We start from the raw sequence: 115343 nt of genomic DNA, 5'->3' as shown, positions 1-115343 counted from the left end.
CGCGCGTCTCGCGATCGCCTCGTGCTCGGCGGCGCACAGTTCCGGGAACTTCTCTGCCACGTGGGAAACCGGGCAGTGGTGTTGGCATATCTGCACACCCCCGCCGGCGGCGGTGACTGTTGCAGCGTATCCGTTCTCGTCGAAGGCCCGCGCCACGGCGCGGACCGTCTCCTCCACGGACTCGGGGTCGTCTTCGTCGGCCGCCGGGATCTCGGCGAGGATCTCCTCGATCCTGCGCCGGGCCAGGTCCCGCACGGCTTCCTCCCCGCCGACCTCGCGCAGCGCCTCGAGGGCGAGCGTGGTCAGCGTGTCGTAGTCGTGCCCGAAGCCCTCGCGGCCGCGGTCCGTCAGCCGGAAGCTGCGGGCGGGCCGGCCCCGGCGGCGCGTGACACCGCGCGGGGGATTGCGTCGGACGGCCTCGATGAGCCCCTCCTCGTGGAGGATGTCTAAGTGGCGTCGCACCCCCGCCGCGGACATGCCGAGATGCTCGGCCATCTCCGCCGCGGTCACCGGGGCGTGCTTGAGGAGTGCGCGCATGATCCGGTGGCGGGTCTCCCCCTCGGGCGCTTTCGCGTGGTCGTGGGGTGTCTTCACCTCGGACATCGTTCACCTCCCTACGGCGTTCGCCTTTAGACAACACCGATGTTACGTATTTCGCGTGACCGCGCCAACATCGGGTCTCCTTACCGGACCGCGTGTCGCTTCCGACTACGATCGGCCCCGTGCGAGGCGAGCGATGGGTGCTCTGGCGGGCACTCGTGAATGACCTGCCCCGGATCGGATCCGCGGGCAGCCGCTCGGCGCGCCTGCACTCCTCCGCGCTCGTCACCGCGGTGGCCGGCTCCGACCTCGCCTCGGAGCACACCTTCGGCGGCCTGCGCCCGAAGGAGATGCTCTCCTTCGCCGTCGTGCGCTGGGTCGGCACCGTGGGTGCGCTGCTCATGGGCTTCGGCGCGCTCGGCGCAGGCGCCCTGCCGGTCGTCGACAACCCCTACCGCGCCTTCCCCGGCGGCACGCTGCTCGCCCAGCTGCTCCAGGCCTCCTCCGTCATCGTCCTGCTGGGCGTGGCGCTGCTGGTCCTGGCCTGGGTGTGCATGAGCCGCTACGTCGGCGCGGACCTCGGCGGCGTCTTCGGCCGCCCGGCCCACGGGCGCGTGAGCCCGGGCATGCTCTGGCGCACCGCGGCGGCCTGGGTGGCCCCGCTGATCCTCACCGCCCCGCTGTTCACCCAGGACATCTACTCCTACCTGGCCAACGGTGCGATCGTGAGGATGGGCCTCGACCCCTACTCGGCCGGTCCGGTGGACCTGCTGGGCACCGAGCACCATCTGGCCCGCTCCGTGCCCTTCATCTGGGCGCACTCCCCCTCCCCCTACGGTCCGGTGGCCCTGGGCCTGGCCGCGGCCGTCAGCCGCGTGACCGGCGACTCGGTGATCCTCGGCGTGCTGGCCCACCGGCTCCTCGGCGTGCTCGCGTTGGCCGCGGCCGCCTGGGCCGTCACACGCCTGGCGCGGCGCTGCGGCATCTCCGCGTCGACCGCGCTGTGGCTGGGCCTGCTCAACCCGCTCACCCTGCTGCACCTGGTCGGCGGCATCCACAACGAGTCGGTCATGCTCGGCTTCGTCCTCGTCGGCATGGAGATCGGCCTGCGCGGCGTCGACCGCGTCGCCTCCCGGGCCGGCACCGCCGAGCACTGGCGGGGCCTGGGCCTCTTCGCGCTCTCCGGCGCGCTGATCTCGTGCGGCGGCATGGTCAAGGTCGTCGGCTTCTTCGGCCTCGGCTTCACCGGCATGGCCCTGGCGCGCGCCCTGGCCGGGCGCCCCAGCACCGACGAGTCAGGTTCCGGGGAGATTGACGACGCCGCGCCCGGCGCCCGGGCGCGTCCGGGCGTGCGCCCGGCGGTGCTCGCCGTGGCGATGGCCGCGGCGCTCCAGGTGGTCATCCTCGTGGCCACCGCCGCGGTGGTCTCCGTGATCACGGGCATCGGCCTGGGCTGGGTGACGGGCCAGGGCGGCGCGGCGACCATCCGCAGCTGGATGTCGGTCACCACCGACGTCGGCGTGATCGCCGGCTTCGTCGGCATGCTGCTCGACCTCGGCGACCACACCGACGCGATGCTCTCGGTGACCCGCGCCGTCGGTGTGCTCGTCTCCGTCGGCTTCTCGCTGCGCATGCTGCTGGCGACCTACCGCGGCACGATCCACCCGGTCGGCGGGCTCGGGGTGTCCTTCTTCGTGCTCGTCATCTTCTTCCCCGTCGTGCACCCCTGGTACGTGCTGTGGGCCGTGGTCCCCCTGGCCGCCTGGGCCAACCGCCGCTTCTTCCGCTGGGCGGTCGTGCTCTACTCCGCGGCCTTCAGCTTCTTCGTCCTGCCGCGCGGGCTGGCGCTGCCGCCGGGCACGGTACTGACCATCTACGTGGCCACGGTGGTGACCACGCTCGTGGTCGTCGCGCTGGGCTGGTGGGCGTTGAGGAAGGCGCGCTTCGTTGGCCTAGACTAGGCCGTCGTGAGTCTCAATCCTTCGAGTGACCCCGGGCTCGTACTCGACGGGGTGGTCAAGCGCTACGGCGCGAACACCGCCGTCGACGGCTTCTCCATGACCGCCGGGCGCGGGGAGATCACCGCGCTGCTCGGCCCCAACGGCGCGGGCAAGACGACGACCATCGAGATCTGCGAGGGCTTCCACGCCCCGGACGCGGGCTCGGTGCGCGTGCTCGGCCTCGACCCCGCCCGCGAGCCGGAGCGGGTCCGCGGGCGCATCGGCATCATGCTCCAGGGCGGGGGCGCCTACTCGGGCATCCGGGTGCGCGAGCTGCTGCGGCTGACCGCCTCCTACAACCGCGATCCCCTGGACCCCGACTGGCTGCTCGGCCTGCTGGGCCTCGAGCGGGTGGCCAAGACGACCTACCGCCGCCTCTCCGGCGGCCAGCAGCAGCGCCTCTCGCTGGCGCTGGCCGTCATCGGCCGGCCCGAGCTGGTCTTCCTCGACGAGCCGACCGCCGGCCTGGACGCCCAGTCCCGCCTGGCCGTCTGGGACCTCGTGCGCGCGCTGCGCCGCGACGGTGTGACCGTGCTGCTGACCACCCACCTGATGGACGAGGCCGAGAGCCTGGCCGACCAGGTCGTCGTCATCGACCACGGCCGGCGGGTGGCCGCCGGCACACCCGCCGAGCTCACCGCGGGGCAGGACGGCACCCGCCAGGACGTCGCCCTGAGCGTCGACGGCGACCTCGACGCGCACCTGCTCGCCGTCGCCGCCGGCGTACCCGAGGCGGCCGTCAGCCGGGTGCGCCCGCGGGACTGGCGGGTCACCCTCGACCCGGCCGGGCCGACCCAGGTCGCCCGGCTGGTCACGGCCGTGGCCGAACAGGGCGTGCTGGTGCGTGGGCTCGAGGTCGCCCACCGCAGCCTGGAGGACGTCTTCCTCGACCTCACCGGAAGGAGCCTGCGGCGATGACCACCACCGACAACCGTGCGACCGACGTCGCCCACCTGCCCGCCGGGACGTTCACGCCCGCGCCCGGGCGCGCGGGCGTCGTCAAGATGGTGCTGGCCCAGGGCCGCATCGAGTCCCTGCTCTTCCTGCGCCACGGCGAGCAGCAGCTGCTCAGCCTCGTCATCCCCGTGGCGATGCTGCTGGGCCTGGCCTTCCTGCCGCTGGAGTGGCCCATGGCCGGCGACGGAGACCCGCTCGACCGGTTCTTCCCCGTCGCGCTGGCCGTCGCGGCGACCTCCTCGGGCTTCACCGGGCAGGCCATCTCGCTGGCCTTCGACCGCCGCTACGGGGCGCTGAAGCGCACGGGCGCCTCCGGGGTGCCCGCGTGGACCATCATCGCCGGCAAGGCCGTCGCCGTGGCGGCCACCGCCCTCGTCCAGACGCTCCTGCTCGGCGCCATCGCGCTCGCGCTCGGCTGGCGCACCGACGTCACCGGCGCACTGCTCGGCCTGGTCACCATCGTCATCGGCGCGGCGGCCTTCACCGCCATGGGACTGCTGATGGGCGGCACGCTCAGCTCCGAGCTCGTCCTCGGACTGGCCAACCTCATCTGGGTCGCGCTGATCGGTGTGACCGGCTTCGTGCTCTACGTCCAGGGTCTCGACGCCGCGTCCTGGTGGGACGTGGTGCCCTCGGTGGCCATGGCCAGCGGGCTGACCGTGGCGTTCTCGGGCGGGGTCCCCTGGATCCAGTGGCTGGTCCTGCTCGCCTGGACGGCCGCCGCGTCGGCCGCCTCCACCCGCTGGTTCCGGTTTGCGGGATAAATCACTCCCCTTTTTATAGGGTCTGCCTGCGCGTTCACGGATTCGGCGGGCGCGGGCGGCCCAGGTATGCTCGGGGCCTGTGACTACCGCGACCCAAACCCCGACCAAGACCCGCCGTGGGCCGAGCCTGCGCACCCAGCGCGTCCTGGCCATGATCCTGCTGATCGCCCAGGGCGGCATCACCGTCACCGGCGCGACCGTGCGCGTGACCGGCTCCGGCCTCGGCTGTGAGACCTGGCCGAACTGCCACGAGGGCTCGCTGGTGCCCGTCGCCGGCGCCGCCCCGGCCGTCCACCAGGCCATCGAGTTCGGCAACCGGCTGCTGACCTTCGTGCTCCTGGCCGTGGCCGTCGCGGTGCTCGTCGCCGTCATCCGCGCCCGCCGCCGCAACGGCCTGGTCACCCTGGCGATCATCTCGCTGGCCGGCATCTTCGTGCAGGCCGTCATCGGCGGCATCTCCGTGTGGCTGGACCTGAAGTGGTGGGCCGTCGCCCTGCACTTCCTGCCCTCGATGATCCTCGTGTGGGTCGCCGCCGTGCTCTACACCCGCCTCGCCGAGCCGGACGACGGCGTGCGCCAGCGCACCTTCTCCCCCGCCGCGCGGGTCTGCGCGCTCATCGCCGCCTGCGCCCTGGCCGTCGTGCTGACCACCGGCACCATGGTCACCGGCGCGGGCGTGCACTCCGGTGACGCCGACGCCGGCATGGACGGGCGCCTCGACGTCGACATCGACCTGATGGCCCACATCCACGCCTGGACCATGTACGCCTACCTCGCGTTCACCCTGATCACCGTCTGGCTGCTCTACCGCTCGCGCGCCGACCGCCCGGCGATCCGCACCGGCTGGGTGCTCGTCGGCTGCATCGTCGTGCAGGCCGCGATCGGCATCGCCCAGTACCGCATGGGCGTGCCCCGCTGGACCGTGCCGATCCACATCGGCATGAGCTCCGTGGTCACGGCCTTCACCGCCTTCCTCTGGGCGCACGGCGTCGTCCGCTTCCGCGACTCCGCCCGCGTGCCCGCCGAGGACCTGGGGCGCTGACGCCGGGTCATCTCTCCGCATCGCCGCGGACGACGACCGCGGACGACGACCGACGCCGAGGGCACCCGCCCCCGGCGTCTTTCGTCGCCCGGGTCTGTGATCGCGCTACCGTGGGGACCATGAAGGCAATCCAGGTCACCCGCCACGGCGGTCCCGAGGTGATGGAGTACACCGACGTCCCCGACCCCGTCCCCGGGCCGGGACAGGTCCTCGTCGCCGTCGACGTCGCCGGGATCAACTACATCGACACCTACTACCGCGAGGGGCTCTACCACTCCGCCCCGCCCTTCGTGCCCGGTTCCGAGGGCACCGGGCGGGTCGTCGAGGACCCGGCCGGCCAGATCGCCCCGGGCACCGTCGTCGCCTGGTGCTCGGCGCCCGGCTCCTACGCGGAGAAGGTCGTCGTCGACGCCGACCGGCTGGTCGCCGTGCCGCAGGACATCCCGCAGCACGTGGCCGCGACCATGCTGCTGCAGGGCATGACCGCCCACTACCTGGTCAACGGCGTCTACCCGCTGGCCGCCGGCGACTCCTGCCTGATCACCGCCGGCGCCGGCGGCGTGGGGCTGCTGGCCACCCAGCTGGCCGCCCACCGCGGCGTGCGCGTCTTCTCCGTGGTCTCCACGAAGGAGAAGGAGGAGCTGGCCTACGAGGCCGGGGCCACCGAGGTGTTCACCTACTCCGAGAACCTCGCCGAGACCGTGCGCCGGCGCAACGGCGGGCGCGGCGTGGACGTCGTCTACGACGGCGTGGGCCGCGACACCTTCGGCGAGTCGCTCGAGGCCGTGCGCCCGCGCGGGACCGTCTGCCTCTTCGGCGCGGCCTCCGGGCCCGTCGAGCCCTTCGACCCGCAGCTGCTCAACACCCACGGCTCCATCTTCCTGACCCGCCCCTCGCTCGGCGCCTACACCGCCGACGCCGACGAGTTCCGCATGCGCGCCCAGGCGATCACGCAGGCGATCGTCGACGGCACCCTGAACGTGCGCGTGGGCGGGGTGTACCCGCTCGCCGACGCCGCGCGGGCCCACCGGGACCTGCAGGAGCGGCGGACCACGGGCTCGCTCGTGCTCGAGGTCACCGAGAGCGAGTGACCACCGCGGGCGCGCACCGCGCGCCCCCGGCCGTCCGTGGCCGCAGGGGCGGCCGTGACAGCGGCCGTGCGGGTCGCCGCGACGGCGACCGACGGGACGTCGGCAATTGACGCGGTCGACGCTTCAAGGCCCCCGCATCCGGGACATCGTCCGGGTGCGGGGGCCTTCGCGTGCGGGGCCTGGAACCTAGAACCAGGCGGGCGACCAACCGGCGAGCACGCCGAGGGTCTCCCAGCCGATGACGGCGTCGACGGACAGGCCGACGAAGAGCACCGCCAGGTAGTTGTTCGACAGGATGAAGAGCTTGAGCGGGTGCACCTTCGCGCCGCGGCGCACGCCGTTGTGCAGGTTGGTGGCCATGATCAGGAAGGTCGCGCCGGAGGCGACGGCGACCACGGCGTAGATCCACGAGGCGGCCGGCACCAGCAGCAGCGAGACGATCACGGTCGCCCAGGAGTACCAGAGGATCTGGCGGGTGACCTCGACGGGCTCGCGCACGACCGGGAGCATGGGCACCTGGGCGCGCTTGTAGTCCTCGCGGTACTTCATGGCCAGCGACCAGGTGTGCGGCGGCGTCCAGAAGAAGATGATCAGCCACATGACGATGGCCTGCCACCACTTCGCCGGCGACGGGTCGGCGGCGTTGGCGACGATGACCGCCCAGCCGACGACGACCGGCATGCAGCCGGCCGCGCCGCCCCAGACGATGTTCATGTGGGTGCGCCGCTTGAGGAACTTCGTGTAGACGAAGATGTAGAAGAACACCGTCAGCAGGATGAACACACCCGCCAGCAGCGAGCCGCAGAGCAGCCACAGCCAGAAGAAGCTGATGATCATCAGCGCCCAGGCGAAGATGGCGGCGTTGCGGTCGCTGACGGTGTTGCGCACCAGCGGGCGGGCGCGCGTGCGGCCCATCTTCCGGTCGATGTCCGAGTCCGCGACCATGTTGAAGGTGTTGGCCGCGGCGGCGCCCATCCACCCGCCGACGACGGTCAGCAGGATGAGCACGATGTTGTTCTCCCCGCGCTCGGCCTGCAGCATCGCCGGGATCGCGGCCACGAGCAGCAGCTCGATCACCCTCGGCTTCGTCAGCGCGAAGTAGGCCTTGATCGTGTCCAAGTAGAAGTCCTCCAGCTCACAGTCCTCGCGGTGGGCTCCCCGCAGACAGGGGCGGGGGCACGTGGCAGTGGTCGAAACCGACCGCGCGGAAGTTCCCGCCGCCCGGCCACCGCCCCCGTTCGGGCGGGGCACGGCACGGGGGCGGCGTCGCGTACGGGACAACACTCTATCGTGCCCGTCCGCGCGGCCACGCCACCAGGTGCCGTCGCACGGGTACGATTGCTTGCGAACCCGGAACTTCCCGGGCAGCACGGCGCGGTGCCGCCGGGGCGGTCGCGGCGCCCCGGCAGCCGGCACCCGCACACCGAGCATCACCGAGAGGAATTGAACAGTGAGCCTTTCTCCTGAACTGCAGGCACTGACGGAGCGTCGGTACCCGGACGACTGGACGGACACCGACACCCGTGCCGTCGACACCGCCCGCATCCTGGCGGCCGACGCCGTCGAGAAGTGCGGGTCGGGCCACCCCGGCACCGCGATGAGCCTCGCTCCGCTCGCCTACACCCTCTACCAGCGGGTCATGGACCACGACCCGTCTGACGTGCACTGGACCGGCCGCGACCGGTTCGTGCTCTCCTGCGGCCACTCCTCGCTGACCCAGTACGTCCAGCTCTTCCTGGGCGGGTTCGGCCTGGAGCTGCAGGACCTCAAGGAGCTGCGCACCTGGGGCTCGAAGACCCCGGGCCACCCCGAGTACCGCGACACCGACGGCGTCGAGATCACCACCGGCCCGCTGGGCCAGGGCCTGGCCTCCGCCGTGGGCATGGCCATGGCCTCGCGCCGCGAGCGCGGCCTGTTCGACCCGGAGGCCCCGGAGGGCGAGTCGCCCTTCGACCACTACATCTACGTCATCGCCTCCGACGGCGACCTCCAGGAGGGTGTCACCTCCGAGGCCAGCTCGCTGGCCGGCACCCAGCAGCTGGGCAACCTCATCGTCTTCTACGACGACAACGACATCTCGATCGAGGACGACACCGACATCGCCTTCAACGAGGACGTGCCGGCCCGCTACGCCGCCTACGGCTGGCAGGTGCTCGACGTCGAGGGTGGCGAGGACGTCACCGCGATCCTCGAGGCCGTCGAGGAGGCCAAGAAGGACACGAGCCGTCCGTCCTTCATCCGCGTGCGCACCGTCATCGGCTACCCGGCCCCGAACAAGATGAACACCGGCGCCTCCCACGGCGCCGCGCTGGGCGCCGACGAGGTCGCCGCCGTCAAGAAGGAGCTCGGCTTCGACCCGGAGAAGAGCTTCGACGTCGACGACGAGGTGCTGGCCCACACCCGCGAGCTGCGCGAGCGCGGCGCGGCCCGCCACGCCGAGTGGCAGAAGAAGTTCGACGCCTGGGCCGAGGCCAACCCGGAGCGCAAGGCGCTGTTCGACCGCCTGACCGCCGGCGAGCTGCCGGAGGGCTGGGACGCCGAGCTGCCGACCTGGGAGCCCGACGAGAAGGGCATCGCCACCCGCAAGGCCTCCTCCGCCGTGCTCCAGGCCCTGGGCAAGACCCTGCCCGAGCTGTGGGGCGGCTCCGCCGACCTGGCCGGCTCGAACAACACCACCATCGAGGGCTCGCCCTCCTTCGGCCCGAAGTCGATCTCCACGGACACCTGGTCCGCCGAGCCCTACGGCCGCACCCTGCACTTCGGCATCCGCGAGCACGCCATGGGCTCGATCCTCAACGGCATCGCCCTGCACGGCCCGACCCGCCCCTACGGCGGCACGTTCCTGATCTTCTCGGACTACATGCGTCCGGCCGTGCGCCTCGGCGCCCTGATGAAGGTCAACTCCTACTACGTGTGGACCCACGACTCCATCGGCCTGGGCGAGGACGGCCCGACCCACCAGCCGGTCGAGATCCTCGCCGCCCTGCGCGCCATCCCGAACCTGGCGGTGCTGCGCCCGGCCGACGCCAACGAGACGGCCGCCGCCTGGCGCGCCGCCCTGGCCCACGACGGCTTCGGCCCGAAGGGCCTGGCGCTGTCGCGCCAGAACCTGCCGGTGCTCGAGGGCACCCGCGAGAAGGCGATGAAGGGCGTCGAGCGCGGCGCCTACGTCCTGGTCGAGGGCTCCAAGGAGACCCCGGACGTGATCCTCATGGCCACCGGCTCCGAGGTCCAGCTGGCCGTCAAGGCCGCCGAGCGCCTCGAGTCCGAGGGCACCGCCGCCCGCGTCGTCTCCGTGCCCTGCATGGACTGGTTCGCCGAGCAGGACCAGGCCTACATCGACGAGGTCCTGCCGCCCGAGGTCACCGCCCGCGTCTCCGTCGAGGCCGGCATCGCGATGCCGTGGTACCGCTGGCTCGGCCAGCGCGGCCGCGCCGTCTCCCTGGAGCACTACGGCGCCTCCGCCCCGGCCGCCGAGCTCTTCGAGCGCTTCGGCTTCACCGTGGACGCCGTCCACGACGCCGCCCGCGCCTCCCTGGACGCCTGACCGACTCCCCCGGCGGTGCCTCCCCGGTGCCGCCGGGTCCCGGGCCCGGGGCCTTCCGGGGCCTCCCGGGCCCGCACAGCGACACCTGTTGAACCCGTCGACACGTTCTCCCGGTCGACACACCAGAAGTTAGGAAGATCCACATGACCGCCATCGACGATCTTGCCTCGGTGGGCACCTCCACCTGGCTCGACGACCTCTCCCGCGACCGCATCACCTCCGGCAACCTGGCCGAGGTGATCAAGGACAAGTCCGTCGTGGGTGTGACCACCAACCCGGCGATCTTCGCCGCCTCGATGTCGAAGGGCACCGCCTACGACACCCAGATCGCGGAGCTCAAGGCCGCCGGCGCCGACGTCGACACCGCCGTCTACGCGATGAGCATCGACGACGTCCGCGACGCCTGCGACGTCTTCGCCGAGATCTACGAGCGCTCCGGCGGCAAGGACGGCCGCGTCTCCATCGAAGTCGACCCACGCATCTCCGACGACGCCGACCGCACCCTGGCCCAGGCCAAGGAGCTGTGGGCCAAGGTGGACCGCCCGAACGTGATGATCAAGATCCCGGCGACCGAGGCCTCCCTGCCCGCCGTGACCGACGCCCTGGCCGAGGGCATCAGCGTCAACGTCACGCTGATCTTCTCCGTCGAGCGCTACCGCGCCGTCATGCAGGCCTTCGCCGACGGCATCAAGCGCGCCGCCGGGAACGGCCACGACGTCTCCAAGATCCACTCCGTCGCGTCTTTCTTCGTCTCGCGCGTGGACACCGAGATCGACAAGCGCCTCGAGGCCATCGGCTCCGAGGAGGCCCTGGCCCTGCGCGGCAAGGCCGGCGTGGCCAACGCCCGCCTCGCCTACGCGGAGTACCTGAAGTTCTTCGAGGCCGCCGAGCTGCCCGAGGGCGCCAACGTCCAGCGCCCGCTGTGGGCCTCGACCGGCGTGAAGAACCCGGAGTACCCGGCCGACCTCTACGTCGTGGAGCTGGCCGGCCCGAACACGGTCAACACCATGCCGGAGAAGACCATCGACGCCGCCCTGGCCGGCGACAACGTCCACGGTGACACCCTCAACGGCACCGCCGACGAAGCCGCCGAGGTCTTCGAAAAGCTGCGCGCCGTGGGCATCGACGTCGACGACGTCTTCGTAGTGCTCGAGCGCGAGGGCGTCGAGAAGTTCGTCGCCTCCTGGTCCGAGCTGCTCGAGAAGATGGCCCAGCAGCTGGCCTGATCCTCAAGCGCCCGACCCCGCCCCGCCCCGCCCGAGACCCCGCGGTGTCCCGGGCGGGGCAGCGCCGTCAGGACCCGGCACCCCGTGCACTCCCCCGCTGATCCCCCTCCTTACCCTTAGACCGCCCGCTCGACCCCGCCCGCCGGACGCCCAGACGCGCCACGGGCGGCCCTGATGAAAGGCCGTGACCGTCCCCGTGACCGCTCCCCACAGCCCCGCCGACTGGACCAACCCGCTGCGCAACCCGCACGACACCCGCCTGCCGCGCATCGCCGGTGCCTCCGGGATGGTCATCTTCGGCGTGACCGGCGACCTCTCGCGCCGCAAGCTCCTGCCCGCCGTCTACGACCTGGCCAACCGCGGCCTGCTGCCCGCCGGGTTCACCCTCGTCGGCTTCGGCCGCCGCGAGTGGTCCAAGCAGGACTTCGAGGACCACGTCCGCGCCGCCGTGCTCGACGGCGCGCGCACCCCCTGGGACGACAACGTCTGGGAGCGCCTCTCGGCCGGCATGCACTTCGTGACCGGCACCTTCGACGACGACGCCTCCTTCGACCGGCTCGCCGACACCCTCGCCGAGATGGACCGCACCCGCGGCACCGGCGGCAACTGGGCGTTCTACCTCTCGGTGCCGCCGGGCAGCTTCGCCGACGTCTGCGCCCAGCTGGACCGCTCCGGCCTGGCCGCCGGCTCCGACGGCTCGTGGCGCCGCGTGATCGTCGAGAAGCCCTTCGGCCACGACCTGGCCAGCGCGAGGGAGCTGAACCGGACGATCAACTCGGTCTTCCCCGAGGAGTCCGTCTTCCGCATCGACCACTACCTGGGCAAGGAGACGGTCCAGAACATCCTGGCGCTGCGCTTCGCCAACCAGCTCTTCGAGCCGTTCTGGGACGCCCGCTACATCGACCACGTCCAGATCACCATGGCCGAGGACATCGGCCTCGGCGGGCGCGCCGGCTACTACGACGGCATCGGTGCGGCCCGCGACGTCATCCAGAACCACCTGATCCAGCTGGCCGCGCTGGTGGCCATGGAGGAGCCGGTGGCCTTCGACCCCGCGCAGCTGCGCGCCGAGAAGATCAAGGTGCTGCGCGCCGCCGCCCCGGTCGAGCCCTTCGACGAGACGACGGCCCGCGGCCAGTACGGCCCCGGCTGGCAGGGCTCCGAGAAGGTGCCCGGCCTGCGCGAGGAGGAGGGCTTCGACCCGGAGTCGACCACCGAGACCTTCGCCGCGCTGACCGTGGAGATCGGCTCGCGCCGCTGGGCCGGCGTGCCGTTCTACCTGCGCACCGGCAAGCGCCTCGGCCGGCGCGTCACCGAGATCGCGCTCGTGTTCAAGATGCCGCCGCACCAGCCCTTCCGCGACGAGCAGACCGCCGCCCTGGGCCCGAACGCGGTGGTCATCCGCGTCCAGCCCGACGAGGGCGTGCTCATGCGCTTCGGCTCGAAGGTCCCGGGATCCTCGATGGAGGTCCGCGACGTCAACATGGACTTCTCCTACTCGGAGAACTTCACCTCCGACTCCCCCGAGGCCTACGAGCGCCTCATCCTCGACGTGCTGCTCGGCGAGGCCAGCCTCTTCCCGACCAACACCGAGGTCGAGCTGTCCTGGAAGATCCTCGACCCCGTCCTCGAGTACTGGGCCGCCCACGGCCGCCCCGACACCTACCCGGCCGGCACGTGGGGTCCGGCCTCCGCCGAGCGGATGCTCGCGCGCCACGGCCGCACCTGGCGCCGCCCGTGACGGGCGCGCAGCCCGCACGCCCAGCGCGGCCCGCCAAGCCCGCCCCGGAGACCGACCCCGTCCGCAGTGAAAGAGACACCATGACCGAGATCCTCACCGACACCTCGACCGGCTACATCGCCCGGCGCCTGGTCCGCGTGCACGAGACCACCGCCCAGACCACGGGCCGCGTGCTCACCCTCATCGTCCTCGCCGGCGCCGACGAGAACCTGGAGTCCGTCATCGGCACCGTCAAGGACGCCTCCCGGGAGCACCCCTCCCGCGTGCTCGTCCTCCTCGACGCCGCCCACGGCCGCCCGCTGCCGGAGGGCAAGGACTCCTGCATCGACGCCGAGATCCACGTCGGCGGCGACGCCGGCGCCAGCGAGCTCGTGGTCATCCGCATGAACGGCGAGGTCGCCGAGCACCCCGCCAGCGTGGTCACCCCGCTGCTGCTGCCGGACACCCCGATCGTGTGCTGGTGGCCTTCGGCGGCCCCGGCCGACCCGGCGGCGACGAAGGTCGGCCGCATCGCCCAGCGCCGCATCGTCGACAGCCGCTGCAGCGGCCACGACGACGCCCTCGCTGTGCAGCGCGAGCACTACTCCCCCGGCGACTCCGACCTGGCCTGGGCGCGCATCACCCTGTGGCGCGCGATCGTGGCCTCCACGCTCGACCAGCCGCCGCACCACGACATCACCGAGGCGCACATCTCCGGCCCGGCCGGCAGCTCCAGCGTCGACCTGGCCGCCGGCTGGCTGGCCGACCGCCTGCGCGTGCCGGTCACCCGCGAGACCCACACCGGCCACGGCATCCGCCTGACCATGACGCGCGCCGACGGCGAGCTGGTCATCGACCAGCGCTCCCTGGACACCGTCGAGGTGGAGGTGCCGGGCGCGGCGACGCAGCTCGTCGCCCTCAACGAGCGCTCCCAGGCCGACTGCCTGTCCGAGGAGCTGCGCCACCTCGACCCCGACGACGCCTACGCCGGCGCCCTCGACGGCATCCGCCGCCTCAACTGGGCCTGACACGTCTTACGGCCTGACCGGCCCCGAGCCCGCCAGACCCAACAGAAGGAGAACCGAAATGACTGACGCCCCCGTCCACCCCGCCCGCCCCGAGATCGTGCGTGTCGCCGACCTCGAGGAGCTGACCACGGCCGCCGCGACCCGCTTCATCGAGGTCGTCGCCGCCGCGCAGTCCCCGGGCGGCGGCCGCCACGGCGACGGTGTCGCGCGCGTCGTGCTCACCGGCGGCGGCGCGGGCACCGGCCTGCTGGCCAAGCTCGCCGAGTTCGACGCCGCCGCCGACGCCCAGGCCGAGACCTTCCCGGCCCTACGCGTCGACTGGAGCCGTGTGGAGGTCTTCTTCGGCGACGAGCGCGACGTGCCGGTCACCGACCCGGAGTCCAACGAGGGCCAGGCCCGCGCCGCGCTCCTCGAGGCCGTCGGCGTGCCCGAGGCCAACATCCACGGCTGGCGGCTCGGCGGCGGGCGGGCGGGCGGTGACGGCCTGGACCTGGAGACCGCCGTCGAGCGCTACGCCACCGTGCTCGAGGAGTTCGCCCCGCGGGGCTTCGACCTGCACCTGCTGGGCATGGGCGGCGAGGGCCACGTCAACTCCGTCTTCCCGCACACCGCGGGCACGCGTGCCGACGCCCCCGAGGTGCTCGCCGTGACCGACTCACCGAAGCCGCCGGCGCACCGCGGCACGATCACGCTCACCGGCGTGGCGCGCGCCGAGCGCGTCTGGCTGCTCGTCGCCGGCGCGGGCAAGGCCGAGGCCGCCGCGCACGTGGCCGCGGGCGCCGGCCCGGCCGAGTGGCCCGCCGCCGGCGCCCGCGGCGCCGCGGAGACGCTGCTCTTCCTCGACGACGCCGCGGCCGGCGAGCTGGGCTGAGCCCCGGGCCAGCGAGCTGGGCTGAGCCCCGCCACGCAAGACAGCGACCCCGTCGCGCCCGGGTGGGCGCGACGGGGTCGTCGTCAATCGTGGGTGTGCGTCAGGCGTAGGCCTGCAGCAGGTTCAGCGCCACGATGCACAGGATCCAGATGAGGGCCATGATCACCGTGTAGCGGTCGAGGTTCTTCTCCACCACGGTGGAACCCGACAGGTTGGACTGCACGCCGCCGCCGAAGAGGCTGGACAGGCCGCCGCCCTTGCCCTTGTGCAGGAGCACGAACACCGACATCAGCACGGCGCTGAGCACGAGCACGATCTGGAGCGCGAGGATCATTGAAGTGAAGTCCCCTTCTGTCTGACGGGTTGAATGACTTGGGACAGTCTACACCATCGCCGCCCTGCCGGGCGGCGCGTGCCGCGGCGCGTCGATTGCCGACGCGCCGCGGCCTCCCGGCGTGACTAGCCGGAGTTGCGCAGGGCGGTGGCCAGGCCGTTCATGGCCAGCTGGATGCCCAGCGGGACCTTCGGGTCCTCGTCGCCGGCGCGGTAGCGGCGCAGCAGCTCGACCTGCAGCACGTTGAGCGGCAGCAGGTACGGGAAGCGGTCGCGCACGGAGCGGGCCAGCTCGGGGTTGTCGGCGAGCAGCTCGTCGCGGCCGGTGACCTTGGCGAACATCTCGCAGGTCAGCTCGTACTCGGCGCGGATGGCGTCGAAGACGCGCCGGGCGACATCCTGGTCGGAGATCAGCGAGGCGTACATCTGCGCCAGGCTCATGTCCGCCTTGGCCATGACCTGGGCCATGTTGGACATCACCGAGGCGAAGAACGGCCAGTTCTCGGCCAGGTCGCGCAGCTCGGCGACCGCGGCGTCGCGGTCCTCGGACTGCTCGATGAAGTCGCGCAGCGCGGTGCCCACGCCGTACCAGCCGGGCAGCATGACGCGCGACTGCGACCAGGACAGCACCCACGGGATGGCGCGCAGGTCATCCAGCGACTCGGTCTGCTTGCGCGACGACGGGCGCGAGCCGATGTTCAGCTTGCCGATCTCGGCGACCGGGGTCGACTCGGTGAAGTACTGGATGAAGCCGGGGTCCTCGTGGGCCAGGCGGGTGTAGGCCGCCTGGCTGGCGTGCGAGAGCCAGGTCATGATCTCGGCGGCGCGCTGCGGGTCGTCGAGGTCGTTGACGTCCATCAGCGAGGCCTCGAGCGTGGCCGAGACCAGCGCCTCGAGGTTGCGGCGCGCCGTCTCCGGCGAGCCGTACTTCGCGGAGATGATCTCGCCCTGCTCGGTGACGCGCACCGCGCCCTGCACGGCGCCGGCTGGCTGGGCCAGGATCGCGTCGTAGGACGGTCCGCCGCCACGGCCGACGGTGCCGCCGCGGCCGTGGAAGAACCGCAGGCGCAGGCCCTCCTCGCGGCAGGCCTGCACGATCTGGGTCTCGCCGTTGAACAGGGCCCAGTTCGCGGCGAAGTAGCCGCCGTCCTTGTTGGAGTCGGAGTAGCCGAGCATGACCTCCTGGAGGTCCCCCCGGTTGCGCAGGTAGGTGCGGTAGAGCGGGATGGACCAGACGGCGCGCAGGATGTCGGCGCCGCCCTCGAGGTCGTCGATGGTCTCGAACAGCGGGATGACGTCGACGGAACCGGTCGGGTCCTCGCCGTTGGCGTGGATCAGGCCGACCTCCTTGAGCAGGACCATCGGCTCGAGGATGTCGCTGACCGAGGCGGCCATCGAGATGATGCAGTGCGGCACCATCTCGGGGCCGAACTTGTCGACGGCCTCGGCGGCCGCGCGGAAGATGCCGAGCTCGCGCTCGGTGGGCTCGGTGAAGTCGTGGTAGCCGGCCGGCACGAGCGGGCGCGGGGTGCGCAGCTCGTCGACCAGCAGTTTGATCTTCGCGTCCTCGTCCAGGCCGCGGTAGTCCTCGGCCACGTGCGCCAGGGAGAACAGCTCGGTGAGCACGTCCTCGTAGCTCTCGGAGTTCTGGCGGATGTCCAGGGCGTAGAGGTGGAAGCCGAAGGTGCGCACGGCGGCGCGCAGGTCGGCCAGGCGGGCGTCGGCGATGATCTCGTCGTGCTCCGCGCGCAGGCAGGAGTCGATGAGGTCGAGGTCCGCGAGGAACTCCTCGGCGTCGGCGTAGGGCTCGTGGGCCTTGAACCAGTCGCCCTCGACGGCGTCGGGGCCGATCAGGCCGACGGTGGTGGCCAGGATGCGGCCGCGCACGCCGTGGACGGCGCGGCGGTAGGGCTCGTCGACGCGCGAGGGCACGTCGTTGTGGCCCTCGTCGGCCAGCGCGTAGAGCTTCTCGGAGACCTCGCCGAGCCGGTCGGACAGGCTCAGCTCGTGCTCGAGGTCGTGCAGCTGGCCGGCGTAGTACTTCAGCACGGTCTCCGCGGCGCGGGTGGCCGCGTAGTCGAGCGTGGTGCCGGTGACGTACGGGTTGCCGTCGTGGTCGGCGCCGATCCAGCAGCCGGGCTGCACGATCGGGTGCTGCGGCACGGGCGCGCCCGCGGAGTCGGAGAGCAGCTTGACGACGTCGTGGTTGAGCTTCGGGATGGCCTGCAGCAGCGAGAGCTTGTAGTAGCGCAGGCCGACCTCGACCTCGTCTTCGAGGCGGGGACGGGCGACGCGGATCAGGGCGGTCTGCCACAGGATGGTCAGGCGGCGGCGCACGTCGCGCTCGATCTCCTCGAGCTCGCCGGCGGTCAGGGCGTTCTCCCCCGCCGTCAGCAGCACGCGCCGGCGGCGCATGAGCTCGGAGATGTGCTTCTGGGCGTCGAAGACGGTGCGGCGGCGGGTCTCGGTCGGGTGGGCGGTGAGCACCGGGGCGACCTGCGTGGCGGGGAACTCCCGCGAGATCGTCGCCGGGTCGACGCCGGCCTCGGCCAGCTTGCGCCAGGTCGCGTCGAGGGTGGATGCGGGGGCGGGCTCGCCGGCCTGGCGGCGGTGCAGCCGGGCCGACTCGTCGTAGAGGTCCTCGGCCAGGTTCGCCATGAGGGCGAAGTGGCTGAATGCGCGGATGACGTCGCGGGCCTTCTCGGCCTCGATGTCGTGGAACATGGCGGCCAGGTCGGACATGTCGGCCTCGCCGCGGGCGACCTCGAAGGCGCGCCGGCGCGAGTTCTCGACCAGGTCGAAGGTCTCCTGACCCTCCTGCTCGGCGATGACCTCGCCGAGGACGCGGCCGAGGAACCGGATGTCGTCCTGCATGTTGGTTTGATCGTCAACCATGACGGTTCTTCCTCTCCACCCCGGGCGGTCGCGGGCGCGGGGCCCGTGCCACCGGAGGGTGTGCAGTAAGTGAGGTTTTAGGTTCTTGAGCTGCGGTTTCTATGCCCTTGCGGGCGGGTTCGGGCGTGAAAAACCGCCCCGTGGTGGGGTCGCCACCACGGGGCGGCCTCGGGTCACGCCAGGTTCGGTCGTCTAGGCGACCGTCTGGGCGGCGTTGGCGGCCAGCTTGGCGAAGGCCTCGCCGTCCAGGGAGGCGCCGCCGACCAGACCGCCGTCGACGTCGGGCTTGCCGACGATCTCGGCGACGGAGTCGGCCTTGACGGAGCCGCCGTAGAGGATGCGGAACTCCTCGGCGGTCTTCTCGTCGGCGAGCTCGGCGATCAAGTTGCGCAGCGCGCCGCAGACCTCCTGGGCGTCGTCGGCCGAGGCGACCTTGCCGGTGCCGATGGCCCAGACGGGCTCGTAGGCCAGGACGGTGCGGGCCAGCTGGGCGGCGTCGAGGCCGGCCAGCGACCGGCGGGCCTGCTCGACGACGTAGTCGACGTGCTCGCCCTTCTCGCGGACCTCGAGCGGCTCGCCGACGCAGACGATCGGCGACATGCCGGCGCCGAGGGCGGCGGCGGCCTTGGCGGCGACGGTCTCGTCGGTCTCGCCGTGGTACTGGCGGCGCTCGGAGTGGCCCACGACCACCCAGGCGCAGCCCAGCTTGGCGAGCATCTCGGCGGAGACCTCACCGGTGTAGGCGCCGGACTCGTGCACGGAGACGTCCTGGGCCCCGTAGGTGAACTGCAGCTTGTCGCCCTCGACGAGGGTCTGGACGGAGCGCAGGTCGGTGAACGGGACGGTGAAGGCGACGTCGATCTTCTCGTAGTACTCCTTCGGCAGGGCGAAGGCGAACTTCTGCAGGACGGTGATGGCCTCGAGGTGGTTGAGGTTCATCTTCCAGTTGCCCGCGATGAGGGGGGTGCGTGCCATGTGCGTTTCGGCCTTTCTGTGGGTGGCTGGTTTCGGGTAACGGCAGGCTCAGCGGTTCAGGACCGCGACGCCCGGCAGCTCCTTGCCCTCGAGGAACTCGAGGGAGGCGCCGCCGCCGGTGGAGATGTGCGAGAAGCCGTCCTCGTCGAGGCCGAGCACGCGCACGGAGGCCGCGGAGTCGCCGCCGCCGACGACCGAGAAGGAGTCGTTGTTCCTGGTGGCGTCGATGATCGCCTGGGCCAGGCCCTTGGTGCCCTTGGAGAACGCCTCGAACTCGAAGACGCCCATCGGGCCGTTCCAGAACACGGTCTTGGAGGAGGCGAGCACCTCGGCGAAGCGCTCGACCGACTTCGGGCCGATGTCCAGGGACATCCAGCCGGCGGGGATGCCGTCGAGCTCGACGATCTTGTGCTCGGCGTCCTTGTCGAACTTCTCGGCCGCGACCAGGTCGACCGGCAGGACGATCTTGTCGCCGTAGCGCTCGAGCAGCTCGCCGCAGGTCTCCACCATCTCCTCCTGGAGCAGGGACTCCTGGACGTCGTAGCCCTTGGCCTTGAGGAACGTGTAGCACATGCCGCCGCCGATGACGAGGCTGTCGGCCTTGCCGGCCAGGGCCTCGATGACGCCGAGCTTGTCGGAGACCTTCGAGCCGCCGAGGACGACCACGTAGGGCTTGGCGGGCTCCTTGGCCACGGAGTCGAGGACGGAGACCTCCTTGTTGACCAGGTAGCCGGCGTAGGCGGGCAGGCGCTTGGCCACGTCGAAGACGGAGGTCTGCTTGCGGTGGACCACACCGAAGCCGTCGGAGACGAAGGCGCCGTTGTCGGCGGCCAGGGCGACGAGCTCGTCGGCGAACTCGGCGCGCTCGGCCTCGTCCTTGCTGGTCTCACGCGGGTCGAAGCGGACGTTCTCGAGCAGGACGATCTCGCCGTCGCTCAGGCCGTTGGCGCGCTCGTGGGCGTCCTCGCCGACGACGTCGCCGGCCAGGGCGACGTACTGGCCCAGGGCCTCGCTGAGGGCCTCGGCGACGGGCTTGAGGGAGAACTTCGGGTTGACCTCGCCCTTCGGGCGGCCGAGGTGGGCCATGGCGATGACCTTGGCGCCACCCTCGAGCAGGGCCTTGAGGGTCGGCAGGGACGCGGTGATGCGGCCCGGGTCGGTGATCTCGCCGGCGTCGTTGAGCGGGACGTTGAAGTCGGAACGGACGAGCACGTGGCGTCCGGCGACGCCCTCGGCGAGCAGGTCGTCGATGGTCTTGATGGCCATGTCTGGGTTTCTCCTCGGGGAAAGTTTGGGGGTGTGTCTGGGGGTTCAGGTATGCGAAGAGCGGCCCCGGCTCAAAGGGGGAACGCGGCGGTGCCGCTGCCCCCTCGAGCGAGGCCGCTCATCGGTCGGCACGAGCCGAGTCAGGCGCCTGTTAGAACTTGGAGGCGACGTGCTCGGTCAGGCGGAGCAGCTGGCAGGTGTAGCCCCACTCGTTGTCGTACCAGGAGACGACCTTGACCTGGTTGCCGATGACCTTGGTCAGGCCGGAGTCGAAGATCGAGCCGTGCGGGTCGGTCACGATGTCGTGGGAGACGAGCGGCTCGTCGGTGTAGCCGAGGGTCTCGCTGGCGGCCTCCTTCATCGCGGCGTTGACGGCCTCGACGGAGACCTCGTTCTTCGCGGTGAAGGTCAGGTCGGTGCAGGAGCCGGTGATCACGGGCACGCGCAGGGCGTAGCCGTCCAGCTTGCCCTTGAGCTGCGGGAGGACCAGGGCGACGGCCTTGGCGGCGCCGGTGGAGGTCGGGACGATGTTCACGGCGGCGGCGCGGGCGCGACGCAGGTCGCGGTGCGGGGCGTCGTGCAGGCGCTGGTCACCGGTGTAGGCGTGCACGGTGGTCATCAGGCCCTCTTCGATGCCGAACTTCTCGTCGAGCACCTTGGCCATCGGGGCGAGGCAGTTGGTGGTGCAGGAGGCGCCGGAGATGACGGTGTGCTTCTCCGGGTCGTAGTCCTCGTGGTTGACGTTGTAGACGAAGGTCGCGTCCTCGTTCTTGGCGGGGGCGGAGATGATGACCTTCTTGGCGCCGGCGTCGATGTGCGCGTGCGCGGCGTTGGCGTCGGTGAAGAAGCCGGTGGACTCGATGACGATGTCCACGTTGTGGGCGGCCCAGTCCAGGTTCTTCGGGTCGCGCTCGGCGGTGACGTGCAGCTTGTGCTCGCCGACGGTGATGGACTCCTCGTCGTAGGAGACCTCCTGGTCAAGCTTGCCCAGGATGGAGTCGTACTTGAGCAGCGTGGCCAGCGTCTTGTTGTCGGTCAGGTCGTTGACGGCGACGACCTCCAGGTCGTCGCTGCGCTGCAGGACGGCACGGAAGAAGTTGCGGCCGATGCGGCCGAAGCCGTTGATACCAACACGAATGGTCACAGTTGATCTCCTCGTCAAATCTGCGGTTGTGTCCGAGAGGGACCGTGTGCGCCTCTGTGACGCCCACGTCGTTGCCTCACGATTCAGAGTGTACCGCCCGATCGGCCGTCCCGCACTACCGAACCGCAAAGAAATCAGACACGAGCGGAAATTTACGGGCATATCCGGGCACTACCGGGGGTAACTGAACAGATCCGGGTCCGCAATTCGATGGATCAACCGGGCGGAATATCCTGAACGCCCTGGTGAACGCACCGCGGCTGCCCCCGTCCGGGGGTCCGCCCGGAAGCCCGAACGGCCACAAGGGGACATCCTGGCCCCGAATTAGTGAGCTTCGCCACTGCCCGCTTCGTCGAGGACCGCCTCGGTCACGGCGGCGTGCGTGTCCGGGATGCCCAGTTCCTTGGCCCGCTTGTCCGCGGTGGACAGCAGGCGGCGCACCCGGCCCGCGATGGCGTCCTTGGTCATCGGCGGGTCGGCCAGCCGGCCCAGCTCCTCGAGCGAGGCCTGGCGGTGGCGCACGCGCAGGCTGCCGGCCTCCGCGAGGTGCTCGGGGACGTCGTCGCCGAGGATCTCCATGGCGCGCTCCACGCGGGCGGCCGCGGTGACGGCCGCGCGCGCCGAGCGGCGCAGGTTCGCGTCGTCGAAGTTGGCCAGCCTGCTTGTCGACGCCGTGCGTTCCCGACGCCGGCGCTTGTCGTCCCACTGCAGGCGGGTGCGGTGCGCGCCCATGCGGGACAGCAGGGCGCCGACGGAGTCGCCGTCGCGCACGACGACGCGCTCGGCGCCGCGCGACTCGCGGTTCTTCGCCGTCGCGCCCAGGGCGCGGGCGCAGCCGACCAGCGCCAGGGCGGCCTCGGCGCGCGGGCACTCGACCTCGAGCGCGGCGGAGCGGCCCGGTTCGGTCAGGGTGCCGGCGGCGAGGAAGGCGCCGCGCCAGGCGGCCTCCTTGTCCGCGACGGTGCCGGAGATGACCTGCGGGGGCAGGCCCACCACGGGCACGCCGGCGCGGGTGATCAGCCCGGTGCGCCGGTAGACCTCGGCGATGCCGCGGTCGACGACCACGAGGTGGCGGCCGGGCTTGCCGGCGCGCTCGGGCTCGACGGTGCGCAGGGTGACGTGGGTGTCGAAGAGCTCGTCGAGGTAGCCCACCAGCCGGCGCGCGGCGCCGGCGTGGTCGAGCTCGACCTCGATGGCCTCCACTCCCCCGTGGCGCACGGCGCGGCCGCCGAAGCGCAGCACGGCGGCGACCTCAGCCAGCCGTGCGCGGGTCCCGCGCGTCTCGACGCGGGTGAGCTCGTCCTTGACCTCGTTCGTCAGCGACACCGTGCCTTGAGTCCTTTCTTTCCCTGTCCCCGGGGACGCGTCGATCCTAGTCCGCGGCCAGCATGCCCGTCAGGGCGGCTGCCAGCTTCTCCGGGTCGTGCACGTTGCGCGGCATGCCGTTCTCGTCGCAGCTGTGCACGTCGGCGAAGACGATCTCGGCGCCGAGCCGGCCGGCGGCCCGGGAGAGGTACGCGCGCTCCGCCTTCGACAGCAGCGAGTCGGAGTCGACCAGGATCCGGTCCACGCGCAGCGCCGGGGCCTGCTGCGCCATGATGTGGATGTGCCGCTCCAGGGAGAAGCCCTGGGTCTCCCCCGGCTCGGCGGAGAGGTTGAGCACGACGACCTTCAGCGCGTCCGAGGCGTTTATGGCGTCGACCACGGAGTGGACCATCAGGTGGGGGATGACGCTGGAGAACCAGGAGCCCGGGCCCAGCGTGATCAGGTCCGCCCCGCGGATGGCCGCCAGGGCCTGGGAGCTCGCGGGCGGGTCGGAGGGCACCAGGCGCACGCGGCGCACGGAGCCCGGGGTGGAGGCGACGGCGACCTGGCCGCGGACCTCGCGGACCACGCGCGGGTCGTCGTCCAGCCCGGCGACCTCGGCGGCGATGTCGAGCGGGCGGGTGCACACGGGCACCACGCGCCCGCAGGAGTGGGTCAGGCTGGCGACGGTGTCCAGGGCCTTCTGCACGTCACCGCCGAGCTCCACGAGCCCGGAGATCAGCAGGTTGCCCACGGCGTGGCCGGCGAGCGCCCCGTGCCCGCCGAAGCGGTGCTGGAGCAGCTCGGCGCTCAGGCCCGGGCCTTCGGCGTCCTCCCGGTCGCCGGCCAGGGCGGCCAGCGCCATGCGCAGGTCTCCCGGCGGGACCTGGCCGAGCTCGCGGCGGATGCGCCCGGAGCTGCCGCCGTCGTCGGCGACGGTGACCACGGCCGTGATGTTCGCCGGGTCGCACAGGCGGGCCGCGCGCAGGGTCTGGTAGAGCCCGTGGCCGCCGCCCAGGCAGGTCAGGTCCGGGCGTGCGGCGCCCGGGGCCGCCGCGGTGCTGCTCGGGTGTGCGGCGCCGTGGGCGCCTGCGGTGCTGTCGGGGTCGGGCATGTCTCTCGGGTCTCTCAGTCGTCTGGGTGCGGGCGGTGCCGCGGGGTACTGCGGGTACGGGGCCGCCGGCTGCGGAGCCCCGCCCTCACGGGCGGGTGCGTCCGGCCGGCCGCATCCGGCTCAGCGGGCGATGTCGCGGTGGATGACGTTGACGTCCAGGCCGGAGTCCTCGCGCAGCCGGCGCCCGATCTCCTCGGCGACGGCGACGGAGCGGTGGTGGCCGCCGGTGCAGCCGATGGAGACGGTCATGAAGTTCTTGCCCTCGTGGCGGAAGCCGGCCTGCATGGAGTTGAACATCGTCAGGAAGTTGTCGATGAAGGCCCCCGCCCCGGGCCGGCTGAGCACGTAGTCGGAGACGGGCGCGTCCGTGCCGCGCTGCTCGCGCAGCTCGGGGACCCAGAACGGGTTGGGCAGGAAGCGCACGTCGACGGTCAGGTCGGAGTCGCGCGGGGCGCCGTGCTTGAAGCCGAAGGACTGCACGGTCACGTGCGGCTTCTGGGCGACGGACTCGCCGAAGGCGCCCTCGATGCGGCGGCGCAGGTCGTGCACCGACAGGTCGGAGGTCTCGATGCTGACGTCGGCGTCCTCCTTGATGTCGCCGAGCATCGCGCGCTCGCGGTCGATGCCCTGGGAGAGCGTGTCGCCGCCCTGCAGCGGGTGGGTGCGGCGCACCGAGTCGAAGCGCTTCATCAGCGCGTCCTTGCGGGCGTCGAGGAAAAGAATCGTCGGGCGCACGCCGCGGGCCTTGAGCTCGGCGAGCGTCTGCATCATCGAGCCGGGGAACATGCGCGAGCGCACGTCGGTGACGATGGCCAGGTGCTCCACGGGCGAGGTGTCCGCGCGGCACATCTCCACCAGCTCGAGCATGAGCTGCGGGGGCAGGTTGTGGGCGACGAACCAGCCGCGGTCCTCGAAGACCTTGGCCGCGGTGGACAGGCCGGCCCCGGACATGCCGGTGATCAGCAGCGGCGGGGCGAGCAGGTGGCCGAGGTTCTCGGTGTCAGCGGCGGTCATGGCTCCCATGGTAAGCCATGACCGCTCCCCCGGCCTCCGCGTGGCGGCGCCCCGGCCGCCGCGCGCCACGGCTCCCGCCGCCCCGCGGCGGGCCCCGGCCTCACCCCTTGTGCAGCGAGGCGTGGACGTCGCCGGCCAGCTTGGGCCCGAAGCCCTTGACCTCGGCGATCTCCTCGACGGTGGCCTGCTTGAGCTTCTTCAACGAGCCGAAGTGGCGCACCAGCTCGGTGCGGCGCGCGGGGCCGAGCCCCGGGACGTCGTCGAGCTCGCTGCGCCGCATGCGCTTGGAGCGCTGCTGGCGCTGGTAGGTGATGGCGAAGCGGTGCGCCTCGTCGCGGATCTGCTGCAGCAGGAACAGCGCCTGGGAGTTGCGCGGCAGGATGACCGGGTCCTCCTCGCCGGGCACCCACAGCTCCTCGAGGCGCTTGGCCAGGCCGGCGAGTGTCACGTCGGTGACGCCGAGCTCGTCGAGGACGCGCTGGGCCGCGGCGACCTGCGGGGCGCCGCCGTCGACAATGAACAGCTGCGGTGGGTAGGCGAAGCGGCGGTTGTCCGTCGACATCTCCTCGACCTCGGCCGCGGCCTCGGTCTCCTCGGCGAAGCTGGAGCCGTCGAACTCCTCGGCCTCGGGCACGGAGCGCTTGTCGCGGTTGTGGCGCAGGAAGCGGCGCCGGGTGACCTCGGCGATGGAGCCGACGTCGTCGCTGTGGCCGTCACCGGCGGCGTCGCGGATGCGGTAGCGGCGGTAGTCGGACTTCTTGGGCAGGCCGTCCTCGAAGACGACCAGGGAGGCGACCACGTCGGTGCCCTGCAGGTGCGAGATGTCGGTGCACTCGATGCGCAGCGGCGACTCGTCCATGCCGAGGGCGTCCTGGATGCCCTGGATCGCCGCCGAGCGGGCCGTGAGATCGCCGACGCGGCGCAGCTTGTGCTGGCGCAGCGCCTCCTTGGCGTTGCGCTCGACGGTCTCCATCAGGGCGCGCTTGTCGCCGCGCTGCGGCACGCGCAGCTCGACGGGCCCGCCGCGCAGCGCCTCCAGCGCCGCGGCGGTGTCGGCCGGCTCCTCGGGCTCGTCCTGCAGCAGGATCAGCCGCGGGATGACCTCGTTGCGCCGGCGCGAGCCGGTGCGGTGCTCGCCGGCGGCGTCGGTGCCGTGCGACATCTTGTCCACGCCCCGGCGCCCGTAGAGCTTGGCGTCCTCGGCGGCCTCCTGCTCGGCGCGCTCGGCGGCGTCGCCGTAGAACTGGATCAGGAAGTTCTGGATCAGGTTGGGCAGCGCCGGGTCGGCCTCGCCCTCCTCCACCGGTCCGGTGTCGCCGGCCTGGTCACCGGCCTTCTCCACGACCCAGCCGCGCTGGCCGCGCACGCGGCCGTGGCGGACGTGGAAGATCTGCACGGCCGCCTCGAGCTCGTCGGTGGCGAAGGCGATCATGTCCGCGTCGGTGCCGTCGCCGAGAACCACGGTCTGCTGCTCCATCAGCTTGTCGATCGCGCCCAGGTCGTCGCGCAACCGGGCGGCGCGCTCGAACTCGAGGTCCTCGCTGGCCTGCTGCATTTCGCCGGTCAACCGCTTGCGCACGGCGTCGGTGTGGCCTTTCATGAAGCTGCAGAAGCCCTCGGCGATCTCGCGGTGCTCGGCGGCGGTGACCTTGCCGGTGCAGGGCGCGGCGCACTTGTCGATGTAGCCGAGCAGGCAGGGCCGCCCCAGCTGCTCGTGGCGGCGGAACACGCCCTTGGTGCAGGTGCGCATCGGGTAGACGCGGGTGAGCAGCTCGAGGGTCTCGCGCACGGCCCAGGCGTGGGCGAAGGGCCCGAAGTAGCGCACGTTGCGCCGGCGCGGCCCGCGGTAGAAGAAGGCGCGCGGGAACTCCTCGCCCATGCTCACCGCGAGCATGGGGTAGGTCTTGTCGTCGCGGTACATGACGTTGAACCGCGGGTCGTAGCGCTTGATCCAGGTGTACTCGAGCTGGAGCGCCTCGACCTCGCTGGCGACGACGGTCCAGGTCACCCCGGCGGCGGTCTGCACCATCTGGCGGGTGCGCGGGTGCAGGTGCGTGATGTCCTGGAAGTAGTTGGACAGCCGCGCGCGCAGGTTCTTCGCCTTGCCGACGTAGATGACGCGCCCGTCGGCGTCGCGGAAGCGGTAGACCCCCGGGGACGTCGGGATCGTCCCGGGGGCCGGACGGTAGGTGGAGGGGTCTGCCACGGTCAGCGCCTCACTCCTGCGGCATGTAGCGCGACTCCAGCTCGCGGAAGCGCTCGACGTCGTCGAGAATCGTCGAGCGGTCGGTGGCCATCATCGCCCACATGGGCACGAACTCGAATTGGGGCAGCTCCAGGCGCGCCATGCGCGAGCCGCGCGGGAAGGACAGCCCGTAGATGACGGTCCACGGGTAGAAGCGGGTGCCGATGAAGTTGCGCACCTCGACGCCGTCCTCGTTGGCGCGCACGCGCGGGCGGGTCAGCCCCAGGTAGCAGACGACGGAGATGATCAGGCCGATGCCGACGAAGGCCCACTTGTCGATGGTGGTCACCGCCGCGCCGGTGTCACCGACGCCGACGACCAGCGCCATGAAGATGTGCACGGCCATCACGACGACGACCCAGGCGACGCCGATGACGCGCATCGTCGGCGAGCGCACCTCGAACTCCCAGGGCTTCGTCGAGGTCGCGGCCAGCGGGTCGAGCGCGTTGTAGTAGCTCAGTTCCTCGTCGGTCAGCGCGCGGTCGCGGCGCGCGGCGCCCTCGGTGTGGTCCGCGTCGGTCACGCTCCCAGCCTTTCCCGTGTTCTCCACGTTGCAGTCCCTTCTGCTCAACCACTCTAGTCTGCCCGCAGGCGCCCCTCGGACGCCAATGCACCGTGCCTGAGCGTTGATTTCCGACGCCCGCGTCGGCGCGCCGTGGGCGCGCCTGCTGCGGCATGCGGCGTGTACGCGCCGCCCGGGGCGGCGCGACGTCGGCACGCGTCGTGCCTGTGCGACGTCGGCAGGCGTTGTGCCTGCACGACGTCGGCACGCTCTCTCTACGCCCCGCGGACCTCGCGCAGCGTCAGGGCGGTGCGCAGCGCGGCCACCGCGGCCTCGGCGCCCTTGTCCTCGACCGCGCCGGGCCCGCCGGAGCGCTCGACGGCCTGCTCGCGGGTCTCGGTGGTCAGCACACCGTTGCCGACGGGGGTCTCCTCGTCGAGCGCGATGCGGGTCAGCCCCGCGGTCACGGAGTCGCAGACGTAGTCGAAGTGCGGGGTGCCGCCGCGGATGACGCAGCCGCAGGCGACGACGGCGTCGAACTCGCGCGCGGCGGCCTGCACGACGACCGGCAGCTCCAGGGCGCCGACGACGCGGTAGCCCGCGACCTCGGCGCCGGCGGCGCGGCCGGCGGCAAGGGCACGCTCGTGCAGGCGGTCGCAGATCTCCTCGTTCCAGGTGGCGGTGACCACCGCGAGGCGCAGTCCGCTCGCGTCGAGCGAGTCGGTGTCGGCGCCGGCGGCGGGCAGTCCTTCCTTGGCCATGGGGTCTCCTACTCTCCTCGGTTCTCGGGGTGGGCGGCGTCCCAGTCCGCCACGGCGGGCAGGTCGTGGCCCATCCGGTCGCGCTTGGTGCGCAGGTAGCGGACGTTGTCCTCGTTGACCTCGACGGGCAGGCGGGTGCGCCCGGTGATCTCCACGCCGTGGCCGGTCAGGTCCTCGACCTTGGCGGGGTTGTTGCTCATCAGGTTCACGGACCGCACGCCGAGCTCGCGCAGGATCTGCGCGGCGGTGGAGTACTCGCGCGAGTCGGCGGTGTGGCCGAGCTGCAGGTTGGCGTCGACGGTGTCCAGGCCGGAGTCCTGCAGGCGGTAGGCGCGCAGCTTCTCCATCAGGCCGATGCCGCGGCCCTCCTGGCCGCGCAGGTAGATCACGATGCCGCGGCCCCGCTCCTGGATCAGGCGCAGCGCGGCGTCGAGCTGTTGGCCGCAGTCGCAGCGGCGGGAGCCGAAGACGTCGCCGGTCAGGCACTCGGAGTGCACGCGCACCGGGACGTCGACCCCGCCGTCGCTGTCCGGCTCGCCGGCGATCAGCGCCACGCTGTCGAAGCCGGTGACGGTGTTGCGGAAGCCGATGGCGCGGAAGTAGCCGTAGTCGGTGGGCAGCCGGGTCTCCACGACGCGCTCGACGAGCACCTCGTGGTGGCGGCGCCACTCGATCAGCTGGGCGATCGAGATCATGTGCAGGCCGTGGGCGTCAGCGAAGCGGCGCAGCTCGGGGCCACGGGCCATGTCGGTCGGGTCGTCCTCGGAGACGATCTCGCACAGGGCGCCCACGGGGCGCAGGCCGGCGGCCCGGGCCAGGTCGATGGAGGCCTCGGTGTGGCCGTCGCGTTCGAGCACGCCGCCCCCGCGGGCGCGCAGCGGGACGACGTGGCCGGGGCGGGTGAAGTCGCTGACGGTGGACTTCGGGTCGGCCAGGCGGCGCAGGGTCTCGGCGCGCGAGGTGGCGGAGATGCCCGTGCTGCCGGTCGCCGCGTCGACGGTGACGGTGTAGGCGGTGCCGCGGGCGTCCTCGTTGAGCGCGACCATCGGCGGCAGGTGCAGGCGGTCGGCGTCCTCGCGCACGACCGGCGCGCAGATGTAGCCGGAGGTGTAGCGCACCATGAAGGCGACCAGCTCGGGGGTGGCCTTCTCGGCGGCGAAGATGAGGTCGCCCTCGTTCTCCCGGTCCTCGTTGTCCACCACGACCACGGCCTTACCGGCCGCGATGTCCGCGATGGCGTCTTCCACGCTGTCCAGCCTGACCGTGGTGGTGCGATCCTCGTTGTCAGTCACGCGCTACACCTTAGTCACCCGCCGACCCACCCCATTCCGGTGGGTGCACCCCCGGTGCACCCCGGCTCCTCCCCCGGTTCGGTCACCCGGCGCGGCCGCGGTGCACGCCCGAGGCTATGACCTGCGTCACCCGGTTCAGCCGCGTCTCCGGAGGCCGCGGCCGGGCGCCGCGCTCAGCCGCGCGCGGCGGTGAGCTTCTCGACGTACTTGGCCAGCACGTCGACCTCGAGGTTGACCGGGTCGCCGGGGGTGAGCCCGCCGAGCACGGTGTCGCGCAGGGTCGCCGGGATCAGCGAGACCTCGAAGTGGTCCTCCCCGACCGCCGAGACGGTCAGCGAGGTCCCCGAGACCGCGATGGAGCCCTTCTCCACGACGTAGCGGGCCAGCTCCGCGGGCAGGGAGAAGCGCAGCACGTCCCAGTGCTCCGAGGGGGTGCGCGAGATCAGCTCGGCGACGGCGTCGACGTGGCCCTGGACGATGTGGCCGCCGAGGCGCCCGCCGGCGGCCAGCGCGCGCTCGAGGTTGACCGGGTCGCCCTCGGCCAGTGCGCCGAGGGCGCTGCGGTCGAGGGTCTCGGCCATGACGTCGGCGGTGAAGGTGCCCTCGCCGAGCTCCGCGACGGTCAAGCACACGCCGTTGACCGAGATGGAGTCGCCGAGGTTGGCGTCGGAGAGCACGGTGCCGGCGGCGACGGTCAGGCGGGCGGCGTCGGTGAGCCGCTCGAGGGCCGCGACGCGGCCGATCTCCTCGACGATTCCGGTGAACATGGCGGGTCCTTCCTGGTCGGGTGCGTTGTCTGGTGCGTTCAGTCGGCTGCGGGTCCCGTGCCGGTCACGGGTTTTCCCCGGTGGCACGGCGCCGCCGCGCGACCCGCCCTTCGACGAGCACGTCGGCGCCGAGGCGGCGCACGCCGGTGGTCTCGAACTCGAAGGCGCCGGCCAGCGTCTCCGTGAGCGGTCGGCCGAGCACCGGGTGCCCGGCACCGAGCAGCTTCGGGGCGAGGTAGGCCTGCACGAAGTCGACCGCACCTGCGGCGACGAAGCCGGCCGCCAGGCCCGCCCCGCCCTCGACGAGCACGTCGCGCGCGCCGCTCTCCCACAGCTCGGTGAGCGCGGTGTCGATGTCCGGGTACTGCTCGCAGACCCCGGCCAGATGGTGCCCGGCCGGGACCTCGCGGGTGCCGACGACCACGCGGCGCGGCTGGTGGTCGTACTCCGTGCCGTCGTCGCGGCGGGCGCTCAGGCGCGGGTCGTCGGCGAGCACGGTCCCGGTGCCGACGATGATCGCGTCGCGGTGGGCCCGGTCGGCGTGCACGGCGCGGCGGGCCTCGGGCCCGGTGATCCACCGGCTGGTGCCGTCGGCGGCGGCGGTGAAGCCGTCGAGGGTCTGGGCGAACTTGAGGGTGACCGCCGGGCGGCCGGCCGCGACGGCGGTGAGCCACGGGTCCAGCGTCGGCGCGGGCAGCTCGTCGGGCTCCGGGTGCACGACCTCCACGCCCTGCCCACGCAGCCACTCGGCCCCGCCCCCGGCGACGGGGTTGGGGTCGCGGCGGGCGAAGACGACGCGTTTGATCCCGGCGTCCACCAGGGCGTGGGTGCACGGGCCGGTGTGCCCGGTGTGGTTGCACGGCTCGAGCGTGACCACGGCGGTGCCCCCGCGGGCGTGCTCGCCGGCCTCGGCGAGCGCCATCACCTCGGCGTGGGCGCCGCCCGCCGGACGGGTGGCGCCCACGCCCACGGTGCGCCCCGCGGCGTCGACAATCGCCGCACCCACGGGCGGGTTGGGGCTGGTGGTGCCGCGCACGGCGGCCGCGGCGGCCTCGGCGGCGGCGAGCGCCTCGAGCTCGGCGGGGCGCAGCTGCGGGCAGCGGGACTGACCCGCGCCGTCCTGCGCGTCCTGCAGGGTCACCGCTGCGCGGCCTCGGCGGCCTCCGCGGCGGCGGCGCGCAGCTCTTCGACGGCGGCGGCCGGGTCGTCGGACTTGTAGACGGCGGAGCCGGCGACGAAGGCGTCCACGCCCGCGGCGGCGGCCTCGCGGATGGTCTCGGCGTTGATGCCGCCGTCGATCTCGACGGTCAGCTCGAGGCCGCGCTCGGCGATCTCGCGGCGCAGGGTGCGGACCTTGTCCAGCTGGTCGGGCATGAAGGACTGGCCGCCGAAGCCGGGCTCGACGCTCATGACGAGCACCTGGTCGAACTCGTCGAGGACGTCCAGGTAGTCCTCCAGCGGGGTGCCGGGGCGCAGGGAGAACGCGGCGCGCACGCCCTTCTCGCGCAGGTGGCGGGCGAGCGCCACGGGGTCCTCGGTCGCCTCGACGTGGAAGATGACGGTGTCGGCGCCGGCGTCGATGTAGCGGTCGACCCACTTCTCCGGCTCCTCAATCATAAGGTGCACGTCGAGCGGCTGGTCGGTCAGCCTGTCGACGGTCGCCGTGATGTCGGGGCCGAAGGAGAGGTTAGGCACGAAGTGGCCGTCCATGATGTCCACGTGGACCCAGTCGGCGGTCTTGATGCGGCCGATCTCCTCGCCGAGGCGCGAGAAGTCGGAGTTCAGGATCGAGGGCGCGATGATCGGTTGCGGCATGCCCCCGAGTCTAGCGGCGCCGGAGGACCGCGAAGAACATGGCGTCGGTGCCGTGGCGGTGCGGCCACATCTGCACCGAGGGCGCCTCACCGACGTCCGTCATCCCGCCGACCAGCCCGTGGGCGTGGAGCTCGACGGCGCCGAGCTCGTGGACGGCGCGCTCGACGACCTGGCGGGTCTCGCGCACGTCCGGCGAGCAGGTCGAGTAGACCACCGCGCCGCCGGGGCGCACGAGCTTGAGCGCCGAGCTCAGCAGCTCGAACTGGAGCACCGAGAGCCCCGGGATGTCCGCCTCGGACTTGCGCCAGCGCGCCTCGGGGCGCCGGCGCAGCGCGCCGAGCCCGGAGCAGGGCGCGTCGACGAGCACGCGGTCGTATCCCGGCTCGAGGCCGGGGTCGCGGCCGTCGGCGACGTGCACGGTCACCGGCAGGTCGCGGCAGGCCTTCTCGACGAGCTTCGCGCGGTGGGCGGCGGTCTCGACGGCGTCGACGTGCGCGCCCTCGATGCGGGCGATCGCACCGGCGAGCGCGGCCTTGCCGCCGGGGCCGGCGCACAGGTCCAGCCAGCGGCCGGTGTCCTCGCCCTCGAGCTCGACCTCGGTCAGCGCCCGGGCGATGAGCTGGGAGCCCTCGTCCTGCACGCCGGCCAGGCCCTGGCGCACGGGCTCGAGCGTGCCAGGGTCGCCGCCGGGCAGGTAGACCGCATACGGCGAGTACCTGCCCTGCTCGCCGCCGGTGATCAGCGCCAGCTCCTCGGCGGAGATCTCGCCGGGGCGGGCGACCAGGTGCACGTGCGGACGCTCGGAGTCGGCCTCGAGGGCGGCCTCGAGCTCGCCCTCGGGCAGCACCTTGGCGAAGGACTTAGCGATCCAGGCCGGGTGCGCGGTGCGGAAGGCCAGCGCCGCCAGCGGGTCGGCCGGGGTGAGCTGCTCGAGCCACTCCGCGGCCGGGGTGCGCGTGACCGTGCGCAGCACGCCGTTGGCGAAGCCCTTGGCCTTGAACCGGCCCGTGGCGCCGACCAGGCGCACGGAGGTGTCCACGGCCGCGTGTTCCTCGACGCGGGTGTAGAGCAGCTGGTAGACGCCGAGACGCAGCGCGTCGAGGACCTGCGGGTTGATCGACTCGATGCCCTGGGCGGCGCACCTGTCGATCACGGCGTCGAGCACGCCGAGGGTGCGCAGGGTGCCGTAGGTGATCTCGGTGGCGAAGGCGGCGTCGCGGCCCTTCAGCCCCAGCGCGCGCAGCTCGCCGGGCAGCGTCAGGTTGCCGAAGGCGTCGTCCTCGGTGACCTTCAGCAGCGTCTCGAAGGCCGCCTGGCGCGCCTTGTCGATGCCGCGGTAGTCGCGGTGCCGCCCGGTGCCGTGGCCCTCGTCCGATTGACGACGCCCGCGGTGGTCGCCGTTGCCGCCCCGCGCACCGTCGCGCCCGCGCGCGCCGCGGGCGTCGGAGATCTTGCGTCCGTCGCGGCGGCTGCGCCCGTGGCCCCGGTTCTCGCCGCCGTTGCCGCGGTTGTCGCCGCGGCCGGTGCCGTGGGCGCCGGACCGGGCGCGGCCCTTCCTGCTGCGGGAGCGGAAGCCCCCGCCCTCTGCGTTCTGGCTCACTGGAACGTGACTCCTTGCTCCTCGTCGGTGGTGCCGGGAAGTGCCCCGCGGGCCCAGTCCTCGGCGGCCATGGCCTTCTTGCCCGGCGGCTGGATGCGGGTGAGCTCCACGGCGGCGTCGGCGGTGCCGACGACCACGCTGTGGCGGCCCGCGTGCACCGCGCCCGGGCGGCCGGCGACCGGGGCGGCGGCCTCGGAGTCGGCGGCCAGCGGGACGACGCGGCCGAGCTTCATGCGGCGCTCGCCCCACATGGTCCACGCGCCCGGCGCCGGGGTGTGGGCGCGGATGATCCGGTCGGTCTCGGCGGTGGGCCGGGTCCAGTCGATGCGGGCGTCCGCGCTGGTGATCTTCGCGGCGTGGGTGGGCTCGCCGCCCAGCTCGGCCTGCGGGCGGGCGGTGATGGTTCCTGCGGCCAGGCCGTCCATGGTCTCGGCGAGCAGGTCCGCACCCGAGTAAGCCAGACGGGTCAGCAGGTCGTCGGCGGTGTCCTCCGCGCCGATCGGCTCGTGGATCTGGGCGAGCACGTCGCCGGTGTCCAGGCCCGCGGCGATGCGGAAGGTGCTCGCACCGGTCTCGGCGTCGCCGGCGGCGATGGCGGCCTGCACGGGGGCGGCGCCGCGCCAGCGCGGCAGCAGGGAGAAGTGCAGGTTGACCCAGCCGTGCTCGGCGACGTCGAGCAGGTCCGGGGTGATCAGGTTGCCGTAGGCGACCACCGGCAGTGCGTCGGGGGCGAGCTCGGCCAGCCGGGCGCGCAGGGCGTCGCCGTCCTCGGTGCCCGGCTTGAGGGTGGCGGGCTTGAGGACCTCGACGCCGCGCTCGGCGGCGCGGGCCGCGACGGGGCTGGGGTGCAGCGTGCGGCCCCGGCCGCGGCGCGCGTCGGGGCGGGTGATCACGGCGAGGACCTCGTGGTCGGAGTCGAGGAGCCGGTCGAGGGCGACGACGGCGGGTTCCGGGGTGCCGGCGAAGACGAGTCTCAGGTGAGTCATGTGCGCTTCCCGCGCGCTCCTTTCGGTGCAGGTTCCGGCGCCGCTTCCGGCGCGTTCAGGGGGCCCATTGTAGCGCCGGGGCGCGACCCGGCCGCGCACGCCGGGCGGGCGGCGGGGCACGCGAGCGGCGGGCGGCGGAGTTCGTGCGCGGCGCCGGCACGCGACTGTGGCCCCGCCCACAGAAAACCCGGCCAAACCGCTGCGGGCGCGGTCGCCCCGGTGTCAGGATGGGTGCACTTGCACCCGCGAAAGTTCTCCGCCCCGGTCGCCGCCGCCTTCGGGCGCGGCCGCCGGCGGGATGACCGACGCGGAGCCCGGCGAAGACCGCGAAGACAAGGAGGCTGAAGTGACCGCTCCCCCGCCCGAGGTCCGCGAGGCCGTGGCCGGCAGGCCCGCCCCGTTCAGCGTGCTGGACCTGGACGCCGCGCTGGCCAACGCCCGCGACATGGCCCGCCGCGCCCGCGGCACCCCGATCCGCCTGGCCACGAAGTCGCTGCGCATCCGCGAGCTCATCTCCAGGGTGCTCGAGGTGCCCGGCTTCTCGGGGCTGCTGTCCTACCACCTCGGCGAGGCGCTCTGGCTCGTCGACGAGGGCGTCTGCGACGACGTCCTGGTCGCCTACCCGTGCGCGGACCCGGACCTGCTGGCCACCTGGGCGGGGAACCCCGCCTACCGCAGGGCGGTCACGGTGATGGTCGACTGCCCCGGCCACCTGCGCCTGATCGAGGAGGCCGCCGAGGCCGCCGGGCTGGAGACGACGCACCCCGACCCGGACTGGAGCGAGCCCGCCGACGACGCCGCGGAGCTGCGCGTGTGCCTCGACGTCGACGCCTCCTACGTCATCGGGCCGGTGCACATCGGCGCGCGCCGTTCCCCGGTGCACTCCCCGGCCGAGGCCGAGGCGATGGCCTCGGAGATCTGCTCGCGGCCCGGCATGCGCCTGGTCGGCCTGATGGCATACGAAGGCCAGATCGCCGGGACCACCGACACCTCGCCGGCGGTCGCGGCGATGAAGCGCCTCTCGGTCGACGAGCTGGCCGGGCGACGGGCGAAGGTCGTCGACGCCGTCGCCGAGCGGCTGGCCGCCGACGGCCTCGAGCTCGAGTTCGTCAACGGCGGCGGCACCGGCTCGATCGAGACCACCCGCGCCGAGGAGGCCGTCACCGAGATCGGCGCCGGCTCCGGGGTGCTCGGACCGGCCCTCTTCGACCACTACAAGACCTTCCGGCCCCACGCGGCCGAGTGGTTCGTGGTGCCCGTGGTGCGCCACCCGGCCCGCGGCTTCGTCACCGTCGCCGGCGGCGGGCGGGTGGCCTCCGGGGCGCCGGGCGACGACCGCCTGCCCGTCGTCGACTTCCCCGAGGGCCTGCGCACCATCGCCCTCGAGGGCGCCGGCGAGGTGCAGACCCCGCTGCGCGGGGCGGGCGCCGACCGCCTGCGCCTGGGCGACCACGTCTGGATGCGCCACGCCAAGGCCGGTGAACAGGCCGAGTGGACCGATTCGGTGCTCGTCGTCTCCGACGGGCTGACCGTGGCCGAATGGCCGACCTACCGCGGAGAGCAGAGGAGCTTCGTATGACCGCCCCGACCCGAAACCAGCCCCGAAAGACCCGCTCCGGCGGCACGTGGCGCAACTGGTCCGGCACACAGGCCGCCCGGCCCGCCGAGGTAGCCCGCCCGGCCACCGAGGCCGAGGTCGTCGAGACCGTCACCCGCGCCGCCGAGGCCGGCCTGCACGTCAAGACCGTCGGCGCCGGGCACTCGTTCTCCGGCGTGGCCGTCACCGACGGGGTGCTCATCAGCCTCGACGAGCTCTCCGGGGTGGTCAACGTCGACCGGGAGGCCATGGAGGTCACCTTCCTCGCCGGCACCCGCCTGCGCGACGTGCCGCGCCTGCTGCGCCCGCACGGACTCGCCCTGGCCAACCAGGGCGACGTCGACCCGCAGTCGCTGGCCGGCGCCATCGCCACCTCCACCCACGGCACCGGGCTCGGCTTCACCGGCCTGGCGGGCATGGTGCGCGCCCAGCGCATCGTCACCGCCGACGGCACCGTCCACGACGTCGGCCCCGGCGACGAGCTCTTCGAGCTCGGCCGCGTGCACCTCGGCGCCCTCGGCGTGGTCACCCGGGTCACCGTCGCGGTGGTGGAGACCTTCGTGCTCGCCGCCGTCGAGCGCGCCGAGCCGGTCGCCGCGCTGCGCGACGACTTCGCGCAGGCCGCGGCCTCGGCCGACCACGTCGAGTACTACTGGTTCCCGGGCACGGACGTCGCCCACGTCAAGCGCAACACCCGCCACCGCCTCGCTGAGCGCGACCGGGTCGCGGCCCCGATCCCGCGCTGGCGCGCCGTGCTCGAGGACGAGCTGGCCAACAACGTCGCCTACCGCGCCATGTGCGCGCTCGGGCACCTCGCGCCCTCGACGACACCGACGCTCAACCGGCTCTCGGCGCGCTTCCTCGCCCAGCGCGAGTACTCGGACCTGGCCCACGACGTCTTCGTCTCCGCGCGCCGGGTGCGCTTCAACGAGATGGAGTACTCGGTGCCGCTGGCCGACGCCGCCGAGGTCCTCGGCGAGGTGCACCGTCGCCTGGACTCGCGCGACGTGCAGGTCACCTTCCCCATCGAGGTGCGCGCCACGGGTGCCGACGACGTGCCGCTGTCGACCGGCCACGGCCGGGAGTCCTGCTACATCGCGGTGCACCGCTACCACCGCGACGACCACGAGGAGCTCTTCGAGCTCATCGAGCCGGTGCTCGTGGCCGCCGGCGGGCGCCCGCACTGGGGCAAGCTGCACACACTCGACCACGACGGCCTGGCGGCGGTGCACCCGCACCTGGACGCCGTCGGCGAGCTGCGCGCCCGCGTCGACCCGCAGGGCATGTTCCGCAACCGGATGATCGACCGCATCTTCGGCCTCGATTGACGACGCCCCGCGGCACCCGCGCCCGACCACCGTTGCGCTCGGCGCGTCGATTCCTGCCCCGCCCCGGTGGCGAGGCGGAGCCTCGTCACGCTGCATCACCCGACGGCGACGGGGTCGACCTGGATGCGCAGCGGCAGGTCGTCGCGCCGGGCCACCCGCGCCACGGCGGCGGCCTTGAGCGCGCGGCCGAGTTCGCCTGCCGGGCCGAGCGGGACGCGCACGAGCACGCGCTGCGGCGGGCCGAAGCGGTCCTCGTCGTACTCGCCGGGCAGGCTGACCCCGGCCGGCAGGTCGACGGGGCCGAGCACCTCGGCGCCGGCGGGCAGCTCCGTCTCCCCGATCAGTGCGTCGACGGCCGCCGCCGCGCCGTCCACGGCCGCCAGGTGCACCGCGGGCGGCAGGCGCACCTCGCCGCGCTGGTCGAGCTCCGCGCGCGCGGCCGCCGGCATGTCCCAGCGGATCAGGTGCTGGACCACCGGCAGCGCGGAGTCGGCGACGACGATGACGCGCCCGCCCTCGCGCGCCGGGCGCACCCTGGTGGCCACCGCGGTCCAGGCGGCGAGCGTCCGCTCGGTGGCACGCAGGTCCTGGCGGCCCAGCAGCGCCCAGGTGTCCAGCAGCAGCGCCGCGCCGTAGGCGCCGCCGCCGGCGACCTCGGGTTCCGCACCCGGGGTGGCGACCACCAACGCCGGGGCGTCGTCAATCTCCTCGATGACCCGGTTGCCGCCGGAGACGATCACGCGGGTGCCGGGGAACGCGCGGCCGAGCTCCTCGGCGGTGCGCTGGTTGCCCAGCACCACGGCGCGCAGGCGCGGCGAGCCGCACTCCTGGCAGCGGAAGCGCGGCTCGAGGCGCCCGCACCAGCGACACTGCGGCACGGCGGCGCGCTGCCCGTCGGTGGTCTCGGGCACGCCGAGCGGGCCGTTGCAGGCGCGGCAGCGCGCCGGGGTGCGGCAGTTTCCGCAGGCCAGCGTGGGCACGTAGCCGCGGCGCGGGGTCTGGACGAGCACGGGGCGCCCGGCTGCGACGCCCTCGCGCAGGGCGGCGAAGGCCACCGAGGGGATGCGCGCCTGGCGGGCGCGGGGGTCGCGGGCGAGCGCGGCCTCGGAGTCGGCCGTGGCCTGCACACGCGGGGCGCGGGCGCGCAGGGCCTCGCGCAGGGCGACCAGGCCGTGGGCCCAGCCGGAGCGCACGAGGAGCTCGGCCTCGGCGGTGCGGGTGTGCCCGGCGACGATCAGCGAGCACTTCTCCAGCGCGGAGCGGGTGGTCAGCACCTCGCGGGCGTGCGGGTAGGGCGCGCGAGGTTCGACGAGGTTGTCGTCACCGTCGAAGAGGCAGACGGCCAGGCGCAGGTTCTGCACCGGCGCGAACGCGGCCGAGCGGGTGCCGATGACCAGGCGGGCCTGCCCGTGCAGCACCGACAGGTAGCGCCGGTAGCGCGCCTGCGGACCGAGTGCCGCGCCGAGCACGGTGACCTGGCGGGCGGAGACGAGGTCGCGGCATGCGGCCTCGAGCTTGTCGACGTCGCGTTGGTCCGGCGCCACGATCAGCGCGCCGCCGCCGTCGGAGACGACGGCCACGGCCAGGGCGGCCAGGGCGGCCGCCCAGTCCTCCCCCGGCGCGATCTGCCAGGCGGCGCGCGCGGTGCGGCCCTCGATGACGGCGTCGACGAAGGACTCGCCGTGGGTGTAGCCGGACCAGGCGGACAGGTCGGCCTCGGCCGGCTCGCCGAGCTCCTCCCAGGGGGTGTCGGTGTCGGCCTCCTCGGCCTTGGCGTGGCGCGGGGGCACGGCGGCGCGGATGAGATCGGAGCGGGTGCCGGCGTAGCGGTCGGCCAGCTTGTCGACGAGCGTGGCCAGGCGCTCGGGGTAGACGATCTCCGGGGAGATCACCCGCTCCAGGTAGCGCAGGCGGCCGCCGTGCTCGCTGTCGGAGACGCGCTGGAGGAGCAGGGCGTCGACGAGGCGCCCGGAGAAGCGGACGCGCACGCGCACGCCGGGCCGTGCCTCGGCGTCCTGGTCGGCGGCGACGAGGTAGTCGAAGGGCCGGTCCAGGTGCGGCAGGCCCAGCAACGGCAGGACCCGCGCCACGGGCCGGGTCTCGGCGGGGGCGCGGGTCGGTGACATACCGCGGGATTCTACCCGCGGGCGCGGTCTCGGGGCACGGCTCAGCCGAGGCCGACGGCGCGACGCAGCTCCTCGGCGCGGTCGACGCGCTCCCAGGGCAGGTCGACGTCGGTGCGGCCGAAGTGGCCGTAGGCGGCGGTCTGGCGGTAGATCGGGCGCTGCAGGTCGAGCTCGCGGATCACGGCGGTCGGGCGCAGGTCGAAGACCTTCTGCACGGCGTCCTGGATCGCGGCGTCGTCGAGCCCCTCGGCGGCGGTGCCGAAGGTCTCCACGTACAGGCCCACCGGGGCGGCGCGCCCGATGGCGTAGGCGACCTGGACCTCGGCCTTGTGGGCCAGCCCGCCGGCGACGATGTTCTTGGCCACCCAGCGCATGGCGTAGGCCGCGGAGCGGTCGACCTTGCTCGGGTCCTTGCCGGAGAAGGCGCCGCCGCCGTGGCGGGCCATGCCGCCGTAGGTGTCGACGATGATCTTGCGGCCGGTCAGTCCGGCGTCGCCCATCGGGCCGCCGAGGATGAAGGAGCCGGAGGGGTTGACCAGCAGGGTCAGCTCGTCGGTGCGGTAGCGCTCGAGGTCGGCCTCGGCCAGGACGTGGTCGAGGACGTGCTCGCGCAGGCGCGGCTCCAGCCAGGCTGAGTCGACCTCGGGGTCGTGCTGGGTGGAGATGACCACGGTGTCCAGGTGGGTCGGGTTGCCCTCGGCGTCGTAGGCGAAGGTGACCTGGGTCTTGCCGTCCGGACGCAGGTGGTCGACGATGCCCTCCTTGCGCACCTCGGTCAGGCGGCGCGCCAGGCGGTGGGCGGTGGCGATCGGCAGCGGCATGTACTCCGGGGTCTCGTCGGTGGCGTAGCCGAACATCAGGCCCTGGTCGCCGGCGCCGCCCTGGTCGTCGGCCTCGTGGCCGGAGCCGGAGCGGATCTCGTGCGAGGTGTCCACGCCGGAGCCGATCTCCGCGGACTGCTCGCCGATGGCGATGTTGACCGCGCAGGTGCGCCCGTCGAAGCCGACCTCGGAGGAGGTGAAGCCGATGTCGAGCAGCGTCTTGCGCACCAGCAGCGGGATCTCGACGTAGGCGCTCGTGCGCACCTCACCGACGACGTGGACCTGGCCGGTGGTCACCAGGGTCTCGACGGCGACGTGCGCGGTCGGGTCCTCCGCCAGGATGGCGTCCAGGATCGCGTCCGAGATCGCGTCGCAGATCTTGTCCGGGTGCCCCTCGGTCACGGACTCGCTGGTGAACAGTCGCACCGTGCTCGCTGTCTCTGCCACTTGATCGCTTCCTTTGCTCTCGCTTCGACCGGTTGCGCCGCGGTGGGGTCACGGGGCTCAGGCGCGCAGGTGCCGGACCGCGGCCCGGCCCGCCGCGGCGCGGGGCGCCGGCGTGGCGGGTCGGATTCCCGGACCACATTAGACCAAGCGGTCTAATCCTGCAATGCCGAGTTGTCCGCGTGTCGGATGCGCACGACCTCCGCGAGGATCTCGGCGGCGATCTCCTGCTTGCTGCCGCGGGGCACCTCGCGCACGGTCACGTCCGCGGGATCGGTGGCCCCCTCGGGGGCGGTGAGCAGCCAGCCGGCGTTGTCCGGGGTGCCGAACGCCCTGCCCTGACCGACCTCGTTGCACAGGATGACGTCGCAGCCCTTCTTGAGCAGCTTGCGCCGGCCGTACTCGAGGGCGTCGGCGTCCTCGTCTCCGGTCTCGGCCGCGAAGCCGACGATGACGGTGTCCCCGCCCAGGGCGCCGCTCTCCCGGGCCGCGACGACGCCGCGCAGGATGTCGGGGTTCTCGGCCATCTGGAGCGTCTCCAGCCCGGCCTCGGCCTCCGAGCCCTTCTTCATCTTCGCCCCCGCCACGCTCGCCGGGCGGAAGTCGGAGACGGCGGCGGCCATGATGACGACGTCGGCGCGGGGAGCACGCTCGTCGACGGCGGCCTTGAGCTCGGCGGTCGACTCGATGCGGGTCACGGTGGTGTTGGCCGGTGTGGGCAGGGCGTCGGTGGCCCCGGCGACGAGTTCGACGCGGGCGCCGAGCTGGCCGGCGACCTCGGCGAGGGCGAAGCCCTGCCGGCCCGAGGAGCGGTTGCCCAGGTACCGCACGGGGTCGAGGCCCTCGCGGGTGCCGCCGGCGGAGATGAGCACCGTGGTGCCCTCCAGCGGGCGGGAGAGTCCGCCGCGGGCGGCGGCGGTGCGGGCCAGCTCGGCGATCTGGGCGGGCTCGAGCAGCCGACCCGGCCCGGAGTCGGGCCCGGTCAGCCGTCCGCTGGCGGGGTCGAGCACCGTGATGCCGCGGCGGCGCAGGGTGGCGACGTTGTCGCGGGTGGCGGGGTTGAGCCACATCTCGGTGTGCATCGCCGGGGCGACGACGACGGGGCAGGTGGCCACGAGCACGCTCGCGGTCAGCAGGTCGTCGGCGCGGCCCGCGGCCAGCCGTGCGATGAGGTCGGCCGTGGCCGGGGCGATGACCACGAGGTCGGACTCCTGGCCGACGCGGACGTGGCGGACCTCGTCGACTCCGGTGAACACGTCGGTGGCCACGGGGTTGCCGGAGAGGGCCTCGAAGGTCGCCGCGCCGACGAACTTCAGCGCGTTGGGGGTGGGCACGACGGTGACGTCGGCGCCGTGCTCGGAGAACTCGCGCACCAGGTGGCAGGCCTTGTAGGCGGCGATGCCGCCGGCCACGCCGAGCAGGACGCGCGGGCCGTGGGCGGGGTCCGCTCCCCCGGCGGTCTCCTCCGGCGCCTCGTCGTGCGCGCGCTGCGCGTGGCGGTGGTCGGTGTGCGGGTCGGTCACGGGTGCCACTCCCCTGGGGCTCGTCGGTGCAGATGGTCCGGCGCTTTCGCGGATGCGGCCGCGCTCATCTGCCGAACATACCCCGGCCGGGCGGGCGGACGCCCCGGGACCTGGGCCCGGGTGCCATACCCGGACGCCGAACCCGGGTGCCATACCCGGACGCCGTGCCCGGGTGCCGTGCCCGGACGCCGGACCGGCCGGCGACGCCGCCCACGCACGCCGACGCCCCCGTGCCCCACCGCGGAAACGGTGGGCGCACGGGGGCGTCGGAAAGCAGACGTCGGGGCGCGGTGCCCCGAGGGGCCTAGCGGCCCTCCTCGTACTCGAGGAGGCCGGCGTCGATCTCGCGCAGCGCGATCGACAGCGGCTTCTCGCCGGGCTCCGGGGTGACCAGCGGCCCGATGTACTCGAAGACCTCGTTGTCGGCCTGCTGGTAGTGCGCGTTGATCTGGCGCGCCCGCTTGGCCGCGAAGATCGCCAGAGCGTACTTCGAGGAGACCTTCTCGAGCAGGCGGTCGATCGGCGGGTCGGTGATGCCGACCGGCGGATCGAAGACCGGCTGGTTTTCTTCCGTCTCGTTAGTCACGTTAGTCACTCACACCTGTGTTTCTTCGGTTGCGTTGAATGCGGCCGCGGCGGGCCGGACGGGCACACACGTCCGGTCCGCCGCGGCGCGGCTCCGTTCAGCAGGTCACTGCCGGGGAGCCTGATCCTCTCCACGCAGGATAGCACTGATCTCCGCGAAAGCCCGCTCCACGTCGTCGTTGACCACGACGCGGTCGAACTCGTCGCGCGCGGCGAGCTCGGTGCGCGCGGTCTCGAGGCGGCGGGCGACGACGTCCTCCGGCTCGGTGCCGCGGCCGGTCAGCCGCTTGACGAGCTCGTCCCAGCTCGGCGGGGCCAGGAACACCGTGACCGCCTCCGGCATCAGGGACTTGATGCTGCGCGCGCCGGCCAGGTCGACCTCGATCAGGACCGGACGGCCCTGCGTCAGGGACTCGCGCACCGGCGCCGCGGGGGTGCCGGAACGCTGCAGGCCGCCGTGGATCTCGGCCCACTCCAGCATCTCGCCGCAGTCGATGTGTCCCTGGAAGTCCTCGGGGGTGACGAAGAAGTAGTCCTCCCCGTCGACCTCGCCCGGACGCGGTGCGCGGGTCGTCATCGAGACGCTGAAGTACAGGTCCCCGATGCGCTCCCGCAGGAGGTGGACCAGCGTGGACTTGCCCACGGCCGAGGGGCCGGCCAGCACTACGAGCCGGCCGCCGGTTTCACCTGCCATGATCTACTCGGCGAAGCCGAAGCGCTCGAGCAGCGCACGACGCTGACGCTCGCCCAGGCCGCGCAGACGGCGGGTCGGGGCGATCTCGAGCTCCTCCATGATCTCCTTGGCCTTGACCTTGCCGACCTTCGGCAGAGCCTCGAGCAGGGCGGAGACCTTCGTCTTGCCGACGATCTCGTCGTCCTGGGCCTGGTCCAGGACCTCCTTGAGCGTGATGTCGCCGCGCTTGAGCTTCTCCTTGAGCTCGGCACGGGCCTTGCGGGCCTCAGCGGCCTTGGCGAGAGCCGCCTTGCGCTGCTCGTCGGTCAACTTCGGAAGGGCCACGGGGTTCCTCCAGTTTCATAGTCGGATGGTTATGCGGCGTTCCGGATCTCTCCGTCACAACCGTCTTACACCGGCACCTTGACGGGGAGGCTCAGGCCTTCCCGCGCCGCGGAATTTCACCGCTGTGGTCCGATGACGTGCGGTAAGTCTAGCACCGACTGCGCCGGTGTCGATCTTGACCGGCCGTTCGCGTCGCTCCCGGCCGATGGACGTCGCGACCGGTGCTCTCGCACCGGCCGCGGCGGGCGGTACCCAAAAGTACCAGGTGGGTCGCGCTACGTCTCAAGCGACGCCGGGGAAAACTCCCCGACGGCCGCGCGCAGCGCCTCGACCGAGGGGCCCGCGGACAGGATCGCCCGCGAGACGTTCGGCCAGGCGCGCCCGGCCGCGGCACCGGCGACGCGCTCGGCGTCGGCGATGCTCGCGCCCTGTGCGCCCACGCCGGGCAGCAGCACCGGGCCGCTGAATCCGGCCAGGTCAGGCCCCTCGGCGAGGGTCGCGCCGACGACGACGCCGCAGGTGGCCCCGGGGTGCGCGGCGGCGAGGCGCTCGGTGGCCTCGACGACGCGCTGGGCCAGGGTCGCCCCGTCCGGGTCGGCGGTGCGCTGCACCTCGGCGGCCTCCGGGTTGGAGGTCGCCGCGAGAATGAACACACCGGCGTGGTGCTCGGCCGCGGCCTCGGCGGCGGGCGCCAGGGCGCCGACACCCAGGTACGGCGAGACGGTCACGGCGTCGGCGCGCAGGGCCGAGCCCTGACCCAGCCACGCGTCCGCGTAGCCGGCCATCGTCGAGCCGATGTCGCCGCGCTTGGCGTCCGCCAGGGTCAGCGTGCCGGCCTCGCGGAAGCCCGCCAGGGTCTCCTCGAGGACGCGCAGGCCGGCGGAGCCGTGGCGCTCGTAGAAGGCCACCTGGGGCTTGACCAGGCCGACGCGGCCGGCGAAGGCCTCCACGCAGCGCGCGGAGAACTCGGCCAGGCCGTGGACGTCGTCCTCGAGGCCCCAGTCGTGCAGCAGGCGCGCGTGCGGGTCCACGCCCACGCACAGCCGTCCGAAGCGCTCCCCCGCCGCGGCCAGGCGCGCACCGAAGGTCGCCTCGGCCCCGGCGGTCGGGGCGGCCGGGGCGGCCGGGGTGGCCGAAGTGCCCGGAGAAGTCCCGGAGTCCGCGGTCACAGCTTCTCACCGCCCTCGGCGACGAACTTCGCCACCGGGGTGTGCTCGAGCTGCTGCAGCGGGCGCACGGTCAGCCCACCGGCGCGCAGGGCCTCGATGCCCTGCACGGCGGCGACGGTGCCCTGCACCGTGGTCACCAGCGGCACACCGGAGTGCACGGCGGCGGCGCGGATGTCGTAGCCGTCGTGGCGCGCGCCGGCGGAGCCGGCCGGGGTGTTGAGGATCAGGTCCACGTCGCCGTCGATGATGCGGTCGACGATGGAGCGGCCCTCGGCGCCCTCGCGCACCTCGGAGGCCTTGAGCACGGTCTCGCAGGCCACGCCGTTGCGGCGCAGCATCTGCGCGGTGCCGTGGGTGGCCATGATGGTGAAGCTCAGGCCGGCCAGCCGCTGGATCGGCAGGATCAGGGTGCGCTTGTCCTGGTTGGCCACGGAGACGAACACCGTGCCCTCCACGGGCAGCTCGCCGAAGGCGGCGTCCTCGGCCTTGGCGTAGGCGGTGCCGAAGTCGCCGGCCAGGCCCATGACCTCACCGGTGGACTTCATCTCCGGGCTGAGCAGGGTGTCCAGCATCTCGCCCTCGGGGGTGCGGAAGCGGTTGAACGGGAGCACCGCCTCCTTGACCGCGATCGGGGCGTCCAGCGGCAGCGAGCCGCCGTCGTAGGACTCCGGGATCATGCCCTCGCCGCGCAGCTCGGCCAGGGTCGCGCCCATCATGATGCGGGCGGCCGCCTTGGCCAGGTGCACGCCGGTGGCCTTCGAGACGAAGGGCACCGTGCGCGAGGCGCGCGGGTTGGCCTCGATGACGTAGAGGGTGTTGTCCTTGAGCGCGAACTGGACGTTCATCAGGCCCTTGACGCCGATGCCGTGGGCCAGCGCGGCCGTCGAGCGGCGCACGTTGTCGATGTCCTGCGGCCCCAGGGTCATCGGCGGCAGCGCACAGGCCGAGTCGCCGGAGTGGATGCCGGCCTCCTCGATGTGCTCCATGACGCCGGCCAGGTAGACCTCCTCGCCGTCGCACAGGGCGTCGACGTCGATCTCGATGGCGTTGTCCAGGAAGCGGTCGACGAGCACCGGGTGGTCCGAGCTGAGCTCGGTGGCGCGCTCGATGTAGCCCTCGAGGCTCTGCTCGTCGTAGACGATCTCCATGCCGCGCCCGCCCAGCACGTAGCTGGGGCGCACGAGCACGGGGTAGCCGATGCCGGCGGCGACGTCGCGGGCCTCCTCGAAGGTGGTCGCGGTGCCGTACTCCGGCGCGGGCAGCTGGGCCTCGGCGAGCACGCGGCCGAACTCGCCGCGGTCCTCGGCGTTGTTGATCGACTCCGGGGTGGTGCCCACCACGGGCAGGCCCTCGGCCTTGAGCGCCTCGGCCAGGCCCAGCGGGGTCTGCCCGCCGAGCTGGACGATCACGCCGGCGACGGTGCCCGAGGCGGCCTCGGCGTGGTAGACCTCGAGGACGTCCTCGAGGGTCAGCGGCTCGAAGTAGAGGCGGTCGGCGGTGTCGTAGTCGGTGGAGACGGTCTCCGGGTTGCAGTTGACCATCACGGTCTCGTAGCCGACGCGGGAGAGCTCCAGGGCGGCGTGGACGCAGGAGTAGTCGAACTCGATGCCCTGGCCGATGCGGTTCGGGCCCGAGCCGAGGATGATGACCTTCTTCTTCTCGGTCTGCGGGCGGACCTCGCTCTCGGCCTCCGGGTCGAGCTCGTAGGCCGAGTAGTGGTACGGGGTGCGCGCCTCGAACTCGGCGGCGCAGGTGTCCACGGTCTTGTACACCGGGCGGATGCCCAGCGAGTGGCGCAGGCGGCGCACGCCGGTCTCGCCGGCGAACTCCGGGCGCAGCGCGGCGATCTGGGCGTCGGAGAGCCCGAAGACCTTCGCGCGGCGCAGCAGGTCGGAGTCGAGCACCGGCGCCTCGAGGACCTCGGTGCGGAAGGCGACGAGCTGCTCGAGCTCGGCGAGGAACCAGGGGTCCAGGCCGCTGGCCTCGTGGACCTCGGCCACGCTCGCACCCAGGCGCAGCGCCAGCTCGACGTCGTACATGCGGCCCTCGGTCGGGCGCCGCAGATCCTCGAGCACGGCCTTGACGTCGTGGGCGCGCTCGCCGGCGAAGGACTCGTCGGGGGCGGTCCAGAAGCCGGCGGGCTTCTGCTCGAGGGAGCGCATGACCTTGTTCAGGCCGCTGATGTAGTTGCGGCCGATCCCCATGGCCTCGCCGACGGACTTCATCGTGGTCGTCAGCGTGTCGTCGGCGCCGGGGAACTTCGCGAAGGCGAAGCGCGGGGCCTTGACGATGACGTAGTCGAGGGTCGGCTCGAAGGCGGCCGGGGTCACGCCGGTGATGTCGTTGGTGATCTCGTCGAGGGTGTAGCCGATGGCCAGCTTCGCGGCGATTTTGGCGATCGGGAAGCCGGTGGCCTTCGACGCCAGCGCCGAGGAGCGGGACACGCGCGGGTTCATCTCGATGGTGATCAGGCGGCCGTCCTCGGGGTTGAGGGCGAACTGGATGTTGCAGCCGCCGGTGTCCACGCCGACGGCGCGGATGATGGCGATGCCCTGGTCACGCATCTTCTGGTACTCGCGGTCCGTCAGCGTCATCGCCGGGGCCACGGTCACGGAGTCGCCGGTGTGCACGCCGAGGGCGTCGACGTTCTCGATGGAGGCGATGACCACGACGTTGTCGTCGCCGTCGCGCATCAGCTCCAGCTCGTACTCCTTCCAGCCGAGGATGGACTCCTCGATGAGCACGTTGGCCTCGGGGCTGGCGGCCAGGCCGTCGCCGGCGATGCGTTCGAGGTCCTCGTGGGTGTAGGCCAGGCCGGAGCCCAGGCCGCCCATGGTGAAGGAGGGGCGCACGACCACGGGCAGGCCGAGGTCCTCGACGACCTCGTAGACCTCGTCCATGGTGTGGCAGACCGCGGAGCGGGCGGACTCGCCGCCGATGGAGGCGACGATGTCCTTGAACTTCTGGCGGTCCTCGCCGCGCTCGATGGCGTCGATGTCGGCGCCGATGAGCTCGGCGCCGTACTTGTCCAGGATGCCGAGGCGGTCGAGCTGGATGGCGGCGTTCAGGGCGGTCTGGCCGCCCAGGGTGGCCAGCACCGCGTCGATCGGGTGGCCCTCCTCGGCCTCCTTGGCGAAGACCTTCTCGATGTACTCGGGCTTGATCGGCTCGACGTAGGTGTGGTCGGCGAACTCGGGGTCCGTCATGATCGTCGCCGGGTTCGAGTTGACCAGGGTGACCCGCAGGCCCTCCTGCCGCAGCACGCGGCAGGCCTGGGTGCCGGAGTAGTCGAACTCGCAGGCCTGGCCGATGACGATCGGCCCGGAGCCGATGACCAGGACGTGGCTGATGTCGTTGCGCTTGGGCATTACTTGGTGTCCTCCCGGTCGTTGTCGCCGCGGTTGGGCGAGTGCTTCTCCATCAGTTCGACGAAGCGGTCGAACATCTCGCCGGCGTCGTGCGGGCCGGCGGCGGCCTCCGGGTGGTACTGCACGGAGAAGGCCATGCCGTCGGCGAGGGCGACGCCCTCGACGCAGTCGTCGTTGAGGCAGGTGTGGGTCACCCGCGCCGGCCCGAAGTCGGTGTCGAACCTCTGGCCCGGCTCGCCCTTGAGGGCGAAGCCGTGGTTCTGCGAGGTGATGTGGATGCGCCCGGTGTCGTGGTTGATCACCGGCACGTTCAGGCCGCGGTGGCCGAACTTCAGCTTGTAGGTCTCCAGCCCGAGGGCGCGGCCGAGGATCTGGTTGCCGAAGCAGATGCCGAACAGCGGCACGTGCGCGCGGATGACGTCGCGGGTGACCTCGACCATCTCGTCGGCGGTGGCCGGGTCGCCCGGGCCGTTCGAGATGAACACGCCGTCGGCGTGGTACTTCTCGATGTCCTTGTAGGGGGTGTTGGCCGGCACGACGACCGTGTGCACGCCGCGGCGGGCCAGGTGGCGCGGGGTGTTGGACTTGATGCCCATGTCGTAGGCGACGACGGTGAAGCGCTCCTCGCCCTCGGCGGACACCTCGTAGGCCTCGTCGGTGGAGACCTCGCGGGCCAGGTCCGCGCCGGCCATCGCCGGCTGGGAGCGGACCTTCTCCACGAGCTCCTCGCGCGGGGCCTCGGCGTCGGCGCCGGAGAAGACGCCGGCGGCGATGGAGCCGTGGTTGCGCAGGTGGCGCACGAGCGAACGGGTGTCGACGCCGCGGATGCCGACCACGCCCTGCTCGACCATCGCCGCCTCGAGGGTGCCGGAGGCGCGCCAGCTCGACACGGCGGCCGAGAGGTCGCGGATGACCAGGCCGGCGACCCAGATGCGGTCGCCGCGGGACTCGTCGTCCTCGTCGTTCCAGCCGGTGTTGCCGATCTGCGGGGCCGTGGTCGCCACGATCTGGCGGTGGTAGGACGGGTCGGTCATGGTCTCCTGGTAGCCGGTCATGCCGGTGGTGAAGACCGCCTCGCCGAGGGTGGTGCCGGTGGCCCCGAAGGGCACGCCGGTGAACACCCGGCCGTCGGCGAGGACGAGCACGGCCCTGCCGGGTCGCGCGGTGGTGTGCGGTTGCGTCACGGTGTCGCCTTTCAGTTGGTTCATCTGGTCCGGCCGGCTCGACCCGGCCGACCTCAAGTCAGTGTCTGCGTCGGGCGCCGGTTCAGGCATCGGCCTCGGCCGCCAGGGAGTGGGTGACCTTGCCGCGCAGGACGGTCGCGGTCACCCGGGCGTCGAACTCGAGGCCCTCGTACGGGGTGTTCTCGGACTTCGAGGCCAGGTCCCCGCCGTGCACCGTCCAGGGGCGGTGCGGGTCGACGACGGTCAGGTTCGCCGGCTCGCCGACGGCCACGGGGCGGCCGTGGCCGGGCAGGCGCACGATCTCGGCGGGCCGCTCGCTCATCACGCGGGCGACGAAGCGCCAGTCGGCGCGCCCGGTGGCCACGAAGAGCTTGGCCACCACGGCCAGCGAGGTCTCCAGGCCGAGCATGCCGGGAAGGGCGTGCTCGAAGTCGCAGCACTTCTCCTCGGAGCCGTGCGGGGCGTGGTCGGTGGCCACGCAGTCGACGGTGCCGTCGAGCAGCGCCTCGCGCAGGGCCTCGGTGTCGTCCTTCTCGCGCAGCGGCGGGTTGACGCGGTAGCGGCCGTCGTAGCCGGTGATCAGCTCGTCGGTGAGCATCAGGTGGTGCGGGGTGACCTCGGCGGTCACGGCGATGTCGTGGTCCTTGGCCCAGCGCAGCAGCTCGACGGTGCCGCGCGTGGAGGCGTGGCAGACGTGCAGGCGGTTGCCGTAGTCGCGGGCCAGCAGCGCGTCGCGGATGACCACGGACTCCTCGGCGGTGCGGGGGCGGCCGACCAGGCCGAGGCGTCCGGAGACCTCGCCCTCGTTGGCGGTGCCGTCCTCGACCAGGCGGGGGTCCTCGGCGTGCTGGGCCAGCAGCACGTCCAGGCCGCGGGCGTACTCGAGGGCGCGGCGCATGATCAGCGGGTTGTCCACGCACACGCCGTCGTCGGAGAACATGCGGACCTTCGCGTCCGAGCGGGCCATCATGCCGTACTCGGTGATCTTCTCGCCCTTGAGCCCCTGGGTGATCGAGCCGACCGGGTGGACGTCGCACAGGCCCAGGGCCTGGCCCTTGGCCCACACGCTCTCGGCGATGGTCGGCTGGTCGGTCACGGGCTTCGTGTTCGCCATGGTGAACACGGCGGTGAAACCGCCGCGGGCCGCGGCCCGCGAGCCGGTCTCGATGGTCTCGGTGTCCTCGCGGCCGGGCTCGCGCAGGTGGACGTGCATGTCCACCAGGCCGGGAAGCAGCACTCCCCCGTCGCCCTCGAGGACCTCGTCGGCGGTCTGGTCGGCCGGCGCGTCGAGGGAGGCGATCACGCCGTCCTCGACGAGCACGTTGACCGGCTCGCCCTCGCCGTAGGGGCGCACGTTGCGGATCAGCAGGCTGCCGGCCGGGTGGGCCGCCAGCCGGCCCGTGGCCGGCCAGTCCGCCGGCGCACCCGCGCCGGCCTGCGCGGCGTCGTCAATCTTGTTCACGGTGTTCTCGCTCATCTCAGGCCTCGGCGCTTTCGGTGGTGGACGGACCCGCGGTGGCCGCGGCAACGTCGCCGCCGTGGGAAAGGAGGGTGTGCAGGACGGCCATGCGCACGTGCACGCCGTTGTGGACCTGCTGCAGGACCGCGGTGTGCGGGGCGTCGGCCACGGCGTAGTTGATCTCCATGCCGCGCAGCATCGGGCCGGGGTGCATGACGATCGCGCTGTCCTTCATGCGGGCGGCGCGCTCCTTGGACAGGCCGTAGAGCGCCGCGTACTCGCGGTGGGAGGGGAAGAAGCCGCCGTGCATGCGCTCGGCCTGCACGCGCAGCATCATCACCACGTCGGCCTTTCCGACCTCGGCGTCGAAGTCGTGGGAGATCTCGACCGGCCAGTTCTCCACCGCCACGGGCAGAAGCGTCGGCGGGGCGACCAGGACCACCTGGGCGCCGAGCTTGGTCAGCAGGTCCACGTTGGAGCGGACCACGCGCGAGTGCAGGCAGTCGCCGACGATGGCGACGCGCAGGCCCTCGACGTGGCCGAGGCGCTGGCGCATGGTCACCGCGTCCAGCAGCGCCTGGGTGGGGTGCTGGTGACGGCCGTCGCCGGCGTTGATGACGTGGGTGGCACGCCCCTCGGCGTCGAGCTGGTCCGCCAGGTGGCGGGCCGCGCCCGAGGAGGGGTGGCGGATGATGATCGCGTCGGCGCCGACGGCGGTGATCGTCTCGCCGGTGTCCTTGAGCGACTCGCCCTTGGCCACCGACGAGGAGCTCGCCGAGATGTTGATGACGTCGGCGCTCATCCACTTGCCCGCGGTCTCGAAGGAGGACCGGGTGCGCGTGGAGTTCTCGTAGAACAGGGTGAACACGGTGCGCCCGCGCAGGGTGGGCAGCTTCTTGATCTCGCGGCCCTCGAGCGCGCGGCGGAAGTTGTCCGCCTCGTCCATCAGGCCGATGATCTCCTCGCGGCTCAGGTCCGCGATGTCCAGCAGGTGCTTCATGCGTTTTCGCCTCCCCGGCGAATCAGGTGGACCGCGTCGGTGCCGTCGATCTCGGCGAGGGTGACGGTGACGTCCTCCTCGCGGGCGGTGGGCAGGTTCTTGCCCACGTAGTCGGCCCGGATGGGCAGTTCGCGGTGGCCGCGGTCAACCAGCACGGCCAGCTGGATCCGGCTCGGGCGTCCCTCGTCGCGCAGTGCGTCGAGCGCGGCGCGGACGGTGCGCCCGGAGAACAGAACGTCGTCGACGAGCACCACGGTGGTGCCGTCCACGCCCTCCTCGGGCAGCGTCGTGGGCTTCAGCGCGCGGTGCGGGCGACGGTAGATGTCGTCGCGGTAGAGCGTGGTGTCGAGGGCGCCGGCGAAGACCTCCACCCCCGAGAACTCGTGGATCGCGGCGGCGAGTCGCTTGGCCAGCGGCACCCCTCCCGAGGGGATGCCGAGCAGGATCACCCTGCCGGTGCCTTCCGCGTCCAGTGCTGTCTTCTCGATGATCTGGTGCGCGATGCGCGCGACGGTGCGGCCGAACTGGTCTGCGTCGAGAATTTCGACGGACTCGTCGGCGCGCTGCGGCCTCTCGCTCATCGTGACCTCCTTCCCCGCCTCTCGGTGCGGTCCTTAAAGGATGTCCCCCGGCTCGGATAGACTCGCGGACCGGAGATGGAATATGCCTACAGGCGGCCCTCACTTTACACCAGCCGCCACGGCGGACCGTCCCCGGTGACCTTGTCCGCTCCCCCGAAAGACGTGCACCGTGAGCCTGACCACCAGACATCTCGTCCCCGCCGACCGTGCGGCCGTGTGGCGCTGGCACACCCGTTCGGGTGCGGTCGAACGCCTCACCCCGCCCTTCCTGCCGATGACGCCGCTCAGCCAGGCGTCCTCCCTGGCCGACGGCACCACCGTCTTCGGCCTGCCGGCGGGCCTGCGATGGGAGGCGCGCCACGACCTCTCCGGCTTCCAGCCGGGCCGCAGCTTCGTCGACGTCTGCGTCTCCGCGCCCGTGCGCGCGCTCACCCAGTGGCGCCACCTGCACCGCTTCGCCGACGCCCCGGAGGGCAACACCCGCATCACCGACGAGGTGACCACGCGCGTGCCGGCCCGCAGCCTGGCACCGGCCTTCGCCTACCGCCAGCACCAGCTCGTCGCCGACCTCGAGGCGCTGCGCCGCCTGGCCGCGATCGCCCGTGGCGGGGAGATTAACGACGCCGCGCGTGCCGGCGTCGCCGGTTCCGGCGCCGTGGGTGCGGGGGCTGGCACCGCCGACGACGCGGACGCCGGACGCCCGCTGGACCTGCCGGCGCTCACGGTCGCGGTCACCGGCTCCAGCGGCACCGTCGGCCGGGCGCTGTGCGCCCAGCTGGGCACCGCCGGGGTGCGCGTGGTGCCGCTGGTGCGCGGCGAGGCCGGCGACGGCGAGCGCCACTGGGACCCCACCGACCCCGACGGGCACCTGCTCGACGACGTCGACGCCCTGGTGCACCTGGCCGGCGAGCCGATCATGGGCCGGTTCACCGACGCCCATAAGGCCAAGCTGCGCGACTCGCGCATCGGCCCGACCCGCCGACTCGCCGAGCTGGTCGCGGCCTCCGAACGCTGCGACGTGATGGTCTGCGCCTCGGCGGTCGGCTGGTACGGCGCCGACCGCGGCGACGAGTTCCTCGGCGAGGACTCCGAGCCCGGCGACGGCTTCCTGGCCGAGCTGTGCGCCGAGTGGGAGGCCGCCTGCGCCCCGGCCCGCGCGGCCGGAAAGCGCGTGGTTAACGTGCGCACCGGCCTGGTGCTCTCGGGCGGGGCGGGCATCCTGCCGCTCTACCGGGTGCTCTTCAACACCGGCCTCGGCGGCGCGCTCGGCGACGGCACCGCCTGGCTGCCGTGGATCGCCCTCGACGACCTCAGCGACATCTACGTTCGCGCGATCGTCGACGCCGCGCTGGCCGGCCCCGTCAACGCCAGCGCGCCGTCGCCGGTGCGCGCCGCCGGCTTCGCCAAGGCGCTGGGCCGCGAGATGCACCGGCCCTCGGCCTTCCCCGTGCCCGGCTTCGGCCCGGCACTGCTGCTCGGCCGCGAGGGCGCCGAGGAACTGGCGCTCGCCGACCAGCGGGTGGTGCCCTCCCGGCTCGAGGCCGCCGGTCACGTCTTCCGGTACCGCGAGCTGGCCGACGCGCTGGCCCACGAGCTCGGCGGCGAGGAGCTCGCGGACGCCTGAGTCCACTCCCCGGCGCCGGTCCCCGGCGCACTCTCCCGCTGCCTCCCCTGTGCTCTGCCCCGGCGCCTTCCCGCGCGGTGGTCCAGCCTCTCCCCGGGACCGACGGCGGTCGGGTGCTCGCGTACCCTGGGGCGGCGTGAGCGAACAAGTAACTGAGACCCCCACCCCGGTCGGGCCCGCCCGCATCGAGGCCGCGCTCCAGGCGATCGGCCTCGAGTACGAGGTCCGCGACCACACCTCGGACCCGGAGAAGACCCGCATCGTCACCGGCTTCGTCGACACGGCCGTCGCCTTCGTCGTCGACGGCGGCGAGCTGCGCGCCGAGGGCTACTGGCGCGGCGAGGTGCCCGCCGCCCGCGCCGGCTCCATCCTCGAGGTCACCCGCACGATGAACGAGCGCAATTTCGTGCCCGTCCTCTTCGTCACCGAGGGCTCCGAGGACGGCCGCCTGGCCGTGTGCGCCCGCGCCCGGCAGACCGTCGGCCAGGGCCTGACCGACGAGCAGATCCGCGACTTCCTCGTCTACTACCTGCGCCAGACCGTGGACACCTTCGCCAAGCTGGCCCAGGCCTTCCCCGAGGTCGTCGACTGGGAGGACCCGCACGCCGCCCACGCGGCGGCCGCTGAGGCGGACGCGGCCCAGGCCGCCGGGCAGCCCGCGGGAGACAACGAGGAGGACGCCAAGTGAGCTTCGACAACACCACCCTGACCCCGGTCGACCGCCAGCGCATCGCCGAGACGCTCCTCTCGCTGGGCGAGGCCCCCGCCCCCGAGGGCGACAAGGGCGTCACCCTGATCCACGACGCCCGGCGCATCCACGCCCTCGTGCTGGAGACCGTGGTCATCGTCGCCTGCGAGCGCGCCGTCGAGGACCTCGAGGTCTCCGAGGCCGAGCCGCTGGCGCTGGCCGCCAACCGCTTCATCTCCGGGACCTTCTCGGCGAAGGCCGTGGTGCGCCGCACCCCGCCGGACCCGCAGAAGCCCGAGGCCGGCCCGGTGACCACGCTGCGCACCGAGGCGATGCTCATCGCCTCGCCCGGCATCACCGACGCCCAGCTGGCCGACGCGCTGCCGAAGATGATCTCCGAGGTCGCCGCCGCCCAGGACGAGGTCGTCAAGGACGCCGGCGCGATCATGCGCGCCACCAGCTAGCCGGGGCCCGGCCCACCCGACGTCCCACGCCGAACCGACCGGACCGAGACAGGCCGTCCCGGCCCTCACCGCATGAAAAGACCCCGCCGAGGCGGGGTCTTTCTCACGTCTCCGAAAAGCGTCAGTGCGCGGTGCCGGACTCGTCGTCCTCGTCGGCCGGGGCCGCGGCGTTGACGCCGGTGGCCTGACCGGAGCGCGGGTAGGCGGAGCCGGCGTGGTGCGGCTCGACGCCCTCGACGCCGACGGCCTCGATGCCGGTGTCCATGCGGACCTCGCCGAAGGGGCCGGTGGTCTCACCGGTCCTGGCGTCGCCCGCACCGCCGGCGGCCTCGTCCGCGACCTCGGCATCGACGTCGTCGGTCGAGGTCTCGGCGGCATCGGCGTCAGCCGAGGTCCCGGCGGCGTCCCCGGCTGCGGCGGCGTCAGCCGCCGCAGCGTCAGCCGCCGCGGCGCCGGCGGCCGCGGTGCGCAGTTCCTCGCGGTTGTGCGCGACCTCGTCGAGCAGCGCGTTGATGTACGGGCCGGCGGCGTCGGTGGAGTACTCGCTGGCCAGCTCGACGCCCTGGGCGACGGCGGCCGGCACGGGCACGTCCTCGTTGAACAGCAGCTCCCAGACGGCCACGCGCAGGATGGCGCGGTCGACGGCGGGGATGCGCTCGAAGTCCCAGTCCTCGACGAGGTAGCGCTCGATGGCGTCGTCCACGCCGTCGAGTTCCTCGGCCACGCCGGCGACGATCTGCCGGGTGTAGTCGGCGACGGGGGCGACCTGGTTCTCCCGGTCGCGCGCCAGCTCGACCCGCTCCTCGACCACGGCCACGGGGTCGAGGTCCCGGGCCTCCGACTCGAAGAGGATGTCCACGGCGCGGCGGCGGGCCTTGTACCGGCTGCCCCGACGACGGAACTTGTCTACGCGTTCGCTGCTCACTGTGCTCTCGCCCGGACTAGTTGTTGACGCGGGAGAGGTACTCGCCGGAGCGGGTGTCGACCTTGAGCACGTTGCCGGTCTCGATGAACAGCGGCACCTGGATCTCGGCGCCGGTCTCGAGGGTGGCGGGCTTGGTGCCGCCGGTGGAGCGGTCGCCCTGCAGGCCCGGGTCGGTGTGCTCGACCTTGAGGTCGACGGAGACGGGCAGCTCGGCGAAGAGGGCCTCACCGTCGTGGAAGGAGACCTGCACGCGCATGTTCTCCAGCAGGAAGCGGGCGGCGTCGCCGAACTTGTCCGGGGTCAGCTCGTACTGCTCGTAGGTCTTGTCGTCCATGACGACGTAGGCGGAGCCGTCGAAGTACAGGTAGGTCATGTCGCGGCGGTCCACGGTGGCCGTCTCGACCTTCACACCGGCGTTCCACGTCTTGTCGATGGTCTTGCCGGAGACGACGTCCTTGAGCTTGGTGCGCACGAAGGCCGGGCCCTTGCCGGGCTTGACGTGCTGGAACTCGATGATCTGCTGCAGCTTGCCATCGACCTTGAGGACAAGGCCGTTCTTGAAGTCGGCGGTGGTTGCCACTGAGTGACTCTCCTGACGTGACGATGTGCTATCGGTTTTCGGACTCGGGACAGCTTACACCACGGCCCCTGCCCCGGGTCCCGGCCGGGGCGGTGGGCGCGGGCGGCGTCAGTCGATGACGGTGAGCTCGCGCGGGAACTCGGTGATGATCTCCGGGCGGCCCGGGGTGATGATCAGGGTGTCCTCGATGCGCACGCCGCCGCGGCCCGGCACGTAGATGCCCGGCTCGATGGTCAGCGTCATGTTCTCGGCGAGCGTGCCCTGGCCGCGCTGGGAGGCGAAGGGCGCCTCGTGGACCTGGCGGCCCACGCCGTGGCCGGTGGAGTGCACGAAGTACTCCCCGTAGCCCGCCTCGGAGATGACGGCGCGCGCGGCGGCGTCGACCTCGGCGACGGGGCGGCCGACGGTGGCGGCCTCGATACCGGCCTGCTGGGCCCGGCGGACGACCTCGTAGATCTCGCGGGAGAACTCGTCGGGCTCGCCCATGACCAGCGTGCGGGTCATGTCCGAGTTGTAGCCGAGGCGCAGCGCGCCGAAGTCGATGGTGACCAGGTCGCCCTTCTCGATGATCCGCTCGCCGGCGCCGTGGTGCGGCTTGGCGGAGTTCGGTCCGGAGGCGACGATCGTCGGGAAGCTCGTGGACTCCCCGCCGTTGAGCCGCATGCGGTGCTCGAGGTCGGCGGCGACCTCGCGCTCGGCGCGTCCCACGGCCAGCTCGCCGTTGTCGATGAGCCCCTTGAAGGCCTCGTTGGCCAGGGCGGCGACCTCGCGCAGGCGGGTCAGCTCGAGGCCGTCCTTGACCAGACGGATCTCCTCGATGACCCCGGAGACGGGCACCAGGGTGATGTCCTCGCCGGCGGACTCGCGCAGCTTCTCCAGCTCGGAGACACTCAGGTAGTCGGCCTCGAAGCCGACGCGGCGCGGCCGGTCCAGGCCGTCGAGCAGGGTCGCGGCGTAGGCGCGGTCGATGACGGCCTCGATGTCCGGGACCTCCTCGGCGACCTGCGTGGCGTAGCGGCCGTCGGTGCAGATCGTCGCGGAGAGGTCCTTGGACAGCACCAGCGCGCCGTCGTCACCGGTGAACCCGGAGAGGTAGCGCACGTGCAGCGGGCTGGTCACCAGCATCGAGTCGATGCGCTGGGCGGCCAGCCGCGCGGCGAGGGTGCGCCGCCGGGTGAGGAAGCGGGTGTCGGCGAGAGCCATGGGTTCAACCTCCGGGTTCGTTTTATCGGGCTGAACTCACTCTAGTTCCCCGCCCGGCCCCGGCGACAGGCCCTTGCGGCTTCAGGCGCTTTCCGACGCCCGCGCCAGCGCACCCAGTGCGGCGAGGTAGCCGTAGGTGCCCAGCCCGGCGATGACCCCGCGCGCGATCGGCGAGAGGTAGGAGTGGTGCCGGAACGCCTCGCGGGCGTGGACGTTGGAGATGTGCACCTCGTAGAAGCCCGCGCCGTCGGAGATCTCGGCCAGGGCGTCGCGCAGGGCGACGGAGGTGTGGGTGAAGCCGCCGGGGTTGATGATCACCGGCAGGCCGCGGTCGGCGGCCTCGTGGACGCGGTCGATCAGCTCGCCTTCGTGGTTGGACTGCGCGAACTCTGCGCGCCAGCCCAGGCGCTCGGCCTCGGCGGTGATCTCCGCCTCGACGTCGGCCAGGGTGGTCGTGCCGTAGATCGCGGGCTCGCGCTTGCCCAGGCGGTCCAGGTTGGGCCCGTTGAGGACGAGCACCACGGGGGTCTCGGTGCCGGGGTTCTGCTCGCTCATCTGGTGTACCTCTCCTTCGGTTGGTGCCCGGTCGGTGGCCGGTCCGCGCCTAGTCGGTGCCGCCGACGGCGGCGTAGGCCGCGCGCAGCTCCTCCTCGGAGGGACCCTCAATGCGCGTGGTGCGGCCGACCCTGCCGTCCAGGGCGACGAAGCGCAGGCGGCCGTCGCGGTTCTTCTTGTCGTGGCTCATCGCCTCGCGCAGCTCCGCCCACCGGCCGTCGCGGTAGACGGTCGGAAGGCCCACGGACTCGAGGATGTCACGGTGGCGCTGGACCAGGGCGGCGTCGATGAGCTCGCGGACGTGGGCGAGCTCGGCGACGAAGACCATGCCCACGGCCACCGCGTCGCCGTGGCGCCAGCGGTAGTTCTCGCGGCGCTCGACGGCGTGGCCGAAGGTGTGGCCGTAGTTGAGGATCTCGCGCAGGCCGGACTCCTTGAGGTCCTTGCCCACCACGCCGGCCTTGACGGTGACCGAGCGGCGCACCAGCTCGGGCAGGGAGCCGTCGGCGCGCAGCGCGGCCTCGGGGTCCTCCTCGTAGCGGCGCAGGATCACCGGGTCGGCGATGAATCCGGTCTTGACGATCTCGGCGGAGCCGGCGACGAGCTCACGCCTCGGCAGGTCGACCAGGTAGTCGAGGTCGCAGAAGACGGCGGAGGGCTCGTGGAAGGCGCCCACGAGGTTCTTGCCGGCCTCGGTGTTGATGCCGGTCTTGCCGCCGACGGCGGCGTCGACCATGGCCAGCACCGTGGTGGGCACCTGGACGACCCGGATGCCGCGCATCCAGCAGGCGGCGACGAAGCCGGCCAGGTCGGTGGCCGCTCCCCCGCCGAGGCCCACCAGGGCGTCGGCGCGGGTGAAGCCGAGGCGGCCGAGCTCGGCCCACAGGCGTCCGGCGCTCTCGAGGGTCTTGCCGTCCTCGGCGTCGGAGACGGGCAGGGCGTGCGCGTCGAGGCCGGCGGCGCGCAGGGCGGCGACGAGCTTGTCCGCCCGGGCGGCCAGCGGCGGCTGGTGGACCACGCCGACGTGGTGTACGCCGGTGTCGACGAGGTGTGCGGCCACCGCGTCGGTCAGCCCGTGGCCGATGGTCACGGTGTAGGGCGACGGCCCGCGCACGGCGACGCGCTCGAGGTCGCAGTCGGGCGCGGTGCGCGGGGCAAGGTTCTCCAGGCCGGCGAGCACCTCGGTGACGACCTGGGCCGGGGTGCGCCCGTCGGTGCGCACGTGCAGGTCGGAGACCTCGCGGTAGAACTCCTCGCGCGCGGCGAGCAGGTCGCGGTAGTGCGCCAGCGGGTCGTCGGAGGCGAGGATCGGGCGGGTCGCCTCGTCGGCGGTGCGGCGCACGCCCTCCTCGGCGGAGACGTCGATCCAGACGACGTCGTGGTTGGCCAGCATCTCGCGGACCTTGGGCGTGGTCACCGCACCGCCGCCCAGGCTGACCACGCCCTCGCGGGTCAGGGCCTCGGCGACGACGCGGGCCTCGAGCTCGCGGAAGGCGGGCTCGCCGATCTCGGAGAAGACCTCGCCGCAGCTGCGGCCGCGGGCCTGCTCGATCATGGTGTCGGTGTCCGTGTGCACGGTGCCCAGGGCGCGCGCCAGGCGGCGGGCGACGGTGGACTTCCCGGCGCCGGGCGGGCCGACCAGGATCACGGTGTTCGGGGCGCTCATCGGGCGGCCTCCTCGTCGGTGGCGGCGCCGGCCGCGGAACCAGCCGAACCGTCCTCGGTGTCTGCACCGGAGTCGGCGGCGGCGCCCGCGCCGAAGGCGAGGCGCTCGTCGACGGCGGCCAGGTAGGCCGCGACATTGCGGCGGGTCTCGGCGAGCGAGTCACCGCCGAACTTCTCCGTGACGGTGGTGGCCAGGGTGAGCGCCACCATGGCCTCGGCGACCACGCCGCCGGCCGGCACCGCGCAGACGTCGGAGCGCTGGTGGATGGCCTTCGCCGGCGAGCCGTCGGCCATGTCGATGGTGCGCAGGGCGCGCGGGACCGTCGAGATGGGCTTGAACGCCAGGCGGGTGATCAGCGGCTGGCCGTTGGTCATGCCGCCCTCAAGGCCGCCGGCGCGGTTGCTCAGGCGGTGCACCTCGTGGTCGCCGTCCTCACGCACGATCTCGTCGTGGGCCTCGGAGCCGCGGCGGCGGGCCTCGGCGAAGCCGTCGCCGATCTCGACGCCCTTGACGGACTGGATGGACATCAGCGCCTGGGCCAGCCGGCCGTCGAGGCGGTCGCGCCAGGTGGTGTGCGTGCCCAGGCCGACCGGCAGGCCGGTGACGGCGACCTCGACCACGCCGCCGAGGGTGTCGCCGGCCTTCTTGGCGGAGTCGATCTCGGCGACCATGGACTCCTCGGCGGCCTTGTCCGCGGCACGCACGGGCGAGGCGTCGATGCGCTCGAGGTCGCCCGCGCCCGGGGTGGGCCCGGCGTAGGGCTCCGAGGCGCCGATGGACACGACGTGGGAGACGACCTCGACACCGAGGGTCTCGCGCAGGAACGCCTTGGCCACGGCACCGGCGGCCACGCGCGCGGCGGTCTCGCGGGCCGAGGAGCGCTCGAGGACCGGGCGGGCCTCGTCGAAGCCGTACTTGACCATGCCGGCGAAGTCGGCGTGGCCGGGCCGCGGGCGCGTCAGCTTCGCCCCGCGGCCGGACTCCATCGCCTTGGCGGTCTCGGGGTCCGCCATGTCGATCGCGTCCGGGGACATCACGGTGGTCCACTTCGGCCACTCGGAGTTGCCGATCATGATCGCCAGCGGGCCGCCGATGGACCTCCCGTGCCGGGCGCCGCCGAGGACGGTCAGCTCGTCGGCCTCGAACTTCATCCGCGCCCCGCGCCCGTGGCCGAGGCGGCGGCGGGCCAGTTCGCGGCCGATCTCGGCGCGGTCCACGGGCGTGCCCGCGGGCAGGCCCTCGAGCAGGGCGATGAGCGCCTGCCCGTGGGATTCTCCAGCTGTGGTCCATCGAAGCATGGGCACATTGTGTCACAACACCTGTGCGACCAAACACACCAGGACTGTGGCCGTGACCATGCCCGGCCCGTGCGACAGCGCCCGGCGGCGGGTGAGCGCCATCGCCGTGATCGTGAGCACGCTCGAGCCGATCACGGCGGCGGCCAGGCCGCCCGCGCCCGCGGCGAGTGCGGCGGCCGTGCCGAGTGAGAGGGCGAGCTTGACGTCTCCCCCGCCCACCCCGCCGATCAGCCGGCCCACGGCCAGGTAGAGCAGCGCCCAGGCCAGTCCCCCGACAATGGCCCAGGGCTGGCCGAGCACCACGGCGGCGAGGGCGGCGACGGCCGCGCCGGGCAGCGTCAGTGCGTCGGGCAGCAGCCGCCGGCGCAGGTCGATGACGACGAGCGCGGACGCCCACGCGGCGCAGCAGGCCACGGCGACGGCGCACAGGACGCCGGCAGCGACGCCGTGCGCGACGTCGCCGACGGCACCGGACGCGACGCTGTGTGCGACGCTGTGCGCGACGCCGCCGGCGGCGCCGCCGGGCAGTGCGGTCTCCCCCAATACATCCCCCCGATGATCCCCCTGGTCCCCCTACTGCATATCAGACCGCGGCCTCGATCGCCGCGCGCATCTCCTCACGCGGGGCGTCCACCCCGGTGAACTGCTCGAACTGCCCGAAGGCCTGATGGGCGAGCATGACGTGGCCGGCGGCGGTGAGGAAGCCGTTGGCCGCGGCGGCCACGCACAGCTTCGTCGGGCGCGGGTCGTAGACGACGTCGAGCACCGGGGCGTGGCCGAGGTCCTCGGCGTAGGGGTCGGCGATGCTGGCCGGCACGGTGGAGACGACCACGTCGGCGGCCAGCGACAGCGCGCGCAGGTCCTCGTCCCAGCGGCGGAAGACCATCTCGGTGCCGGAGCCCTCGACCAGGCCCGCGAGCTCGGAGTGGCGGTCGGAGCGGTTGACCACGTCGACGCGCTCGACGCCGCGCTCGACGAGCGCGAAGAGCACCGCGTGCGCGGTGCCGCCGGCGCCGAGCAGCACCGCGTGGCGGATCTCCGAGGCCGGGCCCTCCGGGTTGCGCCCGGTCAGCTCGTCGAGGGCGCCGTGCACGCCGTCGACGTCGGTGTTGTCGGCGCGCCAGCCGCCCGCGGGCAGGCGCACCAGCGTGTTGGCCGAGCCCACGGCGCGGGCGCGGTCGGTGACCTCGTCGGCGAAGTCGAGCGCCTCGAACTTGCCCGGCATGGTCACCGAGAACCCGGCGTACTCCGCCCCGGCGCCGCCGACCAGATCGGCGAGCCCGCCGCGCGGGCAGAGCATGCGCCCGTACTCCCAGTCGTCCAGGCCGGCGGCGCGGTAGCCGGCGTTGTGCAGCAGGGGCGACAGCGAGTGCTCGACCGGGTCGCCGAGCACCGCGGCGCGGTGGCGGATCTCCCGCCTCTCCTCTTCCCCGCTCACTGCTGGTCCGCCTCGCCGCCGCGGCCGGCGGCACCCTGGCCGTCCGCCGGGGCGCCCTCGGCCGGGGCCTCGCCCGGGGCGTCCCCGCCCTCGGCGCGCTCGACGTCCTCGGCCCCGCCGGGGCCGGTGTGGGTCCCGCCGCGGTTGGAGTCCAGCACGCCGGACTCGATGGCCCGGTTGACGTCGGCCAGGTGCGAGTCGTAGTCGTCGTTGAAGACCGTGGTGCCGTCGGAGTCGACGGTGACGAAGAACTTCCAGTTGCCCTCCGCCGGGTGCTCCATGGCCTCGACCGCCTCGGCCGAGGGGCTGGCGATCGGGGTGTCCGGCAGGCCGTCCTTGGCGTAGGTGTTCCACGGCGTCTCGCGCGCGCGGTCCTCGTCGGTGGTGGCGACCTCCTGCTCGGCGACGTCGTAGTTGACGGTGGAGTCGAACTCGAGGCGCATCGGCTCGTCCAGGCGGTTGAGGATCACGCGGGCGACCTTGTCGAACTCCCCGGCCGGCGACTCGCGCTCCACCAGGGAGGCGGCGGTCAGCAGCTCGTAGGGGCTCAGGCCCACGGCCTGGGCGCGCTCGACGATGCCGGTCTCGTTGTACCGCTCGGCCGAGCGCCCGATCAGGTCGGCGAGGATCTCCTCGGCGCTCATGGTCGGGTTGAGCACGTACTGGCCGGGCATGATCAGCCCCTCGAGGCGGCGCGGGTCCTCGCCGCGGGCCTCGATCGCCTCGCGCGCCCAGTCCGGCACGTTGAGCGCGGCCAGGTCGGCGGTGGCGCCGGCGTGGGCGATCTCCTCCGGGCTCATGCAGCCCTCGGCGTCGTTGTGCGCGCCGCACAGCGACTGGGAGATCAGCGAGTAGATGCCGTAGCGGGTGTCGCCGCCGACGACGGTGACGTCCATCAGCGTCGCGCCGCCCTGCACGTCGAGCAGCTCGACGCGGTTGTCCGGGTCCAGCAGCGCGTCGACGGCGGCCTGCGCGCTCATCTCGCCCTGCATCCGGTAGAAACCGGGCTCGATGGCGCTCGCACCCTGGGTGGACATGGCGGCGGACTGGAAGGCGGCGTCGGTCTTGACGATGCCGCGCTCCTCCAGTTCGGGGCCGAGCTCGGAGAGCGAGGAGCCCTCGGAGACCTCGACGAGCTCGACCTCGCCGTTGCCCTCGCCCTGGTAGTCGGTGCCGGAGCCCGAGGAGACGCGCACGCCGATGTAGACGACGGCGCCGATCATCAGCACAATGGCTGCGATGAGCACGGCGAGACCGCGCTGCCGCCGCTTGACGTAGCGCGGCTCCATGCGCCGGCCGACGCGACGCCCCGTCCGGGTCCGACGGGTGGTGCGGGAGGTTCGGGACATGCTGGTCTTACTCCTCTGTCGTCTTTCGGTTGCGCCGCGCGAGGTCGGCGGGGCTCGGCGCGGGACGCGCCGGGCGTTCTGCGTCGCTTGCCGACGCCGCGGTGGTCTCCCGTGCCAGGTACGTGCGGCGTCCGTCGAGCCAGGTCTGCAGGATCTCGACGGCGGCCGCCTGGTCGATCACGCCGCGTGAGCGGCGTGCGCTCACGCCGGAGGAACGCAGGGCGGTGGTCGCCGCGACCGTCGTCAATCGCTCGTCGGCCAGCCGCACGGGGACCCCGGGCAGCAGGGCGGCGAGGACGGCGGCGAAGGCGCGGGCGTGGTGCACGCTGGTCGAGCCGTGGCCGGAGAGGTTGCGCGGCAGGCCGACGATGATCTCGACGGCGCGGTACCCGCGTGCGATCTCGGCGACGCGGGCCACGTCCGGGAAGTCGGCGGCCGCAGGTGCCTGCCCGGCCGCGCGCAGGTCCGCCAGCCCGCTGACGCGGGCGACGGTCTCCACGGGGGTGGCCAGGCTGCCGTCGGAGTCGCTGGCGGCGACCCCGATGCGCACGGTGCCGACGTCGACGCCGATGCGGCGACCCCGTCCGGGGTCGTCCACCCCGGGGGTGTCGACGCTCTCCTTCATCAGCGGGGGCCTTCCTAGGGCGCGGGATCGTGCCGCGCCCGCTCCTCGACTCGGCGGTACGCCCCGGAGGCGGCGGGCACGCGGAAGGCGCGCCCGGTCGCGCGGAGACGGGGCTCACCGATGAATGTACTTGATGGGTCCCCGGGGACGCCGGTGGCCGTCCCCGGGCGTGGCGGGGACGGCGCCCGGGTCTAGCGGCCGGCGAGCTCCTCGCGGGCGGCCTTGAGGCCGGCGTCGAAGCCCTCGGGCTTGCCGCCGGAGCCCTGGGCCATGTCGGCCTTGCCGCCACCGCGGCCGTCGACGTAGCCGCCGATCAGCTTGACCAGGTCGCCGGCCTTCGCGCCCGCCTCGACGGCGGCCGGGTTGGCGGCGACGATGAACGGCATCGAGCCCTTCTCCGGGTCCTTCGAGGCGAAGACGACGACGCCGGGCTCGGAGCCGAGGCGGTCGCGGGCGGCGCCGGCGACGGTGCGCAGCTCCTTGCCGGTCACGCCGTCGTCCAGCCGGGCGCCGACGAAGCGGAACGTGCCCGCCTGCGCGGCGTCGGCGACCAGGTCGGCGGTCTGGGCGGTCAGCTGCTGGGCCTTGAGCTCGGCGACGCGCTTCTCGGCGGCCTTGAGGCGCTCGGCCAGGGCGCGCACGCGGTCCGGCACGTCGGCGCTCTGCGCCTTGAGCTCGGCGGCCACGCCGGAGACCAGCGCGGTCTCCTTGGACATGAAGCGGAAGGCGTCGAGACCGGAGTAGGCCTCGATGCGCCGCGCGCCGGAGCCGACGGAGGACTCGCCGAGCACGGAGACCGGGCCGATCTGCGAGGAGTGCGAGACGTGGGTGCCGCCGCACAGCTCGCGGGAGAACGGGCCGCCGATCTCGACCATGCGCACGTTGTCGCCGTAGGCCTCGCCGAAGAGCGCCATGGCTCCCATGTCCAGGGCGTTGTCCAGGGTGGTCTCGATGGTGTTGACCTCGTAGTCGGCGTCGACGGCGCGGTTGGTCACCAGCTCGATCTGCTGGAGCTGGTCCGGGGAAAGCTGGTGGGTGTAGGCGAAGTCGAAGCGCAGGTAGCCCGGGCGGTTGAGCGAGCCGGCCTGGACGGCGTCCGGGCCGAGGATCTCGCGCAGCGCGGCGTGGATGAGGTGGGTCGCCGAGTGCGCCTGGCGGGCGCCGTGGCGCCACGCGGCGTCGACCTCGGCGGTGACCTCGTCGCCCACGGCCAGGCCGCCGGCGGCCACGGTGGACTTGTGCAGCCAGACCTTCTTACCCACCTTCTGCACGTCGTTGACGTCGAGGGTGGTCGCGCCGGCGGAGATGGTGCCGCGGTCGGCCATCTGGCCGCCGGACTCGGCGTACATCGGGGTCGCGTCGAGGATGACCTCGACCTCGTCGCCCTCGTGGGCCTCGTTGACCAGCTTGCCGCCGGAGACCAGGCCGAGGACCTTGGCGGAGCCGGTGAGGTCCTCGTAGCCGTGGAAGACGGTCGGGTGGGAGTCGACGAACTCGCGGTAGACGGAGAGGTCGGTGTGGCCGTGCTTCTTGGCGCGGTTGTCGGCCTTGGCGCGGGCCTTCTGCTCGGCCATGGCGGCCTCGAAGCCGTCCATGTCGACCTCGAGGCCGGCCTCGTGGGCCATCTCGAGGGTCAGGTCGATCGGGAAGCCGTAGGTGTCGTGCAGCTCGAAGGCGCGCGCACCGGGGACGGTGGCCGCGCCCTTGCCCTTGAGGCTCTCGGCGGTCTGCTCGAACAGGCGGGTGCCGGAGGCCAGGGTGCGCAGGAAGGTGTCCTCCTCGCCGACGGCGACGTGCAGGATGCGCTCGCGGTTGCGGGCGATCTCCGGGAAGGACGGCTCCATGGTGTCCATGATCGTGGTCATGAACTTCTCCATGGTCGCGCCGGTGGCGCCCAGCAGGCGGGCGGAGCGGATGATGCGGCGCAGCAGGCGGCGCAGGATGTAGCCGCGACCCTCGTTGGAGGGGCTGACGCCGTCGAGGATGAGCATCATGGCCGTGCGCGAGTGGTCGGCGATCACGCGGAAGCGGATGTCGTCGGCACGGTCGGCCGCCGGGTCCTCGTAGGTGGAGCCGGTGACGGTCTCGGCGACGTCGATGACCGGGCGCAGCAGGTCGGTCTCGTAGACGTTGTCCACGCCCTGCAGGATGCAGGCGACGCGCTCGACGCCGAGGCCGGTGTCGATGTTCTTCTTGGGCAGGTCGCCGAGGATCTCGAAGTCGTCCTTGCCGATGCCCTCGCCGCGCTCCTTCTCCATGAAGACCAGGTTCCAGATCTCCATGTAGCGGTTGTCGTCGGCGACCGGGCCGCCCTCACGGCCGTACTCGGGGCCGCGGTCGTAGTAGATCTCCGAGCAGGGGCCGCAGGGGCCGGGCACGCCCATGGACCAGTAGTTGTCGGCCATGCCGAGGCGCTGGATGCGCTCGCGGGGCACGCCCATCTTCTCGTGCCAGATGTCGGCGGCCTCGTCGTCGTTCTCGTAGACGGTCACCCACAGCCGCTCGCGGTCCAGGCCGAAGCCGCCCTCCGCCACCGGACCGGTCAGCAGGGTCCAGGCGTGGGTGATGGCACCCTCCTTGAAGTACTGGCCGAAGGAGAAGTTGCCCGCCATCTGGAAGAAGGTGTTGTGGCGGGTGGTGATGCCGACCTCGTCGATGTCGAGGGTGCGCACGCACTTCTGGATCGAGGTCGCGGTGCCGCTCGGGAAGGGCGGCGTCTGCTGGCCGAGGAAGTAGGGCTTGAACGGCACCATGCCGGCGTTGACGAACAGCAGATTCGGGTCGTCGAGGATCAGCGAGGCGCTGGGCACGGGCGTGTGGCCGGCCTTCACGAAGTGGTTGGTGAACCGCTCCCGGATCTCATGTGTCTGCACGACGGGGTCTTCCTTGCATCTGTCGGGTGTGCGGGGCGCCCGAGTTGCCTCGGCGCCGCCCGCGGGTCGGAAGCACACTTTACCCCGTCGACCGCTCGCGTCAGTTCCCCACCCGGGCGACGTTCCCGCGGCGGGGCCACCCGGGCAACGTTCCCGCGGCGGGGCCACCCGGGCAACGTTCCCGCGGCGGGGCCACCCGGGCGACGCTCACGCGGCGGGCCCCGCCCGCCGCTCCCCCGCCGGGCGGCGCGGGTCGCACGCCCGTGCGTGCGGCACGGCGTCGGAAATCAACGACGCCCGCGCACGATGCGGCGCAGTGAGTCGACGAGCGCGCTCACACGTTTCTCCGCACCGTGGTCGGTGGGCGCGTAGTAGACGGCGTCGTCGAGCTCCTCCGGGATGTAGCGCTGCTTGACGACGCCGCGCGCGTCGTCGTGCGGGTAGACGTAGCCCACGGCGTTGCCGAGGTCCTTCGCGCCCGAGTAGTGGCCGTCGCGCAGGTGCGGCGGGACGGGGCCGACCTTGCCGGCGCGGACGTCGGACAACGCCGCGTCGATCGCGCGGATCACGCCGTTGGACTTCGGCGCCGTGGCCAGGTGGATCGTGGCCTGGGCCAGCGCGAGGCGCCCCTCGGGCATGCCGATGAACTGCACGGCGTCGGCGGCGGCCACGGCGGTCTGCAGGGCCGTCGGGTCCGCCATGCCGATGTCCTCGCTGGCGTGGACGACGAGGCGGCGGGCGATGAAGCGGGGGTCCTCCCCACCCTCGATCATGCGGGCCAGGTAGTGCAGGGCGGCGTCGACGTCGGAGCCGCGGATGGACTTGATGAAGGCGCTGGTGATGTCGTAGTGCTGGTCGCCGTCGCGGTCGTAGCGCACCACCGCGCGGTTGACGTTCTCGCGGATGGTCTCCACGTCGAGCTCGCCGCCGTCGGCGACGGCCTCGGCGGAGGCCTCCAGGTAGGTCAGCACGCGCCGGGCGTCGCCGGCGGCGAGGCGCACCAGCTGGGCGACGGCGTCGTCGGAGAGCGTGATGCGCCCGGCCAGGCCGCGCTCGTCGGCGGCGGCGCGGCGGACCAGTTCGGCGAGGTCGTCGTCGCTCAGGGGCTTCAGCTGCAGCAGAAGCGAGCGCGAGAGCAGCGGAGAGACGACGGAGAAGGACGGGTTCTCGGTGGTGGCGGCCACGAGCAGCACGGTGCGGTTCTCCACGGCGGCCAGCAGGGCGTCCTGCTGGGTCCGCGAGAAGCGGTGGACCTCGTCGATGAAGAGGACGGTGCGGCGGCCGGCGATCAACTCGCGCCGGGCCCGGTCGATGACCTCGCGGATCTGCTTGACCCCGGAGTTCAGGGCCGACAGGGCGATGAAGTCGCGCCCGGTGGAGGTGCTGATCAGCGAGGCGATCGTGGTCTTGCCGGTGCCGGGCGGGCCGTAGAGGATCACCGAGGAGTCGCCCTGGCCCTCGATCAGGCGGCGCAGCGGGGTGCCCTCGCCGAGCAGGTGACGCTGGCCGAGGACCTCGTCGAGCGTGCGCGGGCGCATCCGGGCCGCGAGCGGGGCGTTGGCGTCGACGGAGAAGTACTCCGCCCCGCTGCGCCCGGGGCCGCCCGCTCCGGGGCCGCCGGGGCCGTCGGCGTTCGCGTCGCCGGAGCCGAAGAGTGCGTCCTGTGCCAAGGAGCCGGTCACCTGGCCTCGGGGTCGCGGTGGTCCTCGGCGCCGGGCGCGGAGTCACGGTCGGCGTCGATGCCCAGGGCGGCGTCGGAGTCGTCGAGGAGCTCGGCCAGCGCCTCGGCGAAACCGGTGACCACGCGGGTGCGCGGGTCCGCCTGGCGGCAGGTCGCCTCGCGGCCGGCGAAGCGGGCCAGCGCCTCGAAGGTCTCGAAGAGGTCGCGGCGCAGCATCAGCTCGGCGTCCGAGAAGTCGAGGCTGCCCGGGGCGGCCAGCAGGCGCTCGGCCGGGGTGACGTCCTCCGGGTAGCGCCCGATGGAGGCGTCACCGGCGGCGGCCGCGACGGCGTCGACGACGTTGTGCGAGGAGCCGTAGTGCAGGTTGGCCACCTCGGCCAGGGCCACGCCGAGCAGCGCGGTGACGAGCCGGCCGTGCAGGGCGTGGTCGTCGCGCACGGTCGGCCAGATCTGGTCGACCTCGTGCGTCCAGGCGTCGACGAAGACGTCGGCCTCGTCGTCGCTGATCGGGCGGGTGGTCAAGAAGCCCGGGAAGCCGGAGATGACCGAGGCCAGGTCGAAGCCGACGTCGCGGAAGGCCGCCCACTCGTAGTCCAGGAACTGGGTGCGTCCGGCGACGATGATGTTGTCGGGCGAGAGGTCGATCGGGGTGAAGGCGCGGCGCCCGCCCTGCAGACGCTTGGCCGCCTCGCGGCCGAGCTCCTCGACGGGACCGGGGACGGTGATCCCGACGGAGCGGATGAGCTCCATGCCGCGGTCGATGACGAAGCGGTGGGCCGTGGAGCGGTAGCGGTTGACGGAGGCCGCGTCCGGGTAGGTGCGCCCCAGCCGGGTGCGCAGGGTCTCGAAGTCCTGCTCGCGCTCGGCGGTCGCCGCGTGCATGCGGCCGAGGGCCTGGCCCAGGTTGCGCAGGATCTGGAGGCGATCCTCGGCATCGCCGGTGTCCAGCAGGTCGGCGAAGGTGTCGCCGTCGCCGGAGTCGGAGATGACGATGGTGCGCTCGTCGATGTCGTAGGCGAGCAGCACCGGGCCGGGTCGGGCCTCCTCGGGCAGCGAGGTGGTGAACTGGTAGGCCACGATCTCGCGCACGAGCGCGGCGTCGTCGAGCTCGTCGTCGGTGACCGGGATGTACTTGACCACCAGGCTGCGTTCCTGGAGGAAGGGGTTGGCCGCCAGCCGCACGCGCAGCACGACCGAGTTGCCCGTACCGTGCAGTTCCTCGGAGCCGGTGATCTTCTGGGTGCCGCCGAAGCGCCGGGCGAGCTGGCGCTCCGCGGATCTGCAGATCTCCTCGATGTCCGGGACTGCGGGGGTTCTGGGTTCGGTGGGCACGGGCGGACTTCTCCTTGTGTTGCACACGTCCCGCGCGCGAGAACGCGGCGGGGGGACTCCATTGTCCTCCCGCCGCGCGCTGCGGGCAACGGTTCGCCGGCTGCCCTGGGGCGGCCGGCGGCGCGTCGGTGTGGGGACCGGCTCCGCGTCAGCGGGCCGGACCGCGGTGTACTGCTACTTCTCGGGCTGGGCCTTCTTCTCGGCCGCGGCGGCCTTGTCGTCCTGGCCGCCCTTCTTCTTCGGCTTGGCGTCGATGCCGGACTCGCGGCGCTGCTCCGCGGTGATCGGCGCCGGGGCGTCGGTCAGCGGGTCCACGCCGCCGCCCGACTTCGGGAAGGCGATGACGTCGCGGATGGAGTCGAAGCCGCCGAGCAGGCTGACGATGCGGTCCCAGCCGAAGGCGATGCCGCCGTGCGGCGGGGCGCCGAAGGCGAAGGCGTCGAGCAGGAAGCCGAACTTCGCGCGGGCCTCCTCCTCGGTGATGCCCATGACCTGGAAGGCGCGCTCCTGGACGTCGCGCTGGTGGATACGGATGGAGCCGCCGCCGATCTCGTTGCCGTTGCAGACGATGTCGTAGGCGTAGGCCAGCGCGCTGCCCGGGTCCTTGTCGAAGGTGTCGAGGTACTCCGGCTTCGGCGAGGTGAAGGCGTGGTGCACGGCGGTCCAGGCGGAGTGGCCCAGGGCGACGTCGCCGGACGCGGTCGCGTCGGCGGACGGCTCGAACATCGGGGCGTCGACGACCCAGGTGAAGGCCCAGTCGCCGTCCTTGATCAGGCCCAGCTTCTCCGCGATGGCGCCACGGGCGGCACCCAGCAGGGCGCGCGAGGACTTGGTCTCGCCGGCGGCGAAGAAGATGCAGTCGCCCGGCTTGGCGCCGACGTGCTCGGCGATGCCGGCGCGCTCGGCGTCCGTGATGTTCTTGGCCACCGGGCCGGAGAGCTCGCCGTCCTCGCCGACGAGGATGTAGGCCAGGCCCTTGGCGCCGCGCTGGCGGGCCCAGTCCTGCCAGGCGTCGAGCTGACGGCGCGGCTGCGAGGCGCCGCCGTCCATGACCACCGCGCCGACGTACTCGTTCTGGAACACGCGGAAGGTGGTGTCCTTGAAGAAGTCGGTGCACTCGGTGATCTCGATGTCGAAGCGCAGGTCCGGCTTGTCGGAGCCGTAGCGGCGCATGGCCTCCTCGTAGGTCATGCGCGGGATCGGGGTCTTGACCTCGTAGCCGATGAGCTTCCACAGCTCGGTGACGATCTCCTCGGCCAGGGCGATGATGTCCTCCTGGTCGACGAAGCTCATCTCGATGTCGAGCTGGGTGAACTCGGGCTGGCGGTCGGCGCGGAAGTCCTCGTCGCGGTAGCAGCGGGCGATCTGGTAGTAGCGCTCCATGCCTGCGACCATCAGCAGCTGCTTGAACAGCTGCGGGGACTGCGGCAGGGCGTACCAGCTGCCCGGCTTCAGGCGGGCGGGCACGAGGAAGTCGCGGGCGCCCTCCGGGGTGGAGCGCGTCAGCGTCGGGGTCTCGATCTCGGTGAAGTCGTGGGCGTCGAGGACGGCGCGGGCGGCGTGGTTGGCCTTGGAGCGCAGGCGCAGCGCCTCGTGCTGGTCGTGGCGACGCAGGTCGAGGTAGCGGTACTTCAGGCGCGTCTCCTCGCCGACCTCACCGGAGGCGGACGGGTCGTCGATCTGGAACGGCAGGGCCGCCGAGGGATTGAGGATCTCCAGCTCGGAGACGTTGACCTCGATGGCGCCGGAGGGCAGGTTCGGGTTCTCCGAGCCCTCGGGGCGGGCCTCGACCACGCCGGTGACCTTGATGCAGTACTCACTGCGCAGGTCGTGGGCGCGCTCGGCGACCTCCGACTCACGGAAGACGACCTGGGCGACGCCGGAGCGGTCGCGCAGGTCGATGAAGATGACGCCGCCGTGGTCGCGACGACGGGCCACCCAACCGGTCAGGGTGACCGTCTCACCGGCGTGGTCTTTGCGGAGTTCCCCCGCGAGATGAGTGCGCAGCACGAGGCCACACGTCCTTTCCTCGTAAGATGCCAGAATACGTCCGCACAGTTTACCCTCCCGCCGGCCGCGCCCGTGCAGTGGGCGTGTGGCATGATCAGTCCATGACTTTCCGTGGTGACCTCCAGCGCAGCACCGACCGAGTGAGCACCTCCTCCGGGGGTCGCCGCGGCGGTATCGCCGTGGGCGGCGGGCTCGGCGGCCTGGTGCTCGTCGGCCTCTTCCTCCTCCTCGGCGGCAATCCGGCGGACATCGGTCTGGGCGGCGGGGGCGCCGACCAGGGCCAGGCGGAGCAGGGCGCGCAGGCCTACGACCTCGACCACTGCGAGACGGGCGCGGACGCCAACGAGCACGACGACTGCCGCGTGCTCTACACCGCCTACTCGGTCGACGAGGTCTGGGACAAGGTGCTGCCCGAGCAGGCCGGCATCACCTACGAGAAGCCGGGCGTGGAGATCTTCCGCGACTCGGTGCAGACCGGCTGCGGTTTCGCCTCCGCACAGACCGGCCCGTTCTACTGCCCGGCCGACCAGACGCTGTACCTGGACGTCTCCTTCTTCGAACAGCTCGGCCAGCTCGGCGGCGAGAACGCCCCGCTGGCGCAGGAGTACATCGTCGCCCACGAGTTCGGCCACCACATCCAGAACCTCGAGGGCACCCTCGGGCTCTCGGACTACGAGAACCCCGGCGAGGACTCGAACGCGGTGAAGATCGAGCTGCAGGCCGACTGCTACGGCGGCATCTGGGCCCACTACGCGGACGCCGAGAACGGCGGCGACCTCGAGCCGATCTCGAAGGACCAGCTGGCCTCCGCCGTCGAGACCGCCGGCGCCGTCGGCGACGACAACATCCAGCGCCGCAGCGGCGGCGAGGTCAACCCCGAGGCCTTCACCCACGGCTCCTCGCAGCAGCGCCAGGAGGCCTTCCTCGCCGGCTACAACTCCGGCGAGATGGCGCAGTGCGACACGCTGGACCGCGGCGCGTACCAGAGCTAGGCGCTAACTGAACTACCAGCGCAGCGAGATGCGCTCGTTGACGTGCGCGGCGTCGCCGTCGGCCTCGGCCTCGTCGACGAGACCGACGGCATAGTCGGCGTAGGAGATCGCCGAGTCGCCCTCGGCGTCGGTGGTGAACTCCTCGCCGGCCTGGACGTACTCGCCGGTGCGCTCGCCGTCGGCGCGGAAGTCCGCGGCCGGGCTGATGAACGTCCAGCGGACGTCCTCACGGCCGCGCAGCACCTCGAGCTGGCGGATCTGGCCGCGGGCGACCGGGAGGAAGGCCTCGGGGAAGTCCGGGGTCTCGGCGAGCATCTTCGAGTGCGCCTCGTCGACGAAGAGGCTGCCCGCGCCGCCGACGACGATGAGGCGGGTGTCGGTGCCGGCCAGGGCGTCGGCGATGGTGGTCACGGTGGCCGCGTGCTGGTCCTGCGCGTCGAGCGGGAAGGACAGGGCGTCGACGACGACGTCGAAGCCGGAGAGGTCCTCGGCGGTCAGCTCCGCTGCGTCCCGGCGCAGCTCGTGCGCCGCCTCGGACTCGTTGGCCCGACGCACCACGGCGGTGACGTCGTGCCCGCGCGAGGTGGCCTCGGCGGCGATGCGGCTACCGGCCTTGCCGTTCGCTCCGATGACTGCGAACTTCATGGTTGAACTCCTTCTGTCTTGCACGGTTCTTTGACTGCGCTGATCTCTGCCTGCACTGCTCTCGGCCGACCCTGCTTCTCTCGCGAGGCTCGTCCCGCAGTGCGTTCTGTACCGGCGCAGGTGGGGTACCCGCGCCGTCGTCAAGCGACTGTAGTATCTTTTGGTAACTAGGCAGCAAATGGAAACCGAGGCACCCGGAGGTAACTCATGGCTTCAACCGGCACAAAGACGACGCGCATCGCCGCCTCAGACCTGCCGGCGTGCCCGGTCGAGACGTCGTTGGCGGTCATCGGCAAGAAGTGGAAGGTGCTCATCCTGCGCGAGCTGCGGCGCGGGCCGCTGCGCTTCGGCGAGCTCAAGGCGAACATCGACGGCGTCAGCCAGAAGATGCTCACCACGAACCTGCGGGAGATGGCCGACGACGGCCTGCTGACCCGCACCGCCTACCCCGAGGTTCCCCCGCGCGTGGTCTATGAACTGACCGAGCTGGGCGCGAGCCTCTCCCCCGTCCTCAACGCGCTCGCCGAATGGGGCGAGGGGTATCAGGAGCTCCGCGCGGGGCGGGGTTAGCACCTAGTCGGTGCGGCGGGGTTAGCACCCACGCGGTGCGGCGGGACTAGCACCGAGGCGGTGCAGCGGGGCCGGCCTCCCACCGCGGGACGGGACCCGGCCACCGCCGCGAAGGCGTCAGCCCTCGGCGTCCTCGACGATCTGCTCCACGCCGTCGAGCAGCCGCCCGAGGCCCCACTCTACGGGCACCGCGGCGTAGGGGTTACGCGCGCCCTCGATGGCTGACTCGAGGTCCTCGACCTGGCCGGCCAGGCCGGCGGCGGCCGCGGAGCTGTCGTCGATCAGTTCCCCGGGGTCCGCGGGGGCCTCGGAGCGCCCGGTGGCGGCCGCTCCCCCGTCAATGACGCCGGTGTAGGCGTCGAGCACGCGCGCGAAGGCCGGGGTGACCACGTCGCCCGGGCCGGCGGTGAAGATCGTCGGCGGGGCGTTGTAGTCCATCGCGGCACCGAAGAGGAAGTTCTCGAAGGCCACGATGACCGGCACGACGTCGTGGTCCGGGATGCCGCCGGCGAGCATGGCACGGGCGACGACCTCGTACATGTTCCGGATGTTCGGCGAGCCGGCCACCGGCAGCGTGGCGATCAGGGGGATCAGCTCGTGCTGCTCGGCCAGCACCGTGCGGTAGGACCGCGCCCAGTGCTCGAGCGCGGCGCGCAGCTGCTTCCCGCGGGACCGCGGGGCGTCGGCGGAACCGGTGTCCCCGGCGGCACGGGAAAGCCCGTGGTTTTCCGGGAGCCCCCGATCCCGCCCGGCCGGTCTCGCACCGTCGGCGCGCACCGTCCGCGCGAGCTCCGCGAGGGCGGAGGTGTCGACCCGGGAGAGAACCTCGTCCTGGACGAAGACGAGCAGCTGGTCCTTGCCCGAGATGTGGTTGTAGAGGGCGGACGGGGCCACCCCCAGCTTCTCGGCGAGCCGGACCATGGTCAGCGCGGAAGCGCCGTCAGCCTCGACGATCTCCATCGCCGCCGCGCCGATCACCTTCCGGGTCAGGCCCGGGGGCCGTCCGCGCCGACGTTTACGTGCGCTCATCACCCCTCCTTACCCGTCGGTGAACACCGACTGTCTCGTATCGCGTCACGGCCGTCCGGCCGCGTTTTTATTCAGGCAACAACGATACATAGCCCGACAGGCATTTGGCATCCGTTGCCAGTTAAGTCCCCGATTGTCAGGGCCAAATTTCGGTTACATGTCTATCGTGGTTGTGAAACCGGTCACCGAACGCCATGCCCCAGCCGCGACCGTACCCGCAACACCACGGAAAGGAAAGAGCACGTGAACGCACCCGCCTACCGCTCGGTCAACCCCACCACCGGTGAGCTCCTCGACGAATACCCCCACATCACCGCCGAGGACCTCTCCGCCGCCCTGGCCGCCGCCGACGAGGCCTTCGGCTCCTGGGCGGCGCGCCCGATCGAGGAGCGCGCCGAGGTCGCCCGCCGCGTGTCCGAGGTGCTGCGCGAGCGCGGCGACGAGCTCGCCGCCCAGGTCACCCGGGAGATGGGCAAGCCCGCACCCGAGGCCGCCGGCGAGGCCGAGCTGGCCGCCGACATCTTCGCCTACTACGCCGAGCACGGCCCCGAATTCGCCGCTGAGCAGGTCCTCTCCGACACCGACAAGGAGCGCACCGTGCTCCAGCACCTGCCCGTCGGCCCGCTGCTGGGCATCATGCCGTGGAACTACCCGCTCTACCAGGTCGCCCGCTTCGTCGCGCCGAACCTGGTCCTGGGCAACACCATCCTGCTCAAGCACGCCGAGTCGACGCCCGGCTGCGCGCTCGCCATCGAGGCCGCGCTGCGCGAGGCCGGGGTGCCCGAGGGCGTCTACCGCAACATCTTCGCCGGCCACGAGCAGGTCAGCGAGATCATCGCCGACCCCCGAATCCAGGGGGTCTCGCTGACCGGCTCCGAGCGCGCCGGCGCCGCCGTGGCCGAGCAGGCCGGCCGTCACCTCAAGAAGGCCGTCCTCGAGCTCGGCGGCTCGGACCCGTGGATCCTGCTGTCGAGCGACGACATCGAGAAGGACGCCGCCAAGGCGGTGGGCGTGCGCCTCGAGAACGCCGGCCAGGCCTGCAACTCCAACAAGCGCATCATCGTCTCGGCGGACATCTACGACCGCTTCGTCGACGCCGTCATCGCGCGCGTCGCGGCACTCAGCCCGGGCGACCCGGCCGACGGCGAGGAGGACACCTACGGCCCGCTGTCCTCGCGGAAGGCCGCCGACACCATCGAGGAGCAGCTCACCCGCGCGGTCTCGGCCGGCGCGCAGCTGCGCATCGGCGGCGAACGCCTGGTCGAGGGCGCCTTCGGCGACGGCTTCTACGTCTCCCCCGCCGTGCTCACCGACGTCCCGCGCGGCAGCGACATCTACTACGAGGAGTTCTTCGGCCCGGTCATCACGATCTTCCGCGTCGAGAGCGACGAGGAGGCCCTCGAGCTGGCCAACGACACCCAGTACGGGCTCGGCTCGACGGTCTACGCCACCGAACCCGGCCGCGCCGAGGCCGTCGGTGCGAAGCTGCGCGCGGGCATGACCGGCGTCAACGGCGCCGCCCCGGAGTCGGAGGACATGCCCTTCGGCGGGGTAAAGCGCTCGGGCTACGGCCGCGAGCTCGGACCGGTCGGCATGGACGAGTTCGTCAACAAGCGCCTGTACTCGGTGCGCAAGGCGTAAGCGTCCGCGCAGGGCGCCAGCGTCCCCGCGGGGCGCGGGCACCCGCCGCTCCGGGCGGCCACGCACCGCGCGGGCGGCTGCACGCCGCGGGGCCGGCGCGACGTCGTCAATCTTTCGGTAGTGTCGGCGGTCACACCTGTTGTTCACGAAACAACTTTCCGCCCCTACCGAAAGGACGCCGACCGTGACCGTCTACGCGAATCCCGGCACCGAGGGTGCCGTCGTCAACTTCCGGCCCCGCTACGAGAACTTCATCGGCGGCGAGTGGGTGCCGCCCGCCGAGGGCCGCTACCTGGAGAACATCAGCCCCGTGACCGGCAGGGTCTTCTGCGAGGTGCCGCGCTCGACCGCGCCGGACGTCGAGGCCGCGCTCGACGCCGCGCACGCCGCCAAGGACGCCTGGGGACGCACCTCCCCGGCCGAGCGCGCGAACGTGCTGCTGCGCATCGCCGACCGCATCGAGGAGAACCTCGAGGCCCTCGCCGTCGCCGAAACCTGGGACAACGGCAAGGCGGTGCGCGAGACGCTCGCCGCGGACCTGCCGCTGGCCGTCGACCACTTCCGTTACTTCGCGGGTGCGCTGCGCGCCCAGGAGGACCGCACCAGCCAGATCGACCACGACACCGTCGCCTACCACTTCCACGAGCCGATCGGCGTGGTCGCGCAGATCATCCCGTGGAACTTCCCCATCCTCATGGCCTCCTGGAAGCTCGCGCCCGCCCTGGCCGCCGGCAACGCCGTGGTGCTCAAGCCGGCCGAGCAGACCCCGGCGTCGATCCTGCTGGTCGCGGAGCTGATCGCGGACATCGTCCCCGACGGCGTGCTCAACATCGTCAACGGTCTCGGTGAGGAGGCCGGCGCGGCGCTCTCGGGCTCCGAGCGCATCGGCAAGATCGCCTTCACCGGCTCGACCGAGGTGGGCAAGATGATCAACCGGGCCGTGGCGGACAAGATCATCCCGGTCACCCTGGAGCTGGGCGGCAAGTCACCCTCGATCTTCTTCCCCGACATCATGGACGCCGACGACGCCTTCCGGGACAAGGCCGTCGAGGGCTTCGCCATGTTCGCCCTCAACCAGGGCGAGGTGTGCACCTGCCCGTCGCGCGCGCTGGTCCACGAGTCGATCGCCGACGAGTTCCTCGAGCTCGGCGTCGAGCGCGTCCGCCAGATCCGCACCGGCAACCCGCTGGACACCGACACGATGATGGGCGCGCAGGCCTCGCAGGAGCAGATGGACAAGATCTGCGGCTACCTCGACGTCGGCCCCTCCGAGGGTGCGAAGACGCTCATCGGCGGGAAGGCCGCGCAGCCCGAGGGCACCGAGGGCGGCTACTACGTCGAGCCGACGGTCTTCCTCGGCGACAACTCGATGCGCATCTTCCGCGAGGAGATCTTTGGCCCGGTGCTCTCGGTGGCGACGTTCCGCGACTTCGACGAGGCCGTGGCGATCGCCAACGACACCAACTACGGCCTCGGCGCCGGGGTGTGGTCGCGGCAGTCGATGACCATCTACCGCGCCGCGCGCGCCATCCACGCCGGCCGGGTGTGGGTGAACCAGTACCACAACTACCCGGCGCACGCGGCCTTCGGCGGATACAAGGAGTCCGGCATCGGACGCGAGACCCACCTGATGGCGCTCAGCCACTACCAGCAGGTCAAGAACGTGCTCGTCTCCTACGACCCGCAGGCGACGGGACTCTTCTGACGGCGAAGGGCGGGGCGCACGCCGCGCCCCGCCCCACGGGTGCTCCCGCCCGCGGTAACCACCGGGGCGTCGTCAATCTGACGCCGGCGGGCTCACACGGTGAGCTCGGGGTGCAGGTCCTTGTGCATGATGATGCGCCCGCGCCACGCGGAGATCGAGGACAGCGTCCACGCGATCGCCAGCACCAGCAGCAGGGCGAGGACGGCCTGCACCGGCCGCGGGTTCGCCGCCGTGGAGCCGGGCACGTCGGTGCCGATGATGACCTCGCGGAAGATGTCGACCGTGAAGCGCATCGGGTCCCAGGAGTGGACGTGCTGGATGAACTTCGGCTGCGTCTCCGGCGGGTAGAGCCCGCCCGAGGAGACCAGCTGCAGGGCCATGAACATCAGGCAGATCACGCGGCCGGCCGTGGCGCCCACCACCGCGTTGATGGCCTGGGTGACCGCGACGAATACCGCTGAGACGCAGCACATCGACACCCACAGGCCCAACGGGTGGGCGGCGTCGAGCCCGATGAGCCCCTCGAGCACGATCCAGATCAGCGTCGCCTGGCCCACGCCGACGGTCAGCGCCGGCAGGTAGCTGGCCAGCACCGCGCGGAACGGCGCGACGCCGGAGTCGAGCGCGCGCTGCTGGACCGGGCGCAGCACCATGAACATGATGGTCGCGCCGACGAAGAGCGCCAGCGAGATGAAGAACGGCGCCAGGCCCACGCCGAAGGGGGTCAGGTCCTGGGCGGTCAGCAGGCGACGCACCGGGTTGCCGCCGGCCTCGGCGGCCTTCTCGCGGTTCTCGCCCTCCTGGCGCGGGACCTTGCCGGCGCCGTCGGTGATCTTCAGGGCCAGCTCGCCGGAGCCGTCGTCGAGCTCGACCAGGCCGTCGCGCAGCGATCCCGCGCCGACGGTCAGCTGGCGCGAGCCCGCGGCGAGCTTGCTGGTGCCGTCGGCGAGCTGGTCGGCGCCCACCGTCAGCCGCGAGGAGCCGTCCTTGAGACGCTCGAGGCCGCCGGCCAGCTGCTGCGAGCCGGAGACGGCCTGGGAGACGCCGGAGCGGTACTCGCTGGCCGGGTCGCCCAGCTGGCCCGCGAGCTGGGCCGCGCCGTCGCGCAGCTGGTGGATCTGCCCGGTCAGCTCGGGGTTGAGCCCCTTGGCGTAAAGGTCGGCCACGGCCGCGTCGAGCTGGTCGGCCAGCTGCGCCGCGCCCGGCACCCCGGAGGCGCGCAGCTGGGTCGCGGCGTTGACCAGCGGGGCGGCGAGGTTGTCCTGGGCGCCGGCCAGCTGGTCGGCAACCCCGGAGATCTTGTCCACGCCGCCGGAGATCTGCCCGGCGCCGTCGCCGAGCATCGCGGTGGCCGCGTCCAGACGGGTCAGCCCGTCGGCCAGCTTCGTCGCGCCGTCGTGGGCGGTGCCGATGCCCTCGTCGAGGGTGTGCGCGCCGTCGGCGAGCTTCGCCGCGCCGTCGTGGGCCTTGTCGAGGTTCTGCTCGAGCGTGCCGGAGCCGTCGGCGAGCTTGCCGGCGCCCTCCTCGGCCGTGCCGGCGCCCTCGTGCAGGCGGCCAGCGCCGTCGGCGGCGGCGTCCATGCCCTCGCCGATGGTGGAGAAGCCGACGAGCATCTGGTCGGTGATCTGGGTGCCCACCACCCCGGAGATGGTGTTGACCATGACCTGCGTGGCGGCGTTGCCCAGCATGGTCGGGATGAAGCCGTTGGCGTTGTTGAACGCGACGTTCAGCGTGGTCGAGCGCGGGTTGTCGCTGGTCACACTGGTCGCGGCGGCGGAGAAGTCGGTGGGGATCTCCACGGCGAAGTAGTAGTCGCCCTCGACCACGCCGTCGAGCGCCTCCTGCGCGGAGGTCTCCTTGAAGTCGAGCGGCTTCTGCTTCATCAGCTCGTCGACGACCTGGTCGCCGGCGTTGAGCTCCTTGCCGTCGGGGCCCTTCGCGCCCTCGTCGGAGTTGACCAGCGCGACGGGCAGCTGGTCCATCCTGCCGATCGGGTCGAAGTACGACCACACGAACAGCCCGCCGAAGATCAGCGGCAGGCACATGATGGTCACCAGCGCGATCGGCGGCAGCATGCCGCGGCCGAAGCGCCGCATCTCGGTGCCGGTGTGCAGCAGTGCGGGGATCATCGGCGCTCCTCTCCTTCAGTGCGGATGTCTGCGTGGTGCTTGCCGACGTCGCGTCGGTCAGCCGTGGGTGCGTCCTGTGCGTCCTGCACGCCGCGCTTGCCGACGTCGCGTCGGTCGGCCGTAGGTGCGTCCTGCGCCCCTTGCGCGCCGTTCTTGCCGACGTCGCCCCGGTCGCCGGCGCGCGCATCCGTCGCCGCCCGGCGGTTGGCGGCGGCGTGGTACTCGCCGACGTCGCGGCGCACGTCGAGGAAGCGCGCCCCCTCGGGCGCGCCGTCGTTGACGGTGTGCGCGATGACGGGCAGCTCCTCGGCGAGGCGGACGAGGCGCTCGAGCATCTCCGCGCGCAGGTCCATGTCGCGCAGCTGGTCGATGTCGTCGACGATGAGCAGGTCGGCGTCGGGGCGCGCGATGAGTGCGAGCATCACGCGCACGGTCAGGCGGGTCTCCACGTCGATCTCGCCGGCGGGCGTGGCGGGGTCGAGGTCCTCGAGGCCGAGCACGCCGGACCACCGGGTGACGTAGGGGTGGGCCATGATGTCGCGCGGGGCGTGCCGGTAGAACGGCAGCGCCCAGGCGACCTGCTCGCGGATGGACTCGCGCACGGGGACCTGCCGCTCGAGCGAGTCGGTCTCGGGCACGCCGGCCAGCGCCACGCGGCGGAAGCGTTCGCGGGCGCCGGTGTGGCCGAAGCCGCCGCGGCCGGACTCGTGGCCGCCCTCATCACGGCGCTCGTCGCGCCCCCTGTTGCGGCGCCCGTCGCGGCCTGCGTCGCGGCGCATGAGCACCTCGCCGTCGACGGCGCGGCGCCGCCCGGCAAGGGTCAGCGAGAGGGCGGTGGTGTTGTGCTCGCGCAGGTTGCGCAGCACGGTCAGCCCCTCCCCCACGGTGAAGTTGACGGGTTCGGCGTCGCGGGCGACGGAGAGGTCGTGGGCCTCGATGACCGGGTTCTCGACGGGCCCGAGGGCGTCGTCGGGCCGCGGGTCCAGGTCGATCTCGACGGTCTCGTCGGCGGGACCGGTGACCCGGGTACGCCCCACGGCACCGGCGGGATCTGCGGCGCCGGTGCGCCGCACGCTGTGTGCGTCTGCCACATTTCCCCCTGGTTCTGGGCGCTTCCGGGCCGCAAACCCCGGAAGCGGAGGTTCTACTATCACTTGCTATCCTGATGATAGTGCTTCCACCGGCGCCGCGCTGTCAACTCACGGGCCGGGCGACGTGGCGCGTGGATCGGACGACGTCCCGCGCGTGTCAGGTCACGTGGCGGGCCACGTGTCAGAATCACGTGCCGGGCCACGTGTCAGATCACGTGCCGGGCCGCCCCGGGCCACGCGGCGCGCGGCGGAGGCCACGGGACCGAGGTTTTCGAGGAGAGGATGGCAGGGATGCGTTCAGACGCCCGCGAGCGCCGACGCCGCATCATCGACACGGCGTGCGAGCTGTGGCGCACCACCAACCCCGGCGAGGTCACGCTCGAGCGGATCGCCCGGGAGGCCGGCGTCGGCATCGCCACCGTCTACCGCAACTTCACCGACCGCCAGGACCTGGCCTGGGCGGCCGCGCTCACCCTGCTCGAGCGCGCGGCGGCCCACCAGGAGGAGACGATGGCGCACTTCGCCGAGGACCCGCGCGCGGCCTGGGACGGCTACGTCCACCACCTGGTCGACATGGGCCTGGGCACGCTGGTGCCGGCGCTGGCTCCGGAACACCTGGCCGAGCTGCCCGACGAGCTCCACGACGTCCGCGTGCGCACCCGGGAGAACATGGGCAGGATGCTGGAGCTGGCCCACGAGCACGGGTTGATGCCGGCCTCGCTGACGCCGGACCAGTTCATCACCCGGCTCACGGTCGTCTCGCGCCCGCCGGTGCCGGGCGTGCGCGAGCTGGACCCGGACGTCACCGAAGAACTCGTCGAGCTCCTCCTCGAGCACGGGCGCATGACCGCGTCGCGCGGCGCGCGGTAGCCGCACAGCCGACGCGCGCCGCACACGCCGACACGCGCCGGACACATCTTCACCCGCGGCGCACGCCAGCACGCGCCGGCCGGAACGGAAGCGCCCGCGCCGGGCCGCGCGGGCGTCGTCAAGCGCGCATACCATGGCCTGCATGGACAGCACCGCGGACAGCAACGGTGAGGGCCGGCGCGCCGCCGCGTTCCTCGCCGCCTTCAACGACATCGAGGACCACCTGCGCGAGGCACTCAACGCCAAGCGCAGCGACAGCTTCAAGTGGATGGTCGGCCTGGCCGAGAAGAAGCACCTCATCTCCGCGCCGCACGCCGAGCAGCTGCGCGACTACGCCGAGCTGCGCAACGCCATCAGCCACGGCACCTACGAGGGCCTGACCCCCATCGCCGACCCGCTGGCCTCGACGGTCGAGTCGATCCGCGCGATCCGCGACCTGATCCTCGACCCGCCGCTCGCGCTGTCGGTACTGGGCACGCACCAGGTGCAGAAGCTCGCGGGTAACGACGCCCTGAGCGACGTCCTCGAGTTCATCGACACGACCGGCATCTCGCAGTTCCCGGTCTACGACCAGGGCAAGTTCCAGGGACTTCTGACCACGGACCAGATCGCGCGGTGGTTCGCCACGCACCACGGGGTGCTGGACGGTTCGGGGAGTCCCGGTGGCGACGGGACGCCGGACTTCGCCTCGGCCACGGTCGCCGACGTCATGGCCGGCCCCCGAGCCTCCGGCGAGCGGCGCGCCATCTTCCTGCCGCGCGACGTCGGCGCCCAGGAGACCGTCGACCGCCTCGTCGAGGTCGACGGCGAGGGCCACGTCCCCCGCGCCGCCGTCATCACCGAGCACGGCCGGCCGCACCAGACGCCGCTGCGCATCGTCACCGCCTCCGACCTGGCGGAACTCATCCGCGTGCTGGACGCTTAGGCCGTCAATTTCCGACGTCCCGGTGGTGCGCGTCGGCGCGTCTGTGCGGGTGGGTGCGTCTGTGCGCGTGGGTGCGTGGTGCGTATTGCGCGCGTGGGTGCGTGGTGCGTATTGCGCGCGTGGGCGCGCGGTGTGAATGGCGCGCGGTGTGAATAGCGCGTGGCGTGCGTGGTGCGCCTCGCGGCGCACCACCGATCGGCCGGACCTGGTTGGACGGACCTGGCTAGCCGGAACTTGTTGGACGGACCTGGCTAGCCGGACCTGGTTGGACGGACCTGGTTGGACGGACCTGGTTGGCCGGACCGGGTTGGCCGGAACTGGCTAGCCGGACCTGGTCAACACCACCAACCGAGATCATGTGACACATATCACTTCGCACGTGGCCATCTTTCCATGCCTCACCCTTGCATTCGTACATACATTCGCATAACATGATGGTCAGAACGGAAAGCACGGGGGGATCGACTGGCCGGTAGCAGGCCCCCCGGGATCAGGGCCCAGGGAGGTGACCCGATGACCACCGCGACCGCACTCAACCCCGACGGACCGGATTCCGCGCGCGTCCGCGAGGTCAACTCCCTTATCGGGCGGATCTCAAGCGACATGGAGAAGGTCTCCGAGCTCATCGACACCTCCGTCAAGGCCCGCGAGTTCCAGGACATGCTGCCCTCGCTGGTCAACCTCGAGAAGGCGATGGGCTCGAAGACCGTCATCGATCACACGGTCGCACACCTGGCCGGAGTGCACCACGCCGGCAACCTGACGGGCACCTCGCGGGTGGACCTGTTCCTGGCGGAGGTCTTCGACCTCTCGCGTGCTGAAGCCCGCGCCCGCGTCGACGGCGCCGAGAACACCTACGGTCCGGCCCGCCCCGCGGCGGCACCGGACCCGACGCCGGCCCCAGAGCCCGACACTGACGCCGGTGATGGCACTGGCCTCGGTAACGGCGCGGATTCCGGTACCGGTAGTGTGCCCGGCGCCGATGCAGGTGCTGCCTCAGGCTCTGGCGCTGACGGCGTCGGTGCGGATTCCGGTGCCGGAAGAGTTCCCGGCGCCGGCGAGGATCTGGGCCCCGACGGCGCGCCCGGCGACGGCGACGACTGGTCCTCTGAGGCTCCCGGCAGCGGGCCCGCCGACGAGGCCGAGTCCGAGCGCGAGCGCGCTGAGCGCGAGCGTGAGAAGCGTGAGCGTGCCGAGCGGGAACGCGAGGAGCGCAGGCGCCAGGAGCAGGAGCGTCTCGAGCGCGAGAAGGCCGAGCGCCGGGCGGCGGAGGAACGTCGCCGGCAGGCCGAGGGCGACCGCCGGGAGGCCAACCGCCGCGCCCGCGAGAAGAAGCTCGCCGCCGAGAAGCTGCGCATCATCAACAACGAGCTGAAGAACCTGCTCGACGAGGCCAAGGTCGGCGCCGAGGAGCTGCGCCGCCGCGCGATCGAGGAGGCCGACAACCGCTCGCCGGAGGATCTGCGCGACTGGATCCGCAACCGCGTCGCCGAGGCCAACCTGGAATCCGGTGACCCGCTGGCTGCCTTCAAGAAGCGTTGGCTGTGGGTCTCGAAGCAGCAGGCCGACGGCGGCGTGCACATCAAGGGCTACCTGCCCGCCTCGACGGCCGCGCTCCTGAAGCATCTCATGGCCGGCGCGACCCCGGGCTTCGACCGCCCCAAGGACGACGACGCCGACGCCGACATTCTCGAACTGGGCATCCCCGGTCTGGACCCGGACGGGGTCGCCGCCTCCCGTGCCAAGCGCAACGGGCCCGACCGGCGCCGCCGCGCCGAGCGGTACGCGGACCTCCTGCACCACGTGCTCAGCGCCTACGCCGCCGGCAAGACGGAAGACACCGGCAACGCCGCGATCGTCCTCTCGCTCGTCGCCGACGACGCCGACGAGATCATGCAGGCCGGCGCCGACGTCGAGACGGACCCGGCCAAGGCGCGGAGGGCCTTCATGAGGAGGCACCCGACGAACACCGGAATCGACCTCTCGCTCTTCGAGCTGATGAAGATCAAGGCGAAACCCTACGACTACCTCGTCCTGCACGACACCGCGGGCAATCCGCTCTACGCCGGCAGGGCCCGGAGACTGGGGAACTTCATGCAGAAGGTCGCGCTGTTCGCCGCGGAAGGAGTGTGCTCGTACCCGGGCTGTACCGCGCCCGCCGACTTGGTTGAGCTCCACCACGACTGGCCCCACAGCGACGGTGGCCCCACGGACATCAACAACCTGACGTTCCGGTGCAAGGAACACCACAGGGACAACAACGACAAACGCGACATGCAGGCCTCACGCGGCTGGTCCGCGCGGGACCCGGAGACCGGGCGGATGGGCCACACCCCGCCGGCCGCGTCCTCGGACACCTCCGGTGTGACGATCAACCGGACGCAGCGGGCAGACTTCTCCGCTGGCGAACGGATCCGGCGCAAGTACGAACACCTGGACAGCGAGTCCGGGAACGACACCACACACCCGACCGACGGGAGCGGTGCGCCCGCAGCCGGGCGAGACCCCAACGGGGCCGGTGTGCCCCGAGGCGGTGCCAGATCTGACGGGAGCTCTGTGCTCCAGGACGGTGCCGGACCTGACGGGAGCTCTGTGCCCCAGGACGGTGGAGGATTCGACGGGACCGGTGTGCCCGCGGACCCGGATGAGTCCTGGATGGCGGACTACGAGGACTACCTCGCCGAGAAGTACTCCGAGGAGTCCGAGGACGCGGGCGGACCCGGCTCTGGAGCCGCAGCGGGCCACCCCGCCGGGGCCGGGTTCGACGAGCCCGAGGACACCCACTACGCCGCCCCGCTGAACTTCGACGACGGGGACGGCGGCGGAGAGGATTGGCCCGGCGACGAGCCCACACTGTTCAGCGCCTGAGCGCCCCACCGGTAATCACCAGTAATCGAACCTGGCGTGACGCCGGCCCGGCGCGCTGGCCGTCCCTAGGCCTCTCCCCCGGTGTCCCCCTTGGACTCCCGGGTGTCCCCGGCGTCCCCCTCGGCCTCCCCACCGACATTCCACCGCTTGCGCTCCGCCGCGATGATCTCCTCGGCCAGCTGCGACTCGGAGACGTCCACCGCGTCGTGCACGCGCGCCGACTCCGACTCCCGGGCGTAGGCGTCGAAGACCTTGGTCTTCTGCCCCAAGATCTCCAGGAGCCGCTCGTCGGCGGTGTCGTCGGCGACCAGCCGGTGCACCAGCACCGTGGACGTCTGCCCCATGCGGTGGGCGCGTGCGATCGCCTGCGCCTCGATGGAGGGCTTGACCTGAGGCTCGACGAGGATGACCACGCTGGCGGCCTGGATGTTCAGCCCCGCACCCGCGGCGGTGATCTGGGCGAGCAGCACCGCGGGCCCGTCCACGGCGGCGAACTGGTCGACGAGGTCCTGCCGCTTCGCCGCGACCACCGAGCCGTCCACCGTGCCCACGACAGTCTTACCGAGCTCCTCCTCCAGCCGGCCCAGCACGTCGAGGAAGAACGAGAAGATGAGCACCTTGCGCCCGGCCTCGGCGGCCTCGTCGACGATCTCGCGCAGACGCTCCAACTTCGCCGGCACGCCCACGGGCGTGGTCATGGGCGCGCGCCGCATGGCCATCCAGCCGCCCTCGCGCACGGCCTCGAGGTAGTGCCGGCGGTCTTCGTCGTTGAGGTCGATCCAGTCGATCGTCTCGGTCTTCTGCGGCAGCTCGTCGAGCACGTCGTCCTGGTTGCGCCGCAGGTACACCGGCGCGATACGGCGCCGGAACTCGCGGGCGGAGAGGTCCGCCACGTCGAGCTCCGGGGCGATGTAGCCGACGAGGTTCTCGAAGTCCTCCACGGCGTTCTCCAGCGGGGTGCCCGTCATCAGCAGCGCGTGCGCCGCCGTGTCCACCAGGCGCGCGACCGCCCGGGAGCGCTGCGCCCGCGGGTTCTTGATCATGTGCGCCTCGTCGACGACCACGAACTCCGGCGCGCCGAGCCGCGAGGCCATGGTGCGCGCGCCGTCGTAAGTCACCACGCAGAACCCGCCCTCGCTGCGCCAGGCGTCCACGAGGTCCTCCTTGACCGCGCCGTGGGCGCGGAAGACGGGCAGCCCGTCGGTGAAGTTCTTGATCTCGCGCTCCCAGTTGACCACCACGGAGGCCGGGCAGACGACGAGCACGCGGGTGCGCGCCACCCCGTCGACGGCGGCCACGTGCGCCGCCGCGGCAATCGCCTGGACCGTCTTGCCCAGGCCCATCTCGTCGCCGAGGACGGTCTTCTTCTGCACCACCGCGAAGCGCGCGCCGAAGGACTGGTAGCCGCGCAGGTGCAGGTCGGGGTTCAGGAAGGTGCGGTCGAGGCGCAGCGCGCGAATCGCGGCGAGCGTGTCGGCGTCGAGGTCCTCGCCGCCGGTCTTCTGGTTGCCCAGCAGGTCGGCGAGCAGCCCCTGGTAGTGCGCGGGCCGGCGCTCGTAGTCGGCCCACGGGTTCACCGTCACGGTCAGTCCCCGGAAGGTGTCGAGCACCTGCGGGTTGGCCTGCGCCCAGGCGATGTCGCGGCGGAAGCGCGCGTAGGTCTCGTTGCTCTTCTCCCCGCCCGAGTACGCCACCGCCCACCGGTCGGGGTCGCCTGCCGCCACACTCCAGTTCCTCGACAGGTCGGCGATCTCGAAGAGGCGCCTGCGCCGCGCCTGCTGCTCCTCGTCGAGGTCCGGCAGGGCGTCATAGCGCGCCAGGACGTTGACCAGCTGCACGGCGTAGCGGGTCCGCTCGGTGCCGATGTCGCGGCGGGGCTCGGCGGCGGCCTCGGAGAAGAGCGTCTCGGCCGCGGCCTTGAGCCGGTCGGCGGAGCGCTGACCGATCCCGGGGATCTGGCGCAGCTGGCCGGCGTGGGCGCGGCGCACGTCGCCGACGGTCTTCACACCGGCCTCGGGCAGCCCGGAGATGCGCAGCCGGTCGGCGGTGACCTCGCGCAGCGTCTCCAGCGGCATGCCGTCCAGCAGCTGCTCGGCCTCGACCCGGCCGCGCTCGGCGAGGATCCGCTCGAGCTGCGTGCGCAGCGTGGCCTCGGAGAACGGGTCGTCACGCGCGGCCCGCGCCCGCTCGAGCACCGCGGCGACCGGCCCCGGGTCGAAGGGGTCAAGGCCCACCGGCCCCGAGGTGCCGAAGTGCCCGTTGAGCGCGTCCTTGACCGCCTCGCGCGCGGCCTTCAGGTAGCGGTTGGGGGTCCCGTGCGAGCCCGGGAAGAGGTGCACGCCCTCCCGCTGCAGCTCGGTGGCCGTGTGCATCCGGTCGAGCGCCTCGCGGGCGCGCACGAGGGCGCCGCTGGAGTCGATCCCGCCGAGCACGCTCTCCAGTTCCGCGGCGGCCTCCCGGGCGGCGTCGACGCGCCCGCCGCCGAAGAGCCGGCCGAAGAAGCCGGGCGCGGCCTTCTTCGCCCGCTTGCGGAGCTCGGGGACCTCCCCGGCGTCGTCGATGAGTGCGAGCAGCGCCTCGGCGAGCCCCGGATCCGCGTTGGCCTCCTGGACGGCGTAGAAGCCGTCCGGCCACGTCAGCGCCCACGGGGTGAGAAAGCATATCCACTCACCGGTGTCGGAGTCGCGCAGGTACGCGCTGTTGAGGTCCGCCGCACGCGGCGAGGACACCCAGCCGGCGAGCCACTCGGCGGCCTCCCGGGACTCCCTCGCCACGGCCGTCACCTCATCGGCACGCCCCAGCAGGGTCTGAAGCTCGACGGAGGTGAAGGTGCGCTGCGACATGGACAAGATTCTGCCACGGCGCCCGGGCTCGATTTCCGACGCCCCGGTGCTCCCCCACTGCGCACAGGCCCTACGTGCGCGGTGCCCGCCGGCGTGGCGAACTACCGCGCATCCATCCGCCTGCCCACCGGAGGTCGCCCGCCGCGCCCGGGGTCGATTTCCGACGCCCCGGTGCTCCCCCGCCGCGCACAGGCGCGGCGTCTGCCCCGGGCACAGGCGCGGCGCGTCCGGCGCACACACGGACCTCCCTCCCGGCGCGCGCGGCGCCGACGAACCTCGCCTGACGCGCCCGGGAATACCCGCCCCACACAGTTTGTTGACATGTCATAGAGTGGCGGACAGTGTCACTCCCCGTGAATCAAAGACACCCGACGAAACCTTCAACCACGGAAGCACTCCGTACAGTCAGTTAGCGGCGGCCGGCGTCGGCCCACGGACCAGTCCGACGGGGCCGGACCCCGGGAGCAGTCCCGCCGGCCGAACCCGGCGGGAACAGCCCGGCGGGACCAGCCGGTCCGACCGACGGGACCGGCCGACGCGACCGCCCGCCCGAGCAATCAGAGTCAGGAGCCCCACCATGCAGTTCGGCATCTTCACCATCGGAGACGTCACCGAGGACCCCACCACCGGGCGCACCCCCACCGAGGGCGAGCGCATCGAGGCGATGACGAAGATCGCGCTCAAGGCCGAGGAGGTCGGCCTCGACGTCTTCGCCACCGGCGAGCACCACAACCCGCCCTTCGTGCCCTCCTCACCGACGACGCACCTGGCCTACATCGCGGCCAAGACCGAGCGCATCCTGCTGTCGACCTCCACGACGCTGATCACCACCAACGACCCGGTCAAGATCGCCGAGGAGTACGCCTTCCTGCAGCACCTGTCGGGCGGGCGCAACGACCTGATGCTCGGGCGCGGCAACACCGGCCCGGTCTACCCGTGGTACGGCAAGGACATCCGCCAGGGCATCCCGCTGGCCGTGGAGAACTACCACCTGCTGCGCCGCCTCTGGCGCGAGCGCTCCGTGACCTGGCAGGGCAAGTTCCGCACGCCCCTGCAGGGCTTCACGTCCACCCCGTGGCCGCTTGACGACGTCCCGCCCTTCGTGTGGCACGGATCCATCCGCTCGCCGCAGATCGCCGAACAGGCCGCCTACTACGGCGACGGCTTCTTCCACAACAACATCTTCTGGAACAAGGAGCACACGGCCAAGATGGTCGGCATCTACCGCCGGCGCTTCGAGGCCTACGGCCACGGGCGTGCCGACCAGGCCATCGTGGGCCTGGGCGGGCAGGTCTTCATCGGCGACACCGAGAAGGAGGCCGTCGACTTCTTCCGCCCCTACTTCGACAACGCCCCGGTCTACGGCCACGGCCCGAGCCTCGAGGAGTTCAGCGAGCTGACCCCGCTGACCGTCGGCACCGCCGAGCAGGTCATCGAGCGCACCCTGACCTTCGCCGACTGGGTCGGCGACTACCAGCGCCAGATGTTCCTCATCGACCACGCCGGCCTGCCCCTGGAGGTCGTGCTCGACCAGATCGAGCGCCTGGGCCGCGACGTCGTGCCCGAACTGCGCCGCCGCTTCGAGGAGCGCCGCCCCGCCGGCGTGCCCAGCGACCCGCCCACCCACGCCAGCCTCAGGGCCGCGGGCTCCGGGCCGCACTTCGAGGTCGCCCCGGGCGCCCGCGGCGAGAGCCCGCAGGCGTAGCGTCATAGGCAAGCCTCATAAGTCCAGGCCGACCCTTCGGGTCACGGCCGGTTGACCCGGCCCGCAGGACCGGGTTCACCGACGGGCCAGCCAACTGGTCCACCGACGGGCCCACCGACGGGTCCACCGACGGGCCTACCGAAGGGCCCGCCGACCGGCTCCGTCAACCCGCTCCGTCAATCCGCTCCACCCACCGCTTCCACCCACCGCTTCCACCCGTTCCACCTTCACCGAGAGGAGTATCCCAGTGCGCCACCTGACAGTGGTCACCGCGGGACTGTCCACCCCGTCGACTACCCGGCAGGTCGCCGACCAGATCGCCGACTCCGTCACCGCCGCGGTCTCCGCGCGCGGCGAGGCCGTCGAGGTCCACGTCATCGAGCTGAAGGACCTCGCCGTCGATCTCGCCCAGGCGATGGTCTCCGCGGGCGTCGCCTCCCCCGCCCTGACCGAGGCCAAGCGCCTGATCAGCGAGTCCGACGGCCTGATCGCCGTCACCCCCGTCTTCAAGGCCAGCTACACCGGCCTGTTCAAGATGTTCTTCGACGTCCTGGACCCGAAGGCGATCGTCGGCATGCCCGTGGTCGTCGCGGCCACGGCCGGCTCCCCGCGCCACTCGCTCGTCCTCGAGTACGCGGTGCGGCCCATGTTCGCCTACCTGCGCGCCACCGTGATGCCCACCGGCGTCTTCGCCGCCACCGGGGACTTCGGCACCGAGGCCGGCCGCGCCCTGTCGCAGCGCATCACCCAGGCCGCCGGCGAGCTGGCCGAGAAGATGGTCACCCAGCACGACTCCGTCGGCGGTCTCGGCGGGGCCACCGCCCGCGGCCAGGTCGAGCCCGAGGAGACCCGCGAGCGCGCCGCCGCCCGCGCCGAGGCTGAGGCCCGCCGCACCGGCACCGACCCCGAGGAGGAGTTCACCCCCCTTCGCGGACCTGCTCGCCGGCCACGACGGCAAGTAGCGCCCCACAGCTGACGCCCACGGCAGGCCCAGACGGCACGCGCCCGCGACGCGTACCTACGGCAGGCGCCCACCACACACCGACGGTGCGGTGACCGCGCACGCCGCGCTGCGCGGCGTCGGGAATCGGGGGGGTGAGCCCGGCACACGGGGAGGTACACGCCGACGGCGGCGGGCGCGACGTCGGCAAGCGCGCGGGCGGGCGGGGCACGTGCGTAGGCTGGGGTGCCGTCACCGACCGCGACAGAGAGGAACCGACGCCGTGACCATCAGCATCGTCGACATGTTCAGCCTGGGCATCGGGCCGTCGTCCTCGCACACCGTCGGCCCCATGCGCGCCGCGAAGGACTTCCTCGACTCGCTCGACGAGACTCCGCAGCGCGTGCGCGTCGAGCTGCGCGGCTCGCTCGCGGCCACCGGACGCGGCCACGGCACCGACCGCGCCGTCGTCCTCGGCCTGGCCGGCCACGAGCCCGAGACCGTGCCCGCCGACGCCGAACCCGTGCCCGGCGCCAACGTGCCCGTCTTCGGCACCGCCAAGGGCCCGCGCGGCACCGTCGACTACGTCATCGACCTCAACCCCAAGCAGCTTCCCGCCCACCCCAACGGCATGCTGTTCACCGTCGTCGACGACCACGACGAGGCGCTGACCGAACCGGTGGACTACTACTCCGTCGGCGGCGGATTCATCCTCACCGGCGCCCAGCTGCGCGCCGAGCACGAGGAGGCCAACCAGCTCACGGCCGCCCAGGACCCGCACCCGGTGCCGCACCCCTTCGCCTCCGGCGAGGAGCTGCTGGCCCGCTGCGCGGAGACCGGCAAGTCCATCCCGGAGATCGTCCGCGAGAACGAGGACGCCCTGCACGCCGAGGACGGCGGCTGGCCCGTCGTCGCCGCGCACCTCGACGCCGTGTGGAAGACCATGCGCGAGTGCGTGCTCGCGGGCATGACCACCCCGGGCACCCTGCCCGGCGGGCTGGGCGTCAAGCGCCGCGCCCCGATCCTGCTCGAGCAGCTGCGCGACCAGGCGGCCCGCAACGCCGCGGGCTTCGGCGCGATGGAGTGGGTCAACCTCTACGCCATGGCCGTCAACGAGGAGAACGCCGCCGGCGGACGCGTGGTCACGGCCCCGACCAACGGCGCGGCCGGCATCATCCCCGCCGTGATGCACTACGCGCGCGACTTCCTGCTCGACTTCGACGAGGACGCCGCCCGCGACTTCCTGCTCGCCGCCGGGGCCGCCGGCTCGATCATCAAGGAGAACGCCTCGATCTCCGGCGCCGAGGTCGGCTGCCAGGGCGAGGTCGGCTCGGCCTCGGCGATGGCGGCCGCCGGCCTGTGCGCGGTGCTCGGCGGCACCCCGGCGCAGATCGAGAACGCCGCCGAGATCGGCCTCGAGCACAACCTGGGGCTGACCTGCGACCCCGTCGGCGGGCTGGTGCAGATCCCGTGCATCGAGCGCAACGCCATCGGCGCGGTCAAGGCGATCAACGCCGCCCGCCTGGCCCGCCTCGGCGACGGCACCAACCGCGTCTCGCTCGACGACGTGGTGACCACCATGGCCGCGACGGGCCGCGACATGAGCTCCAAGTACAAGGAGACCGCCATGGGCGGCCTCGCGGTCACCCTAGGGATGCCGGTCAGCTTCACCGAGTGCTGACGAGCCGCGGGGCTCAGGCCCCGCCGGAGCGCCCCCCGGGGTCTGTCCTACAGCCGCCCGGTCAGGTACTCGACCACGCCGTCGACGGCGACGGTCTCCTGCTCGCGGGCCTCGAGGTCGCGCACGGTCACGGTGCCGTCCGCCAGCTCGGACTCGCCGAGCACCAGCGCGAAGCGCGCCCGGGCGCGGTCCGCACCCTTCATCGCGCCCTTCAGGCCGCGGCCGCCGTAGGCCATGTCGGTCGACACGCCGGCCGCGCGCAGGCGGTTGACCAGCCCGGCCATCCGGCCGCGGGCCTTGTCGCCCAGCGGCACGCCGTAGACGTCGACGCGGCGGCCCACACCGAGGTCCGCGGCGGTGATGCCCTCGGCCTCAAGCGCCAGCACGGTGCGGTCCACCCCGAGGCCGTAGCCGATGCCGGAGAGGTCCTGTCCGCCGAGCTGACCCATCAGCCCGTCATAGCGCCCGCCGCCGCCGATGCCGGACTGCGCGCCGAGGCCGTCGTGGACGAACTCGAAGGTGGTCTTGGTGTAGTAGTCCAGCCCGCGGACCATGCGCGGGTTGACGGTGTACTCGACGCCGAAGTCGTCGAGCAGCCCGGTGACGGTCTCGAAGTGCTCCCGGCACTCGGCCGAGAGGTGGTCGAGCATCAGCGGCGCGTCGGCAGTCATCTCGCGGACCTCCTCGCGCTTGTCGTCGAGCACACGCAGCGGGTTGATCTCGGCGCGGCGCCGGGTCTCCTCGTCGAGCGGCAGGTCGAAGAGGAACTTCTGCAGCTTCTCGCGGTAGGCCGGCCGGCAGGTGCTGTCGCCCAGGCTGGTCAGCTCGAGGCGGAAGCCGCTGAGCCCCAGCGCGCGGTAGGAGCGGTCGGCCAAAGCGACGACCTCGGCGTCCAGGGCCGGGTCGTCGACGCCGATGGCCTCGATGCCGACCTGCTGCAGCTGGCGGTAGCGGCCGGCCTGCGGGCGCTCGTAGCGGAAGAAGGGGCCGGCGTAGTTGAGCTTGACCGGCAGCTGGCCGCGGTCGAGGTTGTGCTCGATGACGGCGCGCATCACACCGGCCGTGCCCTCGGGCCGCAGGGTCACGCTGCGCCCGCCGCGGTCGGCGAAGGTGTACATCTCCTTGGTCACCACGTCGGTGGACTCGCCCACGCCGCGGGCGAAGAGGTCGGTGTCCTCGAAGACGGGCAGCTCGATGTGCTCGTAGCCGGCCAGATGGGCCTGGCGGATGAAGGTGTCGCGCACCGCGAGGAACTCCGCCGACGCCGGCGGGACGTAGTCGGGAACGCCCTTGGGGGCACTGTGGGTCTGCTGCTTGTCACTCACGCATGAGATGGTACCGCGCTCAATTGCCGACGCCGCGCCCCGCCTCCCCCGGTGCCCTCCCGCGCCGTCGCCGCCGCGGGGCGGCGGGCTCCGCCCGCCACCCGGTGATAACAGCCGCGCGGACGCTCTCTGAGGTTGCGGAGGGCCTAGTGATCTTCGGGGCGGCGGACTAGTTGTCTCCGGTGCCGCCGGCCTCATCCCCGGGGCGGCGGGCGAACCGGTCACTCACCTTCGGTGCCGCCGGCCTCATCCCCGGGGCGGCGGGCCGCGTCCCCGGAGCCGCCGGCCTCATCCTCTGGGCGGCGGGCCGCGTCCCCGGTGCCGCCGGCGGAGCCGGCGGCACGCATGAAGGGCCCGGCGAAGGGGTTCGTGGCGCGCTCGGCGCGCACCGTCGTGGTCGGCCCGTGGCCGGGGAGCACCGGCAGGGCGTCGTCGAGCGCGGCGACGGGGCCGGCCAGCGTCCGCTTCATCGCCTCCGGGTCCGAGTACGGCAGGTCGGTGCGCCCGATGGAGCCGCGGAAGAGCACGTCGCCGGAGAGCACCACCTCGTCGGCGATCAGCAGCACGCTGCCCGGCGAGTGGCCGGGGGCGTGCGCCACGCGGAAGTCGTGGCCGACGAGGGTGACCACCGCGGCGTCGTCAAGCGGGCGCACCTCGTCCGGCTGGGCCATGGTCGCGGCGTCGAAGAGGCGGGCCGTCTCCGGCAGCACGCCGTCGCCGCCGGCGAGCATGAAGCGGTCGTCGGGGTGGATGTAAACGGGCACGCCGAAGTGGTTGGCCAGCTGGGCCGCGTCGCGGGTGTGGTCGATGTGGCCGTGGGTGCACACGACGGCTTCAAGCTCCAGGTCGAGTTTGCCCAGCACGTCCATGACCGGGGCGAAGGCGTGCATGCCCGCGTCGACGACCACGCAGCGGCCGTCCTCGATGAGCAGGTAGCAGTTCGTCTTGTACGGGCCGGTGGCGAATCCCTGGATCTCCATGGCCTCGACCCTAGACGCTGCCGCTACAATGACGTGGCGTTACCGCGGCCCACCGGCGATCGGATCCCGACCGGCCGCGGGGAAGTGACGAAGCAGACGGAAAGGTTCCCGCCGAAGTGAGTAACGAGCAACGCGGCCAGGAGGCGCTCGACGCCCTCGACAAGGCGCTCAAGAGCCGCGACCGCGCGGAGAAGAGCAAGCCGCTGGCCGTCGTGGCCATGTCCGCCGTGGCCATCCTCGCCATCGTCGGCGTGGTCTGGTTCCTGGCCACCCGCGACTCCGAGGAGGACGTCGTCGCCGACGACGCCGAGTCCACCGAGCAGACCTCCGAGGCTCAGGTCGAGCCGCTGGCCCTCGAGCGCGAGAACCCGCTGCCGGAGACCGTGACCTGCAGCTACGACGACGCCGGCGAGGCCGCCCGCGAGGTCAGCAAGCCGCAGACCGAGAACGTGCCCGCCACCGGCGAGGTGACCGTCACCCTGCAGACCGGCCAGGGCCCGATCCCGATGACCCTGGACCGTTCGGTCTCCCCGTGCACCGTCAACGCCTTCGTGCACATGTCCGAGCAGGGCTACTTCAACGACACGGTCTGCCACCGCATGACCTCCGGCGCGCTGAACGTGCTGCAGTGCGGCGACCCGACCGGCACCGGCTCCGGCGGCCCGGGCTTCCAGTTCGCCAACGAGTACCCGACCGACGAGATGGGCGCGCAGACCGGCAAGCCCGTGACCTACCCGCGCGGGACCGTCGCCATGGCCAACTCCGGCCCGGACACGAACGGCTCGCAGTTCTTCCTCAACTACGACGACTCGCAGCTCCCGCCGGACTACACCTACTTCGGCAAGATCACCGACGAGGGCATGGACACCCTCGGCAAGATCGCCGAGGCCGGTGTCGAGGGCGACCCCAACAACGGCGCGCCCGCCGAGGAGGTCCGCATCTCCGAGGCCACGGTCAACAAATAGACCGTCCGGAGGCCCCGCGGGGCCTCCCCCGGGCCAGCGCCCCGGAACCCGCCCCGGCCGGCGCCACGCGCACCGGCCGGGTTTTCTCGTGCCCGGGTCCGCGACTCCTCTCGAGCCTGGGGCATGCCACCACGTCCCGGTGTGTGCCGGCGGTTCGGCGGGATCCGGGGTCGTTCGCGTCCAGTTTCCTGCACGAATGTGCCCGCGCGACCGGGCGCTTGTAACATCCCCGGGACAGTGCGCGATGGAGCGCCCGGAACCGCAGAACTCAGGAGGACCCCATGAAGCTTGTTTCCCGCACCGGCCTGGTCGCCGCCGCCACCGCCGTCGCCGTCTCCGCCACCGGCCTGGTCGCCCCGGCCGCCACCGCGGAGACCACCGGCGCCGAGGGCGTCGTGGCCACCGCCGGCACCACCGCGGGGACCGCCGGCGCCGGCACCGCCGTGCGCGCCGCCGACTCCGGCAACTCCTCGAAGTCCGAGGGCGGCGCCGGCAAGACCTCCTCCACGAGCGACAACGCCCTGACCAAGATGTGGAACGAGGGGCCCGGGGGCAAGGTCGGCGCCTTCGCCACCGTCATCGGCGGCATGCTCGGCGCCGTCGCCGTGCTCGCGCTGATCAGCCGCGGGCTGACCGAGCTGACCAAGGCGATCGGCAAGTAAGTTTTACGTCCAGATCAGTGTTCTCGCTCACATAGGCGAGCCTTTACGATCCGGTGAATCGAAACTCCCCGCAGGACAGGGCGCCCGGACCCCCTTCAGGGCATTGATTCACCTGATCAACACCTGTTTATTTCTTGGGAGTGAACTGTTGCCCGGCGTCTTCCGCCCCGCTATGGTCTGGGAGGAGCTTTCAACCACCAGCATGTTCGGGAGGACACGAACCCCATGAAGCTTTTCACCCGTAAGGGCATTGTCACCCTCGGCGCCACCGTCGCCATCGCCACCACCGGCATCGTCGCCCCGGCCAACGCCGAGGAGGGCACCCCGACGGAGACCACGGCCGCCAGCTCGACCGTCGAGACCACCCCCGAGAAGCCGGCCGCGAACCCGACCGACAAGAACGAGAACCCGGCCCCGACCTCGGATCCGGAAGCCCCGGTCAACGAAAACGTCAGCTCCTCCGAGTACGACTGCGACGACGAAAACGCCCCCAGTAACGTGAAGAACTCCCTGAAGTGCCAGTGGGAGAAGGGTGAATTCGATGAGCGTCTCGGCATCATCACCGGCTTCGCCACCCTGATCACCACCGTGATCGGTGTCGCTTCCGCCGTCTTCAGCCTCGTCAAGAAGGTCGCCCCGGACCTGTTCTAAGGCTCTTCTCAGGCTCCCTGAGAACACCACCCGCCCCGACCGGCACGCCGCCGGCCGCGGGCGGGTTTTCGCGTGCGATTCTCTTCCGTGGCCCCTCCGCGGCTCCTCCGTGGCCCCCACACGGCCCCGCGCCACCACGCTCCCTCTTAAGAAGCTTCTCCCTTACAAACCGGAACAAGCCCTCCCCCACAAACCGGAACAAGCCCTCCCCGCAACAAGCCCCCACACAACAGGCACAGCCCCGCGCCACGCGCGCGGGTGCGCGCCGACGCGGGGCAGGCGGGGCGTCGTCAATCGACGCGCGCCACGGGCACTCAGGCGGTCACGCGGTAGACGTCGAAGACGCCCTCGGTGTTGCGCAGCGCCGTGATCAGCGCGCCGAGCTGCTTGGTGTCGGAGACCGCGAAGGTGAAGCGGATCGTGGCGATGTGGTCGTCGCCGGCCTTCGAGTTCATCGCCAGCACCGACAGGTTCTGCTCGCTGACGCACCGGGTGATCTCCATGAGCAGCCCGCCGCGGTCCAGCGCCTCGACCTGCAGCGTCGCGGTGAATGCGTTGCCCTGGTCCGAGCCGGCCCAGGAGACGTCGATGAGGCGCTCCGGCTCCTCGCGCAGCTTCGGGGCGTTGGTGCAGTCCGTGCGGTGCACCGAGACCCCGCCGCCGCGGGTGACGAAGCCGAAGATCTCGTCGCCCGGCACCGGCTGGCAGCACTTGGCCAGCTTCGCCAGCACGTCCGGGCTGCCCTCCACGAGCACGCCCGGCCCACTGACGGCCTGCGGGCGGTGCTCGGCCTTGTCCGCCAGCTCCGCCAGCGGCATCCGGCTCATCAGCTCGTCCTCGGCGGAGTCCTCGTCGCCGAAGATGGCCATCAGGCGGTGCGCGACATGCTGCGCGGAGACCGAGCCCGAGCCGATCGCCGTGTAGAGCGCGTCGACGTCCGGGTAGTGCAGCTCCGTGGCCACCGTCTTCATCGACTGCGCGGTGAACAGGCGGTGCAGCGGCAGCCCGCCGCGCTGCACCTCGGCGGCCAGCGCGTCGCGGCCGGCCTCCAGGTGCTCCTCGCGGCGCTCCTTGGAGAACCACTGGCGGATCTTCGCCTTCGCCCGCGGCGAGACGACGAAGTCCTTCCAGTCCGCCGAGGGCCCGGCGTGCTGGTCCTTGGAGGTGAAGATCTCCACCCGGTCGCCCGACTTCAGCTTCGTCTCCAGGGCGACGAGCTTGCCGTTGATCTTCGCGCCGATGCAGCGGTGGCCGACCTCCGTGTGCACCGAGTAGGCGAAGTCGACCGGGGTGGAGTCCACCGGCAGGTTGACCACGTCGCCCTTCGGGGTGAACACGAAGATCTGCTTGGCCGTCAGGTCGTAGCGCAGCGCGTCGAGGAACTCGTTCGGGTCGGCGGCCTCCTTCTGCCAGTCGAGCAGCTGGCGCATCCAGGCCATCTGGTCGATCTCGGCCTGGTCGCCCTTGTGCGAGCCCTTCGTCTCCTTGTAGCGCCAGTGCGCCGCGATGCCGAACTCCGCGTTGTAGTGCATCTCGTGGGTGCGCACCTGCACCTCGAGCGGGCGGCCCGAGTCCGTCATCACCGTCGTGTGCAGCGACTGGTAGACGCCGAAGCGCGGCGCCGAGATGTAGTCCTTGAAACGGCCCGGCATCGCCGCGTAGAGGGCGTGGACCACGCCGATGGCCGCGTAGCAGTTGTTGACGTTGTCGACGAGCACGCGGATGCCGACCAGGTCGAAGATCTCGTCGAACTCGTGGCCGCGCACGATCATCTTCTGGTAGATGGACCAGTAGTGCTTCGGCCGGCCCATCACCTCGGCCTCGATGTTGTTCTCCTTGAGCGCCGCCTTGAGCTGCGCCATGATCTCCTCGAGTGCCCGGTCGCGCTGCGGGGCGCGGTCGGCGACGAGGCGGACGATCTCGTCGTACTTCTTCGGGTAGAGGATCGCGAAGGAGAGGTCCTCGAGCTCCCACTTGACGTTGGCCATGCCCAGGCGGTGCGCCAGCGGGGCGATGACCTCGAGGGTCTGGCGGGCCTTCTTCGCCTGCTTCTCGGGCGGCAGGAAGCGCATCGTGCGCATGTTGTGCAGGCGGTCGGCGACCTTGATCACCAGCACGCGCGGGTCGTGGGCCATCGCGACGATCATCTTGCGGATCGTCTCGGCCTCCGCGGCCGCGCCCAGGGCGACCTTGTCCAGCTTGGTCACCCCGTCGACGAGGCGGGCGACCTCCTCGCCGTAGTCCTCGGTGAGCTGCTCGAGGGTGTAGTCGGTGTCCTCGACCGTGTCGTGCAAAAGCGCCGCGACCAGCGTGGTGGTGTCCATACCGATCTCCGCGGCGATGGTGGCCACCGCCAGCGGGTGGGTGATGTACGGGTCGCCCGACTTGCGGTAGACCCCGTCGTGGAGGCGCTCCGCCGTGGCGTAGGCGCGGTCGAGCACCGCCCCGTCCGCCTTCGGGTGGAACTGCCGGTGGATGCTCAACAGCGGCGCGAGCACCGGGTTGATCTTCGGGCGGTTGCCCGTCAGGCTGCGTGCCAGGCGCGCGGACATGCCCCGCACGCCGATGCTCCTGCCCCGGCCGTTCTCCTGGGTCATAGTCCCTACACCTTACCTTCGCCTCTCCGGCCCGGACCCGTGTCCGGTACGCCTCTTCCGGCCCCGGGCCCTGGCCCGGTACCCGTCGAACCCCGCGCCCCGACTGCCTGCGGCCGGCCGCCGGGGCCGACCCGTCAGCCGGCGCTCAGGCCTCGACCGTGTCCTGCGAGATCACGCTCAGGGGCACGTCCCCCAGCTTCTCGCGCCCGCCGAGGCCGTCGACCTCGAGGACGACGACGTTGCCGACGACCTCGGCGCCCGTGCTCGCCAGCAGCTTCGCCGCCGCGCCCAGGGTGCCGCCGGTGGCCAGCACGTCGTCGACGAGCACGACCTTGCGGCCCTTCAGGTCCATCGCGTCGGCCGGGATCTCCAGGGCCGCCGTGCCGTACTCGAGGGCGTACTCCTCGGTGTGCACCGGCGGGGGCAGCTTGCCCTGCTTGCGGATCGCCAGCACGCCCAGCCCCAGCTTGTAGGCCACGGCCGCGCCCAGCAGGAAGCCGCGCGCGTCGAGCCCGCCGATCAGGTCGGCGCCGTCCTCGACGGCCGCCTGAGCCAGCGCGTCGACCACGGTGCCGAACGCGTCCGCGTCCGCGAGCACCGGGGTCAGGTCCTGGAAGACCACGCCCTCCTCGGGGAAGTCCGGCACGAGCCGCACATGCTCCTTGAGTGCGGCCGCAGCCTCGGGAAACCTGGTCTGAGTCTTACCTGCCACCTTGAATCTCTCCCATATTTCTCTCGTTGCCGGGCCCGGGTGCACCGGCGTCAGCCGATGCGCCACCGGTCCATGTTCCAGCCGATGCCGGCGAGACCTGTGTACACGTTCACGTTACCCATCTCGCGGTCGGTGGCGAATACGCGGGGCTGGGAGGCCAGCGGAATGGCGCGCACGCGGCGCCACTCCCCCGCCTCCGCGGCCTGCAGTGCCCGCCAGCCGCGCTGACCCGGGGCCACCGCGGAGTACTCGGCGGCCGGGTCGACGGCCTTGAGCACCGCGTCGACGCGGTCCTCGCCGCCCGGGGCGACCCCGACCAGGTCGCCGAGCTGCCCGGTGGTCTCCGAGACGTCCTCGACGGTGACCCCGGCCGGCTCGCAGCTGCGCCGGATGGACCCGACCATCGCGGCCTTGCGCGGGTCCGGGCCCATGTAGCCGATGCGCACGGTCTTGCCCTTCAGGCGGCCGGCCAGCGCCTCGTCGGTGCCGAGGTGGACGTCCGAGACGTCCGCGACGTGCACGGCGTCCGGGTCGGTCGGGTTGAGCACGTGCATGGCCACCGCCGGGACCTCCACGCCGGAGACCCGCGAGCTCTCGGCGGCGACGTCCTTCTGGTCCACGCACGCGTTGAAGGCGTCGCGGTCCTCCGGCGTGGCGAAGACGCCGCCCTCGCCGAGCAGCAGCGTCTCGGTCAGGTAGCCGACCTCCGGGTGGATCTCGTAGCGGTTGCCCGGGTTGTCGCGGTCGATGAAGGAGCCGTCGGTGCGCGTGATGTCCGCGGCGACGACGTGCGCCTGCGCGGCCAGGGCGTGGGTGTCCACCGACGGCGGCCAGACCACCAGCGTCGGCTCCTCGGCCGGCGCGCCGTTGTAGTGCTCGTTGCGCACGAGGCGGACCTCGCCGTGCTCGCCGACGGAGTCGACGCGGTAGGGCCCGTAGGCCAGCTGCAGGCCCTCGTCGAACTCGGAGAGCCGGAAGCCGTCGCGCCACACCCGGGCGACCTCGCGCAGGGCGTCGGGCACCGCGGCGTCGGAAATCTCGGTGGTGCCGGTGGCCGCCGCACCGGAACCGCCCGCGCCGGGCAGCGCGGCGTCGAGAAGCGGCACCAGGTCCTCTTCGCCCACGCCGGCGCGCTGCGCGATGGCGTGGGCCGGCAGGATCTCGCCGGGGCCGAAGAGCTGGCGCCAGCGCGAGCCCGCGCCCTCGACGAGGGTGAGCTGGAAGCGCTTGGCGCCGGGGCGGCACTGCACGGACTCGACCTGGTCGGTCCACGGCAGCTGCGCGCCGAAGACGCCGTCGAGCTTGCCGGCGGCCACGGCGAGGTAGAAGTCGTCACAGGTGACGGCGTGGCCGTCGGAGAAGGCGGCCTCCGGGGCGATGTCGTAGAGTACCTTGCGCTTCGCGCCGGGCAGCAGCTGCGCGGTGGCCAGGTCCGTGTTCGGGATCATCTGGCCGTTCGGCCCCGGCGTGTAGACGGCCGGGTAGACGCGCCCGGAGATCAGCTCCGCGTTCGTCGACGCACCGTCCAGCGAGGCGGCGTTGGTGGTCTCCAGCGGAGAGGAGACGACGTAGGCGGGGAACCCGGTGTTCTCGCCGAGGTCCTCACCGTCCTCCTCGGTCGAGCAGGAGGTCAGGGAGACCGCGCTGGCGAGCGCCAGAACGGCGGCCACGGCGGCGCGCAGGCGTCCCCGGCCAGGTCGTGCAGCGGCGGACATGCGCGCCCTCCCCCGTCAGTTCCGGCCCGGGCGCCAGGTGGCGCCGGGGTGGCCGGGCGCCGGGGTGTCGGCGTCGGCCTCGGCGTGGTGCGCCGGGGAGGTGACGGTGCGCTTGCCGGAGTTGCCGGTATTGCCTTCCGACGCCGCGTCGGTCGCCGTGGCGTCGTCGGCCGCGTCCGCCGGCTCCTCGCCGCGACGGTAGGCGGCGACGGCGGCGTTGTGCTCGCGGATCTCCTTGGAGCGCTCGGTCACGCTGACCAGGATCGGGGTGGCCAGGAAGATCGAGGAGAACACGCCCTCGACCACGCCGATGAGCTGGATGAGCGCGAGGTCCTGCAGATCGCCGACGCCGAGCATCCACACGGCGACGATGATCAGCGCCACGATCGGCAGCGCGGAGATCACCGAGGTCGAGATCGAGCGCATCAGCGTCTGGTTCACGGCGGCGTTGGCGGCCTCCGCGTAGGTCTGTCTGCGCGAGTCGAGAAGCCCCGCGGTGTTCTCGCGGACCTTGTCGAAGACGATGACGGTGTCGTAGACGGAGAAGGACAGCACGGTCAGCAGACCGATGATCACGGCCGGCGAGACCTCGAAGCCGAACAGCGCGTAGATGCCGGCGATGACGACGGCGTCGACGAGCAGGGCGGCCATGGCCGCGATGGCCATCTCACGGCGCAGGCGCACCGCGATGTAGAGGAAGGCCAGCAGCAGGAACACGCCCATGGAGATGAGCATGCGCTGGGTGATCGTCGAGCCCCAGGACTCGGAGACCGTCGAGTCGCCGATCGCGTCCGGGCTCGGGGTGCCGGTGGCGTCCTCGGGGTGGTAGGCCTCGAAGATCTCCTGGCGGGCGGCGTCGATCTGGTCCTGCGTGAGGCGCTCGGTGTTGATCTCCAGGGTGGCGGTGTCGCCGGAACCGACGACCTGGGTCAGCTCCGGGGTGACCCCGGTGGCGTCGACGAAGGTCTGCTCGACGTCGTCGACGTTGAGCTCCGCGGCCGGCATGTTGATCTTGGTGCCGCCCTCGAAGTCGATCGACATGTCGAAGCCGCGGATGCCGATGGCGGCGACGCTGATGACGATGAACAGCGCCGTCAGCCAGTACCACAGCTTGGTCCGGCCGATGAAGTCGATGCCGCCCTCACCGGTGGAGATGCGGTCGAACAGGGAGTGGTTCAGGTTCGCGTCGGGCTCGACGGGAACTTCGAGTGTCTTGGTCTCGGACATTGCTCAGTTCTCCTTGTCCTTGGGCTCCGCGTCCTCGGCGGGCGCGTCGCCGTCGGCGTCGGTGTCACCGTCGGCGGGCGAGACCGCCGAGGCGGTGCCCGCTTGACGACGTCCCGCCTCGTCGGCGTCGGCGGTCTCCTTTGCGGTCGCAGCGGTGCCGGCGCTGGCTGCGGTGCCGGCGGTGGCTGCGGTGCCCGTCGCGGTGGTCCCGGTGGCGCCCGAAGCGGTGGCCCCGGAAGCGGTGGCGCCGCGCGCGGGGGTGTTGACCTTGGCCGCGGCCGTGCGGCGGTCGGCGGCCAGGCGGAAGACCTTGCCCATGCCGTTGACGGCCGGGCGCGCCCAGAACGGCCGCCGCGAGCACAGCAGCATGATCGGGGCCGTGACCAGGAAGGTCACGACGAGGTCGAAGACCGTCGTCATGCCGAGGGTGAAGGCGAAGCCCTTGACCTCGCCGACAGCCAGGAAGTAGATGACCACGGAGGCGATCAGGGTGACCATGTTGCCGGTCACGATGGTCTGGCGGGCGCGGTGCCAGCCGCGGTGCGTGGCCGAGCGGAAGGTGTGGCCGTCCCTGACCTCGTCCTTGATGCGCTCGTAGATGACCACGAAGGAGTCCGCGGTCGCGCCGATGCCGATGATCAGGCCGGCGATGCCGGACAGGTCCAGCGAGTAGCCGATCCAGCGGCCCAGCAGGATCAGGGAGCCGTAGACCAGCGCGCCGGAGCACACCAGGGTGAACAGCGAGATCAGGCCGTAGAGGCGGTAGTAGGCGAAGACGAAGACGGCGATCATGGCCAGGCCGACCAGGCCCGCGACCAGACCGGCCTTCAGCGAGGCCTCGCCGAGGGAGGCGGGCACGGTCTCGGCGGTGCCGCCGGGCTGGCCGTCCTCGCCGGCGAAGGACAGCGGCAGGGCGCCGTACTTCAGGTTGTTGGCGAGGTCCTGCGCCTCCTTCTGGCTGAAGTCACCGGTGATCGCGGTGGCGGAGCCGGCCGGGGTCGGCGACTGGATGCGCGGGGCGGAGATGATCTGCGAGTCCAGGGTGATGGCGACCTGCTGCTGCAGGTACTCCTGGGTCAGCTGCGCCCAGGTGTCGGCGCCGGCGCCGCCGAAGGCGAAGCCGACCTGCATCTGGCCGGTCTGGGAGTCCAGGCCGCCCTCGATCGGACGGTCGGTGTCGATCTGGGCGCCGGTGAGGCGCTCGCCGTCCGGGTTCTCGCCGACGAGCTCCGGGGAGGGCGACAGCAGGTACGGCGCGCCGGAGGAGGCGTCGCAGGAGACCAGCGGCTTGGCCGGGTCGTCGGTGCCGGCCAGCGGGTCGACGGAGCCGTCGCACTTGATCAGGGCCATGGCGGCCAGCTGCGTGGTCGGGTCCTCGGACTGGCGGTCCTCGCGCAGCATCTCGGTGGTCTGCTGGCGGCGCTCGGTGGCCTCCAGGGAGTTCGCCGGCTCCGGCTTGGGCTCGGCGTTGATCTCCGGGGCCTTGATCTCCTCACCGCCGAGCTGCTTGAGCTGGGCGGAGAGCTGCTCGGCGGAGCTCTTGGCGTCCTCCGGGCTGATCACGTCGGCCTCGACCCAGCGCTCGGCCATGTCGGTGAAGGTCTCGGGCAGCGCGGCCATGTCCGGCATCTGCGGCTGAGCGACCGGGCGGAAGACCAGCTGCGAGGTCTGGCCGACGGCGCGGGCCTGGCCCGCGTCGTCACCGGGGACGGTGATCACCAGCGTGTTGCCGTCGGCGACGACGTCGGCGCCGGAGACGCCCATGCCGTTGACGCGGTTCTGCAGAATGGTGCGCGCCTGGTTCAGCTGCTCCTGCGTGGGCTCCTCACCCTGGGGAACCAGGGTGATGCGGGTGCCGCCCTCCAGGTCGATGCCCAGCTTCGGCTCGGCCTTCCGGTCGCCGGTGAAAAAGATCAGGGCGTAGACGGCCAGGACCAGGAGCAGGAAGACCCCCAGCGCCTTGAGCGGCCAGCTCCTGCCCGACGTCTGGGCGCCGCGCGGTCTCGCGGTTGTGGTCACGAACAAATCTCCTTGAACAGACACGCCGGAAGGCCTCTGCAGGCTCTCCCGGCCGTGATGGACGCACCTATGTTACGGCATGGTCCGCGTGTGTCGAAGAGTTGGTGCCGAAACTTCCCGGTGTCCCGGGTCACGTCTCCCCCGCCTGGGACCTCGGCTTATGGGTCGCGGGCGGGATTCCGAGCGGGCTTCCGGCGGTGTGCCGCGAGGTCCCGCACGCTGCTCGCCGGGGTCCCGGTCGGATTCCCGGGTTCCGGGACCTAGCGCCCGGGGCGGCCGTCGGCGTCCGGGCCGTCGGTCCGGTCGGGGTCCGGGTAGGAGCCGTCGTTCTCGGGGTGACCGGCGGCGTCGGTGTAATCGGTCCCGGTGTAGTCGGCGTCGCTGTAGTTGGCGTCGGTGTGCTCGGCCTCGGTGGCCTCCGGGTGGACGTAGCCCTCGGCGTCGGCCTGGCCGGCCTGCGCGTAGCCGGCCTCGCCACCGACCAGCTCGGGGTTCTGCTCGTCGACGGTGCGGATGACGGCGATCCGCTCCCAGGTGGTGATCACGTCGGGCGCGATCTCGAGGGCGAGCTGGTCACCCTCGAGGCCGACGATGGTGGCGTGCATGCCCGAGGCGGTGACCACGCGCTGGCCGACCTCGAGGCCGGCCTGCATCTGGGTCATCTCATTCTGACGACGGCGCTGCTTGCGCATCATGAAGAAGGAGGGCGCGATCAGAATGAGCAGTAGAACGAGAAGCAGAATCATATCCATGCCCCACACTGTGCCAGACGGCTCCGTGGACATGCCAACTAAACGCCCAGGTCCGGCACCGCCCCGGGTGCCCCTGGGCGCGCTCCCCCGGCCCCGCCCGGGCGGCGGGCACGCCCCCGCGGCACGAGGTTTCATCCCCCGCCGAGCGCGCCCCGGCCGTGCCTCAGTAGAGACCAGGCGGGCCCCGGCCCCGCCGAGCGCGCCCCGGCCGTGCCTCAGGAGAGACCGGGCGTTCCCCCGGCCCCCTGCTCCCCCGGCCCCCTGCCGAGCGCGCTCCGGCCGTGTCTCAGTAGAGACCGGGCGCGCCCTCCGGCGGCTCGAGGTCCAGGTGGCGCCAGGCGGCGGCGGTGGCCACCCGGCCCCGGCCGGTACGCGCGATGAGACCCGCGCGCACCAGGTAGGGTTCGCAGACCTCCTCGATGGTCGAGGGCTCCTCGCCCACGGCCACCGCGAGCGTGCCCACGCCGACCGGCCCGCCGCCGTGCCCCTTGATCAGGCAGTCGAGCACCGCGCGGTCCAGGCGGTCGAGGCCTACCTCGTCGACGTCGAAGACCGCCAGCGCCCCGCGGGCGGAGGCCAGGTCGATGCGGCCGTCGGAGTGGACCTCGGCGTAGTCGCGCACGCGCCGCAGCAGCCGGTTGGCAATACGCGGCGTGCCCCGGGAGCGCGAGGCGATCTCGGCGGCCGCGTCGTCGTCGATCTCGACGTCGAGGATGCGGGCGGCGCGGGTGACCACGCGGGTCAGCTCCGGGGTGTCGTAGAACTCCATCTGCGCGGTGAAGCCGAAGCGGTCGCGCAGCGGCCCGGTCAGCATGCCTGCCCGCGTGGTGGCGGCCACCAGGGTGAACGGCGGCAGGTCCAGCGGGATCGACGTGGCACCGGGGCCCTTGCCCACGATGACGTCGATGCGGAAGTCCTCCATGGCCATGTAGAGCATCTCTTCGGCCGGGCGCGCCATGCGGTGGATCTCGTCGATGAAGAGCACGTCGCCCTCCATCAGGTTCGACAGCATCGCGGCCAGGTCGCCGGCGCGCTCGAGCGCCGGTCCCGAGGTCATGCGCAGGCTGGTGCCGAGCTCCTGGGCGATGATCATCGCCATGGTCGTCTTGCCCAGGCCGGGCGGGCCGGACAGCAGGATGTGGTCCGGGGTGACCCCGCGGTTCTTCGCGCCGGTGAGCACCAGCGAGAGCTGCTCGCGCACCTTCTGCTGGCCGATGAACTCCTGCAGCGAACGCGGACGCAGGTTGCGCTCGACGTCGCCCTCCCCCGCCTGCTTGTGCGGGGTGACGGGCCGCTCGGCGCCGTCGCCGGCAACGGGGCCCCCGGCGCCGGGACCTCCGGCACCCGGGACACCCGCCGGACCGTCGGCCGGGCCGCCGGCCGGGCCGCCGAAGCCGCCCGCGCCGCCGCCCGCGGCTCCCGGCCCACCGGCCGATCCACCGTTCCCCGGCCCACCCGGGCCTGCCGGTCCCCCGGCGCCCTCGGGCAGCCGGAACTCGGTGCGCTCAATTCCGTGGCGGGTCATCTCAGTTCTTCTTCCCCAGGCGGCTCAGCGCCGCCCGCAGCGCGGCGGAGGTGTCCAGGTCCGGGTCCTCGGCGAGCACCGCGTCGACGGCGGACCCGGCCTGCTTGTCGGTGAAGCCCAGGCCGGTCAGCGCGGCGGTGACCTGGGCGGCGGTCGCGGACTCGGCGCGCGGGGCCGCGGGCTCGCCGCCCTCCGGCGCCGCCTCACCGTAGACGGCGACCTTCTCCTTCAGTTCGACGATCATGCGCTCGGCCATGCGCTTGCCCACGCCGGGCACGCGCTGCAGGGCCTTGGCGTCGCCGGCGCCGACAGCCGCGGCGACCTCGGCCGGCTCGAAGACCGACAGCGTGGCCAGCGCGAGGCGGGGCCCCAGGCCCGAGACCGTCTGCAGCAGGGTGAACATGCTGCGCTGGGAGTCGTCGGTGAAGCCGTAGAGCTGCACCGCGTCGTCGCGCACGACCATGGTGGTCAGCACGCGCGCGGTCTCGCCGCGGCGCAGGCCGGCCAGCGTCTGCGGGGTGGCCGTGAAGAAGTAGCCCACCCCCGCGCACTCGATGACCGCGCCGGTCAGTTCAATTCCGACGACGGTTCCGTTGAGCGAGGCGATCATCGCGCCATCTCCTCCTGACGTTTACGTTCCGCGGCCAGCCGGGCCTTCTGTCTCCTGGCGCGCTCCTCGTTGGCCTTCTCCCGGGCGAGGAAGGGCGCGCGCCAGCAGTGCGTGACCGCCAGCGCGAGCGCGTCGGCGGCGTCGGCCGGCTTCGGCGGTTCACTCAGGCCCAGGATGCGGGTGATCATCGCGGTCATCTGCTTCTTGTCCGCGCGCCCGTTGCCCGAGATGGCCTTCTTGGCCTCACTGGGGGTGTACATGTGCACCGGGATGCCGCGCTCGGCGGCGGCGAGCACCAGCACGCCCACGGCGTGGGCGGTGTGCATGACGGTCGAGACGTTGCCGCGTTCGAAGACGCGCTCGATGGCCACGACGTCGGGCTGGTAGCGGTCCATCCACTCGCACACGCCGTGCGAGAGTTCGAGCAGACGCGCGGACAGCTCGGCGCCAACCGGGGTGCGCGCGACGCCGACGGCGACGGGGTAGACCTGCCGCCCGCGGCCCGCCTGCACCACGGACAACCCGCAGCGCGTCAGGCCAGGGTCGATGCCCATCACCCGGAGTCCCTCGACGTTCACCTTCTGCGACACCAACCTTCCCGCTGTCCGCCCCGCCCCGGACCGGGCCCGGGCGGGTTCCGTCATTAGCACACAGTACCGAAGAGACACGCTACCCGACAGACGACGTCGCGGCCGCGGCACCGCACCGGGTGCCGCGACCGCGACGTCGGGTACGCGCGGGCGTCGTCAAGCGACGCGCCGCACGGGCGGGGCTCAGTCCTCCTCGGCGAGCTCCGCGGCGACCTCGTCGGAGAGGTCCATGTTGGTGTAGACGTTCTGGACGTCGTCCGACTCCTCGAGGGCGTCGATGAGCTTGAGCACCTTGCGGGCGTCGTTCGCCTCGAGCGGGGCACTGACGTCGGAGCGGAAGTCCTGGTCGGAGTCCTCGACCTCGATGCCGGCCTCGCCCAGGGCGGACTTGACCGCGCTGAGGTCCTCCGGGGCGGAGACGACCTCGAAGAGGCCGTCGAGCTCGTTGACCTCCTCGGCGCCGGCCTCGAGCACGGCCATCAGCACGTCGTCCTCGGTCAGGCCCTCGGACTTGACCTGGGCGACGCCCTTGCGGTTGAACATGTAGCTGACCGCGCCCGAGTCGGCCATGTTGCCGCCGTTCTTGGTCATGGCGGTGCGCACCTCGGTGGCCGCGCGGTTGCGGTTGTCCGTCAGGCACTCGATGAGCATGGCCACACCGTTGGGGCCGTAGCCCTCGTACATGATGGTCTGCCAGTCGGCGCCGCCGGCCTCCTCACCCGAGCCGCGCTTGCGGGCGCGCTCGATGTTGTCGTTGGGCACGGAGGCCTTCTTGGCCTTCTTGATCATGTCGTCGAGGGTCGGGTTGGCCGAGGGGTCCCCGCCGCCCGTGCGCGCCGCGACCTCGATGTTCTTGATCAGCTTGGCGAACTCCTTGCCGCGCTTGGCGTCGTTGGCCGCCTTCTTGTGCTTGGTGGTGGCCCACTTGGAGTGACCTGACATTGATGTCCTTTCGTCGTTGGCTCACGGTGGCGAGCGTCCACGCCCCCGGCACCGTGCGGCTCGCGGTCTGCCAGTATACGCAGCAGGCCCCCGGGCTCCGAACGCACCCGGGCGTGTCCGCGCAGGACCACGGCCTGCCGCGCGCGTCCGTCGACGCCCGGGGCCACGCGGCGGGCGCCCGCGCCGGGCCCGGCCCCGTCCCCGGTCCCGGCCTAGCGGCCCTCGTCGAGGGTGCGCACCAGACCCTCCTGAGTGACCTCGGCGACCAGGTCGCCGGCGCGGTTGAAGATGCGCCCCTGCGTCATCGCGCGCCCGCCGTGCGCCGAGGGCGAGGTCTGGTCGTAGAGCAGCCAGTCGTCGGCGCGGAAGGGCCGCAAGAACCAGATCGCGTGGTCCAGGCTGGCCATCTGCACCTTCGTGTCCGGGTGCGGCACCAGCGAGGAGTGCAGCAGCGTCATGTCCGACATGTACGCCAGGGTGCACTGGTGGAACTTCGGGTCGTCCGGCAGCCTGCGCTGGGAGCGGAACCAGACGACCTGCTGGCTGGCGGCGTACTTGTTCGGCTCGTAGCGGTCCTGCGGCACCACGCGGATGTCCCAGTCGCCCCACTCGTCGAGCAGCGCGCGCGAGCCCCGCGGGCGCAGCAGGCCCTCCTCCCCCAGCTCCTCCGGGTCCGGCACCGCGCGCATCTGGTCGGAGTGGTCCGGGCCGGTGTCCCCGCTGACGTGGAAGCTGGCCTGCATGCTGAAGATCGTCTCGCCGCGCTGCACGCCGCGGACCTGCCGGGCGGAGAAGCTGCGGCCGTCGCGCAGCCGGTCGACGAGGAAGACGGTCGGCTCCCTCGAGTCGCCCGGGCGCAGGAAGTACCCGTGCAGGGAGTGCACCGGGCGCTCGTCGGAGACCGTGTTGACGGCGGCGACCAGCGCCTGCCCGGCCACCTGTCCGCCGAAGGTGCGCGTCAGGGTGCTCTCCACGGCCGGGCCGCGGAAGATCAGGTCGTCGATGCGCTCCAGCGTCAGGATCTCTTCGATACGCGCCACGGTGGCTGGTGCTCCTTTACTTTCCGTCCGGTCGGGTCTGCGGGCCGGCCTCGTTGCCCGGCCCGTCTGCTGCGCTCATTGTGTCACCCGCGACGGCGTCCCATCGGGATTCCTCGAAATATCTGGGCAACTTCGCCGTGCCGCCCAGCCGCAGCAGCCGCACCGCGGGGCGCAGCCGCAGCGCACGGGTGACACGCACGGCGTCGTTGTAGAAGCGCATGGCCATCTCGACGCGCGCGTTGGCCTCGGAGAGCACGGCCGGGAAGACGACACCGGCGGCGTGGGCGGCGGCCAGTGCCGCCGTCAGCTCCCGCTCGCGCTCGGCGCGTTCCGGCAGCGTGCCGTAGCGCAGCGTGACCGCGCCCGCCCGCCGTGCGGCGACGACGGCCTTATTGACGACGCCCGCGTCTCCCCCACCCGGGCGCGCACCCGCGGCGTCGGCGTCGTGACCGGCGCCTGCGGCGCCGCCGGCACCTTCGGCGCCGTCACGGGCCACGGTGCGGGGACCGCCGCGGGTGCCGCGCGCGGCGTCGGCAAGCACGGCCTCGACGAGGTTGACGCGGTTGTCGAGCGCGCCGGCCAGGCCCTGCAGCGCGGAGTCGGTGCGGATGTGCAGCCGGTCGAGGCGCTGGGCGGTCTGCACCGCCCAGAAGATCACGAGCGTGACCACGACGGCCAGGACGATCCACCAGTCCATCAGCGCACCGTCACCTTCGTGCCGTCGGTGACCGTCTCGTAGACGGCGAGCACCTGGCGGGTCACGGTCCGCCAGTCGTAGCGCTCGGCACGCGCCCGCCCGGCGGCGGCCAGGCCCTTGCGCGCGGCGGGGTCGTCGACGAGCCGGTCGAGCGTCGCGGCCAGCGCGGCGGAGTCGCCGGTGGCGAAGAGGGCGCCGGCGGGCCGGGCGGTGTCGCCGGCGCACACGGCGTTGAAGGCCTCGAGGTCACTGGCCACCACCGCGCAGCCGGCGGCCATCGCCTCGACGAGCACGATGCCGAAGCTCTCCCCGCCCAGGTTGGGCGCGACGTAGATGTCGGCCTGGGCCAGCAGGCGGGCCTTCTCGGCGTCGCTGACCCGGCCGACGTAGCGCACGCCGCGGGCGGGGCGGGCGCGCCCGGAGCCGATGACGGTCACGTGCACCGGGGTGCGCGAGCGCATCGTCTCCAGGGCGGCGAGCAGCACGTCGAGGCCCTTGCGGGACTCGTCGAGGCGGCCGAGGAAGACCAGCTCCACGGGGCGGGTGGGCTCGGTCCCGTCGCCGCGGGGCCCGTCCACACCGGTGGCGGCGTCGGCTGCGCCGGTGGCGGCGTCGGCTGCGCCGGAGGCGGGGGCGTCCGCGGCTGCCTGTTCCGCCTCGCGGCGCGCGCGGGCGAAGACGCCGGTGTCCACCCCGTTGGGGATGAGCACCGGGTCGCCGCCGAGCTGCTCGACCTGCCAGCGCCGCGCCATCTCGGAGACCGCGATGCCGCCGCGGACCTTCTCCAGCAGGGGGCGCAGCACCGGCAGCGCGGCCTTGAGCACGCGCGAGCCCGACGCCGAGGCGTGGTAGGTCGCCACGATCGGCCCGCGGGCGCGGGCCAGGGCGACCATCGAGTAGCTCGGCGAGTTCGGCTCGTGGATGTGCAGCACGTCGAAGTCGCCCTCGGTCAGGAAGCGGTCGACGCGCCGACGCACCTGCGGGCCGATCGAGAGCCGGGCGACCGAGCCGTTGTACGGGATCGGGATCGCCGGGCCGCCGCGGTGGACCCACCCGGGCACATCGGCGGTCTCCGAGGCCGGGCCGATGGCCTCGACGTGGTGGCCGCGGGCGCGCAGTTGGGCGCCGAGCTCGAGGACGTGCGCCTGCACGCCACCGGGCTCGTCGAAGGAGTAGGGGCAGACCAGGCCGACGCGCATCTCAGGCCCCGCTTTCCCGGCCGCGCCCGGCTGCCCGGCCGCGCCCGGCCGCCCGGCCGCGCCCGGCCGCCCGGTCGCGCCCGGCGTCACGCCGTCGCGCGCCGCGGTCCGAGCGGTGCAGGGCCTCGCCGTCGGCGCTCTGCCGGGCCCGCTCGGCGCGGCGACGCTCACGGTCGGCCGGCCACAG

92 protein-coding genes and 2 pseudogenes (2 of these 94 only partly in view) are annotated in these 115343 nt (G+C 72.4%); 28 read left to right on the top strand and 66 right to left on the bottom strand.

The genetic code is table 11. The features are described 5' to 3' along the window. Window positions 1-603, bottom strand: the 5' portion of a protein-coding gene (locus tag CFRA_RS05445) for a helix-turn-helix transcriptional regulator (protein WP_075663783.1). The gene continues 108 nt to the left of window position 1, outside the view; only the first 603 of its 711 coding nucleotides appear in the window; the start codon lies at window positions 601-603; its stop codon lies off the left edge, out of view. 119 nt (window positions 604-722) lie between these two features. Here CFRA_RS05445 and mptB point away from each other — a divergent pair, with 119 nt between their 5' ends. From mptB to CFRA_RS05420, 5 genes are all read left to right on the top strand, one after another. Then, on the top strand, window positions 723-2501 hold the full coding sequence (gene mptB / locus CFRA_RS05440; protein WP_083666861.1) for a polyprenol phosphomannose-dependent alpha 1,6 mannosyltransferase MptB: 1779 nt from the start codon (window positions 723-725) through the stop codon (window positions 2499-2501). Between the two features lie 6 nt (window positions 2502-2507). After that, window positions 2508-3458 (top strand): ABC transporter ATP-binding protein, encoded by a 951-nt coding sequence (locus CFRA_RS05435; protein WP_075663782.1) that lies wholly within the window; start codon window positions 2508-2510, stop codon window positions 3456-3458. After that, window positions 3455-4261, top strand: coding sequence for an ABC-2 transporter permease (locus CFRA_RS05430; protein ID WP_075663781.1), 807 nt, complete (start codon window positions 3455-3457; stop codon window positions 4259-4261). The genes CFRA_RS05435 and CFRA_RS05430 overlap by 4 nt, the downstream gene beginning before the upstream one ends. A 151-nt stretch (window positions 4262-4412) precedes the next feature. Then, window positions 4413-5303 (top strand): COX15/CtaA family protein, encoded by an 891-nt coding sequence (locus CFRA_RS05425; protein WP_083667038.1) that lies wholly within the window; start codon window positions 4413-4415, stop codon window positions 5301-5303. Window positions 5304-5422: 119 nt separating this feature from the next. Continuing rightward, window positions 5423-6394, top strand: a complete 972-nt coding sequence (locus CFRA_RS05420; RefSeq protein ID WP_075663779.1) for a quinone oxidoreductase family protein — start codon at window positions 5423-5425, stop codon at window positions 6392-6394. Between the two features lie 186 nt (window positions 6395-6580). Here the strand turns inward: CFRA_RS05420 and CFRA_RS05415 are convergent, their stop codons facing one another. Beyond that, complete coding sequence (locus CFRA_RS05415; RefSeq protein ID WP_075663778.1) at window positions 6581-7513, bottom strand: heme o synthase; 933 nt, start codon at window positions 7511-7513, stop codon at window positions 6581-6583. Window positions 7514-7844: 331 nt separating this feature from the next. On the opposite strand from CFRA_RS05415, the gene tkt reads away from it, so the two are divergent. The 5 genes from tkt to pgl all read left to right on the top strand — a co-directional run bounded on the left by tkt (window position 7845) and on the right by pgl (window position 14786). Beyond that, the gene (gene tkt, locus CFRA_RS05410; RefSeq protein ID WP_075663777.1) at window positions 7845-9941 is read left to right on the top strand and encodes a transketolase; all 2097 of its coding nucleotides are present in this window, start codon (window positions 7845-7847) and stop codon (window positions 9939-9941) included. A gap of 143 nt (window positions 9942-10084) precedes the next feature. Next, entirely contained in the window at window positions 10085-11167 is a 1083-nt protein-coding gene (gene tal, locus CFRA_RS05405; RefSeq protein ID WP_075663776.1) for a transaldolase, read from the top strand. Window positions 11168-11363: 196 nt separating this feature from the next. Continuing rightward, window positions 11364-12908 (top strand): glucose-6-phosphate dehydrogenase, encoded by a 1545-nt coding sequence (zwf, locus tag CFRA_RS05400; RefSeq protein ID WP_075664899.1) that lies wholly within the window; start codon window positions 11364-11366, stop codon window positions 12906-12908. Between the two features lie 80 nt (window positions 12909-12988). Further along, window positions 12989-13915, top strand: coding sequence for a glucose-6-phosphate dehydrogenase assembly protein OpcA (locus CFRA_RS05395; protein ID WP_075663775.1), 927 nt, complete (start codon window positions 12989-12991; stop codon window positions 13913-13915). Window positions 13916-13973: 58 nt separating this feature from the next. Further along, window positions 13974-14786, top strand: coding sequence for a 6-phosphogluconolactonase (gene pgl, locus CFRA_RS05390; RefSeq protein ID WP_075663774.1), 813 nt, complete (start codon window positions 13974-13976; stop codon window positions 14784-14786). A 100-nt stretch (window positions 14787-14886) separates the two neighbouring features. On the opposite strand, the gene secG is transcribed toward pgl, so the two are convergent. The 17 genes from secG to fmt form a co-directional block, all read right to left on the bottom strand. Further along, complete coding sequence (gene secG / locus CFRA_RS05385) at window positions 14887-15120, bottom strand: preprotein translocase subunit SecG (RefSeq protein ID WP_075663773.1); 234 nt, start codon at window positions 15118-15120, stop codon at window positions 14887-14889. Window positions 15121-15245: 125 nt separating this feature from the next. Next, the gene (gene ppc / locus CFRA_RS05380; RefSeq protein ID WP_075663772.1) at window positions 15246-18014 is read right to left on the bottom strand and encodes a phosphoenolpyruvate carboxylase; all 2769 of its coding nucleotides are present in this window, start codon (window positions 18012-18014) and stop codon (window positions 15246-15248) included. Between the two features lie 192 nt (window positions 18015-18206). Then, entirely contained in the window at window positions 18207-18989 is a 783-nt protein-coding gene (tpiA, locus tag CFRA_RS05375; RefSeq protein ID WP_075663771.1) for a triose-phosphate isomerase, read from the bottom strand. Window positions 18990-19037: 48 nt separating this feature from the next. After that, a complete protein-coding gene (locus CFRA_RS05370; RefSeq protein ID WP_075663770.1) occupies window positions 19038-20255 on the bottom strand; it encodes a phosphoglycerate kinase in 1218 nt (405 codons plus the stop codon). A 151-nt stretch (window positions 20256-20406) separates the two neighbouring features. Continuing rightward, window positions 20407-21399 (bottom strand): type I glyceraldehyde-3-phosphate dehydrogenase, encoded by a 993-nt coding sequence (gene gap, locus CFRA_RS05365; RefSeq protein WP_075663769.1) that lies wholly within the window; start codon window positions 21397-21399, stop codon window positions 20407-20409. Between the two features lie 324 nt (window positions 21400-21723). Beyond that, entirely contained in the window at window positions 21724-22725 is a 1002-nt protein-coding gene (whiA, locus tag CFRA_RS05360) for a DNA-binding protein WhiA (RefSeq protein ID WP_075663768.1), read from the bottom strand. Between the two features lie 46 nt (window positions 22726-22771). Next, entirely contained in the window at window positions 22772-23731 is a 960-nt protein-coding gene (locus tag CFRA_RS05355; RefSeq protein ID WP_075664898.1) for a gluconeogenesis factor YvcK family protein, read from the bottom strand. Window positions 23732-23938: 207 nt separating this feature from the next. Beyond that, window positions 23939-24841, bottom strand: coding sequence for an RNase adapter RapZ (gene rapZ / locus CFRA_RS05350; protein ID WP_075663767.1), 903 nt, complete (start codon window positions 24839-24841; stop codon window positions 23939-23941). A 91-nt stretch (window positions 24842-24932) separates the two neighbouring features. Further along, on the bottom strand, window positions 24933-27038 hold the full coding sequence (gene uvrC, locus CFRA_RS05345; protein ID WP_075663766.1) for an excinuclease ABC subunit UvrC: 2106 nt from the start codon (window positions 27036-27038) through the stop codon (window positions 24933-24935). Between the two features lie 10 nt (window positions 27039-27048). Then, window positions 27049-27600: a PH domain-containing protein gene (locus CFRA_RS05340; RefSeq protein WP_075663765.1), complete on the bottom strand. Its 552-nt coding sequence runs from the start codon at window positions 27598-27600 to the stop codon at window positions 27049-27051. Window positions 27601-27854: 254 nt separating this feature from the next. Next, window positions 27855-28340 carry a 6,7-dimethyl-8-ribityllumazine synthase gene (gene ribH / locus CFRA_RS05335; RefSeq protein ID WP_075663764.1) on the bottom strand — a complete coding sequence of 162 codons (486 nt, stop codon included), beginning with the start codon at window positions 28338-28340 and terminating at the stop codon, window positions 27855-27857. A gap of 8 nt (window positions 28341-28348) precedes the next feature. Further along, window positions 28349-29632, bottom strand: a complete 1284-nt coding sequence (locus CFRA_RS05330) for a bifunctional 3,4-dihydroxy-2-butanone-4-phosphate synthase/GTP cyclohydrolase II (RefSeq protein ID WP_075663763.1) — start codon at window positions 29630-29632, stop codon at window positions 28349-28351. Between the two features lie 173 nt (window positions 29633-29805). Then, window positions 29806-30399, bottom strand: coding sequence for a riboflavin synthase (locus CFRA_RS05325; RefSeq protein WP_075663762.1), 594 nt, complete (start codon window positions 30397-30399; stop codon window positions 29806-29808). A 64-nt stretch (window positions 30400-30463) separates the two neighbouring features. Next, window positions 30464-31489: a bifunctional diaminohydroxyphosphoribosylaminopyrimidine deaminase/5-amino-6-(5-phosphoribosylamino)uracil reductase RibD gene (gene ribD / locus CFRA_RS05320; protein WP_075664897.1), complete on the bottom strand. Its 1026-nt coding sequence runs from the start codon at window positions 31487-31489 to the stop codon at window positions 30464-30466. A gap of 47 nt (window positions 31490-31536) precedes the next feature. Then, window positions 31537-32214, bottom strand: a complete 678-nt coding sequence (rpe, locus tag CFRA_RS05315) for a ribulose-phosphate 3-epimerase (protein WP_075663761.1) — start codon at window positions 32212-32214, stop codon at window positions 31537-31539. Window positions 32215-32224: 10 nt separating this feature from the next. Next, on the bottom strand, window positions 32225-33814 hold the full coding sequence (locus CFRA_RS05310; RefSeq protein ID WP_075663760.1) for an RsmB/NOP family class I SAM-dependent RNA methyltransferase: 1590 nt from the start codon (window positions 33812-33814) through the stop codon (window positions 32225-32227). Next, entirely contained in the window at window positions 33811-34791 is a 981-nt protein-coding gene (gene fmt / locus CFRA_RS05305; protein WP_075664896.1) for a methionyl-tRNA formyltransferase, read from the bottom strand. Before fmt ends, CFRA_RS05310 begins: the two co-directional genes overlap by 4 nt. Window positions 34792-35146: 355 nt before the next feature. Between fmt and CFRA_RS05300 the strand changes: the two genes are divergently transcribed. Both CFRA_RS05300 and CFRA_RS05295 read left to right on the top strand, forming a co-directional pair. After that, window positions 35147-36379 carry an alanine racemase gene (locus CFRA_RS05300; RefSeq protein WP_075663759.1) on the top strand — a complete coding sequence of 411 codons (1233 nt, stop codon included), beginning with the start codon at window positions 35147-35149 and terminating at the stop codon, window positions 36377-36379. Further along, a complete protein-coding gene (locus CFRA_RS05295; RefSeq protein WP_075663758.1) occupies window positions 36376-37725 on the top strand; it encodes a D-arabinono-1,4-lactone oxidase in 1350 nt (449 codons plus the stop codon). The genes CFRA_RS05300 and CFRA_RS05295 overlap by 4 nt, the downstream gene beginning before the upstream one ends. Window positions 37726-37820: 95 nt before the next feature. On the opposite strand, the gene CFRA_RS05290 is transcribed toward CFRA_RS05295, so the two are convergent. The 12 genes from CFRA_RS05290 to pyrR all read right to left on the bottom strand — a co-directional run bounded on the left by CFRA_RS05290 (window position 37821) and on the right by pyrR (window position 53003). Then, window positions 37821-39851 carry a primosomal protein N' gene (locus CFRA_RS05290; RefSeq protein WP_075663757.1) on the bottom strand — a complete coding sequence of 677 codons (2031 nt, stop codon included), beginning with the start codon at window positions 39849-39851 and terminating at the stop codon, window positions 37821-37823. Window positions 39852-39892: 41 nt separating this feature from the next. After that, a complete protein-coding gene (gene metK / locus CFRA_RS05285; protein ID WP_075663756.1) occupies window positions 39893-41119 on the bottom strand; it encodes a methionine adenosyltransferase in 1227 nt (408 codons plus the stop codon). 152 nt (window positions 41120-41271) lie between these two features. Next, entirely contained in the window at window positions 41272-42537 is a 1266-nt protein-coding gene (gene coaBC / locus CFRA_RS05280; RefSeq protein WP_075664895.1) for a bifunctional phosphopantothenoylcysteine decarboxylase/phosphopantothenate--cysteine ligase CoaBC, read from the bottom strand. Window positions 42538-42943: 406 nt separating this feature from the next. Then, window positions 42944-43234 (bottom strand): DNA-directed RNA polymerase subunit omega, encoded by a 291-nt coding sequence (rpoZ, locus tag CFRA_RS05275; RefSeq protein WP_075663755.1) that lies wholly within the window; start codon window positions 43232-43234, stop codon window positions 42944-42946. Between the two features lie 96 nt (window positions 43235-43330). Continuing rightward, complete coding sequence (gene gmk / locus CFRA_RS05270; protein WP_075663754.1) at window positions 43331-43918, bottom strand: guanylate kinase; 588 nt, start codon at window positions 43916-43918, stop codon at window positions 43331-43333. A gap of 3 nt (window positions 43919-43921) precedes the next feature. Next, window positions 43922-44242 carry an integration host factor, actinobacterial type gene (gene mihF, locus CFRA_RS05265; protein ID WP_075663753.1) on the bottom strand — a complete coding sequence of 107 codons (321 nt, stop codon included), beginning with the start codon at window positions 44240-44242 and terminating at the stop codon, window positions 43922-43924. A gap of 275 nt (window positions 44243-44517) precedes the next feature. Continuing rightward, window positions 44518-45315 (bottom strand): orotidine-5'-phosphate decarboxylase, encoded by a 798-nt coding sequence (gene pyrF, locus CFRA_RS05260; RefSeq protein WP_075664894.1) that lies wholly within the window; start codon window positions 45313-45315, stop codon window positions 44518-44520. Between the two features lie 92 nt (window positions 45316-45407). After that, window positions 45408-48779 (bottom strand): carbamoyl-phosphate synthase large subunit, encoded by a 3372-nt coding sequence (gene carB / locus CFRA_RS05255; RefSeq protein ID WP_075663752.1) that lies wholly within the window; start codon window positions 48777-48779, stop codon window positions 45408-45410. Further along, the gene (carA, locus tag CFRA_RS05250; protein ID WP_075663751.1) at window positions 48779-49987 is read right to left on the bottom strand and encodes a glutamine-hydrolyzing carbamoyl-phosphate synthase small subunit; all 1209 of its coding nucleotides are present in this window, start codon (window positions 49985-49987) and stop codon (window positions 48779-48781) included. The genes carB and carA overlap by 1 nt, the downstream gene beginning before the upstream one ends. Before the next feature lie 58 nt (window positions 49988-50045). Beyond that, window positions 50046-51440, bottom strand: coding sequence for a dihydroorotase (locus CFRA_RS05245; protein WP_083666855.1), 1395 nt, complete (start codon window positions 51438-51440; stop codon window positions 50046-50048). Window position 51441: 1 nt separating this feature from the next. Then, the gene (locus CFRA_RS05240; RefSeq protein WP_075663750.1) at window positions 51442-52422 is read right to left on the bottom strand and encodes an aspartate carbamoyltransferase catalytic subunit; all 981 of its coding nucleotides are present in this window, start codon (window positions 52420-52422) and stop codon (window positions 51442-51444) included. After that, window positions 52419-53003, bottom strand: coding sequence for a bifunctional pyr operon transcriptional regulator/uracil phosphoribosyltransferase PyrR (pyrR, locus tag CFRA_RS05235; RefSeq protein ID WP_075663749.1), 585 nt, complete (start codon window positions 53001-53003; stop codon window positions 52419-52421). The genes CFRA_RS05240 and pyrR overlap by 4 nt, the downstream gene beginning before the upstream one ends. A 169-nt stretch (window positions 53004-53172) precedes the next feature. Between pyrR and CFRA_RS05230 the strand changes: the two genes are divergently transcribed. The 3 genes from CFRA_RS05230 to CFRA_RS05220 all read left to right on the top strand — a co-directional run bounded on the left by CFRA_RS05230 (window position 53173) and on the right by CFRA_RS05220 (window position 55779). Continuing rightward, window positions 53173-54627 (top strand): TIGR01777 family oxidoreductase, encoded by a 1455-nt coding sequence (locus CFRA_RS05230; RefSeq protein WP_075663748.1) that lies wholly within the window; start codon window positions 53173-53175, stop codon window positions 54625-54627. Between the two features lie 136 nt (window positions 54628-54763). Beyond that, entirely contained in the window at window positions 54764-55315 is a 552-nt protein-coding gene (locus CFRA_RS05225; protein ID WP_075663747.1) for a YbjN domain-containing protein, read from the top strand. Next, window positions 55312-55779 (top strand): hypothetical protein, encoded by a 468-nt coding sequence (locus CFRA_RS05220; RefSeq protein ID WP_075663746.1) that lies wholly within the window; start codon window positions 55312-55314, stop codon window positions 55777-55779. Before CFRA_RS05225 ends, CFRA_RS05220 begins: the two co-directional genes overlap by 4 nt. Before the next feature lie 490 nt (window positions 55780-56269). On the opposite strand, the pseudogene nusB reads toward CFRA_RS05220, so the two are convergent. The 14 genes and pseudogenes from nusB to aspS form a co-directional block, all read right to left on the bottom strand. Beyond that, window positions 56270-56704 (bottom strand): annotated as a pseudogene (gene nusB, locus CFRA_RS11850) (transcription antitermination factor NusB); the annotation flags it as partial. 16 nt (window positions 56705-56720) lie between these two features. Then, window positions 56721-57284: an elongation factor P gene (gene efp, locus CFRA_RS05210; protein ID WP_075663744.1), complete on the bottom strand. Its 564-nt coding sequence runs from the start codon at window positions 57282-57284 to the stop codon at window positions 56721-56723. Between the two features lie 108 nt (window positions 57285-57392). Beyond that, window positions 57393-58487: a M24 family metallopeptidase gene (locus CFRA_RS05205; RefSeq protein ID WP_075663743.1), complete on the bottom strand. Its 1095-nt coding sequence runs from the start codon at window positions 58485-58487 to the stop codon at window positions 57393-57395. Window positions 58488-58568: 81 nt separating this feature from the next. Further along, window positions 58569-59042, bottom strand: a complete 474-nt coding sequence (gene aroQ, locus CFRA_RS05200) for a type II 3-dehydroquinate dehydratase (RefSeq protein ID WP_075663742.1) — start codon at window positions 59040-59042, stop codon at window positions 58569-58571. 49 nt (window positions 59043-59091) lie between these two features. Next, window positions 59092-60708 carry a 3-dehydroquinate synthase gene (gene aroB / locus CFRA_RS05195; RefSeq protein ID WP_075663741.1) on the bottom strand — a complete coding sequence of 539 codons (1617 nt, stop codon included), beginning with the start codon at window positions 60706-60708 and terminating at the stop codon, window positions 59092-59094. Continuing rightward, window positions 60705-62006, bottom strand: a complete 1302-nt coding sequence (aroC, locus tag CFRA_RS05190; protein WP_083666853.1) for a chorismate synthase — start codon at window positions 62004-62006, stop codon at window positions 60705-60707. The genes aroB and aroC overlap by 4 nt, the downstream gene beginning before the upstream one ends. A gap of 12 nt (window positions 62007-62018) precedes the next feature. Then, entirely contained in the window at window positions 62019-62549 is a 531-nt protein-coding gene (locus tag CFRA_RS05185; RefSeq protein ID WP_245797700.1) for a prepilin peptidase, read from the bottom strand. Window positions 62550-62589: 40 nt separating this feature from the next. After that, complete coding sequence (locus CFRA_RS05180) at window positions 62590-63444, bottom strand: shikimate dehydrogenase (protein ID WP_245797699.1); 855 nt, start codon at window positions 63442-63444, stop codon at window positions 62590-62592. After that, window positions 63441-64733, bottom strand: a complete 1293-nt coding sequence (gene mltG, locus CFRA_RS05175) for an endolytic transglycosylase MltG (protein WP_075663740.1) — start codon at window positions 64731-64733, stop codon at window positions 63441-63443. Before mltG ends, CFRA_RS05180 begins: the two co-directional genes overlap by 4 nt. A gap of 67 nt (window positions 64734-64800) precedes the next feature. Beyond that, the gene (gene ruvX, locus CFRA_RS05170) at window positions 64801-65418 is read right to left on the bottom strand and encodes a Holliday junction resolvase RuvX (RefSeq protein ID WP_075663739.1); all 618 of its coding nucleotides are present in this window, start codon (window positions 65416-65418) and stop codon (window positions 64801-64803) included. A gap of 191 nt (window positions 65419-65609) precedes the next feature. After that, window positions 65610-68291, bottom strand: coding sequence for an alanine--tRNA ligase (gene alaS, locus CFRA_RS05165; protein WP_075663738.1), 2682 nt, complete (start codon window positions 68289-68291; stop codon window positions 65610-65612). A 287-nt stretch (window positions 68292-68578) separates the two neighbouring features. After that, window positions 68579-69961 (bottom strand): replication-associated recombination protein A, encoded by a 1383-nt coding sequence (locus CFRA_RS05160; RefSeq protein WP_075664890.1) that lies wholly within the window; start codon window positions 69959-69961, stop codon window positions 68579-68581. 8 nt (window positions 69962-69969) lie between these two features. Then, window positions 69970-71304 (bottom strand): phosphotransferase family protein, encoded by a 1335-nt coding sequence (locus tag CFRA_RS05155; RefSeq protein WP_075663737.1) that lies wholly within the window; start codon window positions 71302-71304, stop codon window positions 69970-69972. A 174-nt stretch (window positions 71305-71478) separates the two neighbouring features. Continuing rightward, on the bottom strand, window positions 71479-73314 hold the full coding sequence (aspS, locus tag CFRA_RS05150) for an aspartate--tRNA ligase (protein ID WP_075663736.1): 1836 nt from the start codon (window positions 73312-73314) through the stop codon (window positions 71479-71481). A 101-nt stretch (window positions 73315-73415) separates the two neighbouring features. Between aspS and ypfJ the strand changes: the two genes are divergently transcribed. Next, window positions 73416-74306, top strand: a complete 891-nt coding sequence (ypfJ, locus tag CFRA_RS05145) for a KPN_02809 family neutral zinc metallopeptidase (RefSeq protein ID WP_075663735.1) — start codon at window positions 73416-73418, stop codon at window positions 74304-74306. A gap of 12 nt (window positions 74307-74318) precedes the next feature. On the opposite strand, the gene CFRA_RS05140 is transcribed toward ypfJ, so the two are convergent. Further along, a complete protein-coding gene (locus tag CFRA_RS05140; protein ID WP_075663734.1) occupies window positions 74319-74951 on the bottom strand; it encodes an NAD(P)-dependent oxidoreductase in 633 nt (210 codons plus the stop codon). A 207-nt stretch (window positions 74952-75158) separates the two neighbouring features. Here CFRA_RS05140 and CFRA_RS05135 point away from each other — a divergent pair, with 207 nt between their 5' ends. Further along, window positions 75159-75521, top strand: a complete 363-nt coding sequence (locus CFRA_RS05135; protein ID WP_075663733.1) for a winged helix-turn-helix transcriptional regulator — start codon at window positions 75159-75161, stop codon at window positions 75519-75521. A 117-nt stretch (window positions 75522-75638) separates the two neighbouring features. Here CFRA_RS05135 and CFRA_RS05130 read toward each other — a convergent pair whose 3' ends face one another. After that, entirely contained in the window at window positions 75639-76550 is a 912-nt protein-coding gene (locus tag CFRA_RS05130) for a TetR/AcrR family transcriptional regulator (RefSeq protein WP_075663732.1), read from the bottom strand. Between the two features lie 243 nt (window positions 76551-76793). Between CFRA_RS05130 and CFRA_RS05125 the strand changes: the two genes are divergently transcribed. Together CFRA_RS05125 and exaC are read left to right on the top strand one after the other, a co-directional pair. Beyond that, a complete protein-coding gene (locus CFRA_RS05125) occupies window positions 76794-78191 on the top strand; it encodes an aldehyde dehydrogenase family protein (RefSeq protein ID WP_075663731.1) in 1398 nt (465 codons plus the stop codon). A gap of 184 nt (window positions 78192-78375) precedes the next feature. Beyond that, window positions 78376-79896 (top strand): acetaldehyde dehydrogenase ExaC, encoded by a 1521-nt coding sequence (gene exaC, locus CFRA_RS05120; RefSeq protein WP_075663730.1) that lies wholly within the window; start codon window positions 78376-78378, stop codon window positions 79894-79896. A gap of 92 nt (window positions 79897-79988) precedes the next feature. Here the strand turns inward: exaC and CFRA_RS05115 are convergent, their stop codons facing one another. After that, a complete protein-coding gene (locus CFRA_RS05115) occupies window positions 79989-82025 on the bottom strand; it encodes a YhgE/Pip domain-containing protein (RefSeq protein WP_075663729.1) in 2037 nt (678 codons plus the stop codon). Next, window positions 82022-83116 carry a hypothetical protein gene (locus tag CFRA_RS11730; RefSeq protein ID WP_211272339.1) on the bottom strand — a complete coding sequence of 365 codons (1095 nt, stop codon included), beginning with the start codon at window positions 83114-83116 and terminating at the stop codon, window positions 82022-82024. The genes CFRA_RS05115 and CFRA_RS11730 overlap by 4 nt, the downstream gene beginning before the upstream one ends. A 291-nt stretch (window positions 83117-83407) precedes the next feature. On the opposite strand from CFRA_RS11730, the gene CFRA_RS05105 reads away from it, so the two are divergent. From CFRA_RS05105 to CFRA_RS05095, 3 genes are all read left to right on the top strand, one after another. After that, a complete protein-coding gene (locus CFRA_RS05105) occupies window positions 83408-83986 on the top strand; it encodes a TetR/AcrR family transcriptional regulator (RefSeq protein ID WP_075663727.1) in 579 nt (192 codons plus the stop codon). A gap of 142 nt (window positions 83987-84128) precedes the next feature. Continuing rightward, on the top strand, window positions 84129-84911 hold the full coding sequence (locus CFRA_RS05100; RefSeq protein WP_075663726.1) for a CBS domain-containing protein: 783 nt from the start codon (window positions 84129-84131) through the stop codon (window positions 84909-84911). 513 nt (window positions 84912-85424) lie between these two features. Next, window positions 85425-87779 carry an HNH endonuclease signature motif containing protein gene (locus CFRA_RS05095; protein ID WP_075663725.1) on the top strand — a complete coding sequence of 785 codons (2355 nt, stop codon included), beginning with the start codon at window positions 85425-85427 and terminating at the stop codon, window positions 87777-87779. A gap of 65 nt (window positions 87780-87844) precedes the next feature. On the opposite strand, the gene CFRA_RS05090 is transcribed toward CFRA_RS05095, so the two are convergent. Beyond that, window positions 87845-90622 carry a DEAD/DEAH box helicase gene (locus CFRA_RS05090; protein WP_083666849.1) on the bottom strand — a complete coding sequence of 926 codons (2778 nt, stop codon included), beginning with the start codon at window positions 90620-90622 and terminating at the stop codon, window positions 87845-87847. A gap of 577 nt (window positions 90623-91199) precedes the next feature. Here CFRA_RS05090 and CFRA_RS05085 point away from each other — a divergent pair. The 3 genes and pseudogenes from CFRA_RS05085 to CFRA_RS05075 all read left to right on the top strand — a co-directional run bounded on the left by CFRA_RS05085 (window position 91200) and on the right by CFRA_RS05075 (window position 94948). Next, window positions 91200-92327 carry a CE1758 family FMN-dependent luciferase-like monooxygenase gene (locus tag CFRA_RS05085; protein WP_075663724.1) on the top strand — a complete coding sequence of 376 codons (1128 nt, stop codon included), beginning with the start codon at window positions 91200-91202 and terminating at the stop codon, window positions 92325-92327. A gap of 247 nt (window positions 92328-92574) precedes the next feature. Continuing rightward, window positions 92575-93289: pseudogene (locus CFRA_RS05080) on the top strand (FMN reductase). 261 nt (window positions 93290-93550) lie between these two features. Continuing rightward, window positions 93551-94948, top strand: coding sequence for an L-serine ammonia-lyase (locus tag CFRA_RS05075; protein ID WP_075663723.1), 1398 nt, complete (start codon window positions 93551-93553; stop codon window positions 94946-94948). 47 nt (window positions 94949-94995) lie between these two features. On the opposite strand, the gene hisS is transcribed toward CFRA_RS05075, so the two are convergent. Both hisS and CFRA_RS05065 read right to left on the bottom strand, forming a co-directional pair. Next, window positions 94996-96273, bottom strand: a complete 1278-nt coding sequence (gene hisS / locus CFRA_RS05070; RefSeq protein WP_083666848.1) for a histidine--tRNA ligase — start codon at window positions 96271-96273, stop codon at window positions 94996-94998. A 221-nt stretch (window positions 96274-96494) separates the two neighbouring features. After that, a complete protein-coding gene (locus CFRA_RS05065; protein ID WP_075663722.1) occupies window positions 96495-97253 on the bottom strand; it encodes an MBL fold metallo-hydrolase in 759 nt (252 codons plus the stop codon). Between the two features lie 116 nt (window positions 97254-97369). Here CFRA_RS05065 and CFRA_RS05060 point away from each other — a divergent pair, with 116 nt between their 5' ends. The 3 genes from CFRA_RS05060 (at window position 97370) to CFRA_RS05050 (ending at window position 99531) form a co-directional block, all read left to right on the top strand. Next, window positions 97370-98218, top strand: a complete 849-nt coding sequence (locus CFRA_RS05060; RefSeq protein ID WP_075663721.1) for a peptidylprolyl isomerase — start codon at window positions 97370-97372, stop codon at window positions 98216-98218. A 281-nt stretch (window positions 98219-98499) separates the two neighbouring features. Beyond that, window positions 98500-98880 (top strand): hypothetical protein, encoded by a 381-nt coding sequence (locus tag CFRA_RS05055; protein WP_075663720.1) that lies wholly within the window; start codon window positions 98500-98502, stop codon window positions 98878-98880. A gap of 225 nt (window positions 98881-99105) precedes the next feature. Beyond that, on the top strand, window positions 99106-99531 hold the full coding sequence (locus CFRA_RS05050; RefSeq protein WP_075663719.1) for a hypothetical protein: 426 nt from the start codon (window positions 99106-99108) through the stop codon (window positions 99529-99531). Window positions 99532-99845: 314 nt separating this feature from the next. On the opposite strand, the gene CFRA_RS05045 is transcribed toward CFRA_RS05050, so the two are convergent. From CFRA_RS05045 to CFRA_RS04980, 14 genes are all read right to left on the bottom strand, one after another. Beyond that, the gene (locus CFRA_RS05045) at window positions 99846-102128 is read right to left on the bottom strand and encodes a RelA/SpoT family protein (protein WP_075663718.1); all 2283 of its coding nucleotides are present in this window, start codon (window positions 102126-102128) and stop codon (window positions 99846-99848) included. Between the two features lie 145 nt (window positions 102129-102273). Beyond that, window positions 102274-102840 carry an adenine phosphoribosyltransferase gene (locus CFRA_RS05040; RefSeq protein WP_075663717.1) on the bottom strand — a complete coding sequence of 189 codons (567 nt, stop codon included), beginning with the start codon at window positions 102838-102840 and terminating at the stop codon, window positions 102274-102276. A gap of 50 nt (window positions 102841-102890) precedes the next feature. After that, window positions 102891-104555 (bottom strand): periplasmic substrate-binding domain-containing protein, encoded by a 1665-nt coding sequence (locus CFRA_RS05035; protein WP_075663716.1) that lies wholly within the window; start codon window positions 104553-104555, stop codon window positions 102891-102893. A 15-nt stretch (window positions 104556-104570) separates the two neighbouring features. After that, a complete protein-coding gene (gene secF, locus CFRA_RS05030) occupies window positions 104571-105782 on the bottom strand; it encodes a protein translocase subunit SecF (protein WP_075663715.1) in 1212 nt (403 codons plus the stop codon). A 3-nt stretch (window positions 105783-105785) separates the two neighbouring features. Beyond that, the gene (gene secD, locus CFRA_RS05025; protein ID WP_245797697.1) at window positions 105786-107801 is read right to left on the bottom strand and encodes a protein translocase subunit SecD; all 2016 of its coding nucleotides are present in this window, start codon (window positions 107799-107801) and stop codon (window positions 105786-105788) included. Window positions 107802-108061: 260 nt separating this feature from the next. Beyond that, window positions 108062-108553, bottom strand: a complete 492-nt coding sequence (yajC, locus tag CFRA_RS05020; RefSeq protein WP_169842167.1) for a preprotein translocase subunit YajC — start codon at window positions 108551-108553, stop codon at window positions 108062-108064. Window positions 108554-108839: 286 nt separating this feature from the next. After that, on the bottom strand, window positions 108840-110078 hold the full coding sequence (gene ruvB / locus CFRA_RS05015) for a Holliday junction branch migration DNA helicase RuvB (protein ID WP_415684116.1): 1239 nt from the start codon (window positions 110076-110078) through the stop codon (window positions 108840-108842). A gap of 1 nt (window position 110079) precedes the next feature. After that, a complete protein-coding gene (gene ruvA, locus CFRA_RS05010; protein WP_075663713.1) occupies window positions 110080-110688 on the bottom strand; it encodes a Holliday junction branch migration protein RuvA in 609 nt (202 codons plus the stop codon). Continuing rightward, entirely contained in the window at window positions 110685-111266 is a 582-nt protein-coding gene (ruvC, locus tag CFRA_RS05005; RefSeq protein ID WP_075664887.1) for a crossover junction endodeoxyribonuclease RuvC, read from the bottom strand. The genes ruvA and ruvC overlap by 4 nt, the downstream gene beginning before the upstream one ends. A gap of 195 nt (window positions 111267-111461) precedes the next feature. Continuing rightward, window positions 111462-112220, bottom strand: coding sequence for a YebC/PmpR family DNA-binding transcriptional regulator (locus tag CFRA_RS05000; RefSeq protein ID WP_075663712.1), 759 nt, complete (start codon window positions 112218-112220; stop codon window positions 111462-111464). A gap of 212 nt (window positions 112221-112432) precedes the next feature. Continuing rightward, window positions 112433-113260, bottom strand: coding sequence for an acyl-CoA thioesterase (locus CFRA_RS04995; protein WP_075663711.1), 828 nt, complete (start codon window positions 113258-113260; stop codon window positions 112433-112435). A gap of 16 nt (window positions 113261-113276) precedes the next feature. Then, complete coding sequence (locus CFRA_RS04990) at window positions 113277-113957, bottom strand: hypothetical protein (protein WP_075663710.1); 681 nt, start codon at window positions 113955-113957, stop codon at window positions 113277-113279. Beyond that, a complete protein-coding gene (locus CFRA_RS04985; protein ID WP_075664886.1) occupies window positions 113957-115156 on the bottom strand; it encodes a glycosyltransferase family 4 protein in 1200 nt (399 codons plus the stop codon). The genes CFRA_RS04990 and CFRA_RS04985 overlap by 1 nt, the downstream gene beginning before the upstream one ends. A 1-nt stretch (window position 115157) precedes the next feature. After that, a protein-coding gene (locus CFRA_RS04980; protein ID WP_083666846.1) for a phosphatidylinositol mannoside acyltransferase crosses the window boundary here: on the bottom strand, window positions 115158-115343 show its 3' end. 882 nt of this gene lie beyond the right edge of the window; 186 of the gene's 1068 nt are visible here — the last part of the coding sequence; its start codon lies off the right edge, out of view; its stop codon occupies window positions 115158-115160.

The sequence above is a fragment of the Corynebacterium frankenforstense DSM 45800 genome (assembly GCF_001941485.1).
Lineage (GTDB): Bacteria > Actinomycetota > Actinomycetes > Mycobacteriales > Mycobacteriaceae > Corynebacterium > Corynebacterium frankenforstense.
Note: the sequence above shows the minus strand (reverse complement) of the source record. Positions and strands in the feature narration are given on the sequence as shown.

Bases quoted from the DNA above. Each gene is read 5' to 3' on its own strand.
- CFRA_RS05430 (WP_075663781.1), top strand. From the start codon at position 3,455: ATGACCACCACCGACAACCGTGCGACCGACGTCGCCCACCTGCCCGCC.
- CFRA_RS05425 (WP_083667038.1), top strand. From the start codon at position 4,413: ATGATCCTGCTGATCGCCCAGGGCGGCATCACCGTCACCGGCGCGACC.
- CFRA_RS05420 (WP_075663779.1), top strand. From the start codon at position 5,423: ATGAAGGCAATCCAGGTCACCCGCCACGGCGGTCCCGAGGTGATGGAG.
- tal (WP_075663776.1), top strand. From the start codon at position 10,085: ATGACCGCCATCGACGATCTTGCCTCGGTGGGCACCTCCACCTGGCTC.
- CFRA_RS05395 (WP_075663775.1), top strand. From the start codon at position 12,989: ATGACCGAGATCCTCACCGACACCTCGACCGGCTACATCGCCCGGCGC.
- pgl (WP_075663774.1), top strand. From the start codon at position 13,974: ATGACTGACGCCCCCGTCCACCCCGCCCGCCCCGAGATCGTGCGTGTC.
- secG (WP_075663773.1), bottom strand. From the start codon at position 15,120: ATGATCCTCGCGCTCCAGATCGTGCTCGTGCTCAGCGCCGTGCTGATG.
- ppc (WP_075663772.1), bottom strand. From the start codon at position 18,014: ATGGTTGACGATCAAACCAACATGCAGGACGACATCCGGTTCCTCGGC.
- tpiA (WP_075663771.1), bottom strand. From the start codon at position 18,989: ATGGCACGCACCCCCCTCATCGCGGGCAACTGGAAGATGAACCTCAAC.
- CFRA_RS05370 (WP_075663770.1), bottom strand. From the start codon at position 20,255: ATGGCCATCAAGACCATCGACGACCTGCTCGCCGAGGGCGTCGCCGGA.
- rapZ (WP_075663767.1), bottom strand. From the start codon at position 24,841: ATGGGAGCCATGACCGCCGCTGACACCGAGAACCTCGGCCACCTGCTC.
- ribH (WP_075663764.1), bottom strand. From the start codon at position 28,340: ATGGCCAAGGAAGGACTGCCCGCCGCCGGCGCCGACACCGACTCGCTC.
- CFRA_RS05325 (WP_075663762.1), bottom strand. From the start codon at position 30,399: ATGTTCACCGGAATCGTCGAGGAGATCGGCCGCGTCGCGGCCCTCGAG.
- rpe (WP_075663761.1), bottom strand. From the start codon at position 32,214: ATGCCGCAACCGATCATCGCGCCCTCGATCCTGAACTCCGACTTCTCG.
- CFRA_RS05295 (WP_075663758.1), top strand. From the start codon at position 36,376: ATGACCGCCCCGACCCGAAACCAGCCCCGAAAGACCCGCTCCGGCGGC.
- CFRA_RS05290 (WP_075663757.1), bottom strand. From the start codon at position 39,851: ATGTCACCGACCCGCGCCCCCGCCGAGACCCGGCCCGTGGCGCGGGTC.
- gmk (WP_075663754.1), bottom strand. From the start codon at position 43,918: ATGGCAGGTGAAACCGGCGGCCGGCTCGTAGTGCTGGCCGGCCCCTCG.
- carB (WP_075663752.1), bottom strand. From the start codon at position 48,779: ATGCCCAAGCGCAACGACATCAGCCACGTCCTGGTCATCGGCTCCGGG.
- carA (WP_075663751.1), bottom strand. From the start codon at position 49,987: ATGAACCAACTGAAAGGCGACACCGTGACGCAACCGCACACCACCGCG.
- CFRA_RS05245 (WP_083666855.1), bottom strand. From the start codon at position 51,440: ATGAGCGAGAACACCGTGAACAAGATTGACGACGCCGCGCAGGCCGGC.
- CFRA_RS05240 (WP_075663750.1), bottom strand. From the start codon at position 52,422: ATGAAGCACCTGCTGGACATCGCGGACCTGAGCCGCGAGGAGATCATC.
- pyrR (WP_075663749.1), bottom strand. From the start codon at position 53,003: ATGAGCGAGAGGCCGCAGCGCGCCGACGAGTCCGTCGAAATTCTCGAC.
- CFRA_RS05205 (WP_075663743.1), bottom strand. From the start codon at position 58,487: ATGGCTCTCGCCGACACCCGCTTCCTCACCCGGCGGCGCACCCTCGCC.
- aroQ (WP_075663742.1), bottom strand. From the start codon at position 59,042: ATGAGCGAGCAGAACCCCGGCACCGAGACCCCCGTGGTGCTCGTCCTC.
- aroB (WP_075663741.1), bottom strand. From the start codon at position 60,708: ATGAGCGCCCCGAACACCGTGATCCTGGTCGGCCCGCCCGGCGCCGGG.
- aroC (WP_083666853.1), bottom strand. From the start codon at position 62,006: ATGCTTCGATGGACCACAGCTGGAGAATCCCACGGGCAGGCGCTCATC.
- mltG (WP_075663740.1), bottom strand. From the start codon at position 64,733: ATGGAGCCGCGCTACGTCAAGCGGCGGCAGCGCGGTCTCGCCGTGCTC.
- ruvX (WP_075663739.1), bottom strand. From the start codon at position 65,418: ATGAAGGAGAGCGTCGACACCCCCGGGGTGGACGACCCCGGACGGGGT.
- ypfJ (WP_075663735.1), top strand. From the start codon at position 73,416: ATGACTTTCCGTGGTGACCTCCAGCGCAGCACCGACCGAGTGAGCACC.
- CFRA_RS05140 (WP_075663734.1), bottom strand. From the start codon at position 74,951: ATGAAGTTCGCAGTCATCGGAGCGAACGGCAAGGCCGGTAGCCGCATC.
- CFRA_RS05135 (WP_075663733.1), top strand. From the start codon at position 75,159: ATGGCTTCAACCGGCACAAAGACGACGCGCATCGCCGCCTCAGACCTG.
- CFRA_RS05130 (WP_075663732.1), bottom strand. From the start codon at position 76,550: ATGAGCGCACGTAAACGTCGGCGCGGACGGCCCCCGGGCCTGACCCGG.
- CFRA_RS05115 (WP_075663729.1), bottom strand. From the start codon at position 82,025: ATGATCCCCGCACTGCTGCACACCGGCACCGAGATGCGGCGCTTCGGC.
- CFRA_RS05105 (WP_075663727.1), top strand. From the start codon at position 83,408: ATGCGTTCAGACGCCCGCGAGCGCCGACGCCGCATCATCGACACGGCG.
- CFRA_RS05100 (WP_075663726.1), top strand. From the start codon at position 84,129: ATGGACAGCACCGCGGACAGCAACGGTGAGGGCCGGCGCGCCGCCGCG.
- CFRA_RS05095 (WP_075663725.1), top strand. From the start codon at position 85,425: ATGACCACCGCGACCGCACTCAACCCCGACGGACCGGATTCCGCGCGC.
- CFRA_RS05090 (WP_083666849.1), bottom strand. From the start codon at position 90,622: ATGTCGCAGCGCACCTTCACCTCCGTCGAGCTTCAGACCCTGCTGGGG.
- CFRA_RS05085 (WP_075663724.1), top strand. From the start codon at position 91,200: ATGCAGTTCGGCATCTTCACCATCGGAGACGTCACCGAGGACCCCACC.
- CFRA_RS05065 (WP_075663722.1), bottom strand. From the start codon at position 97,253: ATGGAGATCCAGGGATTCGCCACCGGCCCGTACAAGACGAACTGCTAC.
- CFRA_RS05055 (WP_075663720.1), top strand. From the start codon at position 98,500: ATGAAGCTTGTTTCCCGCACCGGCCTGGTCGCCGCCGCCACCGCCGTC.
- CFRA_RS05050 (WP_075663719.1), top strand. From the start codon at position 99,106: ATGAAGCTTTTCACCCGTAAGGGCATTGTCACCCTCGGCGCCACCGTC.
- CFRA_RS05045 (WP_075663718.1), bottom strand. From the start codon at position 102,128: ATGACCCAGGAGAACGGCCGGGGCAGGAGCATCGGCGTGCGGGGCATG.
- CFRA_RS05035 (WP_075663716.1), bottom strand. From the start codon at position 104,555: ATGTCCGCCGCTGCACGACCTGGCCGGGGACGCCTGCGCGCCGCCGTG.
- secF (WP_075663715.1), bottom strand. From the start codon at position 105,782: ATGTCCGAGACCAAGACACTCGAAGTTCCCGTCGAGCCCGACGCGAAC.
- yajC (WP_169842167.1), bottom strand. From the start codon at position 108,553: ATGGATATGATTCTGCTTCTCGTTCTACTGCTCATTCTGATCGCGCCC.
- ruvB (WP_415684116.1), bottom strand. From the start codon at position 110,078: ATGACCCGCCACGGAATTGAGCGCACCGAGTTCCGGCTGCCCGAGGGC.
- ruvA (WP_075663713.1), bottom strand. From the start codon at position 110,688: ATGATCGCCTCGCTCAACGGAACCGTCGTCGGAATTGAACTGACCGGC.
- CFRA_RS05000 (WP_075663712.1), bottom strand. From the start codon at position 112,220: ATGTCAGGTCACTCCAAGTGGGCCACCACCAAGCACAAGAAGGCGGCC.
- CFRA_RS04990 (WP_075663710.1), bottom strand. From the start codon at position 113,957: ATGGACTGGTGGATCGTCCTGGCCGTCGTGGTCACGCTCGTGATCTTC.
- CFRA_RS04985 (WP_075664886.1), bottom strand. From the start codon at position 115,156: ATGCGCGTCGGCCTGGTCTGCCCCTACTCCTTCGACGAGCCCGGTGGC.